Annotated in this window: 126 protein-coding genes and 35 pseudogenes (2 of these 161 running past the window's edge); 129 read left to right on the forward strand and 32 right to left on the reverse strand. The window is 32.4% G+C overall.

From position 1 onward, the window contains the following. The 6 genes and pseudogenes from PWK10_RS01500 to PWK10_RS01550 all read left to right on the forward strand — a co-directional run. A protein-coding gene (locus tag PWK10_RS01500) for an ABC transporter permease (protein WP_274767150.1) crosses the window boundary here: on the forward strand, positions 1–484 show its 3' portion. 284 nt of this gene lie to the left of the window's left edge; only the last 484 of its 768 coding nucleotides appear in the window; its start codon lies beyond the left edge, outside the window; it ends in the stop codon at positions 482–484. Between the two features lie 205 nt (positions 485–689). After that, a pseudogene (locus tag PWK10_RS18265) lies at positions 690–5,030 on the forward strand (acyl-CoA dehydratase activase-related protein). After that, positions 4,966–5,418, forward strand: coding sequence for a cache domain-containing protein (locus PWK10_RS01535; protein ID WP_274767156.1), 453 nt, complete (start codon positions 4,966–4,968; stop codon positions 5,416–5,418). The pseudogene PWK10_RS18265 and the gene PWK10_RS01535 overlap by 65 nt, the downstream one beginning before the upstream one ends. A gap of 35 nt (positions 5,419–5,453) precedes the next feature. Further along, entirely contained in the window at positions 5,454–5,924 is a 471-nt protein-coding gene (locus tag PWK10_RS01540) for a HAMP domain-containing protein (protein ID WP_274767157.1), read from the forward strand. Between the two features lie 5 nt (positions 5,925–5,929). Further along, positions 5,930–6,655, forward strand: coding sequence for a methyl-accepting chemotaxis protein (locus PWK10_RS01545; protein WP_274767158.1), 726 nt, complete (start codon positions 5,930–5,932; stop codon positions 6,653–6,655). Between the two features lie 73 nt (positions 6,656–6,728). Further along, a pseudogene (locus PWK10_RS01550) lies at positions 6,729–7,431 on the forward strand (NAD-dependent protein deacylase). Here PWK10_RS01550 and PWK10_RS01555 read toward each other — a convergent pair. Beyond that, the gene (locus tag PWK10_RS01555) at positions 7,421–8,089 is read right to left on the reverse strand and encodes a hydrolase (RefSeq protein WP_274767159.1); all 669 of its coding nucleotides are present in this window, start codon (positions 8,087–8,089) and stop codon (positions 7,421–7,423) included. The pseudogene PWK10_RS01550 and the gene PWK10_RS01555 overlap by 11 nt on opposite strands. A gap of 155 nt (positions 8,090–8,244) precedes the next feature. Here PWK10_RS01555 and PWK10_RS01560 point away from each other — a divergent pair, with 155 nt between their 5' ends. The 21 genes and pseudogenes from PWK10_RS01560 to PWK10_RS19285 all read left to right on the forward strand — a co-directional run bounded on the left by PWK10_RS01560 (position 8,245) and on the right by PWK10_RS19285 (position 20,020). Further along, entirely contained in the window at positions 8,245–8,451 is a 207-nt protein-coding gene (locus PWK10_RS01560) for an ArsR/SmtB family transcription factor (protein WP_274767160.1), read from the forward strand. A gap of 151 nt (positions 8,452–8,602) precedes the next feature. Next, positions 8,603–9,311, forward strand: a pseudogene (locus PWK10_RS01565) (metallophosphoesterase family protein). A gap of 15 nt (positions 9,312–9,326) precedes the next feature. Further along, complete coding sequence (gene arsB / locus PWK10_RS01570; protein ID WP_274767161.1) at positions 9,327–10,370, forward strand: ACR3 family arsenite efflux transporter; 1,044 nt, start codon at positions 9,327–9,329, stop codon at positions 10,368–10,370. A 524-nt stretch (positions 10,371–10,894) separates the two neighbouring features. Beyond that, positions 10,895–11,377 carry a permease gene (locus PWK10_RS01575; RefSeq protein ID WP_342455599.1) on the forward strand — a complete coding sequence of 161 codons (483 nt, stop codon included), beginning with the start codon at positions 10,895–10,897 and terminating at the stop codon, positions 11,375–11,377. Continuing rightward, entirely contained in the window at positions 11,374–11,907 is a 534-nt protein-coding gene (locus tag PWK10_RS01580; RefSeq protein WP_274767162.1) for a permease, read from the forward strand. The genes PWK10_RS01575 and PWK10_RS01580 overlap by 4 nt, the downstream gene beginning before the upstream one ends. Before the next feature lie 78 nt (positions 11,908–11,985). Further along, positions 11,986–12,261 carry an FAD-dependent oxidoreductase gene (locus PWK10_RS01585; RefSeq protein WP_274767163.1) on the forward strand — a complete coding sequence of 92 codons (276 nt, stop codon included), beginning with the start codon at positions 11,986–11,988 and terminating at the stop codon, positions 12,259–12,261. A gap of 50 nt (positions 12,262–12,311) precedes the next feature. Beyond that, positions 12,312–13,367: a dihydrolipoyl dehydrogenase family protein gene (locus tag PWK10_RS01590; protein ID WP_274767164.1), complete on the forward strand. Its 1,056-nt coding sequence runs from the start codon at positions 12,312–12,314 to the stop codon at positions 13,365–13,367. A 12-nt stretch (positions 13,368–13,379) separates the two neighbouring features. Then, entirely contained in the window at positions 13,380–13,763 is a 384-nt protein-coding gene (locus PWK10_RS01595; RefSeq protein WP_274767165.1) for a hypothetical protein, read from the forward strand. Continuing rightward, a complete protein-coding gene (locus PWK10_RS01600; protein ID WP_274767166.1) occupies positions 13,760–13,912 on the forward strand; it encodes a 4Fe-4S dicluster domain-containing protein in 153 nt (50 codons plus the stop codon). Before PWK10_RS01595 ends, PWK10_RS01600 begins: the two co-directional genes overlap by 4 nt. Before the next feature lie 132 nt (positions 13,913–14,044). After that, a complete protein-coding gene (gcvH, locus tag PWK10_RS01605) occupies positions 14,045–14,896 on the forward strand; it encodes a glycine cleavage system protein GcvH (protein ID WP_274767167.1) in 852 nt (283 codons plus the stop codon). After that, positions 14,889–15,137 (forward strand): putative zinc-binding protein, encoded by a 249-nt coding sequence (locus tag PWK10_RS01610; protein WP_274767168.1) that lies wholly within the window; start codon positions 14,889–14,891, stop codon positions 15,135–15,137. The genes gcvH and PWK10_RS01610 overlap by 8 nt, the downstream gene beginning before the upstream one ends. Before the next feature lie 145 nt (positions 15,138–15,282). Further along, complete coding sequence (locus PWK10_RS18270) at positions 15,283–15,471, forward strand: hypothetical protein (RefSeq protein ID WP_342455600.1); 189 nt, start codon at positions 15,283–15,285, stop codon at positions 15,469–15,471. Between the two features lie 29 nt (positions 15,472–15,500). Further along, entirely contained in the window at positions 15,501–15,761 is a 261-nt protein-coding gene (locus tag PWK10_RS18275; RefSeq protein ID WP_342455601.1) for a hypothetical protein, read from the forward strand. Positions 15,762–15,764: 3 nt separating this feature from the next. Further along, positions 15,765–16,710 (forward strand): annotated as a pseudogene (locus PWK10_RS19280) (lipoate--protein ligase). 275 nt (positions 16,711–16,985) lie between these two features. Further along, entirely contained in the window at positions 16,986–17,354 is a 369-nt protein-coding gene (locus PWK10_RS18290) for an MFS transporter (RefSeq protein ID WP_342455603.1), read from the forward strand. A gap of 14 nt (positions 17,355–17,368) precedes the next feature. Next, on the forward strand, positions 17,369–17,932 hold the full coding sequence (locus PWK10_RS18295; protein ID WP_342455604.1) for an MFS transporter: 564 nt from the start codon (positions 17,369–17,371) through the stop codon (positions 17,930–17,932). Further along, a complete protein-coding gene (locus PWK10_RS01630; protein WP_274767169.1) occupies positions 17,923–18,084 on the forward strand; it encodes a hypothetical protein in 162 nt (53 codons plus the stop codon). Before PWK10_RS18295 ends, PWK10_RS01630 begins: the two co-directional genes overlap by 10 nt. A 75-nt stretch (positions 18,085–18,159) precedes the next feature. Further along, positions 18,160–18,456, forward strand: coding sequence for an ArsR/SmtB family transcription factor (locus PWK10_RS01635; protein ID WP_008907531.1), 297 nt, complete (start codon positions 18,160–18,162; stop codon positions 18,454–18,456). Positions 18,457–18,467: 11 nt separating this feature from the next. Next, positions 18,468–18,699 (forward strand): annotated as a pseudogene (locus PWK10_RS01640) (thioredoxin family protein). A gap of 49 nt (positions 18,700–18,748) precedes the next feature. After that, positions 18,749–19,752, forward strand: a pseudogene (locus PWK10_RS01645) (permease). 124 nt (positions 19,753–19,876) lie between these two features. After that, positions 19,877–20,020 (forward strand): sulfurtransferase TusA family protein, encoded by a 144-nt coding sequence (locus PWK10_RS19285; protein ID WP_446715321.1) that lies wholly within the window; start codon positions 19,877–19,879, stop codon positions 20,018–20,020. Here PWK10_RS19285 and PWK10_RS01650 read toward each other — a convergent pair. Then, positions 20,017–20,346, reverse strand: coding sequence for a LysR substrate-binding domain-containing protein (locus tag PWK10_RS01650; protein ID WP_274768063.1), 330 nt, complete (start codon positions 20,344–20,346; stop codon positions 20,017–20,019). The genes PWK10_RS19285 and PWK10_RS01650 overlap by 4 nt on opposite strands. 172 nt (positions 20,347–20,518) lie before the next feature. Next, positions 20,519–20,869 (reverse strand): LysR family transcriptional regulator, encoded by a 351-nt coding sequence (locus PWK10_RS19290; protein WP_446715322.1) that lies wholly within the window; start codon positions 20,867–20,869, stop codon positions 20,519–20,521. Positions 20,870–21,126: 257 nt separating this feature from the next. Between PWK10_RS19290 and PWK10_RS01655 the strand changes: the two genes are divergently transcribed. The 13 genes and pseudogenes from PWK10_RS01655 (at position 21,127) to PWK10_RS01720 (ending at position 28,257) form a co-directional block, all read left to right on the forward strand. Continuing rightward, entirely contained in the window at positions 21,127–21,282 is a 156-nt protein-coding gene (locus tag PWK10_RS01655; RefSeq protein ID WP_274767170.1) for a hypothetical protein, read from the forward strand. After that, entirely contained in the window at positions 21,270–21,500 is a 231-nt protein-coding gene (locus PWK10_RS01660) for a YeeE/YedE thiosulfate transporter family protein (RefSeq protein WP_274767171.1), read from the forward strand. The genes PWK10_RS01655 and PWK10_RS01660 overlap by 13 nt, the downstream gene beginning before the upstream one ends. Before the next feature lie 8 nt (positions 21,501–21,508). Then, a complete protein-coding gene (locus PWK10_RS18300; RefSeq protein ID WP_342455605.1) occupies positions 21,509–22,042 on the forward strand; it encodes a sulfurtransferase TusA family protein in 534 nt (177 codons plus the stop codon). Positions 22,043–22,076: 34 nt separating this feature from the next. Continuing rightward, the gene (locus PWK10_RS01675) at positions 22,077–22,430 is read left to right on the forward strand and encodes a YeeE/YedE thiosulfate transporter family protein (protein WP_274767172.1); all 354 of its coding nucleotides are present in this window, start codon (positions 22,077–22,079) and stop codon (positions 22,428–22,430) included. A gap of 26 nt (positions 22,431–22,456) precedes the next feature. After that, positions 22,457–22,609, forward strand: a complete 153-nt coding sequence (locus tag PWK10_RS01680; protein WP_274767173.1) for a YeeE/YedE thiosulfate transporter family protein — start codon at positions 22,457–22,459, stop codon at positions 22,607–22,609. 55 nt (positions 22,610–22,664) lie between these two features. Next, positions 22,665–23,126 (forward strand): NAD(P)/FAD-dependent oxidoreductase, encoded by a 462-nt coding sequence (locus tag PWK10_RS01685; protein WP_274767174.1) that lies wholly within the window; start codon positions 22,665–22,667, stop codon positions 23,124–23,126. Positions 23,127–23,214: 88 nt separating this feature from the next. Beyond that, a complete protein-coding gene (locus tag PWK10_RS01690; protein ID WP_274767175.1) occupies positions 23,215–23,688 on the forward strand; it encodes an NAD(P)/FAD-dependent oxidoreductase in 474 nt (157 codons plus the stop codon). Next, positions 23,685–23,849, forward strand: coding sequence for a thioredoxin domain-containing protein (locus PWK10_RS01695; protein ID WP_274767176.1), 165 nt, complete (start codon positions 23,685–23,687; stop codon positions 23,847–23,849). The genes PWK10_RS01690 and PWK10_RS01695 overlap by 4 nt, the downstream gene beginning before the upstream one ends. Before the next feature lie 186 nt (positions 23,850–24,035). Continuing rightward, the gene (locus PWK10_RS01700; RefSeq protein ID WP_274767177.1) at positions 24,036–24,425 is read left to right on the forward strand and encodes a DUF302 domain-containing protein; all 390 of its coding nucleotides are present in this window, start codon (positions 24,036–24,038) and stop codon (positions 24,423–24,425) included. 101 nt (positions 24,426–24,526) lie between these two features. Further along, positions 24,527–25,021, forward strand: a complete 495-nt coding sequence (locus PWK10_RS01705; protein WP_274767178.1) for a threonine/serine ThrE exporter family protein — start codon at positions 24,527–24,529, stop codon at positions 25,019–25,021. Positions 25,022–25,040: 19 nt separating this feature from the next. Beyond that, positions 25,041–25,232: a threonine/serine exporter family protein gene (locus tag PWK10_RS01710; RefSeq protein WP_274767179.1), complete on the forward strand. Its 192-nt coding sequence runs from the start codon at positions 25,041–25,043 to the stop codon at positions 25,230–25,232. Between the two features lie 49 nt (positions 25,233–25,281). Further along, positions 25,282–25,782: a threonine/serine exporter family protein gene (locus PWK10_RS01715; RefSeq protein ID WP_274767180.1), complete on the forward strand. Its 501-nt coding sequence runs from the start codon at positions 25,282–25,284 to the stop codon at positions 25,780–25,782. 116 nt (positions 25,783–25,898) lie between these two features. Then, positions 25,899–28,257: pseudogene (locus PWK10_RS01720) on the forward strand (glycoside hydrolase family 31 protein). A gap of 223 nt (positions 28,258–28,480) precedes the next feature. Here the strand turns inward: PWK10_RS01720 and PWK10_RS01725 are convergent. Further along, on the reverse strand, positions 28,481–28,933 hold the full coding sequence (locus tag PWK10_RS01725) for a class I SAM-dependent methyltransferase (RefSeq protein ID WP_274767181.1): 453 nt from the start codon (positions 28,931–28,933) through the stop codon (positions 28,481–28,483). Between the two features lie 281 nt (positions 28,934–29,214). On the opposite strand from PWK10_RS01725, the gene PWK10_RS01730 reads away from it, so the two are divergent. From PWK10_RS01730 to xylB, 16 genes and pseudogenes are all read left to right on the forward strand, one after another. Next, on the forward strand, positions 29,215–29,397 hold the full coding sequence (locus tag PWK10_RS01730) for a hypothetical protein (protein ID WP_274767182.1): 183 nt from the start codon (positions 29,215–29,217) through the stop codon (positions 29,395–29,397). 23 nt (positions 29,398–29,420) lie between these two features. After that, a complete protein-coding gene (locus PWK10_RS01735; protein WP_274767183.1) occupies positions 29,421–29,891 on the forward strand; it encodes an ABC transporter substrate-binding protein in 471 nt (156 codons plus the stop codon). Further along, positions 29,855–30,388, forward strand: coding sequence for a hypothetical protein (locus PWK10_RS01740; RefSeq protein WP_274767184.1), 534 nt, complete (start codon positions 29,855–29,857; stop codon positions 30,386–30,388). Before PWK10_RS01735 ends, PWK10_RS01740 begins: the two co-directional genes overlap by 37 nt. Before the next feature lie 462 nt (positions 30,389–30,850). Then, entirely contained in the window at positions 30,851–31,207 is a 357-nt protein-coding gene (locus PWK10_RS01745; RefSeq protein ID WP_274767185.1) for a carbohydrate ABC transporter permease, read from the forward strand. 20 nt (positions 31,208–31,227) lie between these two features. Then, positions 31,228–31,668, forward strand: coding sequence for a carbohydrate ABC transporter permease (locus tag PWK10_RS01750; protein ID WP_274767186.1), 441 nt, complete (start codon positions 31,228–31,230; stop codon positions 31,666–31,668). Next, a complete protein-coding gene (locus PWK10_RS01755; RefSeq protein WP_274767187.1) occupies positions 31,652–32,002 on the forward strand; it encodes a hypothetical protein in 351 nt (116 codons plus the stop codon). The genes PWK10_RS01750 and PWK10_RS01755 overlap by 17 nt, the downstream gene beginning before the upstream one ends. Next, positions 32,002–32,490, forward strand: a complete 489-nt coding sequence (locus PWK10_RS01760) for a carbohydrate ABC transporter permease (RefSeq protein ID WP_274767189.1) — start codon at positions 32,002–32,004, stop codon at positions 32,488–32,490. Before PWK10_RS01755 ends, PWK10_RS01760 begins: the two co-directional genes overlap by 1 nt. Positions 32,491–32,510: 20 nt before the next feature. Beyond that, a pseudogene (locus tag PWK10_RS01765) lies at positions 32,511–33,361 on the forward strand (glycoside hydrolase family 43 protein). After that, entirely contained in the window at positions 33,301–34,062 is a 762-nt protein-coding gene (locus PWK10_RS01770; RefSeq protein ID WP_274767190.1) for a beta-xylosidase family glycoside hydrolase, read from the forward strand. Before PWK10_RS01765 ends, PWK10_RS01770 begins: the two are co-directional and overlap by 61 nt. A gap of 22 nt (positions 34,063–34,084) precedes the next feature. Then, positions 34,085–34,192: a LacI family DNA-binding transcriptional regulator gene (locus PWK10_RS01775; RefSeq protein WP_274767191.1), complete on the forward strand. Its 108-nt coding sequence runs from the start codon at positions 34,085–34,087 to the stop codon at positions 34,190–34,192. Continuing rightward, positions 34,192–34,827: a LacI family DNA-binding transcriptional regulator gene (locus tag PWK10_RS01780; RefSeq protein ID WP_274767192.1), complete on the forward strand. Its 636-nt coding sequence runs from the start codon at positions 34,192–34,194 to the stop codon at positions 34,825–34,827. Before PWK10_RS01775 ends, PWK10_RS01780 begins: the two co-directional genes overlap by 1 nt. 26 nt (positions 34,828–34,853) lie before the next feature. Further along, positions 34,854–35,105, forward strand: coding sequence for a substrate-binding domain-containing protein (locus PWK10_RS01785; protein WP_274767193.1), 252 nt, complete (start codon positions 34,854–34,856; stop codon positions 35,103–35,105). Between the two features lie 62 nt (positions 35,106–35,167). After that, a complete protein-coding gene (locus PWK10_RS01790; protein WP_274768065.1) occupies positions 35,168–35,524 on the forward strand; it encodes a family 1 glycosylhydrolase in 357 nt (118 codons plus the stop codon). Further along, positions 35,499–36,419, forward strand: coding sequence for a family 1 glycosylhydrolase (locus PWK10_RS01795; RefSeq protein ID WP_274767194.1), 921 nt, complete (start codon positions 35,499–35,501; stop codon positions 36,417–36,419). Before PWK10_RS01790 ends, PWK10_RS01795 begins: the two co-directional genes overlap by 26 nt. A gap of 33 nt (positions 36,420–36,452) precedes the next feature. Continuing rightward, positions 36,453–37,764, forward strand: a pseudogene (xylA, locus tag PWK10_RS01800) (xylose isomerase). A gap of 65 nt (positions 37,765–37,829) precedes the next feature. Continuing rightward, positions 37,830–39,294 (forward strand): annotated as a pseudogene (gene xylB / locus PWK10_RS01805) (xylulokinase). A 71-nt stretch (positions 39,295–39,365) separates the two neighbouring features. On the opposite strand, the pseudogene PWK10_RS01810 reads toward xylB, so the two are convergent. Further along, positions 39,366–39,947 (reverse strand): annotated as a pseudogene (locus PWK10_RS01810) (DUF1836 domain-containing protein). Positions 39,948–40,624: 677 nt separating this feature from the next. Between PWK10_RS01810 and PWK10_RS01815 the strand changes: the two are divergent. From PWK10_RS01815 to PWK10_RS01915, 21 genes and pseudogenes are all read left to right on the forward strand, one after another. Continuing rightward, positions 40,625–41,277 (forward strand): annotated as a pseudogene (locus PWK10_RS01815) (PspA/IM30 family protein). Positions 41,278–41,751: 474 nt separating this feature from the next. Further along, the gene (locus PWK10_RS01820) at positions 41,752–41,931 is read left to right on the forward strand and encodes a hypothetical protein (protein ID WP_274767195.1); all 180 of its coding nucleotides are present in this window, start codon (positions 41,752–41,754) and stop codon (positions 41,929–41,931) included. 100 nt (positions 41,932–42,031) lie between these two features. Further along, positions 42,032–42,970 (forward strand): annotated as a pseudogene (locus PWK10_RS01825) (TIGR01212 family radical SAM protein). A gap of 12 nt (positions 42,971–42,982) precedes the next feature. Beyond that, positions 42,983–43,687 carry a hypothetical protein gene (locus tag PWK10_RS01830; RefSeq protein WP_274767196.1) on the forward strand — a complete coding sequence of 235 codons (705 nt, stop codon included), beginning with the start codon at positions 42,983–42,985 and terminating at the stop codon, positions 43,685–43,687. An 85-nt stretch (positions 43,688–43,772) separates the two neighbouring features. After that, positions 43,773–43,943 (forward strand): annotated as a pseudogene (locus tag PWK10_RS01835) (hypothetical protein); the annotation flags it as partial. 27 nt (positions 43,944–43,970) lie between these two features. Next, positions 43,971–44,120: a hypothetical protein gene (locus tag PWK10_RS01840; RefSeq protein WP_274767197.1), complete on the forward strand. Its 150-nt coding sequence runs from the start codon at positions 43,971–43,973 to the stop codon at positions 44,118–44,120. Positions 44,121–44,266: 146 nt separating this feature from the next. Then, entirely contained in the window at positions 44,267–45,100 is an 834-nt protein-coding gene (locus tag PWK10_RS01845; RefSeq protein WP_274767198.1) for a hypothetical protein, read from the forward strand. Positions 45,101–45,235: 135 nt separating this feature from the next. Then, positions 45,236–46,233, forward strand: a pseudogene (gene galE / locus PWK10_RS01850) (UDP-glucose 4-epimerase GalE). 123 nt (positions 46,234–46,356) lie between these two features. Continuing rightward, on the forward strand, positions 46,357–46,785 hold the full coding sequence (locus PWK10_RS01855) for a MarR family winged helix-turn-helix transcriptional regulator (protein WP_274767199.1): 429 nt from the start codon (positions 46,357–46,359) through the stop codon (positions 46,783–46,785). 12 nt (positions 46,786–46,797) lie between these two features. After that, on the forward strand, positions 46,798–47,031 hold the full coding sequence (locus PWK10_RS01860; protein WP_274767200.1) for a biotin/lipoyl-binding protein: 234 nt from the start codon (positions 46,798–46,800) through the stop codon (positions 47,029–47,031). Between the two features lie 20 nt (positions 47,032–47,051). After that, positions 47,052–47,495 (forward strand): HlyD family secretion protein, encoded by a 444-nt coding sequence (locus PWK10_RS01865; RefSeq protein ID WP_274767201.1) that lies wholly within the window; start codon positions 47,052–47,054, stop codon positions 47,493–47,495. Positions 47,496–47,511: 16 nt separating this feature from the next. Continuing rightward, positions 47,512–47,694, forward strand: coding sequence for a hypothetical protein (locus PWK10_RS01870; RefSeq protein ID WP_274767202.1), 183 nt, complete (start codon positions 47,512–47,514; stop codon positions 47,692–47,694). Positions 47,695–48,016: 322 nt separating this feature from the next. After that, complete coding sequence (locus PWK10_RS01875; protein ID WP_274767203.1) at positions 48,017–48,658, forward strand: efflux RND transporter periplasmic adaptor subunit; 642 nt, start codon at positions 48,017–48,019, stop codon at positions 48,656–48,658. A 24-nt stretch (positions 48,659–48,682) separates the two neighbouring features. Continuing rightward, positions 48,683–50,408, forward strand: a pseudogene (locus PWK10_RS01880) (ABC transporter ATP-binding protein). Further along, positions 50,405–52,319: pseudogene (locus PWK10_RS01885) on the forward strand (ABC transporter ATP-binding protein). The pseudogenes PWK10_RS01880 and PWK10_RS01885 overlap by 4 nt, the downstream one beginning before the upstream one ends. A gap of 137 nt (positions 52,320–52,456) precedes the next feature. After that, positions 52,457–52,600 (forward strand): helix-turn-helix domain-containing protein, encoded by a 144-nt coding sequence (locus tag PWK10_RS01890; RefSeq protein WP_274766689.1) that lies wholly within the window; start codon positions 52,457–52,459, stop codon positions 52,598–52,600. Positions 52,601–52,978: 378 nt separating this feature from the next. Then, positions 52,979–53,523: pseudogene (locus PWK10_RS01895) on the forward strand (RNA-guided endonuclease TnpB family protein). Positions 53,524–53,752: 229 nt separating this feature from the next. Further along, the gene (locus tag PWK10_RS01900) at positions 53,753–54,208 is read left to right on the forward strand and encodes a DUF134 domain-containing protein (RefSeq protein WP_274767204.1); all 456 of its coding nucleotides are present in this window, start codon (positions 53,753–53,755) and stop codon (positions 54,206–54,208) included. 126 nt (positions 54,209–54,334) lie between these two features. Beyond that, on the forward strand, positions 54,335–54,445 hold the full coding sequence (locus PWK10_RS01905; protein WP_274767205.1) for a DUF5320 domain-containing protein: 111 nt from the start codon (positions 54,335–54,337) through the stop codon (positions 54,443–54,445). A 321-nt stretch (positions 54,446–54,766) separates the two neighbouring features. Further along, positions 54,767–56,134, forward strand: a complete 1,368-nt coding sequence (locus tag PWK10_RS01910; protein ID WP_274767206.1) for an alanine/glycine:cation symporter family protein — start codon at positions 54,767–54,769, stop codon at positions 56,132–56,134. A gap of 173 nt (positions 56,135–56,307) precedes the next feature. Beyond that, on the forward strand, positions 56,308–57,258 hold the full coding sequence (locus PWK10_RS01915) for an L-threonine 3-dehydrogenase (RefSeq protein WP_008907415.1): 951 nt from the start codon (positions 56,308–56,310) through the stop codon (positions 57,256–57,258). Positions 57,259–57,295: 37 nt separating this feature from the next. On the opposite strand, the gene PWK10_RS19295 is transcribed toward PWK10_RS01915, so the two are convergent. From PWK10_RS19295 to PWK10_RS19315, 5 genes and pseudogenes are all read right to left on the reverse strand, one after another. Next, a complete protein-coding gene (locus PWK10_RS19295) occupies positions 57,296–57,727 on the reverse strand; it encodes a transporter associated domain-containing protein (RefSeq protein ID WP_446715323.1) in 432 nt (143 codons plus the stop codon). A gap of 5 nt (positions 57,728–57,732) precedes the next feature. Continuing rightward, positions 57,733–58,011 carry a CBS domain-containing protein gene (locus tag PWK10_RS19300; protein ID WP_446715324.1) on the reverse strand — a complete coding sequence of 93 codons (279 nt, stop codon included), beginning with the start codon at positions 58,009–58,011 and terminating at the stop codon, positions 57,733–57,735. A gap of 12 nt (positions 58,012–58,023) precedes the next feature. Beyond that, positions 58,024–58,451, reverse strand: a pseudogene (locus tag PWK10_RS19305) (CNNM domain-containing protein); the annotation flags it as partial. Positions 58,452–58,508: 57 nt separating this feature from the next. Further along, positions 58,509–58,904 carry a hypothetical protein gene (locus PWK10_RS19310; RefSeq protein WP_446715279.1) on the reverse strand — a complete coding sequence of 132 codons (396 nt, stop codon included), beginning with the start codon at positions 58,902–58,904 and terminating at the stop codon, positions 58,509–58,511. Positions 58,905–58,915: 11 nt separating this feature from the next. Then, a pseudogene (locus tag PWK10_RS19315) lies at positions 58,916–59,490 on the reverse strand (radical SAM protein). Between the two features lie 346 nt (positions 59,491–59,836). On the opposite strand from PWK10_RS19315, the gene PWK10_RS01930 reads away from it, so the two are divergent. The 5 genes from PWK10_RS01930 (at position 59,837) to PWK10_RS01950 (ending at position 63,918) form a co-directional block, all read left to right on the forward strand. Then, entirely contained in the window at positions 59,837–61,390 is a 1,554-nt protein-coding gene (locus PWK10_RS01930; protein ID WP_274767207.1) for a phosphodiester glycosidase family protein, read from the forward strand. A 56-nt stretch (positions 61,391–61,446) separates the two neighbouring features. Next, a complete protein-coding gene (locus tag PWK10_RS01935) occupies positions 61,447–61,866 on the forward strand; it encodes a hypothetical protein (protein WP_274767208.1) in 420 nt (139 codons plus the stop codon). A gap of 116 nt (positions 61,867–61,982) precedes the next feature. Beyond that, on the forward strand, positions 61,983–63,065 hold the full coding sequence (locus PWK10_RS01940) for a metallophosphoesterase family protein (protein WP_274767209.1): 1,083 nt from the start codon (positions 61,983–61,985) through the stop codon (positions 63,063–63,065). Positions 63,066–63,115: 50 nt separating this feature from the next. Further along, positions 63,116–63,244, forward strand: coding sequence for a hypothetical protein (locus tag PWK10_RS01945; protein WP_274767210.1), 129 nt, complete (start codon positions 63,116–63,118; stop codon positions 63,242–63,244). A gap of 206 nt (positions 63,245–63,450) precedes the next feature. Next, entirely contained in the window at positions 63,451–63,918 is a 468-nt protein-coding gene (locus PWK10_RS01950) for a hypothetical protein (RefSeq protein ID WP_274767211.1), read from the forward strand. 19 nt (positions 63,919–63,937) lie between these two features. Here the strand turns inward: PWK10_RS01950 and PWK10_RS01955 are convergent, their stop codons facing one another. Then, positions 63,938–64,765 carry a methyl-accepting chemotaxis protein gene (locus tag PWK10_RS01955; protein WP_008907411.1) on the reverse strand — a complete coding sequence of 276 codons (828 nt, stop codon included), beginning with the start codon at positions 64,763–64,765 and terminating at the stop codon, positions 63,938–63,940. 230 nt (positions 64,766–64,995) lie between these two features. Between PWK10_RS01955 and PWK10_RS01960 the strand changes: the two genes are divergently transcribed. From PWK10_RS01960 to PWK10_RS01975, 4 genes are read left to right on the forward strand one after another with little or no spacing between them, the layout of a single operon-like run. Further along, positions 64,996–65,394 carry a hypothetical protein gene (locus PWK10_RS01960; protein ID WP_274767212.1) on the forward strand — a complete coding sequence of 133 codons (399 nt, stop codon included), beginning with the start codon at positions 64,996–64,998 and terminating at the stop codon, positions 65,392–65,394. Continuing rightward, a complete protein-coding gene (locus PWK10_RS01965; protein ID WP_008907409.1) occupies positions 65,349–65,900 on the forward strand; it encodes a hypothetical protein in 552 nt (183 codons plus the stop codon). The genes PWK10_RS01960 and PWK10_RS01965 overlap by 46 nt, the downstream gene beginning before the upstream one ends. Before the next feature lie 27 nt (positions 65,901–65,927). Next, complete coding sequence (locus tag PWK10_RS01970) at positions 65,928–66,200, forward strand: LysO family transporter (protein ID WP_008907408.1); 273 nt, start codon at positions 65,928–65,930, stop codon at positions 66,198–66,200. A 2-nt stretch (positions 66,201–66,202) separates the two neighbouring features. Continuing rightward, on the forward strand, positions 66,203–66,736 hold the full coding sequence (locus PWK10_RS01975) for a lysine exporter LysO family protein (RefSeq protein ID WP_274767213.1): 534 nt from the start codon (positions 66,203–66,205) through the stop codon (positions 66,734–66,736). A 54-nt stretch (positions 66,737–66,790) separates the two neighbouring features. Here PWK10_RS01975 and PWK10_RS01980 read toward each other — a convergent pair whose 3' ends face one another. Beyond that, positions 66,791–66,970: a DUF1540 domain-containing protein gene (locus PWK10_RS01980; protein WP_274767214.1), complete on the reverse strand. Its 180-nt coding sequence runs from the start codon at positions 66,968–66,970 to the stop codon at positions 66,791–66,793. Between the two features lie 294 nt (positions 66,971–67,264). On the opposite strand from PWK10_RS01980, the gene PWK10_RS01985 reads away from it, so the two are divergent. Further along, positions 67,265–67,879 (forward strand): hypothetical protein, encoded by a 615-nt coding sequence (locus PWK10_RS01985; protein WP_274767215.1) that lies wholly within the window; start codon positions 67,265–67,267, stop codon positions 67,877–67,879. Positions 67,880–68,019: 140 nt separating this feature from the next. Continuing rightward, positions 68,020–68,253, forward strand: coding sequence for a hypothetical protein (locus tag PWK10_RS01990; protein ID WP_274767216.1), 234 nt, complete (start codon positions 68,020–68,022; stop codon positions 68,251–68,253). A 33-nt stretch (positions 68,254–68,286) separates the two neighbouring features. On the opposite strand, the gene PWK10_RS19320 is transcribed toward PWK10_RS01990, so the two are convergent. The 8 genes from PWK10_RS19320 to PWK10_RS02035 all read right to left on the reverse strand — a co-directional run bounded on the left by PWK10_RS19320 (position 68,287) and on the right by PWK10_RS02035 (position 72,099). After that, the gene (locus tag PWK10_RS19320; protein ID WP_274768066.1) at positions 68,287–68,406 is read right to left on the reverse strand and encodes a peptidoglycan-binding domain-containing protein; all 120 of its coding nucleotides are present in this window, start codon (positions 68,404–68,406) and stop codon (positions 68,287–68,289) included. 82 nt (positions 68,407–68,488) lie between these two features. Beyond that, positions 68,489–68,986 carry a L,D-transpeptidase gene (locus PWK10_RS02000; protein WP_274767217.1) on the reverse strand — a complete coding sequence of 166 codons (498 nt, stop codon included), beginning with the start codon at positions 68,984–68,986 and terminating at the stop codon, positions 68,489–68,491. A 91-nt stretch (positions 68,987–69,077) separates the two neighbouring features. Beyond that, positions 69,078–69,494 (reverse strand): hypothetical protein, encoded by a 417-nt coding sequence (locus PWK10_RS02005; protein WP_274767218.1) that lies wholly within the window; start codon positions 69,492–69,494, stop codon positions 69,078–69,080. A gap of 165 nt (positions 69,495–69,659) precedes the next feature. Next, on the reverse strand, positions 69,660–70,244 hold the full coding sequence (locus PWK10_RS02015) for a peptidoglycan-binding domain-containing protein (protein WP_274767219.1): 585 nt from the start codon (positions 70,242–70,244) through the stop codon (positions 69,660–69,662). 522 nt (positions 70,245–70,766) lie between these two features. Further along, positions 70,767–71,003 carry a hypothetical protein gene (locus PWK10_RS02020; protein ID WP_274767220.1) on the reverse strand — a complete coding sequence of 79 codons (237 nt, stop codon included), beginning with the start codon at positions 71,001–71,003 and terminating at the stop codon, positions 70,767–70,769. Between the two features lie 201 nt (positions 71,004–71,204). Further along, a complete protein-coding gene (locus tag PWK10_RS02025) occupies positions 71,205–71,405 on the reverse strand; it encodes a hypothetical protein (RefSeq protein ID WP_274767221.1) in 201 nt (66 codons plus the stop codon). A gap of 47 nt (positions 71,406–71,452) precedes the next feature. After that, positions 71,453–71,737, reverse strand: coding sequence for a BON domain-containing protein (locus PWK10_RS02030; protein WP_008907401.1), 285 nt, complete (start codon positions 71,735–71,737; stop codon positions 71,453–71,455). A gap of 2 nt (positions 71,738–71,739) precedes the next feature. Further along, positions 71,740–72,099: a BON domain-containing protein gene (locus tag PWK10_RS02035; RefSeq protein ID WP_008907400.1), complete on the reverse strand. Its 360-nt coding sequence runs from the start codon at positions 72,097–72,099 to the stop codon at positions 71,740–71,742. A gap of 133 nt (positions 72,100–72,232) precedes the next feature. Here PWK10_RS02035 and cdaA point away from each other — a divergent pair. From cdaA to glmS, 17 genes and pseudogenes are all read left to right on the forward strand, one after another. Then, positions 72,233–73,074, forward strand: a pseudogene (gene cdaA / locus PWK10_RS19325) (diadenylate cyclase CdaA). Continuing rightward, complete coding sequence (locus tag PWK10_RS02045) at positions 73,052–74,254, forward strand: CdaR family protein (protein ID WP_274767222.1); 1,203 nt, start codon at positions 73,052–73,054, stop codon at positions 74,252–74,254. Before cdaA ends, PWK10_RS02045 begins: the two are co-directional and overlap by 23 nt. Before the next feature lie 12 nt (positions 74,255–74,266). Then, a pseudogene (locus PWK10_RS02050) lies at positions 74,267–75,868 on the forward strand (NAD(P)/FAD-dependent oxidoreductase). Between the two features lie 88 nt (positions 75,869–75,956). Further along, positions 75,957–77,036, forward strand: a pseudogene (gene buk / locus PWK10_RS02055) (butyrate kinase). After that, positions 77,033–77,940 (forward strand): annotated as a pseudogene (ptb, locus tag PWK10_RS02060) (phosphate butyryltransferase). The pseudogenes buk (PWK10_RS02055) and ptb overlap by 4 nt, the downstream one beginning before the upstream one ends. A gap of 12 nt (positions 77,941–77,952) precedes the next feature. Then, on the forward strand, positions 77,953–79,020 hold the full coding sequence (gene buk, locus PWK10_RS02065) for a butyrate kinase (RefSeq protein ID WP_274767223.1): 1,068 nt from the start codon (positions 77,953–77,955) through the stop codon (positions 79,018–79,020). 8 nt (positions 79,021–79,028) lie between these two features. Further along, positions 79,029–79,703 (forward strand): nucleotide-binding protein, encoded by a 675-nt coding sequence (locus PWK10_RS02070; protein WP_008907393.1) that lies wholly within the window; start codon positions 79,029–79,031, stop codon positions 79,701–79,703. Between the two features lie 23 nt (positions 79,704–79,726). Further along, the gene (locus PWK10_RS02075) at positions 79,727–79,936 is read left to right on the forward strand and encodes a 4Fe-4S binding protein (RefSeq protein WP_008907392.1); all 210 of its coding nucleotides are present in this window, start codon (positions 79,727–79,729) and stop codon (positions 79,934–79,936) included. Positions 79,937–79,954: 18 nt separating this feature from the next. Beyond that, the gene (locus tag PWK10_RS02080) at positions 79,955–81,028 is read left to right on the forward strand and encodes a 3-methyl-2-oxobutanoate dehydrogenase subunit VorB (protein ID WP_274767224.1); all 1,074 of its coding nucleotides are present in this window, start codon (positions 79,955–79,957) and stop codon (positions 81,026–81,028) included. After that, on the forward strand, positions 81,028–81,780 hold the full coding sequence (locus tag PWK10_RS02085) for a thiamine pyrophosphate-dependent enzyme (RefSeq protein WP_274767225.1): 753 nt from the start codon (positions 81,028–81,030) through the stop codon (positions 81,778–81,780). The genes PWK10_RS02080 and PWK10_RS02085 overlap by 1 nt, the downstream gene beginning before the upstream one ends. Further along, positions 81,780–82,310, forward strand: a complete 531-nt coding sequence (locus PWK10_RS02090) for a 2-oxoacid:acceptor oxidoreductase family protein (protein WP_008907388.1) — start codon at positions 81,780–81,782, stop codon at positions 82,308–82,310. Before PWK10_RS02085 ends, PWK10_RS02090 begins: the two co-directional genes overlap by 1 nt. A gap of 280 nt (positions 82,311–82,590) precedes the next feature. After that, entirely contained in the window at positions 82,591–83,589 is a 999-nt protein-coding gene (locus PWK10_RS02095; protein ID WP_274767227.1) for an ABC transporter ATP-binding protein, read from the forward strand. A gap of 172 nt (positions 83,590–83,761) precedes the next feature. Next, complete coding sequence (locus tag PWK10_RS02100; protein WP_274767228.1) at positions 83,762–84,391, forward strand: ABC transporter permease; 630 nt, start codon at positions 83,762–83,764, stop codon at positions 84,389–84,391. A 39-nt stretch (positions 84,392–84,430) separates the two neighbouring features. Further along, entirely contained in the window at positions 84,431–85,249 is an 819-nt protein-coding gene (locus PWK10_RS02105) for an ABC transporter permease (protein ID WP_274767229.1), read from the forward strand. 115 nt (positions 85,250–85,364) lie between these two features. Next, positions 85,365–85,799, forward strand: a complete 435-nt coding sequence (locus tag PWK10_RS02110; protein ID WP_446715325.1) for a DUF134 domain-containing protein — start codon at positions 85,365–85,367, stop codon at positions 85,797–85,799. 73 nt (positions 85,800–85,872) lie between these two features. Further along, positions 85,873–87,218 (forward strand): annotated as a pseudogene (gene glmM, locus PWK10_RS02115) (phosphoglucosamine mutase). A gap of 337 nt (positions 87,219–87,555) precedes the next feature. Next, positions 87,556–89,384, forward strand: a pseudogene (glmS, locus tag PWK10_RS02120) (glutamine--fructose-6-phosphate transaminase (isomerizing)). Positions 89,385–89,440: 56 nt separating this feature from the next. On the opposite strand, the gene PWK10_RS02125 reads toward glmS, so the two are convergent. Further along, complete coding sequence (locus PWK10_RS02125) at positions 89,441–89,845, reverse strand: spore coat protein (protein WP_446715280.1); 405 nt, start codon at positions 89,843–89,845, stop codon at positions 89,441–89,443. 235 nt (positions 89,846–90,080) lie between these two features. On the opposite strand from PWK10_RS02125, the gene PWK10_RS02130 reads away from it, so the two are divergent. Continuing rightward, positions 90,081–90,521 (forward strand): hypothetical protein, encoded by a 441-nt coding sequence (locus tag PWK10_RS02130; RefSeq protein WP_274767230.1) that lies wholly within the window; start codon positions 90,081–90,083, stop codon positions 90,519–90,521. An 18-nt stretch (positions 90,522–90,539) separates the two neighbouring features. Further along, entirely contained in the window at positions 90,540–92,174 is a 1,635-nt protein-coding gene (locus PWK10_RS02135) for a carbon starvation CstA family protein (RefSeq protein ID WP_008909268.1), read from the forward strand. Between the two features lie 29 nt (positions 92,175–92,203). Here the strand turns inward: PWK10_RS02135 and mgtE are convergent. Then, a pseudogene (mgtE, locus tag PWK10_RS02140) lies at positions 92,204–93,529 on the reverse strand (magnesium transporter). Positions 93,530–93,816: 287 nt separating this feature from the next. On the opposite strand from mgtE, the pseudogene PWK10_RS02145 reads away from it, so the two are divergent. The 9 genes and pseudogenes from PWK10_RS02145 (at position 93,817) to PWK10_RS02185 (ending at position 99,640) form a co-directional block, all read left to right on the forward strand. Next, a pseudogene (locus tag PWK10_RS02145) lies at positions 93,817–94,505 on the forward strand (LytS/YhcK type 5TM receptor domain-containing protein). Between the two features lie 62 nt (positions 94,506–94,567). Further along, positions 94,568–94,906, forward strand: a complete 339-nt coding sequence (locus PWK10_RS02150; protein WP_274767231.1) for a hypothetical protein — start codon at positions 94,568–94,570, stop codon at positions 94,904–94,906. Then, a complete protein-coding gene (locus PWK10_RS02155; protein WP_274767232.1) occupies positions 94,864–95,244 on the forward strand; it encodes a sensor histidine kinase in 381 nt (126 codons plus the stop codon). Before PWK10_RS02150 ends, PWK10_RS02155 begins: the two co-directional genes overlap by 43 nt. 23 nt (positions 95,245–95,267) lie before the next feature. After that, positions 95,268–95,438 (forward strand): sensor histidine kinase, encoded by a 171-nt coding sequence (locus PWK10_RS02160; protein ID WP_274767233.1) that lies wholly within the window; start codon positions 95,268–95,270, stop codon positions 95,436–95,438. Continuing rightward, positions 95,410–95,595 (forward strand): LytR/AlgR family response regulator transcription factor, encoded by a 186-nt coding sequence (locus PWK10_RS02165; RefSeq protein WP_274767234.1) that lies wholly within the window; start codon positions 95,410–95,412, stop codon positions 95,593–95,595. The genes PWK10_RS02160 and PWK10_RS02165 overlap by 29 nt, the downstream gene beginning before the upstream one ends. Positions 95,596–95,606: 11 nt before the next feature. After that, positions 95,607–96,173, forward strand: a complete 567-nt coding sequence (locus tag PWK10_RS02170; protein ID WP_274767235.1) for a LytR/AlgR family response regulator transcription factor — start codon at positions 95,607–95,609, stop codon at positions 96,171–96,173. Between the two features lie 104 nt (positions 96,174–96,277). After that, positions 96,278–97,345, forward strand: a pseudogene (gene tnpB / locus PWK10_RS02175) (IS200/IS605 family element RNA-guided endonuclease TnpB). Positions 97,346–97,570: 225 nt separating this feature from the next. Beyond that, positions 97,571–98,996 (forward strand): annotated as a pseudogene (locus PWK10_RS02180) (carbon starvation CstA family protein). A 134-nt stretch (positions 98,997–99,130) separates the two neighbouring features. Beyond that, complete coding sequence (locus tag PWK10_RS02185) at positions 99,131–99,640, forward strand: ferritin (RefSeq protein WP_008909263.1); 510 nt, start codon at positions 99,131–99,133, stop codon at positions 99,638–99,640. A 144-nt stretch (positions 99,641–99,784) separates the two neighbouring features. Here the strand turns inward: PWK10_RS02185 and PWK10_RS02190 are convergent, their stop codons facing one another. Further along, a complete protein-coding gene (locus tag PWK10_RS02190; RefSeq protein WP_274767236.1) occupies positions 99,785–101,149 on the reverse strand; it encodes an amino acid permease in 1,365 nt (454 codons plus the stop codon). 247 nt (positions 101,150–101,396) lie between these two features. Between PWK10_RS02190 and PWK10_RS02195 the strand changes: the two are divergent. After that, positions 101,397–102,514: pseudogene (locus tag PWK10_RS02195) on the forward strand (DUF362 domain-containing protein). A 19-nt stretch (positions 102,515–102,533) separates the two neighbouring features. Here the strand turns inward: PWK10_RS02195 and PWK10_RS02200 are convergent. The 3 genes from PWK10_RS02200 to PWK10_RS02210 form a co-directional block, all read right to left on the reverse strand. Further along, the gene (locus tag PWK10_RS02200; RefSeq protein ID WP_274767237.1) at positions 102,534–103,490 is read right to left on the reverse strand and encodes a GerMN domain-containing protein; all 957 of its coding nucleotides are present in this window, start codon (positions 103,488–103,490) and stop codon (positions 102,534–102,536) included. A gap of 181 nt (positions 103,491–103,671) precedes the next feature. Continuing rightward, positions 103,672–104,121, reverse strand: a complete 450-nt coding sequence (locus PWK10_RS02205) for an SLAC1 family transporter (RefSeq protein ID WP_274767238.1) — start codon at positions 104,119–104,121, stop codon at positions 103,672–103,674. Beyond that, entirely contained in the window at positions 104,103–104,612 is a 510-nt protein-coding gene (locus PWK10_RS02210; protein ID WP_274767239.1) for an SLAC1 family transporter, read from the reverse strand. The genes PWK10_RS02205 and PWK10_RS02210 overlap by 19 nt, the downstream gene beginning before the upstream one ends. A 161-nt stretch (positions 104,613–104,773) precedes the next feature. Here PWK10_RS02210 and PWK10_RS02215 point away from each other — a divergent pair. Beyond that, positions 104,774–105,129 (forward strand): annotated as a pseudogene (locus PWK10_RS02215) (NifB/NifX family molybdenum-iron cluster-binding protein). A 15-nt stretch (positions 105,130–105,144) separates the two neighbouring features. On the opposite strand, the gene PWK10_RS02220 reads toward PWK10_RS02215, so the two are convergent. The 6 genes and pseudogenes from PWK10_RS02220 to PWK10_RS02240 form a co-directional block, all read right to left on the reverse strand. Next, entirely contained in the window at positions 105,145–105,537 is a 393-nt protein-coding gene (locus PWK10_RS02220; protein WP_274767240.1) for a hypothetical protein, read from the reverse strand. Between the two features lie 69 nt (positions 105,538–105,606). After that, positions 105,607–105,729: pseudogene (locus PWK10_RS19330) on the reverse strand (TetR/AcrR family transcriptional regulator); the annotation flags it as partial. 50 nt (positions 105,730–105,779) lie between these two features. Further along, positions 105,780–106,745, reverse strand: coding sequence for an ABC transporter permease (locus PWK10_RS02225; protein WP_274767241.1), 966 nt, complete (start codon positions 106,743–106,745; stop codon positions 105,780–105,782). A gap of 101 nt (positions 106,746–106,846) precedes the next feature. Then, positions 106,847–107,131, reverse strand: coding sequence for a hypothetical protein (locus tag PWK10_RS02230; RefSeq protein WP_274767242.1), 285 nt, complete (start codon positions 107,129–107,131; stop codon positions 106,847–106,849). A gap of 11 nt (positions 107,132–107,142) precedes the next feature. Then, positions 107,143–108,003, reverse strand: coding sequence for a hypothetical protein (locus PWK10_RS02235; protein WP_274767243.1), 861 nt, complete (start codon positions 108,001–108,003; stop codon positions 107,143–107,145). Then, a pseudogene (locus tag PWK10_RS02240) lies at positions 108,003–108,699 on the reverse strand (ABC transporter ATP-binding protein). Before PWK10_RS02240 ends, PWK10_RS02235 begins: the two are co-directional and overlap by 1 nt. Positions 108,700–108,834: 135 nt before the next feature. Here PWK10_RS02240 and PWK10_RS02245 point away from each other — a divergent pair. From PWK10_RS02245 to PWK10_RS02285, 11 genes and pseudogenes are all read left to right on the forward strand, one after another. Further along, positions 108,835–109,194, forward strand: a complete 360-nt coding sequence (locus PWK10_RS02245; RefSeq protein WP_274767244.1) for a hypothetical protein — start codon at positions 108,835–108,837, stop codon at positions 109,192–109,194. Continuing rightward, entirely contained in the window at positions 109,191–109,454 is a 264-nt protein-coding gene (locus PWK10_RS19335; protein ID WP_446715327.1) for a DNA/RNA nuclease SfsA, read from the forward strand. The genes PWK10_RS02245 and PWK10_RS19335 overlap by 4 nt, the downstream gene beginning before the upstream one ends. A 125-nt stretch (positions 109,455–109,579) precedes the next feature. Next, positions 109,580–110,005, forward strand: coding sequence for a hypothetical protein (locus PWK10_RS02250; protein WP_274767245.1), 426 nt, complete (start codon positions 109,580–109,582; stop codon positions 110,003–110,005). A gap of 14 nt (positions 110,006–110,019) precedes the next feature. Next, complete coding sequence (locus PWK10_RS02255; protein ID WP_274767246.1) at positions 110,020–110,511, forward strand: hypothetical protein; 492 nt, start codon at positions 110,020–110,022, stop codon at positions 110,509–110,511. Further along, positions 110,490–110,984 carry a Na+/H+ antiporter NhaC family protein gene (locus PWK10_RS02260; protein ID WP_274767247.1) on the forward strand — a complete coding sequence of 165 codons (495 nt, stop codon included), beginning with the start codon at positions 110,490–110,492 and terminating at the stop codon, positions 110,982–110,984. The genes PWK10_RS02255 and PWK10_RS02260 overlap by 22 nt, the downstream gene beginning before the upstream one ends. 53 nt (positions 110,985–111,037) lie before the next feature. Further along, positions 111,038–111,307 (forward strand): Na+/H+ antiporter NhaC family protein, encoded by a 270-nt coding sequence (locus tag PWK10_RS02265; RefSeq protein ID WP_274767248.1) that lies wholly within the window; start codon positions 111,038–111,040, stop codon positions 111,305–111,307. 3 nt (positions 111,308–111,310) lie between these two features. Continuing rightward, positions 111,311–114,226, forward strand: a pseudogene (locus PWK10_RS02270) (insulinase family protein). Positions 114,227–114,302: 76 nt separating this feature from the next. Then, positions 114,303–114,455 carry a nucleoside-triphosphatase gene (locus PWK10_RS19340; RefSeq protein ID WP_446715281.1) on the forward strand — a complete coding sequence of 51 codons (153 nt, stop codon included), beginning with the start codon at positions 114,303–114,305 and terminating at the stop codon, positions 114,453–114,455. Beyond that, a complete protein-coding gene (locus tag PWK10_RS02275; protein WP_274767249.1) occupies positions 114,452–114,682 on the forward strand; it encodes a nucleoside-triphosphatase in 231 nt (76 codons plus the stop codon). The genes PWK10_RS19340 and PWK10_RS02275 overlap by 4 nt, the downstream gene beginning before the upstream one ends. Before the next feature lie 180 nt (positions 114,683–114,862). Then, entirely contained in the window at positions 114,863–115,096 is a 234-nt protein-coding gene (locus PWK10_RS02280; protein ID WP_274767250.1) for a hypothetical protein, read from the forward strand. A gap of 194 nt (positions 115,097–115,290) precedes the next feature. After that, positions 115,291–115,343 carry the start of a hypothetical protein gene (locus PWK10_RS02285; RefSeq protein WP_274767251.1) on the forward strand. Its footprint extends 262 nt past the window's final position, so the window shows 53 of its 315 coding nt (coding positions 1–53); the start codon lies at positions 115,291–115,293; its stop codon lies off the right edge, out of view.

Raw genomic sequence — 115,343 nt, forward strand, 5'->3', positions numbered from 1 at the left:
AACATGTATATCAAGGGAAGGAAGAGCCTTTGAATTTATAAAATCCCTTCCGATAAATCCTAAATTATATATAACTGCAAAGATTATCCACGGTTTAATATTTGGAATTTTAGCTGCAGCTATTATTTTGATAATGGACTTAGCCTTCTTTAAAATTGATACAATAAGCTTATTAATAATTTTAATAACCTCTATCATAATTCTTACGATGATTTTTATTTTAGAAGTTTTTGCCGAATTAAAATGGCCTAAGCTAAATTGGGATAATCCACAAAAGGCAATAAAGCAAAACATAAATGGGGTTGTGGGAATTTTTGGAACCATGGGAATTGTAGGATTATTTGGTGCTCTTATTGTAAAATTTAATATTAAAAGCAATGGACTTTTTATAGCTTTGATAGTTATACCGCTTATTATATCAGTGATTTTGTATCAAAAACTTTTAAGCTATGCAGATAAAAGATTTTATGAAATAGAAATATAAATTAAGCTCTAAGGAAAATTTTAGCCTTAGAGCTTAATTTTTATAGATAATAGGTGTAAACGAAAGATATATATTAATATATGGCTTTTTTTAGTCAATATTAAAAAACAGGAATAAAAAACAGAATTATTAAGTTTGTTGCTTTTTTAAGGAGGTATAGAATAGATTTCAGATGACTTTTGAAAAGGTAGAAGGAAGGGATAAGATGTCAAAGAATTATTGGATAGGGGTTGATGTGGGCTCAACAACAGTAAAGGTAGTGGTTTTAAATGACAAAGATAATATTGTTTTTAGCAGATATAAACGACATTTTGCTGACGTTTTAAACACGATAAAGGAAATTTTTTATGAATTAGAAAAGATGTTAGATAAGGCTACAGCAAGAATAGTTATAACAGGCTCAGCAGGAATTGGAATAGCGAATTGGCTCAATATTCCCTTTGAGCAGGAGGTTATAGCATCAACAAAGGCAGTTGAAAAATTTATTCCTAAAACGAGTGTTGCTATTGAACTAGGCGGAGAGGATGCTAAAATTACATATTTCGATGGTAATTTAGAACAAAGGATGAACGGAAGTTGTGCAGGTGGGACAGGTGCATTTATAGATCAGATGGCCGCTCTTTTAAAAACTGATGCTATGGGGCTTAATGAATTGTCAAAAATGCATAAAATAATTTATCCTATAGCATCAAGATGTGGAGTGTTTGCTAAAACAGATATTCAAGCTCTTATAAATGAAGGCGCAAAAAAGGAGGATATTGCAGCATCGATTTTTCAGGCTGTTGTAAATCAAACTATTGCAGGCCTAGCAGCAGGTAGAAAAATAAAAGGAAAAGTTGCTTTTTAGGAGGACCTTTGTTTTTTTAAGTGAACTTAGAAAAAGATTTATAGAAACCCTTAATTTAATAGAAGATGAAGTTATAATTCCGGAGAATTCGCATCTTTTTGTAGCACTTGGTGCTGCTATACTTTCTAAGGAAAAGGCACCGGTTAATTTAGAGAACGTAATATATAAGATTAATAATGGTAGTTTTGGTTCAAAGGAAGTAGGCCTTCTTAGACCTCTTTTTATAACTGAAAAAGAGTATCATGATTTTAAAAGAAGGCATGATAAGCATAGAATAAAACGAAAGGACTTAAATGATTTTTCGGGAGGATGTTTTTTAGGTATAGATGCTGGTTCGACTACTACAAAGGCGGTTTTAATAGATGAAGAAAACAATTTATTATATAACTATTATTCAAGCAATGAAGGAAATCCTTTAAAATCTGTGATAAATGTTTTAAAAGATATTTATAGTAAATTACCAAAGGATGCTTATATAGCAAACTCCTGCATAACTGGTTATGGAGAGGGACTCATTAAAACAGCCCTATCAATAGATGAAGGTGAAGTTGAAACTATTGCCCACTATAAGGCGGCAGAAAATTTCTTAAATGGGGTAGATTTTATCCTGGATATTGGTGGACAAGATATGAAGTGCATAAAAGTTAAGGATGGGGTAATTGAAGGCATCATTTTAAATGAGGCATGTTCTTCAGGATGTGGCTCATTTATTGAATCCTTTGCTAAATCTTTAGGGATGGATGTTGAAACATTTTCAAAGGAAGCCTTCTTTGCTAAAAATCCAGTTGACTTAGGCTCAAGATGCACAGTATTCATGAATTCTAAAGTAAAACAGGCACAAAAAGAGGGAGCGACAATTGGGGATATTTCTGCTGGGTTATCCTATTCGGTTATTAAAAATGCTCTTATGAAGGTAATAAAGATAAGGAACATAGATGATCTTGGTGAAAAAATAATACTTCAAGGTGGAACATTTTATAATGATGCGGTATTAAGGGCCTTTGAAATAATATCAGGAAAAGATGTAGTAAGGCCTGATATAGCAGGGCTTATGGGAGCCTTTGGAGCTGCATTGATTGCAAAGGAAAGATATAAAGAAGGTGAAAGGTCAAAGATATTAAATTTAGAAGAATTAAATAGATTTCAAGTAGAACAATCCTTTACAAGATGTAAATTGTGCAGCAATAACTGTTTTTTAACTATTAGCACTTTTAAAGATGGTAGAAAATTTGTAACAGGGAATAGATGCGAAAGAGGAGCTGGAAACTTTATTGCAAAAAAGTGGTGCCTAATCTTTATGAATATAAGTATAACAGACTATTTGATTATAAAGCCTTAAAAAATGCACCAAGGGGTAAAATCGGAATACCAAGGGTATTAAATATTTATGAAAATTATCCTCTTTGGCATACTTTTTCACTGCTTTAGGCTTTGAAGTAGTGTTATCCGACAAGACTACTAAAAAGCTTTATGAGGATGGGATGGAAACAATACCATCAGATACTATATGTTATCCTGCAAAGGTTGTTCACGGTCATATTATGAACTTAGTTAAAAGGGAGTTGACGTTATATTTTATCCATCTGTTGTTTATGAGAAAAAGAATTTAATGAAGCGGATAATCACTATAACTGCCCTATAGTTACTTCATATTCTGAGGTTATAAAAAATAATATGGATGTATTAAAGGAGAAAAACATTAAGTTTTTAAATCCCTTTATAAGTTTAGATAATTACAAAATGTTAAGGAAGGTTTTGTTTGAGACTTTTGAAGGATTTAATATTTCTTTAGCTGAACTTGACAACGCATTAGCATTAGGTTTAAAAGAACTTGAAAATTTTAAAAATGATATTATAAAAAAGGAGAGGAAACCTTAGAATACATCAAAAAGAGGGGATTAGGGCTATAGTTCTTGCAGGAAGACCTTATCATATAGATCCTGAAATCAATCATGGGATAGCTAACATAATAACTTCATTTAATGCTGCGGTTTTAACAGAGGATTCTGTGTGCCACTTAGGTGAAGTTAAAAATAGGCTTAGGGTTGTTGACCAATGGACATATCATTCAAGGCTATATAGAGCAGCGTATTTTGTTTCAAAACATGATAATATAGATCTTATTAAATTAAATTCCTTCGGATGTGGTCTCGATGCAATTGTAACTGATCAGGTTAAAGAAATATTGGAAAATAGAGGAAAGATATATACTTCAATTAAAATCGATGAAGGAACAAACGTAGGAGCAATTAAAATAAGAATTAGAAGCCTTTTTGCAGCACTAGAGGAAAGAAAAAGGAAAAAGCAAAAAAGGGAAATACAATATAATGAGGAAAGCAAAGTGGTATTTACCAAGGAAATGAAAAAGAAATATACTATTTTAGCTCCACAAATGTCACCTGTTCACTTTGAAATTCTTGAAAAGGCCTTTGAATTTAGTGGTTATAAACTTGAAGTATTGCCATCTGTTGATGCAAACGCAATTGATGAAGGATTAAGATATGTAAATAACGATGCATGCTATCCTGCAATCGTCGTTATAGGGCAGATTATAAATGCCTTAAAGTCAGGAAAATATGATTTAAATTCTACTGCAGTTATAATGAGTCAGACGGGAGGAGGATGCAGAGCTACAAATTATATAAGCTTACTGAAAAAAGCTTTAAAGGATGCAGGTCTTTCTAATATTCCTGTTTTATCTTTAAATGCGAAGGGGTTAGAAAAGCATCCAGGATTCAAAATAACACCTATCTTACTTCATAGGGGACTTATGGCAGTTTGCTATGGAGATTTATTAATGAGACTCATATTAAGAACAAGGCCCTATGAAAAAATTAAGGGTTCTACAGAACTTTTATATGGAAAATGGAAGGAAAAAATAATTGCGAATATAAAATCCTGTAGCTTAAAAGATTTTAAAAAGAATGTTTGGGAAGTTATTGAGGAATTTGATAATATAGAAATTGCTAAGATAAAAAAGCCAAAGGTTGGAGTTGTAGGAGAAATTCTAGTAAAGTATCATCCTACAGCAAATAATCAAATAGTTGAGCTATTAGAAGAAGAAGGAGCAGAGGTAGTTTTACCTGACCTTGCAGATTTTCTTCTTTATTCTGCTTATGATGAAGAATTTAAATATCATAATCTTACTGGGGATCTTAAAGCAAGATTAGGAGGTTTATTATCAATAAAAGTTATTGAACTTTATAGAAGAGAAATAAGGAAGGCACTTAATGAAAGTAAAGATTTACTCCTCCATCCACTATAGAGGAAAAGGCAAATCTTGCAAAAACTCTACTTTCCCTTGGTAATATGACTGGAGAGGGATGGTTTTTAACTGGTGAGATGATGGAGCTGATTGAAAATGATGTGCCCAATATCGTATGCCTTCAGCCCTTTGGATGTTTGCCCAATCATATCGTAGGAAAAGGCATGATAAAAGAATTAAGAAGAAGATATCCACAGTCCAATATTGTAGCAATAGACTATGACCCAGGTGCAAGTGAAGTAAATCAAATCAACAGAATTAAATTAATGTTGTCAAATGCATATAAAAATTTAGAAAAGAAAGACGATAATATAAACATAAATAATTTTGAAAATTATAGAATGATTAAAATGGATACGGGGGCAGACTATGAAAAAAACAACTACAAAAGCAAAGATATGGTTTTTAGTAATTTCAATAATAGTGCTGTTTAGTATTGTCATTAATGGAATTGTTTATGTAGAGTTTACTAGAGCATTAACTCGAGGAATGCTAAGGCAAACGGCTAATCTTGCTCTTGAGATTTTTGATTTTCAATACCCAGGTTCCTGGAGGGTTTCCTATGGGGAGCTTTACAAGGGAAGCCATAAGATAAATTATGATTTTTCTTCAGTTGATAACTTAAAGAAAAAGGCAGATATTGAATGTTCGATCTTTTTATATGACACAAGAGTTACGACAACAATTGAAGAAAATGGTATGAGGATTGTTGGAAGTAAGGTCGATAACAAAGTTATAGAAGAAGTGGTTAAAAAGGGTAAAGATTACGTTGGGGATATAAAGTTAAAGCAAAAACATACCAAGGTATATATATTCCTATAAAGGATACAAGTCAAACTCCCATTGGTATGTTCTTTGTGGGGCTTGACAAGGAAAAAATAGATAAATTAGTTATGCCTGTTGTTAAAGCTCTTGTGTTGTTTACTTTGGCTTTGGTTATTGTTTTATCGATTCTTATTATGATATTTATGGACAGAATAATAATTAATCCATTGCAGTCTACAAAGCAAATATTGGATGTAATTGCAAAGGGTGACCTAACTGTAAACATAGAAGAAAGGTATTTAAAAAGACGTGATGAAATAGGAGAAATAACAAAGGCTATAGCCTCTTTAAAACAATCTTTAGTGGGTATTATAAGCAAGATAAATGAAAATGCAAATTCAGTAAAGACTTCCTCAAGGGAACTTGTTTCAGTAGCTGAAGAAATGGCTGTGTCTTCAGAACAGGTTTCTTCCTCAATTTCTCAGGTTGCAACCGCTACGGAAAATGAAAACTTAGAAGTTGCACAGGTTGTAAGGCTTTTGAATCCTTTGCAGAAAAGATAGACAAAATGTATTCTAAGCTAAAGGAAGTAAAAGAAGGAGCAGAGGATACATCCTATAAGGCAAATGAAGGTAAGGATGAATTGGATGGACTATTAAGGGCAATAAATGGAATTAAGCAATCCTTTGAAGTTGTTACAACTAAGTTACAGACCCTATCAAGTTCCTTTAATCAGATTGAAAATATAGTTGATATAATAAATAATATTTCTGAACAAACAAATCTTTTAGCGCTAAATGCAGCAATTGAAGCCGCAAGGGCTGGTGAAGCTGGAAGGGGCTTTGCAGTTGTAGCCGAAGAAGTAAGAAAACTTGCTGAAGAATCTAAAAAGTTTTCAGATGAAATAAGAAATATTATAAGAGGACTAGGTGAAGAAGCAAAGGATGTTTACTCTGCAGCTGAAGAAGTTGATAAATTTATTAATGAACAAATCACAACTGTTGATAGAACGGCTGAGAAGTTCGAAGGAATAATACATTCAATACAAAATACAGTTCCTTTAATTGAAGATGCATATGTCTTTTTAAATGAAACAGTAAGCGATAAAGATGGCGTTCTTTCAAGCGTTGAGAATCTAAGTGCTATAATTCAAGAAACTTCAGCTTCAGTTGAGGAAATATCAGCAACGTCTGAGGAGATGTCATCATTATCTTCAAAGGTTGCAGATTCTGCACAAAACTTAAGTAGTATGATGGATGCTTTAGTTGAAGATGTAAAACAGTTTAAACTATAAAGGTGCCAAAGGGCACCTTTTGTAATTTTAGTTTTGTTTTTGGTTATAAATATAACTGTAAGGGGTGATTATAGTGAAAGAAATTGATAAAGCAAGGGAAGCTATCAAAAATGCCCAATATATTGTTTTCTTTGGTGGCGCTGGAACATCTACAGAATCAGGAATACCAGACTTTAGAGGTGACAAGGGCTTATACAAAAACTTTTATGGGATACAATCCGGAAGAAATATTGCATATAGATTTTGTCCTTAAGCATCCTAAAATATTTTATTCCTTTTTACAGGAGAAACTATCCTTTGATGTTGAACCTAATGATGGACATAGGGCATTAGTTGAGCTTGAAAAATTAGGTAAATTAAAAGCTATAATTACTCAAAACATAGATGGACTACACCAGAAGGCTGGATCTAAGGAAGTTGTAGAACTTCATGGCAGTTTAAGAGAATATTACTGTATGGGATGCGGCAGGGAGGATGATAAATTTTTTATATGTGACTGTGGAGGGATAGTAAGGCCTAATATAATCCTATATGGTGAAGTCCTAGATCCAGACAAAATATCAAGGGCTGTCCATCATATTAAGAGGGCGGATGTTTTAATAGTTGCAGGAACAAGTTTAACTGTTTATCCAGCAAATTCTCTTTTAGATTATTTTAACGGAGATGAGGCTATTTTTATAAACACAAGTCCAACACCTTTTGATTCTATGGCAACTATAATAATTAGAAAACCTTTTTCAATAGCGATGAAGGAAATCGTGCCTTTTAAAATGTAGTTCTGTATTTATCCATTATTTTTCCAAATATTTCACCAGTAGTTGGAGGAGTATAGGTTATTGCGTTTGCACCAGCCTTTATTGTTTCCCTTATTGTTTCGTCATTCGGGCCTCCTGTTGCTATAATGGGCACATGGGGGAACTCCTCCCTTATCCTTCTTACGATGTTAGGTGTATTAGCAGCTCCTGAAACATTGAAAATGCTTGCACCAGCCTCTATCCTTCCTCTAAAGTCTTCCTTTTCAGAAACCACCGTGACTACTATAGGTATATCTATTTCTTCCCTCATAGCTTTTATAAGCTCGTTTGGTGTTGGTGCGTTTACTACAACGCCAATTGCACCTTGGAATTCAACATGTCTTGCAATTCTTATTGCCCTTTTTCCAGTAGTTATGCCTCCGCCTACACCACAAAATACTGGAACTTCTGAAACGTTAAGTATAGCCTCTGCAATAACCGGCTGTGGAGTAAAGGGATAAACGGCAATTACTGCATCTGCGTTTGTATTTCTAATGATTGCGACATCAGTTGAAAATATTAAAGACTTAATTCTTCTACCAAATACTATAATTCCACTTGCTTCCCTTATAACCTGGGGAACTTCAATAATGTTATTGCGCAATATACCCTTTATTTCTGGAATATATTTATCCGGCATATTCATTCCTCCCATTTTTAGCCTTTTTGATATTTTATACCAACTTTAAAATTAAATAAAGAAAAAAATTATAACAAACTTCTACATGGAATATTTACTTTACTATTACAATATGATAATATGATTATATAATCATATAACAAAGAGGTGCTTTTATGGAACTTGTAGAGATATTAAAAGAAGTTGCAGATGAAACGCGACTTAGAATATTAAACCTTTTAAAAGGTGAAGAGCTTTGCGTCTGTGAAATTGAAAAATTACTTAATCTAACTCAATCGAATGCATCAAGACATCTTACAAGATTGAGTAGAAGCAAGATGATAACTGGAACCAAAAACAGCAATATGTTTACTATAGGTTAAATGAAGAAATATTAAATAAATATCCATTTTTAAAGGAATTACTATTCCATGAAACAGAAAAGGTTAAAAAGCTGAAGCAAGAATATGAAAACCTTTTAAAATTTAAAGCCCAAGGTAAAGGCTGCGATAATTTAGATTAAGGAGGATTTTTATGAGAATTGCAGTTATTTCTGACATTCACAGCAATTTATTAGCCCTAAAGGCTGTATTAGAAGATATAAAGGAAAGGGGGTTGACATTACAGCTTGCACAGGGGATTTAGTTGGATACTGCACTTATCCTAATGAGGTAATTGAACTTTTAAGGAAAAAAATATTCTAACGATTATGGGAAATTACGATGATGCAGTTGGCTATGAAAAGTTTATTTGTGGTTGTGACTATCCAGATCCAAAGGATATGGAGAATGCCTCTATTTCGTTAAATTATACAATTGAAACGGTAACTGAAGAAAATAAAAGATTTTTAAGGGAACTTCCATTAGAAATGGTTTTAAAATTTGAGGGTAAGAATATTATGTTTGTTCATGGAAGCCCAAGAAGAATTAACGAATATTTAAAGGAGAATTCTAAGGAAGCAGAAGAGGTTATGGGCGAGTTTAAATATGATGCTTTAGTTTGTGGACATACACACATTCCTTATGCTAAAAAATATGGTGATAAATATCTAATAAACGCAGGTAGCGTTGGAAAGCCAAAGAATGGTAGCCCAAATGCTAACTATATTATAATAAACGTAGGGGAAGAGTTAGATGTTGAAATCCATTCTGTTCCTTATGATTATGAAACTGTTGCAGAAGAAATTTTAAAAAATGGACTTCCAGAAAAGTTCGCTGAAAATATAAGAACAGGAAAAGCATAATTAAGGGGAGTTTTTATGGCTAAAAAGGGTTTAAGTTTATTCGAAAGATATTTAAGTATATGGGTTGCACTTTGTATCGTCGCTGGAGTCTTAATTGGGCAGTATATTCCATCCATTCCTAAATTCTTAAGTAGAATGGAATATGCCCATGTATCAATTCCAGTTGCAGTATTAATTTGGCTTATGATTTATCCTATGATGCTTAAAATTGACTTTTCAAGCGTTAAAAAGATAGGGCAAAAACCAAAGGGACTTATTGTAACTTGGGTTACAAACTGGCTTATAAAACCCTTTACAATGTATTTAATTGCATATTTCTTTTTAAAAATAGTATTTAAAGCGTATATTCCTGAAAACCTATCGACAGAATACCTTGCAGGTGCAGTATTGCTTGGTGCGGCACCATGCACAGCAATGGTGTTCGTATGGAGCTATTTAACAAATGGAGATCCTGCCTATACGCTTGTTCAAGTTGCAACAAACGACCTTATAATTTTATTTGCATTTACACCAATTGTTGCATTTTTACTTGGAGTTTCTAATGTTAGGGTTCCCTATGATACATTAATACTTTCAACAATATTATTTGTTGTTATTCCATTGACCTTTGGATACTTTACAAGAAAAAGAGTAATAGCAAACAAGGGAATAGATTATTTTGAAAACGTATTTTTAAAGAAGTTTGATAATATAACTATAATCGGACTTTTATTGACACTAGTGATTATATTCTCATTCCAAGGTGAAATAATTGTAAATAATCCATTCCACATACTTTTAATAGCTGTTCCGCTTACAATTCAAACCTTTTTAATATTCTTCATAGCTTATGGCTGGTCAAAGGTTTGGAAGCTTCCACACGATATTGCAGCACCAGCAGCTTTGATTGGAGCAAGCAACTTCTTTGAGCTTGCAGTTGCAGTTGCAATATCCTTATTCGGACTTACATCTGGAGCAGCCCTTGCAACGGTTGTAGGTGTTTTAACAGAAGTTCCAATCATGTTAACATTAGTTAGAATTGCTAATGCTACAAGAGGGTATTTTGAAGCACATAAATAAATAATTATAAAAAGTCCCATGCTATGTAAAAAGACTAGCATGGGACTTTTTAGCAGCAGCAACCAGTTTGAAGTATTGCTGGTTTTCCATCAGATATTGTAATTTCAATGTTTCTTATAAATGGCTTTATACTATTTTCAGCAACAAATTTTATTCCTTCTATTTCAACAACTTCATCTAAATTGCGTTGTTCATCCAGAACAACATCAAAAACAGGACCAGCTCAACCAAAATCAACAACTTCAAATCTTATTGCAGATTTACCTTCCTTTGCAAGAATATCTTTTATTTGTTCCGCTATTTCCTTAGAAATTTTTATATCCACATTAGTCCCTCCCTTTTATTAGTATTGAAATTATGTATTATATTATTCATTATAATAGATTTTGTTAATAATTTAAAGATAATAAATAATAATTTAATTAAATATTAATTTATTAAAAAGTTAAATTGACAAGCATTTATAAAATAATTTAAACTATAATTAATTAATTAAAAAATTAAATAAGAGGTGATTAAGATATGTGGAATTTATCCCTTTATATTTTAACATTTCTTTTATTGATTTTATCTTATTTAAAGGACAAACAAAAACTAAAAAGGCAATTTTTAAAGCATGGAAATCATTTGAAAACATTCTTCCAGAATTTCTTGGTGTTCTAATGTTAGTTGGTATTTTACTAGCTGTATTAAATCCACAAATCATTTCAAAAATTATTGGAAAGGAATCAGGGATTTTAGGTGTTATTTTAGCAGCAATTGTTGGTTCAATTACATTGATACCTGGTTTTGTTGCATTTCCCACTGCAGCTATGTTATTAAAAAGTGGAGCGGGATATACTCAAATTGCAGCATTTGTTTCAACACTTATGATGGTTGGAGTTGTTACTATACCTGTTGAAATAAAATATTTTGGGAAGAAGATCACAATTCTAAGGAATCTATTAGCTTTTATATTTTCATTTATAGTTGCATTTATAATAGGAAAGGTAGTGAGTGGAATATGAAAAATATAATAAAAAGATATAAATTTTTTATAGTAACTGTAATAATAATGAGCATTATATTTTTAATAGATTTTAATGTTAGCAAAAAGGCCTTAAGTATAGTTGGATATAGTTTTAAGGAGATGCTTCTTGTTATACCACCGATATTTGTTCTATTAGGTCTTTTAGACATATGGGTTCCAAGGGAAACCATGATTAAATATATGGGAGAAGGTTCAGGAATTAAGGGAGTAGCACTTGCAATAATATTAGGTTCAGCTGCAGCAGGACCTCTATATGGAGCTTTCCCAATAGCGGCTGTTTTTATGAAGAAGGGAGTTAAGTTCAGCAATATATTGATTTTCATAGGTGCATGGTCAACCACAAAAATACCAATGTTTTTATTTGAACTTTCATCTTTAGGAACTAAATTTGCAATAACAAGGCTTTTGATAGATATACCAGGCATAATAATAATTGCATATATATTGTTAAGATTTGTTACGAAGGAAGAAATAAAAGAATTGTATAAAAATGCTGAAAATTTATAAATTGAATTTTAGAATTCATTGTTTTATAATATAATTAGTTAAGAAAATAATTAAATTATAAAGTGTAAGGGGGATAGTTTGAAAAAATTAGATTGTGATTATGTTGTTTTAGGTGGTGGACCTGCTGGTTATTATGCAGCAATAACTGGAGCAAAGTTAGGTGCAAAAGTGACATTGATAGAAAAGAGCAATTTAGGTGGAGTCTGCTTAAATAAGGGCTGCATTCCTACAAAGGCACTTTTAAGAACAAGTGGATTAGTAAGAAATTTTAAAAAGAGTCTAGAGTTTGGAATAGAAAGTCAAATTAAAAACACAAACTGGACAACTTCTGTAGAAAGAAAAACAGAGTTGTAAAAACTCTTAGAATTGGCCTTGAAAACCTAATATCCTCTAACAGAATTAATTTGGTAAATGGTATAGGAACAATTAAAAGTCCAAATCAACTACATGTCAAAGCAGAGGATGAAGAAAAAATAATCAATTTTAATAAGCTTGTCATAGCAACAGGAGCAGTTCCTATAATTCCTAAGATTGAAGGAATAGATTTAGAAGGGGTATTAACAAGTGATGATATATTAGACCTTAATGAGATCCCTGAAAGTTTAGTTATAATAGGTTCAGGCGTAATTGGACTTGAATTTGCGGAGATGTTTTCTCTACTTTGTAATGTAACAGTGCTTGAAATAAAAGATACATTAGATGTTGGAGATTTAGAAATTTCAAATGAACTTTTAAAGATTTTAAAAAGAAAAGGGATAAATTTTAAATTTGGAGTAAATGTTAAAAAAATAACTAAAGAAGGTAGCTTAAGAGTATATTTTGAGGAAAACTCTAAAGAAAGTTCTTTAACTGCAGATAAAGTATTGCTTGCAGTTGGAAGAAAACCCAATATTACAAGTGATTTTGTTGATGTAGGGTTAAATATTTTAAATAATGCTTTACAAGTTGATGAATTTTACAGAACAAATATAGAAAATATATACGCTGCTGGGGATGTTATAGGAGGAAGACAGCTTGCTCATCTTAGTTTTGCAGAAGGAAGAGCTGCGATTTTAAATGCTATGGGAAAAGAAAGCAAGATAAATTATGAAGCAGTTCCTATATGTATTTATACAAGCCCGGAGGTTGCTATGGTTGGATTAACTGAAAAAGAAGCTATTGAAAAAGGCTATGATGTAAAGATAGGTAAGTTTTATTTTAGAAACAATGGACGTGCACTTACATTGGGTGAAAGGGACGGACTTGTAAAGGTAGTTACGGATAAAAGGAACAATAAAATATTGGGATGCCAAATTTTAGGTGAGGGAGCTTCAGAGTTAATATCAGAGATTACTCTTGCAATAATATTAAAGGCGGATTTGAATACTTTAGCTTCAATTATTCATCCTCATCCTACATTATCAGAGGCTGTCTTTGAAGCTATAAATGATGCATTAGGTTTATCAGTTCATAAAATATAAGGGGGAATTATCATGGGTGAAAGAAATTTACCAGGCTTTATAATGTGTGTTTGCACAGGAAAGTGTCCAGGATTTTCAAAGATGGACATATGGGATTTTATAAATCAAGTCAGAGTTGAACTTCCAGTTGAATATGCCTTTATTCATCCTCAGCTTTGTGAAGAGGATGGAGACAGATTCCTTGCTGACTTTTTAAAAGTTCACAGAAAATTAATAATAGGTGCTTGTGCTCCAAATATGCAAAGAAAAATGTTCAAAGATGCCTTTAAGGAAGCTGGGCTTGATATTGAAAAGGATGCAGTTATGCTTGATATAAGGGATATGACAAATGAAAAAGCCTTGGAGATAGTAAAAAATGCATTAAAGGAGCTAGGATTAGAGGAGGAATTAATATGAGTGAAAACACCTTCATGGGAGTTCCAAGGGAAAAGATAGATTGGTTTCCTATAATTGATTATGATAAGTGTAATTATTGTCTTGAATGCGTTAAGTTCTGTCCACACGATGTGTATGAAGTTAGAGAAAATGAAGAAAAAAAGTTATAGTAAAAAATCCATATAATTGTGTTGTGTTTTGCAGGGCTTGTGGTAAAACTTGTGGAGTTGATGCGCTTTCATTCCCAGATAAGTCAGAAGTGACTAAAAAAATTAAACAACTAAGAATGGAGATGGAGCAAAATGGATAAGAATTATGTTGTTTTACCTTGTAATGGCCTTGATAAATGTGCAGGCTGCATAACCAGGGAAATTGCCTTAATTTTAAAAGAAAAAATTTTCTGTGAAATTATATGCCCTGTTTTTTATAGAGTTGCAGATGCTAGATATAACAAATTGGCAAATGAAAATCAATTGATAGTAATTGATGGATGTAATACAAGGTGTGCAACAAGGCTTGCTTCTGAAAAGAATCTTAAGGTTTATAAAAAGGTAAACGTAAGTGAAGTAGCACAGAAAAATAATATTACGCTTTCCAAGGAGCTTAAAGTAGGAGAAGATGAAAAGAGGGTTATTGAAATTATAATTAATGAATTGCTGCAGGAAAATCAGAATACATCGAAAGACTTAGAAATAAAATTTCCTGAAACTTTGGATTATGAGATATATAAAAAGGATAAATTTATTTTCAGATTGCCTAAAAATAGATTTTATTTTAATGAAAATGACTGCTGGGTATATGTTGATGGAAATTTAGCAAGAATTGGAGTTACAGATTATGTTCAGCAAAGTCTTTCAGATATAATGTTTTTTAATCCACCAACTGTAGGAAATGAAATTAGTCAATTTGATGAAGTGGGAACTATCGAATCTGGAAAAGCAGTTTTTGAGATTATATCACCAGTTAGTGGAAAAATAGTTAGGATAAACGAGAAACTTTTAGAAAGCCCCGAATATATAAATGAAAATCCTTATGAAAAGGGATGGATCGCTGATATAGAGATTAGTGATTTTGAATCAGATAAAATGCTTTTATTAACCTTTGATGAATACTTTGAAAAAATGAAAAGAAAGGTGGATGAGTTTCATGTCTAAGGTTGTTGTTATTCCATGTAGTGGGATGGGAAAAGTTTATGGCTTAATAGCACGAGAAGCTGCATTAAAGGTTGTAAGGGAACTTAAAAAGGATGAGGCTGAGACAAAATGTTTAGCTTATCTTGTTACAGGAGATGAAGAAATAAAAAATTATATGCAGGGTAAAAAGTGCATAACAATTGATGGCTGTCCTAAAATGTGTGCGGCAAAAATGCTAAGGAAGCTGGGGCAGAAGTTATAGAGGAATTGAAATCAATAGAGTTTGCTAAAGAAAAAGAGCTATGAAACCTGGAACGGCGACAAATTTAAACGAAGAAGGATGGGGAGTTGTGGACTTTATAGCTGATAAGATCGTTGAAATAATAGATAAAATGGAGGTGAAATAAATGAAGGAAACAAAGGTGGGTATAGTATCATGTAGTGGTGAAGAATGTCTTGGAGGAACAATATCAAGGCTTGCTACAAGAAAGGTTTTAGAAAAGCTTAGGATGGGTGAAACTGTTACAATATGTCTTCCTTTATTTATTGCAGGTGGTGAAGAAGAAAGACTTTTGCAAAAGTTTTCCCTACAATAGCTGTTGATGGTTGTTCTAAACTTTGTGCAATGAGGGCAACTGAAAAGTATAGTGGAAAAGTTAATGTAGTTATCAATGTTGCAGAAATACTTGGAGAAGATATAGCACTTTCAGAATTAGTTTCATTAAAGGAACTACCAGAAAATTATGAGGAAATGGTTGATAAAGTAGCTAATGAAATTTGTAGGAAAATAGATAAAATAATTAGTGATATTTTAACGAAGGAAGCTTTGGAACAACTAGAGTCAGAAGGAAAAAGTAGTGGAGGATGTTGCTGCGGAAGCTGCTAATGGATGGTGATAAATTTGTTTTATATTTATAACAAAAGTTTGAATCCTTATTTTAATTTAGCTCTTGAAGAATATTTCTTAACAAAATCAAAGGATGAATTTTTTATAATATGGAGGAACGATAATTGTATTGTTGTTGGTAAGAATCAAAATACATTATCTGAAATCAATATTGATTTTGTTAAGAAGAATGATATATCTGTAGTAAGAAGATTAACAGGTGGAGGAGCAGTTTTTCACGATAAAGGCAATATTAACTTTACCTTTATTAAAAATATTAATGATGTTAATATAAGTTTTCAGGAATTTTTAGAACCTATAGTTGAATTTTTAAAAAGTTTAGGGGTTGAGGCTAAAATTTCAGGTCGAAATGACATTGTTGTAGATGAGAAGAAAATTTCAGGTAATGCCCAAACCATTAAAAATGGAAGAATTCTTCACCATGGAACACTCCTTTTTCGGCAAATTTAAAAAATGTATCGCAAGCTTTAAAAGTCTCGAAAGAAAAATATGAATCAAAGGGAGTTAAATCAGTTGAAAGTAGGGTTACTAATATAAAAAGTTATTTAAAAAATGATATGACTGTTGATGAGTTTATGAATGAACTTTATAGATATATTAAGAATAATACAGATATAAAAGAGTATATATTAACACAAGAAGATATTAAAAATATCGATGAATTAGTTAGGAATAAATATTCAACTTATGAATGGAATTTCGGTAACTCTCCTAAATTTAATTATAAAAACTCTAAAAAGTTTAATTCGGGCATTGTTGAAGTTTATTTAAAAATAGAAAAAGGGAAAATTGATGAAGTTAAAATTTATGGAGATTTTTTAATGTTGATGATATTTTAGATATTGAAAATGCCCTAAGGGGATGCAGATATGACCTTGGTGACATAAAAAAGCGCTTAAAGAATTTGATTTTAATAAATATTTCATAGGAATTAGCCTTGATGAGTTTTGTCAAATTTTTGAGACAATAGATTAATTTTATATTAAACCTAATTGCCCTAAAGTATTAAAAATGAAACTTTAGGGCCTTTTATATTATAAAGTTATTATATTATAAAGTAATTGACAGTTATACCACGATAGGGTATAATCATTAGTGTATTATTATATAAGTAAATTATTAAATAGTAAAAGAGGTGGGAAGTATGGAAAAGGATTTTAAAAAAGTTTAATTTTAATTTTAGGTTTTGCAGGTTTTATTGTAATGGCTGATAATTGGGTTGTTTCACCGATATTACCTGCAATAGCAAAGGACATTAATGTTGATATTGCAAGAGCAGGACTTTTAATTTCATCTTATATGATTCCATTTGGATTATTTCAAATTTTATTTGGACCATTAGCTGATCGATATGGTAAAAAGAATATAATAACATTTTCAATTGTAATGTTTACAATAGCTACAGGACTTTGTGCTTTAGGGTCATCCTTAACAAATCTTGCTATATTTAGAGCTTTAACTGGAGTTTTTGCAGCCTCTGTTATGCCTATATCCTTAGCATTAATAGGAGATGTGTTTCCAATAGAAGAAAGACAAAGTGCCATAGGTTCATTTATGGGAATATCTTTTTAGGTCAAGGTATGAGTATGGCAATTGGTGGTGCCATTGCATACTTTATTAGTTGGAGACAGGTATTTGTTGTTTATGCTATTTTATCAGTAATTCCAGCTTTGTTAATTCTTAAAAATTATAAAAATATGCCATCTATAAAAAATCCAGACAGTCAATTTTTAAAACCTTATTTTATGTTATTATCAAATTTTAAAAGCTTAATAACTTATTTTGTTGTTCTCCTTGAAGGCATGTTTATAGTTGGTGGATTTTCATATATTGGTTCTTTTATTGCAAAAGAATATAATTATAATAACCTACTAATAGGATTGATTATGACTGCCTTTGGAGTAATGTCTTTAATTGGAGGAAGAATAAGTGGTAATGTAGCTAAAAAAATTGGGATTAGAAAGATATTAGTAATTGGTTTGCTATCAGCAGCATTAGGAGAACTTTTAATTTATAACTTGGGTTATAATTTAATTATATTAATAGTTTCAATTGGACTTATGGGACTAGGTTTTATATTTACACATTCAACTCTTTTAACAAGAGCAACTGAGTTTGCTAAAAAGAAAGAGGAGCTGCAATGTCCTTAGTTGCTTTCTGCTTTATGGGCGGAGGTGGCGTTGGAACAGCAATTGGTAGTAGGATTGTTCAAAGCATGGGACTAAATAGTATATTCTTGTTCTATGGGGTTATGCTTATAATAACAACTATAATCGCTTACTTTACTATTAAGGAGATATAGGTTTTGCTTGAAAAATATAATTAAGAATTTTATAATTAAATTAATTGATTAATTTGTATATAAAGGAGGCTTAGAATGACAAAGGATGAACTTGTTGTAAAGATTTTTAAAGCTTTAGGCCATCCAATTAGATACAAGATAATAAATTATCTCCTTGATGGTCCTAAATGTGTTTGCGTATTAAACCAAGATATAGAATTTAGCCAATCAAATCTTTCGCAGCATCTTAGGATATTAAAGGATGCAGGAATTGTAAAGAGTGAAAAGGTTGGATTAAATATACATTATAGTCTTGCGGACGAAGAAATAAAGGACTTAATATCTATTGCTCGTCAAATCATTGATAATAAATTTCAAAAACTTAAGGATTAGGAGGGCTAACTATGATAATCAAAATCTTAGGTTCAGGTTGTGCAAGCTGTAAAAAACTTGAGGAAAACACAAAAAGCAGTTGAAGAGCTTGGAATTCAAGCAGAAATCCAAAAGGTTGAAGATTTTAAGGAAATCATGAAGTATGGTGTTATGAGAACACCTGCACTTGTTGTTGATGAAAAGGTAAAATCCTTTGGTAAGGTTTTAAGTGCAGAAGAAGTTAAAAATATATTAAAAGGATAAGCATGCGATAATGCATGCTTAACTTGTGTCAAATTAAGGAGGAAAGTATATGGGAATATTTAATTTTATAAACGATCAGTTGTTAAAAATGGTATGGCTTTCAAATTTGGTAAGATATTTTGTTGAAAAAGTTCTAGGATTATCTGTGAAGGAAAGAATTGGAGGAAGCATCCACTTCTTTATTTATGACACTATAAAGATTTTTATACTGCTTTCAATCTTAATTTTTATAGTTTCATATATTCAAAGCTATTTTCCTCCCGAGCGAACAAAGAAAATTTTAGGACACATAAAGGGGATAAAGGGAAATATTTTTGGGGCTTTGCTTGGAACGATAACACCTTTTTGCAGCTGTTCTAGCATACCTTTATTTATAGGGTTTACTTCAGCAGGACTACCAATAGGCGTAACTTTTTCCTTTTTAATATCATCACCATTAGTTGATTTAGCTTCCTTTCTTCTTTTAATGTCCTTTTTGGTCCTAAAATAGCAATTGCTTATGTTATAGTTGGTTTAGTTCTTGCAGTAATAGGTGGAACTTTGATAGATAAAATGAATCTTGAGAAATATGTTGAAGGTTATGTTAGGGAAATCGAAAATGTTGACATTGAAGTTCCAGAGATGACAAGGAAAGAAAGAATAGATTATGCAAAGAATCAGGTAAAAGAAATAATAGGTAGAGTTTGGCTTTATATTTTAATTGGTGTTGGAATTGGTGCTACAATTCATAATTGGATTCCACAAAACGTAATTGAAAAGATAATAGGTTCAGATAATCCCTTTGCTGTAATTTTAGCAACTATAGTTGGCGTTCCAATGTATGCTGATATTTTTGGAACACTACCAATTGCAGAAGCATTATTCATGAAGGGGGTAGGAGTTGGAACAATCCTTTCCTTCATGATGGCGGTAACAGCGCTCTCCTTACCTTCTATGATTATGTTAAGCAAGGTAGTAAAACCAAAACTACTTGGGATTTTTATAACAATAGTAACATTAGGGATAATTATAATTGGATATTTATTTAACGCAATTTCATATTTGTTTGTATAAAAGGTGGGCATTTTGCCTGCCTGAAATTTTATAATATAAAGGAGGAACGATATGCAAAAATTATTGATTGCTTAGGCCTTATGTGTCCAGTTCCAGTTGTAAAGGCAAAAATTGAATATAAAAAATAAGTAAAAATGATACATTGACAATAATATCAGATCATAGCTGCACATTAAGAAATTTGATTGATGCATTTAGAAAGGAAAAATGCAATATTGAATGTGAAGAAGAAAATGGCATATGGAAAATATATATTAAAAAACTTTAACAAAAGGTTTCTTTGCCTGTTCTTTTAATGAAATCTATAAATTCTCTAACATGTTCCTTTGAAAGTGACTCTTTAGTATATATCATGCTGATACAACAGTTTGAACTCGTGTTTAAAGGAATATAATCAAACAATTTTAGGTATACTTCCTTTTTAACCGAAGTCAGAGGAACTATCGATATACCATGGCCAGCGGACACAGACTGCTTTATAGCTTCAATCGTATCTAATTCAATTTCAATATTCAATTCATTAAATCTAATATCCGATTTTTCAATTAGTCTTTCAATAAAATTTCTAATTCCATGTTCGCTATTTATTAAAATTAAAGGATATTTTTTATTATATCTATGGTAAAACTATCATGAGGTATTTTGAATTTTTTATTATTGAATATAATGACGAAATCATTTGAACAAATATTAAATTGTTCTAATTCTTCATCATTGATGATATCATCAATAAATCCTATGTCACAAATTTTATTCTTTACATGTTCTATAACCTGCTTTGTTTTCTCTGTCTTAATAGAAAATCTAACATTCTTATGGGATTTTTATATACATGTATAGTGCATGGGAGAAGGTATTCGCTAACGGAACTACATGATGATATTTTTATTTCCTTCAGCGAATCATTTTTTATTTTATCGATATCTGAAAGCATGTTGTTGTAAAGTTCAATAATAGTTTCTGCATATGAAAAAATAATTTCTCCTTCTTGAGTTAGTTCAACTCCTTTATTGCTTCTTTTTAGGAGTTCGCAATTTAATTCTTTTTCAATATTTTGTAATTGCTGGCTTAAAGCAGATTGAGTTATATGTAGTTTTTGATGCTTTTGAAATACTATTTTGTTTTACTGTTTCAACAAATGATATTAAATATAATATGTTCATATGATCCCCCCAGAATCCCTTATCAGATATATTATATACCATTGTAGGCTTTACATGAAATATTCTTTTTATTTTTACTGCATTATATAAATTGTTCATTATATTAGAAATATTAATGCTATATTAGTAAGTTAGATAACCAACAAATAAAGAATTATAGTATAATTATATTAGATAGTTAAACAATTAACAAACATGAGGAGGTGAAAAAATGACTGAATTAAAAACTTCTGTAAGCACGAGAACAAAGGCAAAGAAAAAGAAAGTTAATCAAATCCCACTTGGAGTTGCACTTTTTATTGCAATCGTAGGAGCAGGATTTTTATTTCAAATCAATCTCCTAAATCTGCAGTCATGTGGATTTTAGGTGTAGCTGCAGGATTTACACTTCAAAGATCAAGATTTTGTTTTACTGCTTCAATGAGAGATCCAGTTTTAACTGGTGGAACTTCTCTTACCAAAGCCGTTATCATTGCAATTGCAACAGCTACAGTTGGATTTGCTGCAATTCAATATGGTGCAGTATTAAAAGGAGCTGAAAAGATACCAGGAAATATCTCTCAGTTGGTCTTCATACAGCTATAGGAGCAATATTGTTTGGCATAGGAATGGTTATTGCAGGTGGATGTGCTTCAGGGACACTCATGAGAGTTGGAGAAGGCTTTGTAATGCAAATGCTTTCACTGATTTTCTTCATAATTGGATCACTTTGGGGAGCTCATGATTTTGGATGGTGGAATAATGTATTGATTTCAAAAACAAAGCCTGTATTTTTACCACAAGTTTTTGGATGGCCTTTAGCACTTTTAATTCAATTTGGTTTGCTTCTTGTAATTTATATATTAGCTGACTGGTATGGTGAAAAAAGAGCAACGAATAAAATAGCAAGGGGGACATTTATGGCAGAATATAGGCTTGATTGTCTTGGCGAAGCTTGTCCAATTCCACTTATAAAGACCCAAAAGAAGATGGCTACGTTAAATGTTGGAGATGTTCTCATAGTTGAGGTTGACCACAGCTGTGCTATGAAGAATGTTCCTGAATGGGCAAGAAAAGAAGGCTATAACGTTGAAATTGAAGAAATTGACGGCGGTCAATGGGATATTATAATCGAAAAAACAAAGTAATTTTATCTTAAACCTTTTTAAGGGGGTGAGTAGTTTGAAGCTTCAAGAAAATAAGTATTATAAAACATTTTTAAAGGAACCTTGGCCATATGCAGTTGGTGCTGTAATTCTTGCTATATTAAATATTGCAATGTTTGCATCAACGGGTAAGCCTTGGGGAGTTACAACTCCATTTTCATATTGGGGCGCATGGATATACAAATCTTTAGGTGGAAACATAGATAATTGGTTCTACTTCCAACAAGCAACTCATGCTGAAGCAATTAAGGCAGGTTTCTGGAAGGATTTACATTCAATATCAAACTTAGGAATTATATTTGGTGCACTTTTATCGACGCTTTTAGCATCACAATTTAGAATAAAAAGATTAAATCCTTTAGGCAAGTAATAGCAGCTGTTCTAGGCGGACTTTTAATGGGATATGGTGCAAGGATATCTTTTGGATGCAATATAGGAGCTCTATTTAGTGGAATTGCATCAATGTCACTTCACGGTTGGGTATTTATGCTGTTCTTGTTCTTCGGCGCATGGATAGGAAGTAAATTGTTAGTTAAATATTTTATGTAAAATATAGGGCATGCAGCACTTCTGCATGCCTAAATTTTAACAAGGAGGAATTTTTATGGAAAAGAAACATGAATATTTTGATGTTGCGATAATCGGTGGTGGTGCAGCAGGACTTACGGCTGCTATTTATTGTGGAAGGGCAAGACTAAAAACGATTTTATTTGAAAAATCTCTATTAGGTGGGCTTGCAACTTATACAAGTGAAATAGAAAATTATCCTGGATTCCCAGAAGGAATTACTGGACCAGATTTAATGAAACTATTTGAAAAACAAGCAAAAAAGTTCGGAATAACAGTAAAGCTTACAGATGTTAGATCTGTAGATTTAAGAGGAGAAGATAAAATTATAGAAACCTTTAGAACTATTTATCATGCAAAGGCAGTAATAATTGCAAGTGGTGGTAAACCAAGATTAACAAGAGCAAAAATGAAGAAAACTTCCTGTATGATAAAGGTATTTCCTTCTGTGCAACCTGTGATGCAGCATATTATACTGATAAAGCTGTTATGGTTATAGGAAGTGGTGATGCAGCAATAGAAGAAGGTATATTTCTAACTAAATTTGCCAAAAAGTTATTGTTTCAGTAATACATGATGTTGGAATAATGGATGCAAATAAGATAGCTCAAGAACAGGCTTTAAAGAATTCAAAAATGGAATTTATATGGAATACAGTAGTCGAGTCCTTTGAGGGAGATGAAAGATTAGAAAAAGTTGTATTGAAGAATTTAAAAACAGGGGAATTGATTGAAGTTCCTGTTGATGGATGTTTCTTATTTATAGGTTATGAACCTAATACAGAAATATTTAAAGGACAAGTTGAGATGAATAAATATGGCTATATCATAACAAATGAAAAAATGGAAACAAATTTAGAAGGTGTATTTGCTGCAGGTGATGTAAGAGATAAAATAATAAAACAAGTTGCAACTGCTGTTGGTGATGGATGTATTGCAGGTATTATGGCAGAAAAATATATAGCAGAATGTGAAGTTTTCGAAAAGGAAATAATGCAAAAGGAAAAAATAGGACTTATTTATATTTGGTCACCTATTGAAGAAAAAGTAGAGAGTTTATGAAACAGATTGAAGAGATCGAAAGGGAGAAAAATGACTTGGTAAAGCTAATTAAAATAGATCTTTATAAGAATTCAGGATTAGCATCAAGATTAGGTGTAAATGAAGCACCTTATTTGGTAATTACTAAAAATGGAGAGATTGTAAAAAAGGTTGCATGTTAGATAAAGAATATATATTAAATTTCATAAATGAATTAATTTAGAAAGGAAATTTAATAAAAAGGCTGTCCAGTTTTGGACAGCCTTAAAATTTTATTATACACTTAAGCTGTTAATTATTGTATAATTATACTATAGATAAACAAAATATTAGATAGCATCCTAAAATTAATGTTAAGGAGTGATGCTATGGATAAATTTATTTATGAAATTGAAGTTAATAAAAGGTATGAAGATGTTTTAGACGAAATTGCTGAAAAGCTCGAAAAAGCAAAGTTTGGTGTAATTTTGAGATTAAATTTTCAAGATAAGTTAAAGGAAAAGGGAGTTGCATACGATGGTAATTTTACTATTTTAGAGGTATGCAATCCCTACAAGGCTAAGGAAGCCCTTGAAAAGGACGTAAAGGTTGGATATTTTTTACCTTGTAAAATAGCAGTATACGAGGAAGGTGATAAGGTAAAAGTGGGATTTATGGATCCTGAATACATTTTAAAAGATTTTGAAAATGAAGGATTAAATGAAATAGCAAAGTATGTTAAGGAAACTATAATTTCAATTATTAATAACTTAAAATAGCCGCTTCTGCGGCTTTTGTTTTGATAAAATTTTGTTAATTTAGTGTTTACTTTGTTATAATAATAAAAAAATTATGATACAATTAAAAGGTGGTGATAAAGATGGAATTAAAACAGGTTATGGAAATAACAACAAAGATAGGTGAAATGTTATTAAGTTCCGGTGCGGAAATTTATAGAGTAGAAGACACGATGAAAAGAATAGCAAAATGTTATGAGGTTGAACTTGACAGTTTTGTTATGCCAACTGGATTTTCGGCAACAGGTAAAACACATGATGGAAGGATTATTACATGTGTTAAAAGAATTAAGGATAGAACCGTTGACCTTCACAGAATAGATCTTTTAAATGATCTTTCAAGACGAATTGAAAACGAAAATCTAAATTATGATGAGATAATAGGTGAGGTTGAAAAGATAAGAAAATTACCTTATTTTAAGTATCCTTTAAGGGTTTTTAGTGCAGGAATTGTGGCCTTTTCATTTACGCAGCTTTTTAATGGTAAATTATTGGATGCACTTATAGCCTTTATAATAACCTGTATAGTTTATGTAGTAAAAGAAAAGATCTCAAGATTGGGATTTTTCAGTTTTTGAATATTTTTTATCGGGTTTCTTGGCAGCTATATTAACATTGATATTTAAAAATTTAATAAATGCTGTAAATTTAGATAAAGTAATTATTGGTTCTATAATGATTTTAGTTCCAGGGATTGCTATGACAAATGCAATAAAGGATGCTTTATATGGAGACCTTATATCGAGCTTTGCAAGGTTTGGAGAAGCCCTTTTATTGCTGCATCAGTAGGAGCTGGAGTAGGATTTGCACTAACATTAGGATTAGGATGGGTGATGCTATGAAGGAATTTTTACTAGCCTTTATCGGAAGTTTTACAGGTGCTATATTATTTAACATAGAAAGATATAATCTATTTTGGGCTGGTCTTTGTGGTGGGTTTGCATGGATAATATATAAAGCTATATTTGAATATTCCTCAAGGGGAATATATGCTACATTTTTGGCTGCCATCTTTGTAGGACTTTATAGTGAAATAATGGCAAGAAGGCTTAAAACCCCAGCCTATGTTTTTTCAATTCCAGGGATGTATCCTTTAGTTCCAGGAATCATGGCCTTTGATACTATAACTTTGCTTGTATTTGGAAAACTGGAGAAAGGGATAAACAAAGGGATAGAAACAGCAGCAACGGCAGGAGCCATTGCCTTTGGAATACTTCTTGCGTCAAATATTTATCAAATATTGGATAAATTAATCTGTGAAAATTTTAAAAGTGAAACAAAAAGTAAAAACCTCGCCGTTTGGCGAGGTAATATTAGGGGTTTTATGAATCTATATTAAAGAGGGGGTATCTTATGTATGATGCTTGTTTCATCCTACATTTCCATAATAACAGGATAATATTAAAAAGTATTTAGAGATTGTGAATAAAATGTTAATTTAGGAGGGTTGGGACAATGTTTGGTAAAATTATGTTTTATTTTGTAAAGGATAATAAATTGGAAATACAATTTGAAAATGGTAAAGGTTTTATTGAAGTAATAAAGGATGATATTATAAATGTCTTTTCTCCCCTTAAATATGAAGATCATTTTTCAAGGGCTATAGAGGGCCTAAAGATAGTAAAGACTGATTTTCATGTAAATTATAATAATGATTGCCTAATGCTAAAAACAGACAAGCTAATTGTTAAAATCCATGATGATTTTAAGGTAGATTTCTTTGATAAGGATGGGAAAATTCTTTGCGAAGACTATAGGGAAGACAGAAAGCCATTCATAAGAAGGGGAAATGGCAAAATTGCTGAGGGTGAGGGTATTAAAATAGAAGAAAACTTTAGAAAATATAAAATAGAAATTGTAAAGAAAATGCAAGGCGATGAATACTTTTATGGCTTGGGTGAAAAAACAGGACACTTAAATAAAAGGGGTTATTATTATGAGATGTGGAATACTGATGATCCAAGGCCACATGTTGAAAGCTATGTAAGTTTATATAAATCCATCCCATTTTTTATAACCTTAAGGGAGAATGCATCCTTTGGAATATTTTTGATAATACCTTTAAAACTTATTTTGACATGGGCAAGGAAAACGGAAACTATTATTATTTTGCAGCAGATGATGGGAATTTAGACTATTACTTTATTTATGGACCTAAGGTAACTGATGTAGTAGAAGGATATACATATCTTACAGGAAAAACTCCCCTTCCACAGCTTTGGACATTAGGATATCAACAGTCAAGATGGAGTTATTCTCCTAAGGAAAGGGTATTAGAAATTGCCAAAACCTTTAGGGAAAAGGACATCCCATGCGATGTTATTCATCTTGATATTGATTACATGGATGGTTATAGGGTATTTACTTGGGATAAAGTAGCATTTAATAATCATAAAGAAATGATTAAAGAATTAAAGGATATGGGATTTAAAGTAGTTACAATTATAGATCCAGGGGTAAAAAAGGACAAGGGTTATTTTGTGTATGAAGAGGGACTAAAAAATGGTTATTTTGCAACGGATAAGGATGGTATTCCCTATGTAAATGAGGTTTGGCCAGGAGAAGCCCTGTATCCTGATTTTTCAGATGAAGCTGTAAGAAGATGGTGGGCGGAAAAACAAAAGATAATGCTTCAGGATGGAGTTGCTGGTATTTGGAATGATATGAATGAGCCTGCTTCATTTAAGGGACCATTACCTGATGATGTTCAATTTAAAAACGATGGAAGGCCAACAAATCACCTTGAAATCCATAATGTTTATGGTCACCTTATGTCAAAGGCTACATATGAAGGTATAAAGGACTATACAAATAAAAGACCTTTTGTTATAACAAGGGCATGCTACGCAGGAACACAAAAGTATTCAACGGTTTGGACTGGAGATAATCATAGTTTTTGGGAACATCTTAGGATGGCAGTTCCTATGCTTTTAAATTTAGGTTTATCAGGGATTGCCTTTTGTGGAACTGATGTTGGAGGTTTCCAATATGATGCAACAGGTGAACTTTTATCAAGATGGGTGCAGCTTGGATGTTTTACCCCTCTTTTTAGAAATCATTCCTGCATTCATACAAGGGATCAAGAGCCATGGGCCTTTGATGAGAAGACAGAGGAGATTAATAGAAAGTATATTAAGTTAAGGTATAAGCTTTTACCATATGTTTATGATTTAATGTATCAATGTGAATTAACTGGTCTACCGCTAATGAGGCCTTTGTTCTTACACTATCAAGATGACAAAAACACATATGAATTAAATGATGAATTCTTGTTTGGCGAGAATATTTTAGTTGCTCCGATCCTTGAACAGGGTAAAAATATAAGGGCGGTTTATCTGCCAGAAGGCACTTGGATAGATTACTGGACTAAGGAAGAATATGAGGGTGGAAAATACATATTAAAGGAAGCACCATTAGATATTTGTCCAATTTTTATTAAAAGGGAAGCATAATTCCTAATTTTGAAGAACAAAATTATGTTGGGCAAAAGAAAATGAATAAATTGATTTTAGATATTTATCCAGGAGATGGGGCATATTACCACTATAAAGATGACGGTGAGAGCTTTGAATATAAGGAAGGAAAATATAATTTATATAAAATCTCAATGAGATTAAAGGATACTTTGGAAATAAATATCGAAAAAGAACATGAAGGATATGATGATTATGAAGAGCTTGAGCTTATAGTTAACAATTATAACGGAAATGTAGTTGTTAATTCTAAGCAATATAAATTAAACCAAGGGGTAATAAAACTTCAAAAAGAAATACTTACAAAAAGTAATTTAGCCGGCAAATGCCGGCTTTTTTAAAAGTAAATCTATGTTAAAGGGGGAATCAAGACAATTTAATAGTAACAAAACTATATTAAAAAGCTATTGAAAAATTGTTAAGAAAATGTTAATTTGCATAATTCGACAATTTATTTAATAAATTTTAGACCATAATGATGCTTAGAAACTTCAACATATTCTAGTAGTTTAAAACCATTTGACTGAAATAATTCTATAACTTCTTCTTGAGATATCCTATGATCTATAGGTGGTCCATAATTGGTTTCGACTTTTTCCACTCTATGATAAAAATCTGTCCATCATTGTTTAATGTTCTTTTTATTTCCTTAATATATTTGTTTTTATCTTCTATTTCGTGTAATACGTTTGATAGCATTGCATAATCTATTGATTCGGATTCTATAGGAAATTTATATTCCTCGCAAAGTTTAAATTCTATATTATTTAAACCTTCAGCCCTTTCTTTAGCATGTTCTAGCATTTCAGGCAAAATATCGATTCCAATTGCTCTTCCGTTTGATAATATTTTTGCCGCAGGAATTGTAAAATACCCTATTCCACATCCTATATCTAAAAATGTTCCTGTTCCCTTTGACTTAAGGCCAAATTTTTCAAGGGTTTTATATGGTGGCATATATTTTCTTCTTGTGGGATTATCAAGTTTTTTTAAGTTTTTAGGGTCAAATTTATGCATGGTATCGCCTCCTTTTAAACAATTATAACGGAAAAAGTTAAAAAAGTATACCTTTATTAGGTATAAAATTACAATATTCCCTATAAAACGACAAAAATTAGAAACCGATTTCCTAAATAAATCGAAATCAATGCAACTATCTTATTAGCTTGGAAACAATGTTTCCTAATAATAAAGTTAAAAAAGTTATTGAAATATTTAGAAAAGTATGATAAGATTATTTTGGAAAAGAAACCGGTTTCTTTTTCTGTGTTTATAAAAAATAAGGGGAGAGGGTGTTAATGAAAAAACTAATTTCAATGCTTCTTGTTCTTTTGCTTACAGTTAGTGTGTTTAGTGGTTGTGGTAAGACAGAAGAACAAGCAAATTCTAATCAAACTGGTGAAAAAGTTTTAAAGATATGGTCCTTTACTGATGAAATCAAGACAATGGCAGTAGCTTATAGGGGAAACATCCAGATGTAAAAATCGAATACACCATGATACCAATGACTAATGGGGAATATCAAACTAAGTTAAAATCAGCACTTCAATCGGGTGAAGCACCTGACATTATAGCCCTTGAGGCGTCCTTTGTTAGAGAGTTTATTGAAAGCGACTATTTGGAAGATCTTTCAGATTTACTTCCATTAGCCCAAGAGCTAAGAACATATCAATTTACAATCGACATGGCAACTTATGATGGACAAGTTAAAGCCTATTCATACCAAGCAACTCCAGGTGCAATGTTCTACAGAAGAAGCCTCGCAAAGAAATATTTTGGAACTGATGATCCAGAAAAGATTCAAGAGTTAGTATCTGATATGAAAAAATTTGAAGAGGCAGCTAAAATAGTTAAGGAAAAGTCCAAAGGAAATACTTATATGGTTGCGTCAGTTGGGGATTTTACAAATTTATTTTTGCTAATAGAGAAAAGCCCTGGGTGGTTGATGGGAAATTATATATTGATCCAAAGGTAGACGAATTGTTTGAGATAGCAAAATCCTTTAGACAAAGCGGTTATGAAGCCCAAGCAAATCAATGGCAAGAGGGTTGGTTTGCTGGAATGAACGATTCATTAGTAGATGCAAAGGGTAATCCTAAACAGGTATTTTCATATTTCCTTCCAACTTGGGGACTTCCTTATGTTTTGATGCCAAACTCCTCACCAAAGGAAGTCAAAGTTGAAGGATCTGATAAGACTAAGAAGGTAGGAAAGGACACTTCAGGTGACTGGGCGTGCATTAGAGGGCCAATGCCATATCAATGGGGTGGAACTTGGATTGCGGTTGTAAAAGGAACAAAGAATTTAGAACTTGCTAAGGATTTTGTAAAGTTTGCTACATTAGATGAGGAAAACTTAAAGAATTGGGCTCTTGGCGTATATACAAATGAATATCTTAAAAAGATTGATCCAACTATAGGAGATAAACTATCTCAAGGCCCTGGAGACTTTGTATCAAGTCAAAGGTCGTAGAAGAGATAGTTGATAAGTTTGACGATGCTTCAACATCAAAATTCCTCGCAGGACAAAACTCCTATAGAAGTTTTGCAGAAGCAGCTCCATACATTAGTTTAAAACTTTTACAAGGAACAGATGATGCAATTCAACGTGCATTAAATGACCCTCTTAACAATTATGTGTCTGGTAAAGCGACAAAGGAACAGGCGATAAAACAATTTAAAGAGGCTGTTAAAAATACATTGCCTGATTTAATAGTTGAATAAGAATTTTTGATGAGAACTGCCTTGCGCAGTTCTCATCAAACTAAAAAAGGGGGTAGGACTTGGAACAGGTTTTAAAAAGAGGAAACATTCAAAAATTAATAAAAACTATTATGGATATATATTTACAGCGCCTTTTATTATAGGATTTTTACTTTTTAGTCTTTATCCATTGGTATATACTTTTTATTTAAGCTTAACTGATATGACTCTTATGAGTAAAAGTTATAAATTTATTGGATTAGGAAACTTTAAGAAGTTATTTGAAGATAGGTTTTTCATTCAATCATTTTTAAATACATGGAAAATTTGGCTTATAAATTTTATTCCGCAAATTGGAATTGCTATGCTTCTTGCAGTTTGGTTTACAAGCACAAGGCTTAAGATAAGATTTGTAGGATTTTGGAGAACAATTTTTTATCTTCCCAATATATTAATGCCAGCCACTATTGCGGTTTTGTTTTTTAATTTGTTTTCATATTATGGCCCAGTTAATCAAATTGGAGTAAGAATAGGGCTTTTTAAAGATGCAATAGATTTTTTAGAAGCAGCACCTGGACAGTTGGCATAGTTGCCTTTATTCAGTGGTGGATGTGGTTTGGAACTACATTGATTATTATAATGGCGGGAATGACTTCTATTTCACCTTCATTTTATGAATCTGCGATGGTGGATGGTGCAAATTCATGGCAAATGTTTACCAAAATAACACTCCCTCTGTTAAGACCAGTCTTGGTTTATATACTTGTAACTTCGTTGGTTGGTGGAATGCAGATGTTTGATATTCCTTATATGTTAACAGATGGTAGAGGTTCTCCAAATGGTTCTATAATGACGATGAATATATTAATGTATATGAAATTTTCAAGCAATAAAGGGCACATTGGTGCTGCTGCAAGTGTTGGGGTTATGATATTTTTGGTAACATGTATTTCAGCACTAATTATTATTAAGCTCTTAAAAGAAAAAGAGAGTAAAAGGGAAATAAAAAGTATAAATAGAGGTGTAAAAGGTTATGAATTACACGGTTAAAACAAAAATAATGAGGGCTTTTATATATTTTATTTTACTTGTGTTGTTTTTGATGTGCGTGGTTCCTTTATGGATATTACTCGTTAATGCAACTAGATCAACTCCTGAAATACAGCAGGGGGTTAGTTTGTTACCGAGTAAAAACCTGCTTGTTAATTGGAGAAACTTAACCAATAGAGGATTTAACATATGGAGGGGATTTTTCAACAGTGCCTTGATTTCAGTTTCAGTTACTGTTCTAACAGTTTATTTTTCAATGATGTTTGCATATGCAATTCATGTTTATGATTTTGCTTCAAAAAATTTTTATATTCTTTTATTATTCTTTTGGTAATGGTTCCAACTCAAGTTGCTATAATTGGTTTTTATAAATATATGTCTATCTTAAACCTATTAAACAGTTACATTCCTTTGATTGTTCCAGCGATTGCTGCACCGAGTTCGATATTTTTTGCAATTCAATATTTAGAATCAACAATAGTTAAAGAACTTATTGAAGCTGCAAGAATAGATGGATGTAGCGAGCTTACTATATTTCATAAGATAATGCTTCCAATTGCAAAACCTGGGGCAGTTACTATGGGAATTTTTGCCTTTGTAGGTTCATGGAATAATTTCTTTACACCCTTTGTATTAATATCAAAGATGGAAAAGTATACGCTCCCAATGCTTGTGCAAACATTAAGAGGAGACGTTTACAGAACAGAGTATGGAAGCATATATTTAGGACTTGCAGTATCGATTATCCCAATACTAATTGTATACATTTTATTCTCAAGATATATTGTTAATGGAATTGCAATGGGATCGGTTAAAGAATGACGTAAAGGTAGGTGTTTTGAATGATAAAAAATCCTGTTTTAACTGGATTTCATCCTGATCCAAGTATAATCTGTGTTGATGGAACCTTTTATATTGCAAATTCTACTTTTGAATATTTTCCTGGAGTTGTAATATCAAAATCAAAGGATCTTGCCAACTGGGAAAGGGTTAAATCTCCCCTTGATGATTTAAATAAATTAAATATGATAGGAAACCCTAAATCAGGAGGTATTTGGGCTCCATGCCTATCTTATGATGGAAAGTATTTTTATTTAGTATTTACGGATGTTAAAAATTGGGCCTTTGGACCTTTTAAGGATGTTCCAAATTATATTATAAAGGCTCCGACAATCGAAGGGCCATGGAGTGATCCGATTTTTATAAACTGCTCTGGCTTTGACCCATCTTTATTTCATGATGATGATGGAAGAAAATATTTAGTCAATATGGAATGGGATTATAGAAAAGAAGGTAAAGAACAATTTTCAGGTATATTATTAACCGAACTTGACCCTGAAACGCTAAAGCCAATATCGGAACCTGTTAAAATTTTTAAAGGAACGGAACTTGGTCTTGTTGAGGGGCCACATATTTACAAAAGAAATGGCTATTATTATTTAATTACAGCAGAAGGTGGAACTGTATATGACCATGCTGTAACGGTCGCACGTTCAAAAATATCTATGGACCATATGAATTGCATCCTAATGACCATTTAGTAACTTCAAGATTTAATAAGGATTTATACATTCAAAAGGCAGGACATGGAAGTTTATGTGAAGGGCCGGATGGCAGATGGTGGATTGCTTTTTGTGCGGTAGGCCAATTAGCGATAAGAGAAGGTGCCCTCTTGGCAGGGAAACATCAATAGCAGAGGTAGTGTGGATCGATGATTGGCCATATTTAAAGGATAAAGGTTTAGAACCTCCATTAGAATTTGAAGGCTATGGTGATAAGCTTGAAAACAAATTATATGAATATAGATTTGATGATGAAAAATTTAAATATGATTTCATGTCTTTAAGAAGGCCTGCTGAATATGAAATTTTGGAAAATGGAGCTTTAAGGCTTTATGGTAGACAATCCTTGATGTCGAATCATCATCAAAATATTTTAGTTAGAAGACAAACGGATTTTAAATTTGAAGCAGAAACCTGTTTGGAATTTAATTTTAATCATTTTCAAAAGATGGCAGGACTTTTATATAGATATGACGAATTAAATCAATATTTTCTAAGAATATCCTATGATGAAAATAAAGGGGAAAAATGCCTTGGAATCTTGGTTATAAACAATGGTGAATTTACAATGCCAATAGAAGAGATACCAGTCGGTGATGGGAAGATTTATCTTAAGCTAAAGGTTGAATTTGAAAAGGGTAAGTTCTTTTACTCAAAGGACGGATTAAATTGGAATGAAATTCCTTATGACATTGATGTGACTATATTGTCAGACGAATATGCAAATCCGCTTGGATTTACTGGTGCATTTGTTGGTATGTGTTGCATTGATATGCAGGATTACAGTGCCTACGCAGATTATTATTATTTTAAATATGAATCATTAGAATAATTTAGAAATAGAGGGAGTGCCTATGGTAACAATTTATGATGTTGCAAAGGAAGCAGGATGTTCACCAGCGGCGGTTTCAAAAGCTTTTAATAACTATAAATCAGTAAGCGAAAAGACATACAAAAAATAATGGAGGTTGCAGATAGATTAGGATATACGCCAAACAATAGCGCAAGGGCTCTTGCAACTAAAAAGACATGGCTCATTGGTGTTGTCTTATCTCAGGAACTTCACGCAGGAATTACGCACCCACATTTTAGTGAAATACTTCAAAGCTTTAACTTAAGAGTTAGCGAATATGGCTATGACATTGTATTTATAAGTAAAAGATTTGGGGATAAAGCCTCCTCATACCTTGAACATTGCCTTTATAGGGGTGTAGATGGAGTCTTGATTGCAGTTGGTGCAAAATTTAGAGAGGAAATTCAATGTCTGTTAGATAGTGATTTAAAATGCGTTTCAGTGGAAGGCTTATACCCTAATGTATATACAGTTATTTCGGATAACAGGATGGGAAGCCTTCAGGCCTTAGAGTATCTTTACTTTTTAGGGCATAGAAAAATCGGTCATATTGCCTGCCCCCTCGATAGTGTTGCAGGAAGGGAAAGATTTGAAGCCTATAAAGAATTTTTACAGATTAAGGGCTTGGAGTATAATCCTAAATATGTAGTTGAAGCTCAGGATTATACTCATGAGGCTGGGAAGGTAGCTGCCCTCGAATTTCTACAAAAACAATTGATGATCTTCCAACTGCTGTTTTTGTAGCATATGACGATATTGCCTATGTTACTATGACAACTTTTCAGGAAAAGGGAGTAAGAATTCCAGAGGATATTTCGATAATAGGATTTGATAATATTAAACTTTCATCCTTTATGACTCCGCCCCTTACTACAATAGAACAAAATAGAATGCTTATTGGTCAAAAAGCTGCAGATGTTTTAGTGAGCCTAATTGAAGATAAACCTATCGATGAGTCCTATGAAATTAGAATACCTACAAGACTAATAATGAGAAATAGCTGCATGCGGATCAGCGATTAATGGAGGGATAATATGGCTTTTTCTAAGGATTTTTATTTGGAGTTGCAACTTCATCCTATCAAATAGAAGGAGCCTTTGATGAGGATGGTAGGACTTCTTCTATTTGGGATACATTTTCTAAGACAAAGGGAAAGGTTTTAAATATGGATAATGGTGATGTAGCCTGCGATCATTACCATAGATATAAAGAGGATGTTGAGCTCATAAAAGAGCTTGGCGTTGATGCCTATAGATTTTCAATAGCTTGGCCAAGAATTTTTCCTAAAGAAGGAGAATACAATCCACAGGGAATGGAATTTTATAAAAATCTACTTAAGGAGCTTAAAGGAAAGGGAATTAAGGCTGTTGCGACATTATACCACTGGGATTTGCCTCAATGGATTCAGGATAAAGGTGGATGGGAAAAAGAGAAAATATAGAGTATTTCGTAGAATATGCAAAAAGTGTTTTGAAGAATTAGATGAATATATAGATATGTGGATAACCCATAATGAGCCTTGGTGCGTTTCATTTTTATCCAACGCATTAGGAGAACATGCACCAGGAAAAAGAGATCTTCAAGTCGCCTTAAAGGTTGCCCACCATATTTTATTGTCCCACGGAATGGTAGTAAATTTATATAGAAGGCTTGGTTTGAGAAAGCCAATTGGAATTACTTTAAATTTAAGTCCAAGTTATCCAGCAAGCAGAGAGTTTAAGGATAAAATTGCAGCAAACAATTGTGATGGATTCTTTAACAGGTGGTTCTTAGAACCTCTTTTTAAAGGAAGCTATCCAATAGATATGGTTAATTTATATTCTAATAGAGTATCTGATTTTAGCTTTATTAAGGAAGAAGATTTTAATATCATAGGGGAAAGGTGTGACTTTTTAGGTATAAATTATTACAACAGATCCCTTGTTGAATTTGATCCTATGTCAATCCTTTTATATAGGGGAGCATATTCTGAATATAAAAAGACAAGCATGGGGTGGGATGTGTCACCAGATGAATTTATAGATTTAATCAAAATGGTCAGAGAAAAATATACTGATTTACCAATATATATAACTGAAAATGGTTCAGCATGGGACGATAATTTAGTGGATGGGCAAATAAATGATGCTGACAGAATAGAATATTTAATTGAACATTTAAAGGCTGTTGAAAAGATGAATGAAATGGGACTGAATATAAAAGGATATTTTTACTGGTCATTGCTTGATAATTTTGAATGGGGTTATGGTTACTCAAAAAGATTTGGACTTGTTTATGTAGATTTTAAAAATCAAATGAGGATCAAAAAGAAAGCTTTTATAAATACAAAGAAATAATCAATAGAAGAACAATATGATAGGGGGATTAATATGGAGTTTTTTAAGGGAATTAATAAGATAAAATATGAAGGGCCAAAATCTGATAATCCGCTTGCATTTAAATTTTACAATCCTGACGAGGTTATTGGCGGGAAGACTATGAAGGAACATTTAAGGTTTTCTATGAGCTATTGGCATACAATGTGTGGAGAAGGCTCTGATATGTTTGGTAGAGGGACTTTAGACAAAAGTTTTGGAGGCAATGACAAAATAGAAATATATAAAAACAAGGCATTGGCAGCCTTTGAATTTATGGAAAAATTAAATCTTGATTATTTCTGCTTTCATGATAGAGATATAGCGCCAGAATATGATTCTTTAAGGGAAACCAACAGAGCATTAGACGAGATAGTTGAATTTATTAAGGAGCTTATGAAACAGTATAATAAAAAGCTTTTATGGGGAACAGCCAACCTATTTAGCCATCCAAGATACGCCCACGGAGCTGCAACATCGCCTTATGCCGATGTATTTGCCTTTGCAGGTGCCCAGGTTAAAAAAGCCCTTGATATAACAAAGGAGCTTGATGGACAAGGGTATGTTTTTGGGGAGGCAGAGAAGGCTATGAAACCCTATTAAACACAAATCTTGAACTTGAAATGGACAACCTTGCAAGATTTTTAAATTTGGCAGTAGATTATGCGAAAAAATAGGATTTGAAGGGGATTTTTACATAGAACCAAAACCCAAAGAACCAACAAAGCATCAATATGATTTTGATGTTGCAACTGTTTTGAGCTTTTTAAGAAAATATGGACTTGATAAACAATTTAAGATGAATATCGAAGCAAATCATGCAACTTTAGCAGGACATACCTTCCAGCATGAACTTAGAATAGCAAGGGTAAGCGGTGTATTTGGTTCAATTGATGCTAACCAGGGGGATCTTTTACTTGGATGGGATACGGATCAGTTCCCAACTAATGTATATGAAACAGCACTTTGTATGTATGAGGTTTTAAAGGCAGGAGGATTTTCAAAGGGTGGATTAAACTTTGATGCAAAAACAAGAAGAGGATCAAATACATTTGAGGATATGTTTATTGGTTATATTGCAGGAATGGATGCCTTTGCATTAGGGCTTAGAATAGCATATAAGATTATTGAAGGCGGTAGAATAGATAAATTTATCCAAGAAAGATACTCAAGCTACAAAGAGGGTATAGGAAAGGACATACTTGACGGAAAAGTTACATTAGAAGACTTAGAACAATATGCCCTTTCAATTGGAGAAGTTAAAAACATTGGTAGCGGAAGACAAGAGTATTTGGAAAATATATTGAATTCGATAATATTTGGGTAGGGAATTTTCAATTCCCCCTTCTTTATTGATTAATAAATTAGAGGTGGTTTTATGTATTTTTAGGAATAGACCTTGGAACTTCTTCGGTAAAAATAATACTTGTCGATGAAAACGGTGATATTGTTGCAAGTATGTCTAAAGAATATGATATTTATTTTCCTTTCCCTAATTGGGCAGAGCAAAATCAAAAGAATGGTGGGATGCGACTAAGGAAGGAATACGAGAACTTATTGAAAAATATAACATAGATTCTAATGATATAAAATCTATAGGTTTAAGTGGACAGATGCACGGGTTAGTAATGCTTGATAAAAATTTTAATGTTTTATATCCAGCTATTCTTTGGTGCGATCAAAGAACGCAAAAGGAATGTGATTATATTAATACATTTATTAATAAAAAGATTTATCTTTAAACACTGGAAATAAAGCGTTAACAGGTTTTACGGCACCTAAAATACTATGGATAAGAAATAACAGAAAAGATATTTATGATAGAATAGCCTATATTCTTTTACCTAAGGATTACATACGATTTAAATTAACCGGAGAATTAGCGATAGATGTTGCCGATGCATCAGGAACATTGTTATTTGATGTTAAAAATAGAAGATGGTCAAATTTTATTTTAGAAAAACTAAATATTCCAATTGAATTATTGCCAAAAGTATATGAGTCCTATGAATGCACTGGATATGTATCAAAAGAAGCAGCTTTAGAAACAGGATTAAAGGAAGGAACTATGGTTGTTGGAGGAGCTGGTGATCAGGCAGCAGCAGCTGTTGGAACTGGTGTTGTTAAAAATGGGGATGTAACTGTATCACTTGGAACTTCAGGTGTAGTTTTTGCATCTTTAAATGATTTTTATTTAGAAGAGGAAAACAGATTGCACTCCTTTTGTCATGCTAATGGAAAATGGCATGTAATGGGAGTTATGCTTTCAGCCGCATCATGTTTAAAATGGTGGGTTGAAAATGTTAATAATAACAATTATGATGAGCTACTAGAAGGAGCAGAAAGAGTAGAAGTTGGAAGCAACAACTTGTTATTCTTGCCTTATTTAATGGGAGAAAGAACTCCATATAGTGATCCAAATGCTAAAGGAGCATTTATAGGTCTTAACATGATTCATAATAAGTATCATATGACCAGATCTATATTAGAAGGGGTAGCTTTTGGATTGAAAGATTCCTTAAGACTTATTGAGGATATGGGAATAAATATAAATACAGTAAGGTTAAATGGTGGTGGTGCAAAAAGCAGGGTATGGAGGCAAATAATTGCCGATGTGTTTAATAAAAAAATAGAAATAATTAATTCTACAGAAGGGCCTGCTTTAGGGGCTGCTATCCTTGCAGCTGTAGGATATGGCTATTACAAAGATGTAAATGAAGCCTGCGAAAGTCTTATAAAGGTTGTAGATGAGATTTATCCTAATGAAGAAAATGCCAAAAAGTATGAAAGATTATATGGAATATATTCAAATTTATATAATATATTAAAAACTACATTTGATGTTTTAAGCATATGAGGTTATGGATGTTTAAATCTTAGTTGTTGATGATAAAAGGGCATAGTTATTCATAAAACTATGCCCTGAATTTATTTTTCTTCAAATTCTTCCAATAGGCTATGGGCAAGCTTTTTATATGCAGTAGCTTGGGCGATGAGGGATATAACTGTTAAGAACATCAAAAGTTTTTGACTATCGCTTTCATTAAGATGCTTATTATCAATTATCTTTTTCAATTTCTTTTCTGTTTCTTGACTTGTTGAAATGAAGTTTTTTAATGTTTCTTTTTGAAGATCGACAAATATTTCATATGCAAATTCCCAGGTTATAAGGTCGTCGGTTTTTTCGTTTATCTTATTGAAGGCAAGATTGAACACTTCTTTGATTTCTTCTGTAGTAAGTATTGGACGCATATAATTTAAAAGGATTAATTGGATTAGATGGTCCTTTGTGTAGCCTCTTTTTTACCATCTTCAGGTTTTGAAATAACTTCAGCCTTTATATAGTTTTGGATAATATTGCTGGTGTATTCTTCATTTAATTTATTGTTTAAAAAATCCGTAACCTGGGATAAAAAAGGTCATAGGGTGGGAGATCATCAAGGCCAATTATGGACTTTTTGAAATATCTTCAGCGAGCTTAACTAATTTATCAGAAAGGTTTATACTCATAATTTTTCCCTCCTATAAAGATCTAATTATATTATATAGTATAATATACCATAAAACAAGATTAGATAATCGATATAATATAATAATATTAAAAGACAAGTTTTTTAAAAATCAAAGAAATCGAAAGCAAATTAGAGAAATTTTGAGATTTGGAAATAAACAAACTATAAATGGTGACAAAATAAATAAAATAAAGTGAAAATACCTTTGATATATAGTATAAAATACCATATAATAAAGTTGTGATGATTGATTAAGGAGGATTTGAAGATGAGGAAAAAGCTATTGGGTTTTTGGCTTGCGGTTACATTGCTTTTGACATCCTTCCTAACACCTTTTTAGAATTGGTTAATGCTGCGCCTAAGGCAGGTGGGGGTGGTTTTAAATCAGGGAGCTTTAAATCCAGTCCCTTTAACAGTGGAGGTTTTAAATCAGGAACATTTAAATCTACACCAAAATATACTTTGCCCCTTCCAAAGAGCTATCAAAGAAAAAGCTATACACCAAAATTACATCCCAATTCCTGTCCCTTGGGGAGGATTTTGGGAAGCCCATTTAGGTCTGTATATACTGGTTTTGTTTTAGTGTCGTTAATTAACTTTATCTTTAAAATTATAGTCTTTCTATTAGTCTTATATATCATATTTAAAATATTTAGAAGATAAGGAGTGGTTAATGTGGGTATCCTACAAAGAATGTCAAACATTTTTAAAGCAAAGGTGAACAAGGCTATGGACGAAATTGAAAATCCTATTGAAATTTTAGATCAAAAGATAAGGGATATGGAAGAAGCACTAAATGAGGCAAGAATTTCTGCTGCAGAAATTTTAGGAAATGTTCATGAAATCGAGAAAAAGATCGACAATTCAAAACTAAACATCAAAGAATTTGATGAAAAGGTAAAACTTGCCCTTTCAAAGGGGAATGAAGAACTTGCTAAAAAGGCCCTTGAGAGAAAACTTTATGAAGAAAAAGTTTTTAAGGATTTACAAAAAGCTACGAAGAAGCTTTTAAAAAGGCTGAGATCATAAAAAGTAAACTAAAGGAACTTGAAGAAGAGTTAGAAAAAACAAGAAGATATAGGGATGAAGCAGCAGCGAGATACAACAATGCAAAGGCGGCAGAAAAGGTTAATGAGATACTTCTTGATATAAAATCCAAAACAAACAGCATAAGCCTTGACGAAATAGAAAGAAAGATCCAAAGAAAAGAAGCGATAGCAGAAGGTTTGGAAGATTTAAGAAACGATAGTTTAGATAAAGAGTTTGAAGAACTTGAAAAGATAGATTTAGATGAAGAACTTAGAAAATACAAAGAAAATTTAGGGTGATTATATGAGGGATAGAGAGTTTTTAGACAAAGAAAAAGAAAAATACGGCAAAATGTATTCTGATTTATCCTTTGCTATTGATAATGTTTCCCCTTTATAGATACAAGGGAGCTTAAGACAAGGAGGTATTATACTAAGCTCCCTGTTTTAAAAAGATATATAGAAAAATTAGAAGAAGCTGAAACAAAATTAAATAAAGCTGGGATATTTTCAATCTTTTCAAATGGAAAGGTAATAGATGAATTAGAAAAATATAAGTTTGAATTTAACAAGGAATTTAAGCAGCTTCAAAAATGTTCAAGTTGTAAATGCCTGAATTGTTCTGTTGGGTGTAAATTTGATGGATGCTTAGGCTGCAGGGAAGGTTCTAATGTTGTCTCATGTGACCATGACAGGATTAACGTAAGATTCCATGATGATTTTTATCTTGACCTTACAAATGAGAAAACAGGTAAAAGGGAAAAGTTTAAGGTTTTGGCAACATTAATGGATGCAATATTAAACAGGCACTATATAATCATTGAGGGATTATTATCAAAAGAAAAATATGTTTTGTATTATTATCCAGATATTGACGAAGATAGATTTGGAGAGATAAAGGATGAAGAGGAATTTGACTTTATAGTTGAAACTTATCAATCTGTTGAGTTTTGATCCCCCCTTTTTTATATAAATTAAGCTACCTCTATTTTGGGGTAGCTTAATTTTATTGCAAAATTTATAATTTAGAAATAAAATTAAACATGAATGACTTATGTGTAAAGAAGGTGATGGATTGAAACTTTGGGGAGGTAAAAGATACTACTCATTGAACTATTTTTTAAGGCAAAAGTTTGGTGAGAAGGTCTTTAAAATATCCTTAGATGCAGGATTTACATGCCCTAATAGAGATGGAACAGCAGGGCATGGAGGATGTATTTTCTGCAGTGCAAGGGGCTCTGGAGATTTTGCAGGAACAAAGGAAAATTTAGTAGAACAATTTTTTGAAGTTAAGGAAATGATGCATAAAAAGTGGAAGGAAGGAAAATATATAGCCTATTTTCAGGCCTATACAAATACTTATGCTCCTGTTGAAGTGCTGAGGGAAAAGTATGAGACGGTTTTAAATATAGATGGTGTTGTTGGCCTTGCAATTGCAACAAGGCCAGATTGCCTTCCTGAGGATGTATTAGATCTTTTAGATGAGATAAACAAAAACTTATCTTTGGGTGGAACTTGGTCTTCAGACCATTCATGAGGACACAGCAAAACTTATAAATAGAGGTTATCCCTTAGAAACATATATAAAAGCAATAGAGGAACTTAAAAAAGGAATATAGATGTAGTAACCCATGTTATTTTAGGACTTCCTGGTGAGGATAAAAAAGAATCCTTGAAACCCGTTGACTTTGTTGCCCACACTAATACTCAAGGGATAAAACTACATCTTCTCCATCTTATGAAGGGAACAAGGCTTGTTGAACTTTATAAACGAGGGGAGTTAAAGTTTTTATCCATGGATGAATACGTCGATTTAATAGTAGACTGCATTGAAAGGCTCCCGGAGGATATGGTTGTTCATAGGTTAACCGGAGATAGCCCAAGAAGCCTTATTATAGAGCCTCTTTGGAGCCTTAAAAAGTGGGAGGTTTTAAATGCGATAGATAAAAGATTTGAAGAAAGGGATACATGGCAGGGGAAATATTTTAAGTAATGGGGGATTAATATGAAGGCAGCTTTTGTGACGTTTTATAAAATTGAAATATACTGTGAAGATGCTGAAAAGATAGAATGGGAAAATATTAAAGTTTATCAAGAAAGTGAACCCATAGAAATTAGTATTATAAACAAGAAAAAAGATCATTGTGAGATTATTTTGTCCGAACCCGTTGACATTAAAAGAAAAACTTATATTAGTATAAAAGACAAATGCTTTGAAGTCCCTTATAGCAATCTTTTTAAAACAGAAGAATTCAATGAAAAATATTATTACAATGGATTTTTAGGCTGCAGGATCTTAGACGATAAGATTGAATTTAGAGTTTGGTCCCCTATAGCAACAAGCATAGACCTTCTTTTATATAAAAATGGAGATCCAACGTTTCAAGAGGACCCCATCATATTTAATATGAAGGAGAAAAATGGGGTTTTCTCAGGGGAAGTAGATTTAAAATATAAAGGATATTTTTATACATATAAAGTTCAAATTTATGACAAAATTGAAGAAGTTGTGGATCCTTATGCAAAGGCGGTGGGAATAAATGGCCTAAGGGCTGCTATAATAGATTTAGAGGAAACAAATCCTTATAATTGGCAAGAGGACAAATATGTTAAACTTGAAAACTATGTAGATGCAGTAATATATGAGATTAGCATAAGAGATATATCCTCAAATGAAAACAGTAACATCAAAAAAGGGGTAAGTTTCTAGGGCTTGTTGAAGAAGGAACTTTTTCTAAAAGGGAGTTACAACCGGCCTTGAGCATATAAAGGAGCTTGGTGTAAGTCATGTTCAAATACTTCCCTTTTATGATTTTCACTTTGAGAGCGTTGACGAAAGGGATCCGCTTAAAAGATATAATTGGGGATACGATCCTCAGAATTATAACGCCCCAGAGGGAAGTTTTTCTTTAAATCCCTATGAACCTAAAGAAAGGATTAGAGAATTAAAGACAATGATTCAAAAACTTCACCAAAACAACATTGGGGTTATTATGGATGTTGTATATAATCATGTTTATGATTATAAAAAAGCAACTTTGAAAAGATATTTCCAGGCTACTACTTTAGATGCGATAAATTTGGAAATATTTCAAATGGCAGTGGCTGTGGAAACGATGTTGCATCAGAAAATAAAATGGTAAGAAGGTTTATTAAGGATTCGGTTATATTTTGGGCTAAGGAGTATCATATTGATGGATTTAGATTCGACCTTTAGGGCTATTAGATGTAGATACAATTAATGATATATATGATGAACTAAAGCAAATAAATCCAAACATAATCATCTATGGCGAAGGTTGGGACGCTTAATACTTATTTAGAACATGATAAAAAGGCTATTCAGATGAATGCATATAAAACTCCAAATATTGGATACTTTAATGATATAATAAGGGATGCCATAAGGGGACATACCTTTGAAGCGGAGAAAAAGGGATTTGCAGGAGGAGAAAGTAAAGAACACGATATAAAAAGGGGCGTTGTAGCAGCAATAAACTATGACGAGAGTTTAAAGGGACCTTTTATTTCTCCTGATCAATCCATAAATTATGCCTCCTGTCATGACAATCATACCCTTTGGGATAAAATTAGCATAACAAATAAAGAGGATTCTGTTGAAGAGAGGGTTAGAATTCAAAAATTATCTCAGGCGATAGTTTTAACAAGCCAAGGTGTTCCCTTTATCCACTTAGGATGTGATTTTTGTAGAACAAAACAGGGGCATGAAAACAGCTATAACCTTCCCGATATAATAAATTCTGTTGATTGGGATAGAAAATATGAGTTTAGGGATGTATTTGAATACGTAAAGGGGCTTATAAGACTTAGAAAGGAACATCCTGCCTTTAGATTAAATTCCTGTGAAGACATAAAAAAATATTTAAAATTTTTAGACTGCCCATCAAGGACAGTTGCCTTTAAAATAGACTATCCTAGGGATGCATGGAAGGAAATAATTGTAATATATAATTCCAATAAAAGTGCGGTAGATATAAAAATTCCAAATGGTGTATGGAATGTTGCTGTTGATGGAAGGCTTGCAGGAGTTGATGCTTTATATAAAATATATGGAGACAAGGTAAAGGCTGCACCCATTTCTGCAATGGTGCTATTTAGATGATTTGCTTTTTAAGAAAGGTCTTTAAATATTTAATTTGTTATTATTATAATTATTGTAGTGAGATTTTATCTTTTATTTGTTTATTTTTTTAGTATAATACAAATAGAAAAGGTTTTCTATGATAGGGGAGTTTAAATGAACATTTTAGTTACTGGTGGAGCAGGATATATAGGTTCCCACACCGTAAAGATGCTCCATAGGATGGGGATTAATGTTGTTGCCTATGATAATCTTGTAAAAGGGCATGAAGAAGCTGTAAAATGTGATATTTTTGTAAAGGGAGACATCTTTGATAGCGAACTTTTAAGGGATACTATAAAAAGATACAATATAGACTCTGTCATTCATTTTGCAGCTTATAGCCTTGTAGGTGAATCAATGGAAAAGCCCATGATGTATTACAAAAACAATGTTGAAGGGACATTAAATCTTCTTGAAGTTATGCTGGATTGTAATGTTAAAAGGCTTGTATTTTCTTCAACTGCAGCAGTTTATGGTGAGCCTGAAAGGGTTCCGATAACTGAGGACCTTCCTAAAAATCCAACCAACGTTTATGGAAGGACAAAACTTATTATGGAAGGGGCAATGGAGGATTATTCAAGAAGTTATGGCCTTAAATATATCGCCTTAAGATATTTTAACGCATGTGGCGCAGATGAAGAAGGAGATATTGGAGAAGACCATAATCCAGAGAGCCATCTAATCCCATTGGTATTGCAGGCTGCATTAGGAAAGAGGGATAGCATAAAGGTATTTGGCGATGATTATCCGACAAAGGATGGAACTTGCATCAGAGACTATATCCATGTTAATGATCTTGCCTATGCCCATTACTTAGCCCTAAAGGCATTATATGAAGGTCATGAATCAGATGTTTTTAACCTAGGAAATGGCGTAGGTTTTTCGGTTAAAGAGATAATCGATGCAGCAGAAGAAGTGGTAGGGCATCCGATTAAAAGAGAAATAGTAGGTCGCCGTCCTGGGGATCCTGCTGTTCTTATTGCAAGCTCAGAAAAGATTAAAAAGAACTTGGCTGGAAACCAAAATATACTGATATAAAGGAAATAATAAAAACGGCATATAATTGGCATAAAAACCATCCTGATGGATTTTCAAAAAGGCCTAAACTTTAGGCCTTTTTTGATTCGTTTTTCCGAATATTTTTTCTTGCTTTTTTACTTGTTATGTTACACTTTATAATAGTTATAAAATATAACTATTTAAAGATGAATTAATCCTACAAAGGAGGTGGCATGGTGAGTAGGGAAAGGCTTGCTGAGTATTTGCAAACATTTTTGCCGATGTTTTATAAAAAGCTTATGAAGGGCATTACCTTGCCAGGAGTAACAAAGCAACAACTATGGCTATTATATTTAATAGAAAATCATGATGAAAAGCCGATGAGCTTTTATAGTGAAAAAATGATGATTCCAAAGTCTAATTTAACTTCTATTGCTGATAAATTGATTGAAGATGGACTTATTGAAAGGGCATATGATCCAAAGGATAGAAGAATAATTTTACTTAAAATTACCGATAAGGGTAAGCTTTTTATAAATGATTGTAGAGAAAAAACTAAAAAAGCTATTTTTCAAAAATTAGAAAACCTTGATGATAAAGACGTTGATAGATTAAATGAGATATTCGAAGAGATGAAAAACATATTTAAAAAATTAGAACAATAAAGGGGAATTTTAATGAAAAAGATGAAGGTATTTTTAACAGTTTTACTCTTATTGATTGTCCTTGGTGTGGGAGGTGGACTTTATATTTATTTTTACAATTCCAGCCACTATATAATAACTGAAAATGCTCAAGTTTCTGCAAATATGATAGCTATTACACCAGAACTCACAGGAAAGGTTGAAACATGGAATGTAAAGGAAGGAGATTATGTTAAAAAGGAGAAATTCTTGGACATCAGGATATAAGTGCCATTGTCCAAAGCAGCATGATTAATGCACAATCCTTAAATACTTCTGCTGATGTTATAGCATCAAAATCTTACATTAAATCACCAATAGATGGTAAAGTCGTATTATCAAACGTAGTTGAGGGCCAAGTTATATCACCGGGTATGGAGATAGCACAGATTATGGATACGACAAATATTTATATAAAGGCAAACATAGAAGAAACAAATATAATGAAGATTAAGGAAGGACAAAGAGTTGATATAACGATAGATGCATATCCAGGTAAGAAGTTTGTAGGCTATGTAAAAAGCATAGGTCAAGCAACAGAATCAGCCTTCTCAGCCTTTCCTACATTAAATACAAGCGGAAATTTTTCAAAACAAACCCAATATATCCCTGTTAAAATAAGCATACAAAATGATGAAAATTTAAGCTTAATGCCTGGAATGAATGCGACAATAAAAATTTACATTAAGTAGGAAGGGAGTGCTTAGCATGAAAAAGAGAATTTTAGGTATTTTAATAGGTGCATTTATATTATTCATATCGATAACAGGATGTGCTGTCAAAAGTTCAAATACTTCAAATGCTATTGATGTTCAAGTTGCAACTGCCCAAAAACAGAACATAGATGCTGAACTTAATATAAGTGGAACTTTAGTTCCACAAAAACTGTAAATGTTTACAGTAAATTATCTGGTCAAGTAGAAAAGGTAAATGTTGAAGTTGGAAGTGAAGTAAAAGAAAAGGATTTACTTGCAGTTATAGAAACAAATGCTTTAAACCTTCAGCTTGAACAACTTCAAGCATCACTAAACTCAGCAAAGGCATCTGAAGAACTAGCCAAAGGGCAAGTTGCTCAGGCTAAGATTAATCTTGATAGTATGCAAAGGGTCTACGAAGAAACGAAGAACCTTTATGACAAAGGAATAGCTTCTAAGGCTCAGCTAAATGAAATTGAAACAAAATATGAAATTGCAAAAAGCAATATGAAACAGCTTTGAATGGAACATTAAATCAAGCAAAGGCAGCTGTGAGTGCTGCACAGGCAAATATTAAAAATATAAAGTTTCAAATATCAAATGCTAAGATTACAAGTCCAATAAATGGGGTAGTTACAAATAGGAATATTAATCCTGGTGAGCTAGCAGCTCCGACTGCACCGCTTTTTACAATTGCTGATGTTTCTACTTTAAAGTTAAAAGGAACAATTTCACAGAGGTATTTGCCATATATAAAAATTAATCAGACAATAGATGTGGTTGTTGATATATATCCTAACAAGGTATATAAAGGAGTAATAACAAGCATAGGGCCAATGGCTATTGGAACAGGAATGTATTTCCCAATTGAAATTAGCATAAAGAATATAGATAACTTAAAACCTGGCCTATCTGCCTATGGAAGAATAAAGATTACATCAAAGGATGCGGTAGTAATCCCTGCTTCAGCTGTTGTTAAAAATGATGGAAAATCCTATGTATATGTTATTGAAAACAACACAGCCAAGAAGAGATATGTTGAAACTGGATTATTAAATGACAAGGAAGTTGAAATCATAGAAGGATTAAATGAAAATGAAAAGGTGGCAATATCAAATGTAAATAACCTGTTCGACAATGCAGTTGTTAACGTAAAATAATTTACTCAATTGGAGTTGATGCACATGATTAAACTTTTTAGGTTTCTTAAAAAATTTAGGTGGCTTGTTATTGCTGTTATTGGCTTTATGTTTGTTCAGGCAATAGCTGAACTTTATCTTCCAACGTTAATGTCTGACATTGTTAATAATGGAATGATGAAGGGTGATACCGCCTATATATGGAGGCGTGGAGGCTACATGCTTTTAGTTGCAGGATTAAGTTCATTAAGTTCAATAGTTGGGGCCTTTCTTTCTGCAAGGGTTGCAGTTGGATTTGGAAAGATTCTCCGTAACAATATTTTTACCAGAGCAGAAAGGTTTTCACTTCACGAATTTGACAAAATAGGAACAGCCTCCATGATAACAAGGACAACCAATGATATAAATCAAGTTCAAATGGTTCTTGTAATGATGATGAGATTTATTATTTATGCACCTATAATGTGTATAGGTGGAATAATAATGGCTTATTCAAAGGATAGGTATTTGACATTAGTATTAGGAGGCATTTTGCCGCTATTTGTTGCAACAATCGTCTTGATTGCAGTTAAAGTTATTCCTCTTTTTAAATCCCTTCAAAAGAAACTCGATAAAGTAAATCAGATATTAAGGGAAAATTTAATTGGTATTAGAGTAATAAGGGCATTTAATAGGATTGATACAGAAAGAAAAAGATTTTATGACGCAAATAGGGACCTTACTGATACTGCAATAAAGGTAAATAAAATAATGGCGGTAATGCAGCCTATTATGATCCTTCTTATGAACTTTACAAGTATATCCATAATTTGGTTTGCCAGCAAAAGGATAGGCGAAAATAGACTTCAAATAGGCGATATGATGGCCTTTTTACAATATGCAATGCAGATTTTATTTTCAATAATAATGGTATCCATTATGTTTGTTATGATTCCAAGGGCTCAAGCCTCTGCAGAAAGAATTAATGAAATTTTTGAGATCGAACCTGAAATAATTGATCCTAAGGATCCTAAAAAAGTCGATGAATTTAAAGGGCATATAGAATTTAAAAATGTTACCTTCAGTTATCCAGGAGCTGAGACCCCGGCTATCGAAGATATCTCCTTTGAAGCAAAGCCAGGGAGGTTACTGCAATAATAGGGGGAACAGGTTCAGGTAAATCCACAATATTGAATCTTATTATGCGTTTTTATGATGTAGATAGAGGTAACATTTTAATTGACGGAGTGGATATAAGGGAATTAGAGCAAAAGGAATTAAGATCATTTATAGGCTATGTCCCACAAAATGCAGTTTTATTTTCTGGAACTATAGCTGATAATATAAGATACGGTAAGGAAGATGCTACAGATGAAGAAATAAGACATGCAGCAGAAATTGCCCAAGCTATAGAATTTATTAGTGACATGAAGGATGGCTTTAATTCTTTAGTTTCACAAGGTGGAACGAATTTATCAGGAGGTCAAAAGCAGCGTCTTTCAATAGCAAGGGCCATAGTTAAAAAGCCTAAGATATATATTTTTGATGATAGTTTTTCTGCTTTAGACTTTAAAACTGATGCTAAATTAAGATTAGCCCTTAAAAGGAAACTACAAATTCAACTGTTCTTATTGTAGCACAAAGAGTCGCAACGATTATGGACGCAGATAAGATTATAGTTTTAGATGAAGGAAGAATAGTTGGGATAGGAAAACATAGGGAACTTTTAAAAACCTGTGAAGTATATCGTGAAATTGTGTCTTCCCAGCTAAGTGAGGAGGAGATAGCATGAGCGAGAGAAGAAGTATCAATAGACCTGCTGGCCCCAGGGGACCTATGGGACCGGCCATGGGAAGACCGGTTGAAAAGGCAAAGGACTTCAAAGGAACAGTAAAAAGGCTTGTTGAATATATGAAGCCCCAAAAGTTTAAGTTTATTGCTGTATTTATCCTTGCTATCCTAAGCACAGTTTTTAACATAGTTGGACCTAAGATAATGGGGAAGGCAACGACAAAGCTTGGTGAGGGAATACTTGCAAAATATATGCGAATAATTCAAATACAGATGGCTATCCAAAAAAGATGCCGCCACAGGTTATAGCAAAGCTCAAAAATTCACCAATTCCAAGTATAGATTATGATTATATTGGAAGAATTCTGCTTCTTTTGATAGGACTTTATATAATAAGTGCAAGTTTTAACTTTTTAATGGCCTATATAATGTCAAGCGTATCGCAGGAAATGGTTTTTAAGATGCGCTCTGAGGTTAAGGATAAACTTGATCGGTTGCCTTTAAAATATTTTGACTCACGAACCCATGGTGAGATTTTAAGCCGCGTTACAAATGATATGGATAATATAGCGACAACTCTTCAACAGAGTTTAACCCAGCTTATAACTTCAGTTGTAACTATAATTGGAATATTAGTAATGATGATTTCTATAAGTCCTATAATGACTTTAATTGCCCTCTTTACTTTGCCAGCATCTGGGATATTGACTGCTGTAATCGCAAAGAAATCACAAAAGTATTTTGCACAGCAGCAAAAGATAATAGGTGAACTTAATGGGCATGTTGAGGAGATGTTTACAGGGCATAAGATTGTTAAGGCCTTTGGACGAGAAGAAGATTCCATAGAAACATTTAAGGAAATAAACGAAAGGCTTTATGAGGTTGGTTGGAAGGCGCAGTTTATGTCAGGTTTTATAATGCCTGCCCTTAACTTTGTAAATAATGTTGGTTATGTTTTAATCTGTGTTGTAGGTGGAGTTTTTGTTGCAAAAGAAAGATTCAAATTGGAGATATTCAGGCTTTTATCCAATATATGAGACAGTTTACTCAACCGATAGTTCAAACTGCAAACATAGCTAATATTATTCAATCAACTGTAGCATCTGCAGAACGCGTTTTTGAAGTATTAGATGAGCCTGAAGAAGTGCCAGACAAGGAAAATCCAATGGTTATTGAAAATCCAAAGGGAGAGGTTAAATTTGAACATGTAAAGTTCAGCTACAAGGATGACCAGCCTTTAATGGAAGATATTAATATTCATGTAAAACCAGGACAAATGATTGCGATAGTAGGACCAACTGGTGCAGGGAAAACTACTCTTGTAAACCTTCTAATGAGATTTTATGATGTAAAGGGCGGAAGGATAACTGTTGATGGAGTAGATATAAGAGACATGAAACGTGAAGATTTAAGGAAAATGTTTGGCATGGTTTTACAGGATACATGGCTGTTTAGTGGGACAATAAAGGATAATATAGCCTACGGTAAGGAAGGAGCTACGGATGAAGAAATAATTAGAGCAGCAAAGGCAGCCCATGCGGACCACTTTATAAGGACGTTGCCTGATGGTTACAATACAGTTATTAATGAAGAAGCGTCAAATATCTCTCAAGGACAAAAACAACTTTTAACTATTGCAAGGGCGTTTTTAGCTGATCCTGAAATTTTAATACTTGATGAGGCTACTAGCAACGTAGATACAAGAACGGAGGTTTTAATTCAAAGGGCAATGGCAAATCTTATGAAGGGTAGAACAAGCTTTGTAATAGCCCATAGATTATCAACAATAAGGGATGCAGATCTTATACTTGTTATGAATCATGGAACCATAATAGAGCAGGGAACTCACCAAGAACTCCTAGCAAAGGGTGGATTCTATGCTGAATTATATAACAGCCAGTTTGCAAGGTGAAAACTTAGGGGCTTTACCCTAAGTTTTTATTTAACTAAAGAGTAACAGAAGTCGCCCACTTCTATAAGTGGGTGATGAATGTTGATTGATAAATTCTTTTTATGATATAATCAGTATTACAGGAAGGAGGTGTAATTTTGCTAAAGGCTTATAAATACAGGATATATCCAACAAAAGAACAAGAAGAATATTTTGCTAAAGTATTTGGTTGTGTAAGATTTATATACAACAAAATGCTACATGACAAAATAGAATACTATAAAAAACAGGAGAAATGCTAAACAATACACCTGCACAATATAAAAAGAATATCCGTTTCTAAAGGAAGTAGATAGCCTTGCCCTTGCTAATGCACAGCTTAATTTAGAGAAGGCATATAAAAACTTTTTAGAGATAAAAAAACAGGATTTCCAAAGTTCAAGAAAAAGAAAGGTTACCAGTCTTATACTACAAATAATCAAAATGGGACAGTAACACTTGAAGGTAGTTATCTAAAAGTTCCAAAGTTAAAGACAAAAATAAAAATAAAACAACACAGACAATTTGAAGGAAGAATTAAATCCGTAACTATATCAAAAACGCCAACAGGTAAATATTATGCTTCTATACTTGTAGAAGAAGAAATTAAAGAATTACCTAAAATAGATAAAAAAGTAGGTATAGATTTAGGAATTAAAGAATTTGCTATTTTATCTGATGGAACAAAGGTAGAAAATCCAAAATGGTTAAGAAAAACAGAAAAAGAATTAAAATTATACAAAAATCATTATCAAGAAAGCAAAAGCAAAGTAAAAACTATGAAAGGACAAGACAAAAACTTGCAAAACTACACGAAAAAATATCAAATCAAAGAAAAGATTTTCTTCACAAATTATCTTCTAAAATTATACACGAAAACCAAGTGATAGTTTTAGAAGATTTACAGGTAAAGAATATGCAACAAAATCATAAATTAGCCAAAGCAATAACAGAAGTATCATGGGCAGAATTTAGAAGGATGTTAGAATATAAAGCAAGATGGTATGGCAGAGAAATAATAATAGCACCACAAAATTATGCATCAAGTCAAACATGTAGTGAATGTGGATATAAAAATCCTGATGTAAAGAATTTAGCATTGAGAGAATGGAAATGTCCAAAGTGTGGTGCAGTTCATGATAGAGATATAAATGCAAGCAAGAATTTGCTAAAATTAGCCATGTGATTGGTATATATGGGGAAGGAACAGCCCTTTGAGCGTGGGTAATCTGGTAACAGAAGTTACCTTGACCACGAAGCCACCACTTCTATAAGTGGGGGTAGTTCACTAGTAGTAAAATAGATATTGAATATGTTAAACTTAATAATAGAATAGAAGAAGAAAATAATATAGAAATATATGACATGGATATTATGTTCTATGGACTATGTAATGTATGCAGGGAGGAATTGAAATGCCAAGACCAATTAAATTCAGAAGAGTAGAATTTTTCCCAGAGGACACTTATTTTGTCCCTTGGGGAAAACCTAAATGCGATTTAGAAGAAGTGGTTCTAAAAGTAGAAGAACTGGAAGCTATGAGGCTAAAGGATATAGAAGAATTAAATCAAGAAGAATGTGCAGTGAGGATGCAAATATCAAGACAAACCTTTCAAAATATTATCGATTCTGCAAGGAAAAAAGTTGCAATAGCACTAACAGAAGGCAAAGCAATAAAAATCAGTGGTGGCCATTATACTACGCATTTTTGTAAAAATGTATGCTTAGATTGCGGCAATGTTTATGAAATTAATTATGAGCAAGATAAATCTACGTGCCCTAAGTGTGGTTCTAATAATGTTGTGTGTAGCAAAAAGGAAAAGTTCTGCAGGAAATGGTGTAGAAGACATCTTGAAAAGGATAGCGAATAGAAAGAGGCATGTTGAATACTTTCAACATGCCTAAATTTTAATAATTATTATTGACATATGCTCAAAATTATGTATAATAATAATTGTAAATAGCATATGCCAAATATTATTATGGAGGTGAAAAGGATGCCAAGAAGAGATGGAACTGGTCCAATAGGAAGGGGAGCAAGATCAGGAAGAGGAATGGGATATTGCAATGGTAATAGACAAAAAATAATTTCAGAGGCTGTGGATTAGGACTTGGTTTAGGAAGACATTTCGGGAAAAGATTTTTGGCTGGGGCTTATAATGACAATGAATTCCTTAAGATGCAAAAGGCAATCTTGGAAGAAAGACTAAATTGGATAAATAAAATGCTTAGCATGACAAATGAATAAAAATATTATTGCACCACAATATATCAATCAATAAAGATATATTGTGGTGCTTTTTATTTTAAAATAGAGTTTTAAATTTATATAAAATATATATCGATATATAAATAATAATTAATTTTAACAATAAGATTCAATTATAAAACATATATTTTAATAGAAATATAAAAGAGTGGGGGATTTTATGCAGGCTTTTGCTAATCTTGTTGCAAAAATTGATAGTTTTATCTGGGGGTGGCCGCTACTTATTCTGTTGCTCGGAACACATATCTTCTTAACCATTAGGTTGCGCTTTATACAAAAATATATTGGAAAAGGAATTAAGCTTTCTATAACTAAAGACCAATTTGCTGAAGGGGACGTAAGTCAGTTTAGTGCTTTGGCAACAGCCCTTGCAGCAACAATTGGAACAGGTAATATAGTTGGTGTTGCAACTGCTGTTGCATTAGGAGGACCAGGGGCTGTTTTATGGACATGGCTTACGGGTGTATTTGGTATAGCAACAAAATATGCAGAGTCTTTGTTATCAGTAAAATATAGGGTAAAAACAAAGGATGGAACTATGGCAGGTGGGCCTATGTATGTTCTTGAATATGGAATGAAACAAAGATGGTTAGGTCTTTTGTTTGCGATATTTACAAGTATAGCTGCCTTTGGCATTGGTAATACTGTTCAAGCAAATTCGATTGCAAGCATGGTTTATGAAACTTTTAAGGTCCCAGTTTGGATAACAGGTATAATAATGGCAATATTAACAGCTATAGTTATATTAGGTGGCATAAAGAGCATTGCAAAGGTATGTGATATATTAGTTCCATTTATGGCATTTTTCTATGTATTAGGGTGCCTCATTATTTTAATAATGAATTACAAAACTGTTCCACATACAATAGAACTTATCTTCAAAACTGCCTTTACAGGCCAAGCTGCAGTTGGAGGTTTTGCAGGTTCAACTATAATGCTTGCCATGAGATATGGAGTTGCAAGGGGACTTTTCTCAAATGAATCAGGTCTTGGTAGTGCACCTATTGTAGCAGCTGCAGCACAAACAAGAAACCCTGTAAGACAAGCTCTTGTTTCAGCAACAGGGACCTTCTGGGATACAGTAGTTGTATGTGCTATGACGGGACTTGTTCTTGTTAACTCAGGATTGTGGCAGCAGGGCTTAAAGGGTGCTGCACTTACAAAGGCTGCCTTCTCACAGATTCCAACTATAGGTCCAATTGTATTAACTGTAGGTTTGCTAACCTTTGTATTTTCAACTATTCTTGGATGGTCATATTATGGTGAAAAGGCTATTGAATATTTATTTGGCAAAAAGGCAATATTGCCATATAGAATACTTTGGGTAATATTTGTATATATTGGTTCGGTTTGGTCATTATCTTTTGTATGGGATTTAGCTGATCTTATGAATGGACTTATGGCAGTTCCAAACCTTATTGCACTTCTTGCACTGAGTGGAGTAATTGTAAGTGAAACTAAGAAATATCTATGGGATGATAAGTTAGATGAAGTATGTGAAGAGGAAGCAATAAAAATAGAAAAGTAAATTTAAACTTAAAGGGTTTGAGAAAAATTCTCAAACCCTATTTTGATATTAATTTTTGTTTTTTTATCAAAATGAATAAAAAGTTGCAATTTATTAAAAATTATTATGGCAATAATAATATAATAATGCTATAATTTTAAGTGTAAAATAAATTACTATTGGAGGTATTTTTTATGAAGAAAATACTTGTAACAGGAGCTTTAGGCCAGATTGGTTCAGAACTTACTATGTATCTTAGAAAACTATACGGGGATAGTAACGTTATTGCGACAGATAAGAATCCAAATGGTCCAGAAAAAGTATTACAATCAGGTCCATTTGAAGTAGTAGATGTTACTGATGCAACAAAACTTGCAGAAGTAGTTAAAAAATACTCTCCTGACACTATAATCCATCTTGCAGCTATTCTTTCAGCAGTAGGAGAAGCAAAGCCAGACCTTGCTTGGAATGTAAATATGAACGGATTATATAATGTTCTTGAAATCGCAAGGGAAATGAAGCTTGCAGTATTTACTCCAAGCTCAATTGCAGCCTTTGGTCCAAACACTCCTAAGGAAAAAACACCACAGGATACAATTCAAAGACCAACTACTATGTATGGTGTAACTAAGGTTGCTGGAGAGCTCCTTTGTGACTATTATTTCTTAAAATATGGCGTTGATACAAGAGGGGTAAGATATCCAGGACTTATATCCTACGAAACCCTACCAGGTGGAGGAACTACAGATTACGCAGTTCATATATATTATGAAGCGATTAAGAATAAGAAATATACATGCTACATAAAAGAAGGAACATATATGGACATGATGTATATGCCAGATGCCCTTGAGGCTATAGTTCAGCTTATGGAAGCTGACCCATCAAAACTAAAGCACAGAAATGCCTTCAACATAACAGCAATGAGCTTTGCTCCGGAACATATTGCAGCTGAAATTAAAAAGCATATTCCTGAATTTGAAATGGATTACAATGTGGATCCAGTTAGACAATCAATTGCAGAATCATGGCCAGACTCATTAGATGATAGTGCTGCAAGGGAAGAATGGGGATGGAATCCCAAATATGACCTTGCTTCAATGACAGTTGATATGCTCGAAAAACTTAGAGAAAAGTTGAAATAATTAAGGTGCCATTCGGCACCTTAATTTATGTGAATTTTTATTTGTTCAATTCTTTTTCATCAATCTTTTCAACAGTGAAGGTTATGTTTTCAAATTGGACGCTCTCACCAGTTTCAGGGATATTCCCAATAAGGTTAAGAACAAAACCGCCAATTGTATCGTGATGTTCAGTTGGCAGTTTAAGATTTAATTTTTCATTTACTTCATCTATGCTAACGAGTCCATCGACTATATAAACATTGCTGTCAAGTTTTTGAAAATCCTTAACATCTTCATCGTATTCATCTGCAATATTTCCCACAATTTCTTCAATCAAATCTTCAATAGTAATTATACCTGAAACTCCTCCATATTCATCTATAAGTATTGCCATATGGTTTTTGCTGGCTTGAAGCTCTCTAAAGAGCCTATCTATCTTTTTAGTGTCTGGAACAAAATATGCAGGGCGGAGAAGATCTTTAATTGAAATTTCATCTAATTTTTTGAGGCCATTTCAACAAATAAATCCTTCATATAAAGAATTCCGACTATGTTATCTATATCACCATCATAAACAGGAATTCTTGAATACTGCTCTTCAATAATTTGATGGATTATTTCTTCCAATGGGGAGTTAATATCTATTGCAAAAACTGCTGTTCTTGGAGTCATAACTTCCTTTGCTAAGGTATCATCAAATTCAAATATACCGCCTATCATTTCTTTTTCAGTCTCGTTTAAAACTCCATTTTCCTCTCCAACGTCAATCATCATTCTAATTTCATCCTCTGTAACCTTTTCCTCTTCATAGGTTGCACCAACACCAAAAAGCTTTGCAAAAAGTTTGTTGATAATGTTAATATCTTTACAAATGGAGCTGTTATCTTCGATATAAATACTATTGTTCCTATTATGCTAAAGGCAATTCTTTCAGGATTTTGAAGAGCAAGTCTTTTTGGCAAAAGTTCTCCTAAAACAAGGGTTATATATGAAATAAATAGTGTAACAAGTAATAGCGAAATTTGGTCGCTAAAGGGGATATTTAATCTTTTTAAGTATTGAGAAAAGTAGGTTGATATACTGACTGCTGCTGATGCACTGGCGAGAAATCCTGTTAATGTTATACCAACCTGAATTGTTGCAAGGAATTTACTTGGTTCTTTAAAAAGTCTTTGTATCAATAGGGCTTTTTTATCCCCTTCTTGTGCCTGCATGGAAATCTTATTTCTATTAACTGAAATAATTGCTATTTCAGAAGCAGCAAAAAACCGTTAATTAAAATTAAAACAAATATCAATAAAAAATCTATAAAAACCTGATATGCCCGGGTCATATAAAGGCCCCCTCAAAATTACTTTATATTTATTATATGAAATTTTAAGCCTTTTCAAAAATCTTTTTCTATATCCATAATCTTTGGATATCGGCCTTCCAATGCTATTGATTTTTCCTGAGATACATCCAAAGCAGTGGGCTGGTGTATCGTTAACACAGATTTTACCGGGGTAAAGGGCATAAAGTTTTCTATATTCTCCTTCCGTAACGTTTGGCATTACAACATTAGCACCGCTTTGAAGAGCTATTAATCTTCCGTTTTTATTTAAAGTTTCCATGGCTGTAGTTGCAGGAATATTTATATCGGGTAAAAGTAGCCTAGTTAAAGCCATAACCTTTAAGCTTAATTCAAAGGTTCCCCTTTTTCATCCTTAAGGGGTGTATCGGGGTTTGGAATAAATGGCCCTACACCTATCATATCTGCATCTATTTCTTTAAAAAACAAAATATCATCAGCAAGGGATTCTAATGTTTGCCCAGGAAGTCCCACAAGGCATCCTGTTCCAACTTCATAGCCTAATTTTTTTAAATCCATAAGGCATCTTTTTCTATTTTCATGGCTCATATTAGGGTCAAGCTTTTCGTAAAGTCCCTTATCAGTAGTTTCAATTCTAAGAAGATACCTATCTGCCCCTGCTTCTTTATATGCCTTATATTCTTCATAACTTTTTCGCCTATACTTAGGGTAATTGCAAGATCAAGTTCTTTTATTGCCCTTAATATTCTTGTCATTCTATCGACGTTGAAATAATCATCTTCACCGGATTGCAAAACTACTGTCCTATATCCTAAATTTCTTGCATTTTTAGCAAAATTTATGATTTGTTCTTCCGATAGCCTATATCTTTCTACGTTTTTATTATCTCTCCTTAATCCACAGTATAGACAATTTTGTTTACAAATATTGGAAAATTCTATAAGACCTCTTAAATGGACTTCATCTCCAACATATTTTTTCTTACTCTGTCTGCAGCCTCAAAAATTTCTTTATCGAATTTATCCTCTTTTAAAAGTAAAACTAATTCATCTTTATTTAAACTATGGGTTTCTTCTGCTTTTTAATTACATCTAACAAAGCGATCACCTCTTAGTGTTTATATATAAAAATTATAATATATTTTTCATTAATAATAAATATTAATTAGCTATTTATGTCGAAAATTATCAAAAATTTAACGATTTAAAAATTTAGTGGTATAATATAGAAAAATGAACAATAAACTAATAATTGCGTCTAATTTTTAAAAGGTGTTGGGGTGATTATATGAAGAAGGCTTCAAGGATTTTAAGCATTGCTTTGTCAACATTAATTCTTTTATCTAATGTTGCCTACTCGAAAACAAAAAATTCAGAAACAGAAATTTACAAAACAGAGATAGCAAAGGGAATAACATATACAAGAAAATATATCCAAAATTCTGATAGAAAAAATTTATATATTTTAAATGCTGACTTAAACAATAAAAATATAGAACTTGTTTTTTCAAAAGCTGAAGATAAAGTAAAAAAATCAGACACATTAACTAATCAAATAGAAAGAGAGCAGATAAAGGGGAAAAAAGTAGTTGCAGGTATTAATGCCGATATGTTCGAGATGACCTCGGGGTTTAGCACTGGCCCTCAGGTAAGGGATGGATTCATTTTAACTGGATTTTCTTCAAGAAGCGAAGAAAACATCTATCCTGTATTTGGGCTAACAAAAGAAGGAATACCATTTATAGATTATATTCACATGCAGGCAAGCTTAACAATATTAGAATCAAATGCAAGCATTAGTATAGATAACGTTAATAGGGAAAAGTTTAAAGAGTCCATTATTTTATTAAACAATCTTTTAAACGATGAAAGAAAAGTAGATTTTAAGGATTACTATAAAAACGGAGCTTTAACTGTTATAAAGGGGATTTCACAAATTGAGCTTGGAAAAGAATATGAAGGAGTTGTAGTAGACTTAGGAGTAAATAAGAAGGATATTATTATTCCAAAGGACAGCATAGTCCTTGCAAGCAACGGCAAAAAGTTTAATTGGGTTAAGGATAATTTAAAGGTTGGGGATAAAGTTAAAATAAAAGTGGAATTTGATAAACCAATTAAAGATGTGATAGGAACGTATGCTTTTATAGTAAAGGATGGTAAGGCATTAACTTCTCAAGAGATAATAAACAATGGAGCAAATCCTACCCATGTTAATTCAAAAAGAGCAAGAACAGCTATAGGAATTACTAATGACAATAAGATAATTGCAGTAATTGTTGATTATGGTAATAAAGATGGGTATATAAGCGATGGAGCTACTTATCAGGAACTTGGAGTATATATGAAAAACTTAGGCGCTGTAAATGCTGTTGTTTTAGATGGCGGTGGCTCTACACAAATGAACATTAAATTTCCATGGGAGGATAGTTCAAAGGTAGTTAGTAGGTTATCGGATGGTAGAGAAAGAAACATAACAAATGGAATTTTATTTGTTGATAATTCTGGGCCGAGTTATGTGTTAAATAATATATATTTCCCTGAAAATGATGTTTATATTTATAAAAATTCTCAATATCCCTTAAAGCTTTTAGGATATGATACTAATTATAACAGGGTTGATTTAAAGGAAGCTGATATAAAATGGACAATTGATAAGGATTTAGGGAAAATAGTTAATGGAATATTTATTGCAGGGAATAAAGCAATTACAGGGAAAATAATTGCTGAATACCAAGGGAAAAGGGCAATTTTAAATATTAATGTGGTTGATAAGATAAGTGAACTAAAAATATCTCAAAACAATCTATGGATGAGTATAAATCAAAAAATAAATTTGGCGTAGAAGCTAAATTAAATGGCAAAAATGTTATTGTTTCAGAATCATTAATATCCTGGAGTGTGAATAATAACATAGGTAAAATCGATAAGTTAGGGAATTTTACTGCCCTTCAAAAAGGGAAGGGAGAAGTTGTGGCAAAAATAGGGGATAAAGCTTCAAAGGCACTCATATATGTGGACGTTGATGAAATGATAATAGATGATTTTGAACATAATGAAAGTTCAAGATATTTTGTTGAAGGTCTTTTAAGTTCAAAGGCAGAAACTACAGATCAAAAAGTTAAAAATGGAAGGTATGCCCTTAAGATTTCTTATGACTTAAATGAATGGGATAGAAGGGAGAGTTTAACAAGCAACCTTTATCCTACATTTTACGATGAAAAAAATAATGATTTAATTAACCTTTATGTTTCCCATGTAAAACCTAAAAAATATCAGTTTGGGCATATAGCGAGGGAACAAATGCAAAAGTTTATGTAAATTTAGTTGATAATAATGATAATGTTTATAAAATTCCATTTAATACAAAGCTTCAAAATGGAAAATGGACATTTTTAACAGCTGATATTCCAGATGTATCTATTCCATTAACCTTTATGAATTTATCATTTGTAGAAGATGATAAATCATTGAAAGGATTATCTACAATTTATTTAGATGATTTAAAGTTTATTTATAATGAAGGTAATGATTATACTCCACCAAAGGTTCTAGAGTTTAAGCCCAAAACTATGTATACAACTAATGGAAGACTAACATTAAGGGTTAACGATGATATTTCAGGAATTGATCCTAATTCAATAAATATTAAAATAGATGGAAAAGCCTATAAAGGAGTTTATGATGAAATTCATAAGGAAATATATGTTGATTTTATTGGGCTAGCTGAAGGTAATCATATTTTAAATGTTCAGTTAAAAGATAAGGCGGGAAACGAGACTAGTTTTGAAGGAAATTTTAATATTGTTTTAGAAGAAGATAAAGAAGGCCCTAAAATTACAAATTTATATCCTTTAAATTCTTCAAAGGTTAGAACTAACATGCCGAGGATAGGATTTAATATTTTAGACGATAAAACGGGAGTAAATCAAAATGATATATTCCTTTTTATTGATTCAATCCAGCAAAATGTATTTTACGATAAGACTTCAGGCTATGGATTCGCCTTACCTAAAAATCCATTGTCAAATGGAGAACATACCCTTACAATCTATGCAAGGGATCAAAAGGGCAATGTTTCGGATGTTGTAGTTTCAAAGTTTTGGGTTGAAGATATGAATGTTATTAGCAAAAAGGATATAGTTATTGATGTCTTTGCTGACACACATACTAAGTATTATTTAGACGAGCTTATAGAAACTTCAAGTAAGGATAATCCGGACCTTATTTTACATGCAGGAGATATTGTCGATGGTGATACAAAGGAAGAATGGGATGGAATAAAGGAAGTTTTATCTAAGGTAACAAAGCCATTTATAATAACAGCCGGGAACCACGATTCGTTAAATAACTCTAACGAGCTTTTAATAAATTTTGGAGACTCTACTCAGTTTTATTCCTACGGGAATACCAATATAATTACATTAAATTCTTCAAAGATGTCTTCAATATATAACACTGATCCAACCCAATATGAATTTTTAAAGAGAGCCTTAAGTATATCAAATAAAAAAATATAATAATTCTTACTCATGTTCCGACTAGGGATTTTATTAACAAAGGTTATAATATGCCTGAAAGGGATAACAAACTTTTAAAGGATATAATCTTTGATTATAAAAGTAAAAATAAGGATAAAAATATTCTTGTAATTTTCGGTCATCAACATATATTCAAAAATGGAATGAAAATGGGGTAGACTTTTTAATAGCTGGAAACGGATCGGGTAAAAGATATGCTAAGTTAGAAGATGGCGGATATTTAGGCTTTGCAAGGTTATATATAAACGATAGTATAACTATAAAAAGCGTTCCAGTAATTGAATATCTCGGAATAAAAGATAAGAAGGGCCAGCCGATAAATAAAATAGTTTTACCTAAGGGAAACAAACAAAATATAGAAATTTTGGGTTATATTACGTTTGGAAGCTATAATAATATATTTAATTTAACGAACTTAAAAGATGTAGAAATTTCAATTGCTAACCAAGATCCTAATGTCGTATCCTTTAAAAACTGGAGCTTTGAAGCAAGAAACGTTGGGTTAACGACATTAACCATAAAAGTAGGTTCAACTGTTTTAAATATTCCGGTTGAGGTTGTAGATAAAGAAGTTCCTTTAACAAAAATTAAATTTGACAAAGACAATTTAACTATATCTAATGGAAAAAGTTATAGATTAAACATCGTTGGATATGATATATATGGTAATAGCCATATAATTGACAACAATAAAATAAAATATTTGATTAATGGTAAAATAGGAATAATAAAAAACGGAGTATTGACAGTTAAGGGGAAAAGGGGCATTAAAGGAGAAGTCGTAGCTGTTTATAAAGACAAGAAAGCGGTTATGAAGGTTCAAATTAAATGAGGCTGCTTTGCAGCCTCATTTATCTTTTGCTGGTCATTTCAAACAGAACTTGAGCAGTTGCAGAGATTTCCTCTACAGTTGCTAAAATTTCTTCAAGAGCAGTTGCTTGATCTTGGAAAACTATATTAGTTTTGTTTATATCGGAACTTATATCGTTAACATATTTTTGTATATTTTTAAGGATTTCATTTATTTTTTTAATTGATTCATTGCTGGAGGTAGAAAGTTTTCTTATCTCTTGAGCTACTACTCCAAATCCTTTTCCGCTCTCTCCAGCTCTTGCAGCTTCAATAGCAGCATTTAATCCCAAAAGATTTGTTTGATCTGCAATGTTTTTTACAAATTTTAAAATTTCATCGGTATTTTTTACCTGTTCATTGGCCTCTTGAATAGTATGCTGAATTTTTCTATTGGCTTCAGAAACGTTTTGGACTCCAACGGCTATATTGCTTATCGCTTCAGTAATTTGAGACAAAGCATCATTTAAATTATTAGATAGTTCCTGGATTTCAACATGCTTTTTCGTGCTTTTAATTATAGACAAAACACCAATTACATTTTTGCTATCGTTTTTAATAGGGACAGATATGCATTTAATTGGCTCGCCGAATATTTCTTTAGGAATTTCTTTAGTTATTACATTACCTGTTTTTATGGCTTCATAATCTGCACCATCCTTTGATATAAGGTCTCCTTCTTTAACATATATGTTTAGTTTATCAAGATAATAAACTTTAAGATATTTTTCTCTGTCAGAGATATTAAAGGCAACCTTTTCATCAAAGAACTTAATTAGGTAAGGCAAAACATTTTCAAAGGATTGGATGAAATTTTCAAGATTATTCATAAAATTCCCCTCTCTTTATGATTTTATCATAAAATATAGTTTAAAGTAATATTTTTAAATTAGTAATTTTGTTAGGTGAAGATATGAGGAAAAAAGGATGATTTATAGAAAATTGTTTGTTAGATTAGTTATCGCAATACTTTTATTAATTTTTATATTTTTTTATTAAAAATTGATAAGGAAAAGATTCAGGTAAAAAAGTCACAAGGCAAGAGGCGTATAAAAGGGCGATGGAGATAATTAATTTTGTTTGGGAATATCAACCTAAAGTGTTTAATCGTGATGATATCAAATTGCCTAATTTTTTAGGGAATGAGAGGAAAATTGTTGTTGGCATTCCCTACTGTTGGGGAGGATATATTTCAGTTGATATTAGCGATAGGATTGATGTTAAAAATTTTAAAGATGCTATAGAAAAGGATTATGTCCCAGGCAATGTTTTAACAGAAGGAGGCTATAAGGCAAAAACTGCCGGACTTGACTGTTCAGGATTTGTAGGAGCTGTGTATAATTTACCTGAAAAGGTTTCTACAAAGACTTTAAAAAGATATTTTAAATATATAAGCATAAAAAAATTAAACCTATGGATATTTTTAATGCTGAAGGTGAGCACACGTTTATTTATTTAAAAGAAAGTTATGATAAAGAGGGAATTATAACTCTTGAGGCAAGGCATAGTAATAGTTTAAAAAGTAAGGATAAAACTGTAGTAAGTTATAGAACATATGAAGAAATCAAAAAGGGGCAAAACGGTAAAAAATTTTATCCTATGAGATATAAAGGAATAGTGGAAGATGATATTAAAGTAAACATGGATTCGTATGAATACAATAACACTCTTGATAAGGCTTATAAAATAAAAAAGAATATGCTTTTTTCAGGAAGCATTGATTATATTGAGGATATTGATATATTTAAAATAGATGTAGAATATAAACAAAAAATAATGCTTAAGGTTTTTCAACTTCCAAAGGATATAAAATTGACAATTAAAAATGCTGATGAAAGGGAATTAAAAGTTATTGAAAGACAGGGCTTTTATTTATTAGAACTTGATAAGGGAACTTATTATTTACAATTTAAGAATAATAGCTTGAAAACTTTGGAAGAAAATTATATATTTGAAATAAGTTAAATTTTAAATAATAAAGGGGAGATGGGTGTGTATTTAATTTTTTTAAGTTTATTTTTAGGAATTATGGTAGGTGCATTTTTAAAACTGCCTGATACAATAGTTAAATTTAATTCAAAATTTCAATTAGCTGGATTATTTTTGCTTATTTTCACTATGGGAATTAAGATCGGAAACGATGAAAATATTGTTAAAAATATTAAACTTATTGGAATTAAATCTTTTTCCTTTGCCCTTTTTACAGCTTTGTTTAGTGCGATTGCTGTATATATTATTTATATAAAATTTTTAAGGGAGGAATAAAGATGGTCTATATTATTTTAATTTCTTTAACATTAGGAATAGCCTTTGGAAATTTCATTTCGCCGGAAATGTTCAAAGATATTGATAAAATATCAACTATAGCACTTAATCTTTTGATTTTTTCGGTAGGGGTAGATATTGGATTGAATAAAGAGGTCCTTACAAAGATAAAGAAAAAGGGGGTTAAAATACTATTAGTTCCTCTTGCTGTAGTTATTGGTAGCTTGTTTGGAGGTTTGATCGTAGGATTAATTTTTAAATTACAGACAAATTTAGCTTTGGCTATTTCGGCAGGCTTTGGGTGGTATAGCCTATCAGCAGTAATTTTGACAAATTTAGCAGGTGCAGAAGCTGGAACAGTTGCATTTTTAAGTAACGTTTTTAGAGAACTTTTAGCCGTTTTATCCATAGGCTTTATAGCAAGCAAAATAAACTACATAACTGCAATAGCACCATCAGGGGCAACAGCAATGGATACAACTTTGCCTGTTATTTCAAAATTTACAGATGAAGAGACCGTCGTCATTGCTTTTTGACCGGCACAATTCTAACCTTTTTAGTTCCTTTCCTTGTCCCATTTTTTATAATATTTAGGATCTGGCTAAGCCAGATCCTTTATTTTTCTCAAAGCTGCCACAGTCTGTGCTTTCCTTTGTAGTTGCAGGAGTAGTATGGTTTACAACTTGGATTGCATTAAGGGTGCAATAATTTTCGTTTTGTGCATGATATTTGCAGTCACGAACATTACAAGCAATGCTTCTATTTACCATATTAACACCTCCATTAAATTTTTACAAAATTATTGTGTGCAATAAGTAAAATATTATGCTATGATTTGTTAAATAATTTTGCGAAATATAGGAAAAAATAGGAATAAAACTTATATTAAAGGCAAAAATTAAGAATAAAATGGATTAGTGTTGTAATATACATGAATTTGAAGGACGAATATACACTAATTTTTGAAGGATTTATTTATTTAAAAAGAAGTATTTTAAATAGTAAATTATGGAAGAGGGGATGATAGTGATTAAAAAGATATTAATTTTTATTCTTGCTTTTTTATGTTCTTTATTTATAAAACAAATGACCTTAATGCAAAGAAAAGTTTTAATTTATTATATCCAGAATTTTATTATCTTGATGGTGGAGAGTATTTTATAGATACAAATGATTTTAATATTTATAAAGATAAATCTTTATTAATTAAAGATTCAAATGAAATGGGATTTATTAAATATGGTGACAGCATTTTCTTTATAAATAGCAAAGATAATTATTTATATAGGTTTGACCTTCAAAATAAAAGAGTAGACAAGGTAAGTCAAAACAAGGTATTTAAAAAATATCTAAATTTTTTCATCTTAAATGACAAAATATTTTATTATGACTATAAAAATGAATTAAGGAAAATATGGAATGGAAGGGATTTGATAGCTCTTCCCTTTGAAGCTAATATCGCTAATGCATTATTTGAAAATAGAATTATTATAAACAACATGATTTTGACTTGGGGGCAGAAGGGGATATATAAAATTGATTTAGAAAACTATTCAATATCTAGATTATATGATGAAGAAGTTTATGCCCTTCAGGCCAATGATGAAAATATTTATTTTATTGATAGCAATTTGAATTTGGTAGTTATGAATTTTTATGGCAAAGTCGCAAAAAAATAAAAACAAATGCAGTTGACTTTGGAGCTGACTTTAATTTAGGGAAGTTAATATTAGATAATGGATTTTTATATTATATAAATTATCACTTAAAAGGGAACAAATTAATAAGAATAGAATTAAAAAACTATAAAGAAGAGGTTTTGCTTGAAAATGTAATTGATTTTTATGTTAAAGACAATATGTTATTTGTATTATCAAAAGCGGATGGAGATAATATAAAACTTATTGATTTAAAAAATAAAAAAATTACCTTACTACCTAAAGAAAATTACATATCTTTACTTTCATATAATAACAATATTTTATGTGTGTTAGTAAAATCTAAAAATCATGAAAATTTTTTAGGTGAATTAAAATTTATAGATATAAAATAAGTTCCCCAATTGAAGGATTAAGTCAATTGGGGACTAATCAAACAGATAAATTCCAAGCTTGCTATAAAAGGATATGCCGATATAATCTGAAACAGAAAGCCCATGTTTTCGTTGAAAACTATGAATGGCATGTTTTGTGCTTTCATTATAAATACCATTTACATAGCCATTGTAAAACCCTAATTCCTTTAATTTTTTTGGATTACATAAACATCGGAACCTCTATCACCTGGTTTTAAAACCCTAAATCCGCTTCCAAAGGGGCCAAAGGGCCGCCGTAAATTGTAACTTTTGTTCCAATTGGAGTAATTCTATAAAGTTCTGCGACATCCCTATTAAACATACGTATGCATCCATGGGAGAGGGGACGACCTATGGACCAAGGTTCATCAGTTCCATGGATTCCATACATACCCCAAGGGACATTGAAACCCATCCAATAACCTCCAAATCCTTCGCCCCATCTTGCCTTACTTGTTATTGTCCAGGTTCCGATAGGGGATGGAGTTTTATACTTTCCTGAGGAAACAGGATAAGTTTTTACAACCTTTCCCTCTGATATAAGATACATTTTATTTTCAGTTATATCGACGAAGATATACAGATTAGTAAATTTTTTATTTAAAAATGTTTCTTTAAAAACGCTATTTCCATCAATAAAAGTAATTTTACCGCTTATTATGACAATTAGTGATATAAATATAATGAATATGATTAGAACAGCTTTTTTCACATGACCACCTTTAAAATAAGTTTCTATAAAATAATATTTCATATTGAAGGGAAATATTACAAAAAACCAGGCCAAAAGCCTGGTTTAATACTTATCTATTTGCAGAAATTTTTATCATAGCTTGATGCCTTTCATCTACCTGCCAATCCTTATGTCTTAATGAGTTAACAAAGTGGATATCAAAATGTCCGTCCATATTATTACCCTTTATATAATCATAATTTGGACCATAACCATAATTACCGGATCTATTATATACATTTACCCCTGAAGGATATGCATCAAGACCAGCATGTGGCATACCCGCCATTGAAGCTGCAATTCTTCTTCCGTTTACAACTAAAATAATAGGTCTAACATCCCATGTCCAATTTCCACCGAATATTTCCTTCATTATTGCTGTATCCTGTGCCGTTAACGTTTCAACATCGGCATGACCAGATCCTATAGTTCTTTTTATTCTAAAGCTTTTTCCTGTAAAGTAATCTATAACATGTGGCTTCAGCACCTACTGGGAATATATATTGAGCTTGCGTAAACCAATCAAGATACTCGCCATATTTTGGATAATATGGCTTTACAGGAACTACAATTTTGGGAATTCTCATAGCTTGTCCAATGGATAAAACTGTTGAAGTAGTTATATTATTTGCACTACAAATATCATTTACCGTTACTCCAAACTTTTGTGATATACTCCAGAGCGTGTCCCTTTTTGCACATAATAAATTTGATAATCAGTATATGATCTGTATTTATTATCGATAACCTCAAAAAGCTTGTTAAATAAAGTTTTATCAGCCCTTCCTGTTACATTAAGACCATAATCCCTTTGAAAATTCATAACTGCACTTTGTGTAAGGCTACCGAAGTATCCTGTTGGTTGAACTGAAAGATATCCTAACGCGTAAAGATAAGTTTGAAGTTCGGAAACACTTTCATGCCTCATTCCAAAGGATAATATTTTCGGTTCATTAGCTAATGCTTTGTTAAGTTGGTTAAGAGTAACAAGGTCTAAAGTCCCAGTTGGATTTAGTGAGTTATCGGCTTGAAACTTCTGAACCGCTAAGTATGTGGTATAGCCATATATTCCATCGATGTTTGATGTGTAGTAGCCTAATGTTTTAAGGTTAGTTTGAAGTTCTGCAACCTGTTCACCCCTATTACCATAATATAACGGGAGGGTTATAGCAGCGTTGACTACTGAAGGGATTATAAGTAGGAAGGCTATTAATAGTGATGCTATTCTCTTTACCATGCTAACCACCCCTTAAATCTTTTTTTAAATTATATCAAAATTTTATTTAAATTTTAATGAACAAATTATGGCAGGGGTGGCAATATGATCATGATTTAAGGGAGCCCATAAAGGCTCCCCTAGAGATTGTTTAAATCGGAAAAGGCTTGTTTTTGATTGTTGTATTCTTCTAAGGTTTCTATCCATAGGTTGGTTATTTGGATATACGATTTTTGAGCTTCTTCGAATTTTTGATTGATTTTTGTAAGTGTTTCCTGGTCAGAACCCGTTTGAGAAAGAAGACTTATGGTTTCTTTGAAGTTTTTGCAGTAGTCTACATAAGAGTTTATAATATCGTCAATTTTGGAATGGATGTTAACTAATTTTTCAGGAATTGATAAATTTGAAAATGCCGCTTGTAATGCCTCAAGTTTAATTAATTTTTTTCTATCGCTATGTTTGTTGAGTAGATAGAATCTTGACTATTCATTATATTATCTAAATAAGTATTTAAATCTGTTTTTATATAAATAAATTCATTAATCAATTTATCCATTTCGATAAAATAATTTTGATATTGTTCAAATAATCTATTTTTTGTTCGTAGGTTGAATAGTATTTATATGCAAATGTATGTAAATTGTTTGGCAAAATAGCAAATTCAGAAGGTAATTTGATTTTAGCTATTTTTAAATTGTTATATTTTTCCTGAGTTTCAAGCATGTATTTGTTGAAATTATCTATAGCATTAAATATTTTGTTGGATTTTAGGTTATTCATAATAAGCCTAAGTTGCGTAAGGAGTTTTTGTTTGTATTAATACATTCAATAACTTTTTATGCTCATATGTGTATTTTTCCGGCGGAGTAATATTTTGTAGTTCAATAATTAAGTCACCCATTCTAACTTCTTTGTTTTCAATTTCAGATATTAAATTTTTAATGGATGTATTATCATCAATAGAAATCGACTGTAAAAGAGCTAATTTTTTGAAATGTCCTTATTTAATTGTTCTGCATTGTTTAATATCTTTTTAACTTGCTTTAAATAGGATTGGTTTATAGAGTTATATAAGTAATAAAAAGAAAAATAGATGATTGAAGAAGTAAGGGTTAAGGTTAATAAAACTATTAGTATTTTAATTTTATTTATTTTTATTTCTCCTTGGATTTTATTTCTCATTGAACCCCTCCAATAAATATTTACTAATAAAATTCTACTAAATCCAATTATTTCCTTCTAATTTTCAAAAAGTTTTTTACATTTCTTACTCCCTCGATGCCTTCTGCAATTTCCTCAGCTGTTTCCATATCATGAAGACTATCCACATAACCGGTTAATCTTACACTTCCATTGTCAACGAAAACCCTTATATCATTTCTGTCCAGATTATTGTTTACAAGTTCAGTTTGTATTCTGTTGTTGATTGTAACATCGTCAATTTTATATAAAGAATCAATTTCAACATGGGATACAACGTCTTTAATCCCAAGGGCTTCTGATGCTAATTTCATGGCTAATTTTTTTCCTTTAATGTTTTTACCCTGCCTTTCAAAATTGCTGTTCCTCTTTGAACCTGAACACCAACTGAGGTAAGTTCAGGATGTCCTTTAAATTTATTCATTACGTTTTCTTCAATTTCTTTGTCTTCTATTGTTCCATCAGTTGAGACGGTTATTGAATTTTCAATAGAATCTACCCCATCAATTCTTGATGCTAATTCTTCTACAGCTAATTTCTCAGATAGTGTGTCAACTATTCCATATAAAGTTACATGACCATTTACACATTTTACGTTTATATCCATAGAAAGTTCTTTAAGTTCTCTTTCTAGTAGATCTCTAATTTCATTTTCTATTCTTTCATTTTCTAACATAGGATCACTCCTTTACATTATATTCCTTAAATAATTTTTCCATAATCTAAAAATTTAATTCATTAAATTATACTAATAAAAAATTTTTTGATATATAATTATAGTTGAGATTTATTGTGGGAGTGAAAGTTATATGAATGGCTTTACTGGAATTATGGATCTTATTAAAAATATGAGTATAAGAAATGTTATTGATATTTTAATAGTAGCTTACATTTTTTATGAATTTTATATTTTTATAAAACAGACAAGGGCTGAACAGCTTTTAAAGGGACTTGTTTTTATCGCTGTTGTTATGAAACTTAGCGATTGGTTTGGACTTGTAACTTTATATTGGCTAATTAAAAATACATTAACAGTTGGAGTTATTGCGTTACTTATTATTTTTCAACCAGAATTGAGAAAGGCTCTGGAACATTTAGGAAGAAGTAGATTCTTAACTAAAAAGTTTTTGAATCGGATGAAGAAATTCAAAAGGTTGTAGATGAAATAGCTGTGGCTGTCAATAATATGGCAAAGACTAAAACAGGTGCTCTAATCGTTATTGAACAGGAGACTGGACTTAATGATTTCGTGGCAAGCGGAACAAAAATCGATGGTATTGTTTCATCCGAGCTTTTGGAAAATATTTTCTTTGAAAACTCTCCACTTCATGATGGGGCGGTAATAATAAGAAGAGATAGGATTGTTGCTGCAGGATGTGTTCTGCCGTTAACAGAGCAAAATGTCAATAAGGATCTTGGAACAAGACATCGGGCAGCAATAGGTGTAACAGAATCGTCAGATGCCATTTCCATTGTTGTTTCTGAAGAAACCGGCACTATTTCTTTGGCGATAAATGGAAGACTTACAAGGGGATACAACATAGAAAGGCTAAAAAATGTCCTAACAAAGCTTCTTATCCATAATATGTTTACTGATTCAACAATGTTTAAGAAGGTGAAAATATGGCTTGGAAAAACAAACAAGAAATAATAACTATGATTTTTGTGTATTTATTGCTTTTGTTTTATGGATTTATGTTATGGGGGAACAAAATCCAACACAAACTAGGGTTATAGAAGATATTCCAGTTTATTTTACTAATCTTGATAATTTAGAACAAAACAATTTGACGATAGTTCCTAACCAAACCTTTGCGGTAAATTTAACAATTACAGGAAGAGCAATGGATGTTTTTAAGGCAAAACCTGAAGACTTTAGATTAGAGGCGGATTTAGGAGGATATATTAAAAAGGGAATTAACAATGTTCCGGTTGAGGTTAAATCGGCACCTAAAGGGGTTTCTGTTCTTTATGAAAGGGGAATTCCCTATGTCAAGGTAAAGATCGATAGCTTACTTGAAAAGACTGTTCCCGTAAGCTTAAATATAACTGGCCAGCCTAAGGAAGGCTTTGGATATGTTAATCCAAATATAAAGCCCTCAGAGATTTTAATAAGAGGACCAGAAACATATGTAGCTAAAGCTATAGGTGCTGTTATAAATGTCGATTTATCTAAGCGGGATACTGATTTTTCAGCCTCTTTACCAATAAAGGTTATAGACAGTTATGGAGATTCTGTCCAATACCTTAATATTGAGCCTAAATATATTGATGTTTACTTTCCGATTAAGCCGTCTAAAGAAGTTCCTGTTATAGTAAAAACAAAGGGCGAAGTTCCGGACAATAAAATATTACATTCAATAAGCCCAATGCCTGCATCTGTTAAAATAATTGGTGAAAAAGACATAATTAATGCTGTTGATTATATTGAGACAGAACCGATGGATTTGTCAAAGATTAATTTATCAACCTATAAAGATATTAATTTGATAATCCCAGAAGGCATTTCACTAGCAAATAATATAAAAAGTATAACCGTTGACATAAAGGTAGAAAATAAAATAGAAAAGACATTATCGGTAGATTTACAAATTCATAATGTTAACAACGATTATGATTATTTAGTTTATCCAACAAAGATTAACGTTACAGTTATGGGATCAGAAAGCATAATTAATTCTCTTAGTTCAGATTCTATTATTGCTTATGTAGATGTATCAGATAAGCAGGAGGGCGAATATCAAATTCCAATAAAACTTGATTTGCCTAACAATGTGGCTCTAAAAAGAAAGCATATAAATGAAGCTACAGTAAATATAAATAAAAAATGATGGAGGTTGCATATGCCAATTAAAATAAACAACATAAGACTATCTATTGATGAGGACATCAGCCTATTAAAACCTAAAGCAGCAAAGCTTGCGAATATTTCAGTTGACGATATGCAAAATTTCAGGATTTTAAAGGAATCGGTAGATGCAAGAAGAAAGGGAAAAATTGATTTTGTTTATCAAGTTATGTTTGAGTGTAGGGATGAAATAAAGATAGTAGAAAGGGCATCGAATAAAGATATAACGATTGAACCAAAGGAAGAAGAATTGAAAATTGAATATGGTAATGAAAAGTTAAATTATAGACCAATAATTATCGGGTTAGGGCCAGCAGGATTATTTGCTGGACTTTTACTTTCTATGCATGGCTATAGGCCGATAATATTTGAAAGAGGAAAGGAAGTCGATGAAAGGGACAAAGATGTTGAAATATTTTGGAGGGAAGGTAAGCTAAATAAAGAATCCAATGTTCAGTTTGGGGAAGGCGGAGCAGGAACATATTCAGACGGTAAACTTACAACGAGAATAAAGGATAAAAGATGTGATTTTGTTTTAGATGAATTTGTAAAGGCTGGTGCACCAAAGGAGATTAAGTATGTTGCAAAACCACATATTGGAACGGATATATTAAAGACGGTTGTGAAGAATATTAGAAAAAAGATTATATCTTTAGGAGGTGAAATTTACTTTAATTCTAAGGTTACTGGATTTAATATAAAGGATGGCAAACTGGTATCCATAATTGTAAATGATAACATTGAAATTCCCAGTGATGTAGTTATACTAGCAATAGGGCATAGTGCAAGGGATACTTATGAAGTTTTATTCAATAAGGGACTTTTAATATCACCAAAGCCCTTTGCAATAGGATTAAGAATTGAACATCTTCAAAAAATGATAGATGAAAATCAATATGGGAAATTTGCAGGACATCCAAGGCTTAAGGCAGCTGACTACAGATTAACCTATACAACAAGGTCAGGAAGGCCTGTTTATTCCTTTTGCATGTGTCCAGGGGGACTGTAGTTGCAGCTTCATCTGAGGAAAATATGGTTGTAACTAACGGAATGAGTGAGTTTGCTAGGGATAAAGAAAATGCAAATAGTGCAATTGTGGTTGGAGTTAACCCTTCTGATTTTGGTTCGGATCACCCCTTGCAGGTGTAGAATTTCAAAGACATTATGAAGGCCTTGCCTTTAAAAAAGGTGGTGGAAATTATTTAGCTCCTGTTCAGCTGGTTGGAGACTTTTTAAAGGATAAAATTTCCACAAAATTGGGCAAGGTTAAACCAAGTTATACAAGGGGATATAATTTTGCTAATTTAAGTGAATGTCTACCTAATTATGTAATAAATTCCATAAAAGAAGGATTGAAGGATTTTGACAAAAAATAAGAGGTTTTGCAAGATATGATGCAATTATGACGGGGGTTGAAACAAGAACGTCATCTCCTATTAGAATGGAAAGAAATGAAAATTTAGAAAGTGCCAATATATCAGGGCTTTATCCGGCAGGTGAAGGAGCGGGATATGCTGGAGGTATTATTTCAGCTGCTGTTGATGGAATGAAGGTTGCGGAAAAAATCATGCAAAAGTTTAAACCTTATGAAGGATAAGTTTTAATTAAATTTAAATTATAGTTGCAAAGTTAAAGTGTAATAAATTAAAATATAAGTGGATACTTTTTTAAAAGGTGGGGGTATCATGAGGGAACTTATACTAGCAATTAATCCAGGTTCAACTTCAACAAAGGTAGCTATTTTTAAGGGAACTGAAAATTTAAGGCAGCAAAATATTTCTCACTCAGCAGAAGAACTTGCAAAATTTGAAAAAATTGCTGATCAGTATGAATTTAGAAAGAATGCTATTTTAGAATGGATCAAAGAAGAAGGATTTGAACTTTCACAATTTATTGCAATTGTAGGACGTGGAGGTCTTTTAAGACCAATGCCAAGCGGGACATATTTAGTGACTGATAAGATGATTGAGGATTTAAAGATAGGTTATCAGGGTGAACATGCGTCAAATCTTGGGGGATAATAGCCAAATCTATAGCCGATTCACAGGGGATAAATGCATATATAGTAGATCCGGTTGCCGTAGATGAGTTTGAAGATATTGCAAGGATCTCAGGTCTTCCAGAGATTCCAAGAAGGTCGTTAGTCCATGCTTTAAATATTAAGGCAGTATCAAGAAGGGTAGCTAAAAGCTAAACAAAAAGTTAGATGAAGTTAATTTTATTGTTGCCCATCTAGGCGGAGGAATTTCTGTTGCCCCTCTCAAGAATGGAAGGATAGTAGACGTTAATAATGCTAATGAGGGTGGACCCTTCTCGCCTGAAAGATGTGGAGGTTTGCCAGTTGGTGATCTTGTAAAAATAGCATTTTCAGGCAAATATACATATAAGGAACTTAAGAAAAAATGGTTGGTCAAGGTGGCCTTGTTGGATATTTAGGAACAAACGATGCAAGGGAAGTTGTAAAGAGGATAAATGAAGGCGACGAATATGCAAAGCTTATATTTGAAGCTATGGCTTATCAAATCGCAAAGGAAATAGGAGCTTGTGCAGCGGTTTTATGTGGAAAAGTTGACAGGATAATTTTAACAGGAGGCCTTGCTCATTCTAATTTATTAAATGAATTAATTATAGATAGAGTAAAATTCATTGCAGATGTAGAAGTAGTTTCAGGGGAAGATGAAATGCTTGCCCTTGCAGAGGGTGCCTTTAGAGTAGTTAAAGGTGAAGAAGAAGCAAAAATATATGAAAAAGAGGTGGTAATATGATTAAAACATTTGATCAAATTTTAGAAAAAGTTAAAAGCTATCCAACTAAAAAATCGCTGTTGCTGTTGCACAGGATGAGCCTGTATTAGAGGCTGTATTTGAAGCTAAGAAAATGGGAATTGCAGATGCTATATTAGTTGGAGATAGGGAAAAGATTTTAGAATGTGAAAAAATCCTTGGAATTCCTGAGGATATGTTTGAGATAATCGATGAAAAGGACAATGCAAAAGCTTCCCTATTAGCTGTTGAACTTGTTTCAAGCAAGAAAGCGCATATGCTAATGAAGGGACTTGTTGATACAGCTACATTCTTAAGAGCTGTTTTAGACAAGGAAAGGGGACTTAGAACTGGTAAAGTTTTATCCCATGTTGCTGTGTTTGAAGTTCCAGCATTAAATAGAATGCTTCTTTTAACTGATGCTGCTATGAATATAGCACCAGATTTGAAAACTAAAAAGGAAATTATTGAAAATGCAGTGGTAGTTGCGAAGTCTATAGGAATGGAAATGCCAAAAGTTGCAGTTGTTGCAGCAGTTGAAGTTGTAAATCCTGATATGCAACCAACAATCGATGCAGCAGTTTTATCAAAGATGAACGATAGAGGACAGATAAAGGGATGCATAATCGATGGACCATTAGCAATAGACAATGCCCTTTCAGAAGAAGCAGCTAAGCATAAGGGAATAAAGAGCCCTGTTGCAGGCCATGCGGATATAATTTTAGTTCCAAATATTGAAACAGGAAATGCAATGTATAAAACTCTTACATATACATCTAACGCAAAGAATGGAGGAATTCTTTCAGGAGCAGCTGCTCCAGTAATATTAACTTCGAGAGCTGATAGCAACGAAAGCAAGTTGTATTCAATTGCCCTTGCTAGTTTAGTGGCTGAAGTTACAAAATAAGGAGGAATTTCTATGTTTAGAATGCTTGTTATTAATCCTGGTTCAACTTCAACTAAAATAGCTGTTTTTGATGACTTAAACCCCGTATTCGTTGAAACTTTAAGACACTCATCAGAGGAGCTTGCACCATACAATACTATATTTGAACAATACGAGTTTAGAAAAAATGTTATACTAAGTGCTTTAAAGGAAAAGAATGTTCCAATCGAATCATTAAATGCTGTAGTTGGTAGAGGTGGACTTTTAAAACCAATCGAAGGTGGAACATATAACGTTAATGAAAAAATGATAGAAGATCTAAAGATTGGCGTTCAAGGGCAACACGCATCTAACTTAGGTGGAGTAATAGCCTATGAAATAGCAAAGTCAGTTAACATTCCTGCATTTATCGTTGACCCAGTTGTAGTAGATGAAATGGATGAAATTGCAAGAATATCAGGTATGCCTGAAATACAAAGAAAAAGCATATTCCATGCTTTAAATCAAAAGGCAGTTGCAAAAAGATATGCAAAGGAACATGAGAAAAAATATGAAGAGCTAAATTTAATAGTGGCTCATCTAGGTGGAGGAATTTCTGTTGGAGCGCATAGAAAAGGAAGAGTCGTAGATGTAAATAACGCCTTAGATGGAGAAGGGCCATTTTCACCAGAAAGAACAGGAAGCCTACCTGTTGGAGATCTTGTAAAACTTTGTTTCTCTGGTAAATATACTTTAGATGAAATAAAGAAAAAAATAACAGGAAAAGGCGGTCTTATGGCTTATTTTGGAACAAACGATGCAAGAGACGTTGAAAAGATGATGAATGAAGGAAATAAAGAAGCAGAACTTGTTTATAAGGCAATGGCATACCAGGTTGCAAAGGAAATAGGAATGTGTGCAACTGTTTTAAAGGGAGAAGTAGATGCCATCATTCTAACAGGCGGTCTTGCATATGGTAAGACATTTGTAGAATGGATCAAGGAAAGAATAAGCTTTATTGCACCTGTTGTAGTTTATCCGGGTGAGGATGAGATGCTTGCCCTTGCAGAAGGTGGACTTAGAGTTTTAAGGGGAGAAGAGATTGCTAAAGAATATAAGTAGGTGATTTAATGTCAAGAATTAGAGTTTTTACAGGTCACTTTGGAAGTGGTAAAACTGAAATAGCTATAAATTATGCTCTAAAACTTAATGAAGAGGGTAAAAAGGTTGCGATTGCCGATCTTGATATAGTAAATCCATATTTTTGCACAAGAGATCAAACAGATTATTTAGAAGAAAAGGGTATAAAGGTTATCGCTACACCAAAGGAGTTTTCAAATGCAGAGCTTGGGACAGTGCCTTTAAATACTTTAACTGTGTTTAATGATAAAACATATGAAGTTGTTTTAGATGTTGGTGGCGATGATCAGGGAGCTGTTGCTTTAGGACAATACAATAAATACTTTAGAGAAGAAGACTATGATATGTATTTTGTTATTAATACAATAAGGCCTTTAACCAATGATGTAGATAGCATAATTCAGTATATAGATGAAATCCAAAGGGCATCGAGGCTAAAGGTAAAATATCTTATTAATAATACTAATCTTTCATATGAAACAACAGTAGATATGATTAAAGAAGGATTTGAGATTGTCAAGGAAGTTTCAGAAAAAATTAATATTCCTATTGCCTTTACGGCAGTAAGGGAAGATTTGGTTTCACAAGTTAAAGAAGAAATTGGGGGAAATATTTTCCCAATAAAAATATTTATGCTTCCTCCTTGGAGGCGTGACTTAGAGTAATTAATTTAAAAGGAGGCCTATGTATGGGTAAGGTAACATTTAGAGAAGATAGGTGCAAGGGATGTGGCTTGTGTATCGAAGTATGTCCTGTGAAAATCATCTCCTTTTCAGAAAAATTGAATATCAAAGGATATCACCCAGCGACAGTGACAGAAGAGAAGATGGTAAAATGCATTGCTTGTGCTTCATGTGCAAGAATTTGTCCAGATGTTGTTATAACTGTTGAAAAATAATTTAGGGAGGTAAATAAGATGGCTAAAAAGGTATTAATGAAGGGTAACGAAGCCATAGGTGAAGCTGCTATCCATGCAGGCTGCCAATGCTTTTTCGGTTATCCTATAACACCACAAACTGAAGTTGCAGCCTATATGTCAAGGAGAATGCCACAGGTTGGAAGAGTATTTTTACAGGCGGAAAGCGAAGTTGCTGCTATAAACATGGTTTATGGTGCAGCAGGCGCTGGTGTTAGAGTGATGACATCATCCTCAAGTCCAGGAATTAGCTTAAAATCAGAGGGTATTTCATATATAGCTGGTGCTGAACTTCCATGTGTAATCATAAACATCGTTAGAGGAGGCCCAGGTCTTGGTGGAATTCAGCCTGCACAGTCCGACTATTTCCAAGCAACAAAGGGTGGCGGACACGGAGACTATAGAATGGTAGTTTATGCACCATCATCAGTTCAAGAGCTTGTTGACCTTGTTCAAGAAGCCTTCGATGTTGCAGATCAGTATAGAAACCCTGTTATGGTTATGGGAGATGGAATGCTTGGGCAGATGATGGAACCTGTTGAATTTAAAGAAAGACAAACTACAAGAAATCTTCCAGAAAAAACTTGGGCTGCAAATGGCTTAAGAGGAAGACAAAATCATAATGTTATAAATTCACTTTTCTTAAAGCCAGAGGAGTTAGAAGCACACAACAGAAAATTACAAGCAAAATATGCTGAAATAGAAAAGAATGAAGTTAAATATGAACTTTACAATTTTGATGGAGAAGTTGATTTAGCAATAGTATCCTATGGAACATTATCAAGAATATGCAAAAATGCAATTAAGATGCTTGAAAAGGAAGGAATAAAGGTTGGGCTAATAAGACCGATAACCCTTTGGCCATATCCCAAGAAGGCATTTGATGAAGTTATGGACAAGGTTAAAGCTGGATTTATATCAATTGAAATGAGCGAAGGTCAAATGGTGGAAGATGTAAAACTTTCAGTTAACGGAAGAAAGCCTGTATTCTTCTATGGAAGAAGCGGTGGAATGGTTCCAACCCCAGCTGAAATTGCAAATAAAATTAAGGAAATCGTAGGAGGTGCTAAGTAATGGCTATAGTATTTGAAAGACCAAAGGCACTTTTAGACGTGCCAACCCATTACTGCCCTGGTTATACCCATGGAGTTATCCACAGACTTGTGGCAGAAGTTATAGATGAGCTTGGAATCTTAGATAAAACAATAGGTGTTGCACCTGTTGGATGTTCAGTTCTTGCTTATGATTATTTTACATGCGATATGTATGAAGCTGCCCATGGTAGAGCACCAGCGGTTGCTACAGGTATTAAAAGGGCAGTGCCAGATAGTATAGTATTTACTTATCAGGGAGACGGTGACCTTGCGGCTATAGGAACAGCTGAGATAGTTCATGCTGCAGCAAGAGGAGAAAAGATAACTACTATATTCGTAAATAATGCTATCTATGGTATGACTGGGGGACAAATGGCACCTACTACGCTTCCAGGCCAGGTTACAGAAACATCACCCTATGGTAGGGATGTAAATACTGCAGGGCATCCAATAAGGGTTTCAGAAATGATTGCGACTCTTGATGGTGCAGTTTATGTTGAAAGAGTTTCAGTTGATAGCGTTCCAAATATAATAAAGGCTAAGAAGGCTATAAAGAAGGCCTTTGAATTACAAATGCAGGGTAAAGGTTTTACAATGGTAGAAGTTCTTTCAATCTGCCCAACAAACTGGGGATTGTCACCAAACGAAGCAATTAAATGGTTAAGGGATAACATGATACCATACTATCCTCTTGGAGTTAAGAAGGATATAACAGCTGGGGAGGTGAAATAATGCCACATCAGGAGATAATATTTGCAGGATTTGGCGGTCAAGGAATTCTTTCAATGGGAAAATTTTTAGCCCATGCAGGTCTTGAAGAAAACTTAAATGTTTCATGGTTCCCAAGCTATGGACCAGAAATGCGTGGAGGAACTTCAAATTGTTCAGTTATAGTAAGCGATGAACCAATCGGTGCTCCGCTTGTAACGGATGCAACAGCTGTTGTAGTAATGAATAGACCATCCCTTGATAAGTTTGAAAGATATGTTGTAAAAGGTGGACTTTTGATAATGGATAGCGACCTTGTAAATAGAGAGCCAGAAAGAACGGACATAGAAGTTATTAAAATACCTGCACAAAGGATTGCAGAAGAGGTTGGATCAAAGAAGATTGCCAACATGGTTCTTTTAGGAGCTCTTGTTGAAAAGACTAAGATAGTTTCAATGGAGTCACTTCTTAAGGCATTGAAGGAGCATGGAAAAGAGCAGTTCTACGAATTAAATAAAAAGGCCCTTGAAAGAGGAGCAGAGTTTGCAAAATAAAGAGAGGCTTAGCCTCTCTTTTATTTTTATATAGCATATTTTAGCATTATCTAATAATTTTCTATATTTTTTCAATTTTATCATTCTTAATTTATCGAATAGCCGATTGATTGGTTGTGAAGTTATAAAATTAATTATAATATTATAAAAATAAAAAATATAAATCACAAATAAAAATAAAATTAAGAACAATATTAAAAATATTAAAATGAATATTGAAAAAATTAAGTTTTATGTTAAAATAAACTTATAAGAAATTTTTGGAAAGGGTGTTGTAGGGGTGGAGAAGGCAATAGAGGTTAGAGATGTAAAAAAATATTTTTATTCAAAGAAAAGAGCACTATTTAAAAAATCAGAAGTAAAAGAATTCAAAGCAGTCGATGGTGTTAGTTTTGATATTTATAAAGGAGAAATATTTGGCCTTTTAGGACCTAATGGTGCAGGAAAGACAACTTTAATAAAAATGATAACAGGGCTTTTACTCCCAACTGAAGGAACTATATTAGTTTTGGGAATAGATGTTGTAAAGGAAACTATAAAAGCCCAAAGAAATATTGGAACAGTTTTAGCTGGGGATAGAAGTATTTATTGGAAATTGACAGCAAGGGAAAACCTCGAGTATTTTGGTGCCCTTTATGGACTTAAAAGAAAAGAAGCAAAGGAAAGGGCAGAAATGATTTTAGAAAGGCTAGGACTTAGCGAAAAGGCAGATCAAATAGTTGAAAAATTTTCCACAGGAATGAAACAAAAAGTGGCCCTTGGTAAAGCCTTAATGCCTAATGCACCAATATTATTATTAGATGAACCTACCTTAGGATTAGATCCCCAGTCGGCTATAAATTTAAGGGAGATAATTCTTGAATTCAAAAGGGAAGGCAAGACGATACTATTGACTACCCATTATATGGAGGAGGCGGATTTTTTAAGCGATAGGGTGGCTATTATAGATTCAGGAAAAATAATCGCCCTCGACAAGCCAGATAATCTTAAAAAAAGTATAAATGAAGTGAAAACTATGAAATTAGAACTTATAGGGACGTCTTATGAGACTATTGAGGGTTTAAAAAATTTAGAAAAGGTTCAAAATGTATTAAGCCACTATAATCAACAAAATAGAACCTTTGAGGTTACAATCCATCATCATGATGGAGAAAGCGTCATTCATGAGATTTTAGATTATGTTTTAAAGAAAAAAGCAAAGGTTCTAAATATAAATGTTGAAGAACCGTCCCTTGAGGATGTGTTTATCCATCTAACAGGAAAGAGTTTAAGGGAGTAGGTGAAAAAATGCAGAATTTAAGGGTTATTCTAGCTGTGGCTAAAAAGGATTTAGCAACTTTATTTAGATATCCTACATGGTTTATTTCAGTTATTATTTGGCCTCTTATTTTTCCACTTTTATACATCTTAACTTCCTTTGCATATGCTGGACCTGATAAAAAGGACTTATTGTGTTTCAAAAGGTTGCAGGAACTGAAAATATAATGGGCTATATAGTAATTGGCACCATGGTTTGGATGGCAGTTAATATTACTATGTGGAATTATGGAGGATATTTAAGGGAGGAACAGTTAAGGGGAACTTTAGAGTCCAATTGGCTGTGTCCCGTAAACAAATTTTCAATTTTGCTTGGTGCCGGCATAATTTCTATGGTTCTATCCATTATGTTTAGCGTGATTGGAATCATAGAATACAGGCTAATTTATGGAATTAAATTTACTGGAAATTTAATAGATTGGATAGTTGTATTTCTTATACTTTTTCCTGGAGTTTATGGCCTTGGAATGATATTCGCAAGTTTAATACTTTGGGCAAAGGAAGTTAATGCTGCTGTAAATGTTGCAAGGGGAATCATGATGATACTTTGTGGAATAACTTATCCAATATATATAATGCCAAATTGGATGCAAGCTTTAGCCAAGTTTTTACCCTTTACCTTTGGAATACAAGCTGCAAGGGACATTTTGATTATGGATAAAACCTTATTGGAAACTGCATATAATTTAATATTATGTTCTGGTGAAGGTATAATATTTTTAATATTGGGAATGTTGGTTTTTAAATTAGTAGAAAAAGAGTAAAAATATCTGGTTCTTTAGAAAGATTTTAGGGGTGGGAAGATGAGCTTTTTAAATGTGCTTAAGGCAAGGTTTTTAATTAGCATGAAGATGTATTTTAGATATCCGGTAAACGTGTTGATGACTTTATTTGAGCCGTTGATGTGGTTATCTCCCTTTTATTTCATGGGTAAGGCCTTTAGCGTCAACGGAAGAATCGAAGGCTTTGAAAAATATACTGGAAATTCAGATTATATAGGTTTTATGGTGCTTGGGTTTATGGTATCTGCATATGTTTCTATGATATTTTGGTCAGTAGGATTTTCGTTGAAGGATGAGATGAGACAGGGAGTTTTGGAATCAAATTGGAGCTCTCCTTCAAATAGAATCGCCCTACTTTTAGGAAGGACACTATTTCAATTTTTAGCCACTACCTTTGAAGTGATTTTAATAGGAATAGTATGTCACTTTGCCTTTGGATTTACAGTTAATAAAAATATATTAAAGGCTATTTCCTTTCTTTTGCCGGGTATAATAGGTTTGTTTGGCCTTGGACTTTTCGTTGCTTCGTTAGTTTTAATTGCAAAGGAAGCTGGACCTATAGTTGATATTACAAATTCTACATTAAATGCCTTGTCAGGTATGGCCTTCCCTATAAAGGTAATGCCAAGGGGATTTGTATTTATATCGATGATTTTGCCAATGACTTATGTAAATGATAGTATTAGAGCATTATTATTAGGTCAGACTCCCTTAATGCCGTTAGATAAAGAGTTTCTAATAATTGTTATTTCTATATTTATCTTTTGGTTAGTTGGAAGTTATGCCTTTGCAAAGGTAGAAAGGAAATGCAAAGAACTTGGAATATTAGGGACTCATTAAACCCACTTTAAAGTGGGGACTATTTTTGTTGAATTAATCTGGAATAATGATAAAATATTATTGGAAATTACATTTATGGAGGAATTGGAATGGCAAGGCCTAAAAAAGAAGAAAAATATATTATGTCCCTAATATAAAGTTATTTGGTCCCATTGATAATGACACCCCTGATGAAGATTGTATAATTTTATCCTTTGAGGAACTTGAAAGCTTAAGACTTATGGACCTTGAGGGGTTAGATCAGGTTGAATGTGCAGAAAGGATGATGGTGGCAAGGTCTACGTTTCAAAGAATTTATACAGAAGCCAAGAAAAAAGTTGCAGACAGTTTAGTAAATGGCAAGGTGTTAAGAATAGAAGGTGGAAACTATATAATAAACGAATGCACTGCAAAGTGTGAAAAATGTGGAGAAGTATGGAAGGCGGCAACAGGCAATTTAATATCAAAGGAAAGATGTCCGCGATGTGGCTCAAGGGAGTTTTCCTGCATAAAAGATGAAGAGAAAGGACAGTGCAGGGGTTGTGGAAGAAAACATGGTAGATGCTTGTAAAAAGTAATTATTGATATGAAAGTATCTATATGCTAATATATCAAATGTAAGTTTACAAGAAGGAGAGTAGGATATGGGAAGAATGTTTGGAACCGATGGAGTTAGAGGTATTGCTAATAGAGAGCTTACAGCGGAGCTTGCCTTTAAGCTTGGAAGGGCAGGTGCCTATGTTTTAACGGAAGGTGCCCACAAGCCTACAATCATTGTAGGAAAGGATACAAGAATTTCAGGGGATATGCTTGAATCAGCTCTTGTTGCTGGAATAATGTCTGTAGGTGCCCATGCAATATGCGTTGGAGTTGTTCCAACTCCTGCAGTAGCATACCTTACAAGATTATATAATGCTGATGCAGGCGTTGTGATATCAGCTTCCCACAACCCAGTTGAATATAATGGGATAAAGTTTTTTAATAAGGATGGATATAAGCTTCCAGATGAAGTAGAAGATAGAATTGAGGAGGTTATTAATAATAATCTTACAGAAGTGCCTTCCCCAATTGGAGAAGATCTTGGAGTTAGGGAATTTAAAGAGGATGCTATTTTAGATTATATTGAATTTTTAAAATCAACTATAGACGTTGATTTTAAAGGGTTAAAAATTGCCCTTGATTGTGCTGAAGGTGCTTCATATTTTGCAGCTCCAAGGCTTTTTAAAGAGTTAGGTGCAGAAGTTTATGTTATCCACAATAATCCTAATGGAAAAAATATAAACAAAAATTGTGGATCAACCCATATGGAGGAATTAAGAAAATTCACACAAGAAAAAGGATGCGATATTGGACTTGCCTTTGGCGGTGACGCCGACAGATGCCTTGCTGTAGACGAAAATGGAAACATCGTCAACGGAGATTTTATAATGACAATATGTGCAAAGGATATGAAGGAAAAGGGAAAACTTGATAAAGATACCCTTGTTGTTACTGTTATGAGCAATTTAGGACTTGACATAGCCTGCAAAAGGGAAGGTATAAACACAGTAAAAACAAAGGTTGGAGATAGATATGTTTTAGAGGAAATGTTAAAGGGTGGCTATAAAATAGGAGGAGAACAGTCAGGGCATATTATTTTCCTTGACTATAATACCACCGGTGACGGTCTTTTAACTGCCCTTCAGCTTGTTTCTGTTCTAAAAAGAGCAGAAAGAAGATGTCTGAACTTGCTTCAATAATGAAGGAGCTTCCTCAGGTTCTAATAAATGCAAAGGTTGCTAATGACAAAAAGGATGCATACTTAAAGGATGGGGAGATTGTAAAGGAAATAGAAAAGACTGAAGCAGAACTAAATGGAAGTGGAAGAGTTCTCATAAGGCCGTCAGGAACAGAGCCTTTAGTTAGAGTTATGATAGAAGGTGAAGATTTAGATAAGATTACTAATATGGCAAGGAAAATTGCCGAACTTATTGAGAAAAAATGCAGATAAAATTAAATAATTTATTAATTTTTAACAATTATATTTAAAATTGCATATAATTATTATATAATAGAGTCAAAACTGCCCTTTGGCGGTTTTGACTTTATTTATAAAGGAAGGGAGGAGGATAAGTAGAGTAAAGTAGGATGATTTGATGTTAAAACTTATAAGCGCCGGGACTTATTGGGTTGCCAATAAGTTGACGAGGTCAGGGTTTATCGAGTAATCGGCGGATGCCCTGCGGCTGACCACCGTTAGCTACCCTACAAAACCGAAAAGCGATTTTCGGGACAAAGGGGAGCGGGTCAAAAATGCTAGCTAGAAAGTATATGAAAGGAGAAAATATATGTGCGGAATAGTTGGATATATAGGGCCTAAAAAGGCTGTTCCAATTTTGATTGAAGGTTTATCAAAGCTTGAATATAGAGGATATGACTCAGCAGGTGTTGCTATTGTAAATAACGGAAAAATTGAGATAGAAAAATGTAAAGGAAGACTTTCTGCCTTAGAGGAAAGATTGAAGGCTAATCCAATAGATGGTTCTTTAGGAATTGGACACACAAGATGGGCAACCCATGGGGAGCCTTCAGATGTTAACTCCCACCCTCATTCTAACAAGGATTTTACAATAAGCGTTGTTCACAACGGTATAATAGAAAACTACTTAAAGCTTAAGGAATGGCTTATTTCATTAGGCTATGAATTTAAAACTGAAACAGATACAGAAGTAGTTCCACATCTTATAGATTATTTCTATGATGGGGATATTGTAAAGGCAACAATGCAGGCTGTATCAAAAATTGAAGGCTCATATGCCCTTGGAATTGTTTGCAGCAAAGAACCAGATAAACTCATCGCAGTTAGAAAGGACAGTCCACTTATTGTAGGAAAAGGCAATGGTGAAAACTTTATAGCTTCAGATATTCCAGCGGTTTTACCATACACAAGGGATGTATATCTTCTTGACAATAGGGAAATGGCTGTTTTAACAAAGGATAATGTTGAAATTTATACAATTGAAGGATTAAAGGTTAATAAGGAAGTTTTCCATGTAACATGGGATGCTGCATCTGCTGAAAAAGGCGGATATGAGCATTTTATGATTAAGGAAATTCATGAACAGCCAAAGGCGATTAAGGATACAATGACTTCAAGGCTAATGCCGGGAGTAGATGAAATAAAACTTGATGATATTAAACTAACTAAAGAGGATCTTGAGAATATAAATAAAATATATATAGTAGCCTGTGGAACTGCATATCATGCAGGGATGGTTGGAAAATATGTTATAGAAAGACTTGCTAAAGTCCCTGTTGAGGTTGATGTGGCATCTGAGTTTAGATATAGAAATCCTCTTATAAACAAAAATACTTTGATGATAGTTATAAGCCAATCGGGAGAAACTGCAGATACTCTTGCTGCCTTAAGACTTGGCAAAGAAAATGGAGCAAGGGTGATTGCTGTAACAAATGTTGTTGGAAGCTCAGTTGCAAGGGAAGCTACTGATGTTTTATACACATGGGCAGGTCCTGAAATTGCCGTTGCATCAACTAAGGCTTATGTAACACAACTTATTGCGATGTATATAATAGCCCTTTATCTTGGAAGGCTTAACGGCAATGTTTCAGATGAAGAGTTTAGACTTATAAGGGACGAAATGTTAAAGCTTCCAGAAAAGGCGGAACATCTTTTAGAACAAAAGGAAACAATTCAAAAATTTGCAGCAATGCACTATGTTCATAAGGATATGTTCTATATTGGAAGAGGCCTTGACTTTGCTGTTGCATTAGAAGGTGCATTAAAGATAAAGGAAATTTCCTATATCCATGCTGAGGCTTATGCAGCAGGAGAACTAAAGCACGGCCCAATAGCTTTAATAGACAAGGGAGTTCCTGTAATTGCCCTTGCAACACAGGATGAACTGTTTGAAAAATGTTAAGCAACATCAAGGAGGTTGTTGCAAGAGGTGCCCATGTAATATCCTTTGCCTTTGAAGGCAATGACGATATTTCAAAGGTTTCAGATGCAGTTGTATATCTTCCAAAGACTTTATCAATCTTAGCACCGGTTTTAAGCGTAATTCCGCTACAACTTCTTGCTTACTACACAGCAGTTGAAAGAGGCTGCGATGTAGACAAACCAAGAAACCTTGCAAAGTCAGTAACAGTTGAGTAATTAATGGATAAGAATGGCTCCAATAGAATATTAACCTATTGGAGCCATGTCTTTGTTTACTGCACTTGATACATTCCTTTGCTTTCCATGTATTTAAAGATGGCTTCTCCGTGTTCCTGTTCTTCCTTTTGAATATGATTAAGAACCTGCCTTATGTTGTGGTCTCTAAATTCAAATATAGTCGTATCATAAGTTCCGGATACATACTTTTCGGTTGCGAGAATGTCTTTGCACATATCAGCCTCACTTTGACTTGGAATTCCAGCCTGTGTCGCAGGAGGAGTAAAGCTTGGTGAAGGAGGAGTTTGACCTTGCTGCTGATTCATATTAGGAACCTGACCGTTTAATATTTGATTTATTGTATTAAGATGCTGCTGCTCAATTTGAGCGTGATTCATAAATATTTGTTTAAGTTGAGGATCCTTAGCCTGCTGAGCATAGGTTGTGTATTTTTTATGCATAACTCTTCATGGGACTTTTGATCTTGTAGTAACATTCTTTCTTTTTGAGTTAAATTCATATATATCACCTCAAATATAATATTTGTATTAATTAAAAAAATATAACATTTAATAAGAAGGAAATATTTATCATATATAGAAATAAATATTAGTAAATATTAAAAGAGGAGAATAAATATGCAGGAAGAAAAATTTATAAGCTTTTTATATGAGAAGTTAAAAAGGAACTTTGATATTGACAAGTGGGTTTAGGTATAATGGAGAAATATTTGATTTATTTGCCAAAAGCCATGTTAAAAATATAAGAACCTTTTTAACAAAAAAGGATATTATAGATTGTTATGAAAATAATGAATTTATATTTGTAAAAATAGTGCATAATGCTGATATAAATAAGGTCAAACGATTTGTTAATAACCTTGTCGAATTGCAAAAGGAATTTGTAAAACCCAATCCTAATCACATGTCAACCGTCATAACAGGTATATTGCTCATCAAAGCTTCAACAGAGGATATTAAAAAATATATAAAGAAATTTAAGTATAAAAAAGTATATAAATTTTATCTACATGGTTGGAGTGAGGTAAGAGTAGTTTTGGTTGACTTGTCCAGCGATGAATTAATTTTTAGCAAAGCTGCCAAGTCGTTAAAAAAGGTGCTTGAAGAAGCACCTTAAAAATAAGGAGGTGTTTTTATGAATTCTGTATGGCTAGTTATTATAGGCGCAATTTTATTCTTAACAGCCTACACATTATACGGTGGATATCTTGCTAGACAATGGGGAATTGACTCAAAAAGGCCAACACCATCCCATACAAAATACGATGGAGTAGATTATGTTCCAGCTAACTCTAAGGTTCTTTTAGGTCACCATTTTGCTTCCATTGCTGGTGCAGGACCTATCGCAGGACCTATTCAGGCAGCGATTTTTGGATGGATTCCTGTTTATCTTTGGATCGTTATTGGAAGTATATTTGTAGGTGGCGTGCATGACTTTGGTTCATTAGTAGCTTCTATAAGACATGATGGTAAATCGATAGGTGAGATAATTGAAGCTAATGTTGGTAAAAAAGGAAAGATACTTTTTAACCTTTTTGCTTGGCTTACGTTAGTTTTAATTGTTGCAGCATTTACTGATATCGTAGCATCATCCTTTGCTTACAATCCAGAGGTGCAAGGTTTCCAGGCAGGGCCAGCAGCTGCAACCTCATCTATGCTTTTCATGGTCCTTGCAGTTTTATTTGGTTTTATGGTATATAGAAAAGGCTATGGCGTTGCAGTTTCAACAGTAGTTGGAGTAATACTACTTTTCCTTGCAATATGGATAGGATATAAGTTCCCCTTCTTAGCTCTTTCTAAGTCAACGTGGTATGTAATACTTCTTATTTATATCTTCTTAGCCTCTGTATTACCAGTTTGGCTATTATTACAACCAAGAGACTATTTGAACTCATTTATGCTTTATGCAATGCTTCTTGGAGGATTATTAGGAATATTTATTTTACATCCTAATCTTGAACTTGCTGCTTTTAAAGGATTTACAGTTACAACAAAGACTGGTGCACAATATCTATTCCCTATACTATTTGTAACAGTTGCCTGTGGTGCAATTTCAGGTTTCCACTCCCTTGTAAGTTCAGGGACATCGGCAAAGCAGATTGATAAAGAAGAAGATGCAAAACTTGTAGGTTACGGTGCAATGCTTATTGAAGGTATGTTAGCAATTGTTGCTTTGATTTCAATTGCTTATGTTTCAAAGGCAGAAGGAACACCCGCATTGATATTTGCAAATGGCGTTGCAACCTTTATGAATAGCTTTGGAATTCCATTAGAATTTGGAAAGGTATTTGTAATTTTAGCATTTACAGCCTTTGCGTTAACAAGTCTTGATACTGCAACAAGACTTGGAAGGTATGTATTCCAGGAATTCTTTGAAACTGTAGGAGGAAAGAATTCAGCTTTAACTAATAAATATGTTGCAACAATAATTACAATTGTTTGTGCATCTTTAATTTTAGCATATGGATATCAAAAGATATGGCCGATTTTCGGATCAGCAAATCAGCTTCTTGCAGCACTTGCATTATTAGCTGTTACCGCATGGTTAACAAGAATAGGTAAGAATAGGATAGTTACTCTTATTCCAATGATTTTTATGTTCTGCGTTACGCTTTCTGCGTTGATTATACTGACCAGAAATTACTTTATAGCTAAAAATTATATATTGGTTGTAATTGCAATAGTTCTGTTTATACTTGCGATTGTTCTATTATTAGAAGCTATTAATGTTATAAAAAATAAGAAAATATCACAGGATATAAAGGCGTAAAATATAAGGCTACCTTGTTATGGGTAGCCTTATATTTTTAATAAAACTTTTGCAGTTGTAAAATATATGATAAGGGCAAGGGCATCCACTATTGTTGTTATTAATGGACTTGCCATTATTGCAGGGTCAACCTTAGCTTTTTGCAGCTATTGGAAGAATACCTCCTACAACCTTTGCAAGAACAACAGTGAAGAACAAGCTTATACAAACAGTAATGGAAATTAAAAGGCTAGTCTTTTCTAAAAAGTGTAATCTAATAAAATTTACAAATGCTAATACAATTCCTGTTAATAAACTTACACCCAATTCCTTTTTATAACCTTTAGCACATCTTTAGACTTTATCTCACCAAGAGCCAGTCCTCTGATTATTAAAGTTGATGATTGGGAACCAGCATTTCCACCTGTATCCATAAGCATAGGAATAAAGGCGGCAAGAATTACTACTGATTGTAAAACATCCTCAAACTTTCTTATGATGTTGCCTGTAAAAGTTGCAGAAATCATAAGTATTAAAAGCCAAGTAATTCTATTTTTGGCAAGCTGTAGGGTGCTTGTTTTTAAATATTCTTCCTCACTTGGAGCCATGGCAGCCATTTTTGAAGGTCCTCTGTGTTCTCTTGGTCTATGATATCTATAATATCATCAATTGTAATAATCCCTACAAGCCTTTTTTCATTATCAGTAACTGGTATAGAAATAAGGTCATACTTTTTAAAGAGCTTTGCTACAGTTTCTTGATCATCTAAAGTGTTTACATAAATGAAGTCTTTTTCATAATATCTTTAATTATACTATTTTTATCGCATAATATAAGCTTTCTAATTGATATTATTCCTTCTAGGATTCTATTTTCATCTATAACATAACAGGTATTTATAGTTTCTTTGTCTACACCGGTTTTTCTAATATGTTCAAGGGCCTCTTCAACTGTCATTTCTTTTTTAGATCTACATATTCTATAGTCATGATGCTTCCAGCTGAATGTTCGGGATAATTTAGAAATTGATTAATAATTGCACGGGTAGCTTCATCAGTATTCTTTAATATTTTTTGACCATGTTTGCTGGAAGTTCCTCAAGAAAGTCTACAGTATCATCTATATAAAGATCATTTATTATATTTGCTACCTCAGCATCGGTTATTGAATTTATAATAAAAAGTTTTTGTTCATGTTCCATGTAGGAAAAAACATCTGCGGCAATATCCTTAGGAAGAATTCTAAATATCTTAACGACCAATTCTTTGTCTTTTATTTCGCTAAGTAACGCAGCAATATCTACAACATTCTTTTTGCCAATTCCTCTCTAGCTTCCAGGAATTTTTTTGATTTATTAATTCTATTATGTTTTTCATTTTCATCACTCCTAATGTAATATGATAGGGTTAATTTTAAGAATGGAAAATTAGTTTGGGATATTTTCTTGTTTGTTTTTAAGATAATTTTACTACTGCCTCCTTCTTCCATTCTCTTCACCCCCATCCTACTACATTATTTGTGAACAAATTTATTATAAAGTATTTACATAATATAGACAAGGAAATATTTTTCTTTATAAGCTCAAAAGAATTTATGTTATAATTAAAGTTGAAATTAAAAATCTGGAGGTAAAAGGATGCTTTTTATAACTCTCTTTGAAAGAATGGCCATTGTTGCTCTGGCAGCATATATTTTTACCCATTTGCCATTGTTCGAAAAATTCTTTAAAAAGAATTTAACTGTAGGGGATAAGGTAGCCTTAATAATTTCCTTTAGCCTATTTTCAATATTAGGCACTTATCTTGGAGTTAGGGTGACAGGCGGTGCTATAGCTAATATAAGGCCTATTGGGGCAATAGTAGCAGGATATATTGGAGGTCCACTAGTAGGTGCAATTGTTGGTGCTATTGCGGGGGACATAGGCTTTTGCTGGGCGGATTTACCGGTTTTGCCTGTGCGATTGCTACAATAATAGAAGGCCTTGTAGGAGCATATTTTAGAGGGAAAAGCCATGAACTATCTCCATTCCTTGGCCTTTTGGCAGGTGTGGTTGCAGAAACTATTCAAATATTCCTTGTATTGTTGTTGGCAAAGCCCTTTTATCTTGCGTTAGAACTTGAAAAGGAAATTGGCATTCCAATGATTATAATTAATGCCTTAGGTGTTGCAATATTTATTGATATAATTAAAACAGTCAGGAGGCATTACAATGAAATAGCTGCCATAAATGCTTTAAAATCTTTAAATATAGCAAAACAAGCTTCGGTTTATTTAAGGAAGGGTCTAAATAAACATACATCCTTAAAGATTGCTGAAATTATTAAAATCCATGGTAATTTTAGGGAGTTTTAATTGGAGATAAGGAAAAGGTTTTAAGCTATATTGGAGATGAATTAGATGTTGATACTATAAATATGCAGGTTAAGGATTATTTTAAAAAACCTGTGGAAAAGATAATTATGATTTATAATAAAAACAATGTAGAAATTTATTTTTACTTTATTCCTCTTATAATTAATGATGAAATAGAGGGGGTTTTAGGGATAGAAGTAGACTCCTTAGATGACCATGATAAGAGATTTAAGGAATTTTTAAGGGAACTTGCAGAGCTTTTAGCAATTCAAATTGAAATATATAAGCTAAACAAAAAGGTTGAGACTGCTGCACTTTCGGAATTGAAGGCTCTAAGGGCTCAAGTCCATCCTCATTTTTGTTTAACGCTCTTAATACAATTGCTTCCTTCTGTAGATTAGATCCTATAAAGGCAAGGGATCTTATTTTAGATTTATCAAATTATTTTAGGGGGACATTAAAATCCGAAGAGTTTGTTACATTAAACAAGGAGCTTGAACTTATTGAATCTTATCTTAATATAGAGAAGGCAAGATTTGGGGAGAGAATACAAATTCAATATGAAATAGATGAGAAGTTAAGGGATATATTAATACCACAGTTTATTTTGCAGCCTTTAGTAGAAAATGCTATAAAGCATGGCTTAACTAAAAAGCATGATGGTGGATTAGTCAAGATTAAAGTTCAGGATATAAAAGATAAAGTCTTTTTGAAGTTAGTGACACAGGAATTGGAATAGAGAAGGATAGATTAAAGAAGGTTTTGAAGGATAGTTCAGGTATAGGTCTTAAAAATATAAACGATAGACTAAAGATTTATTATGGTGAAGGAGCAACGTTAAATATTTTTTCAGAGAATGGAGCTGGAACTAAAGTAAGCTTTGAAGTCCCAAAGGAGGGAGTATATGCAGAGGATAAATTGCATAATAGTTGAAGATGAAATGCCTGCAATTGAGGAACTTAAATTTATTTTAAATAAATATGATTTTATAGAAATCAAAGGAATTTTTAATGACGGTAAGGCAGCTTTAAACTGGTTGAAGGAGAATAAAATAGATGTTGTTTTTTGGACATCAATATGCCGGAAATGAGTGGGTTGGATTTGGCAAAGGAAATAACTCTTTTAAATAAAGAAATTTACTTTATTTTTATAACAGCCTATGAGGAATATGCATTAAAGGCCTTTGAAGTTGGAGCTGTTGATTATATATTAAAGCCCTTTAATGACAAAAGAATTGAAAAAACATTAATTAGACTTAGGGATTATGTTGAAAAATATGCCGGCAAAAATTTACTTGAAAAAAGCATAAAAAATTTAGTTGAAAAATTTGAAGGGCAAAATAGGATTAAAAAACTAGCATGCGAAAAAAACGAAAAGATTATTTTGCTAGATTTGGATGCTATTTATTTTTGTTATATAGAAAATGATAAGACTCTCGTTAAAACAAAGGACAAGACATATCTTACAAATTATACCTTAAATGAGATTGAGGAAAAGACAGGATTTTTTAGAATTCATAAAAGTTATTTAGTAAATCTAAATAAAATAAAGGAGATATATCCTTGGTTTAATGGAACTTATAAAATTATTATGAACGATGATGAAAAAACAGAGCTTCAAGTAAGCCGCCTAAGGGTTAAAGATTTAAAGGAGGCATTAGGAATTTAACTAAAGAGTAACAGAAGTCGCCCACTTCTATAAGTGGGTGATGAATGTTGATTGATAAATTCTTTTTTATGATATAATCAGTATTACAGGAAGGAGGTGTAATTTTGCTAAAGGCTTATAAATACAGGATATATCCAACAAAAGAACAAGAAGAATATTTTGCTAAAGTATTTGGTTGTGTAAGATTTATATACAACAAAATGCTACATGACAAAATAGAATACTATAAAAAAACAGGAGAAATGCTAAACAATACACCTGCACAATATAAAAAGAATATTCTTTTCTAAAAGAAGTAGATAGTCTTGCACTTTCCAACGCACAACTTAATTTAGAAAAAGCATATAAAAATTTCTTTAGAGATAAAAAACAGGACTCCCAAAATTCAAGAAAAAGAAAGGTTACCAGTCTTATACTACAAATAATCAAAATGGGACAGTAACACTTGAAGATAGTTATCTAAAAGTTCCAAAGTTAAAGACAAAAATAAAAATAAAACAACACAGACAATTTGAAGGAAGAATTAAATCTGTAACTATATCAAAAACGCCAACAGGCAAATATTATGCTTCTATACTTGTAGAAGAAGAAATTAAAGAATTACCTAAAATAGATAAAAAGTAGGTATAGATTTAGGCATTAAAGAATTTGCTATTTTATCTGATGGAACAAAGGTAGAAAATCCAAAATGGTTAAGAAAAACAGAAAAAAGAATTAAAATTATACAAAAATCATTATCAAGAAAGCAAAAGCAAAGTAAAAACTATGAAAGAACAAGACAAAAACTTGCAAAACTACACGAAAAAATATCAAATCAAAGAAAAGATTTTCTTCACAAATTATCTTCTAAAATTATACACGAAAACCAAGTGATAGTTTTAGAAGATTTACAGGTAAAGAATATGCAACAAAATCATAAATTAGCCAAAGCAATAACAGAAGTATCATGGGCAGAATTTAGAAGGATGTTAGAATATAAAGCAAGATGGTATGGCAGAGAAATAATAATAGCACCACAAAATTATGCATCAAGTCAAACATGTAGTGAATGTGGATATAAAAATCCTGATGTAAAGAATTTAGCATTGAGAGAATGGAAATGTCCAAAGTGTGGTGCAGTTCATGATAGAGATATAAATGCAAGTAAGAATTTGCTAAAATTAGCCATGTGATTGGTATATATGGGGAAGGAACAGCCCTTTGAGCGTGGGATAACTTACTCCGCTTTGAGTATTGACCACGAAGCCACCACTTCTATAAGTGGGGGTAGTTCACTGCATTTTAGGACGAAAATTTTGCATTTTGGGTTTAATTTTTTACAATTTACCCCTCGATAATTGTCGGAAAAATTTGATATGTGATAGCATAAAGGTGATAAAAAATATAGGAGGGGTATTATGTTATCCTTTATTGCAGGTATTGTAGTTTTAGTTTTAGGTTATTTTATTTATGGTAAATTTATTGAAAATCTATTTGGAGCTAATGAAAACAGGAAAACTCCAGCATTTACAATGCAGGATGGAGTAGACTATGTTCCAATGCCTACATGGAAGGTTTTTTAATTCAGCTCTTAAATATTGCCGGCTTAGGACCTATATTTGGTGCAATTCAGGGGCACTCTTTGGACCGGTTGCGTTTTTATGGATAGCATTAGGAAGTATATTTGCAGGAGCTGTTCATGATTATTTATCCGGTATGATTTCAGTAAGACATAACGGCGCAAGCTTATCAGAAATTCAAGGGGTTTATTTAGGTAAGAAAATTCAGAATATAATGAGGGTATTTACAATAGTTTTACTTGTTCTTGTTGGTGTTGTATTCGTTACAGGACCTGCCAAGCTACTTGCAGCAATAACTCCTGATTATATGACATTAACCTTTTGGGTGGTTGTTGTATTTGCTTACTATTTCCTTGCAACTATTTTACCTATTGATGTTATTATAGGTAGGCTTTATCCACTATTTGGTATTGCCCTTGTTATAATGGCAGTTGGAGTAGGTGGAGGAATTCTATTAAAGGGTTATCATATTCCTGAAATACAATTTGTTAATATGCATCCTAAGAACTTACCAATTTTCCCAATGATGTTCATAACAATTGCTTGTGGTGCTATTTCAGGTTTCCATGCAACACAATCACCACTTATGGCAAGATGTATGGTTAATGAAAAGGAAGGAAGAAGAGTATTCTACGGTGCTATGATAGCTGAAGGAATAATAGCTATGGTTTGGGCAGCTGCGGGTATGGCCTTCTATGGAGGTGTTCAGGGACTTGCTGGAACTTTAGGAAAAGTTGGCCCAAGCGGTGCGGTTCTTGAAATTACAAAGACTCTTTTAGGACCATTAGGCGGTGTTCTTGCAATGCTCGGTGTTATTGCTTGCCCTATAACATCAGGTGATACTGCTTTTAGAGGCGCAAGACTTATGATTGCTGATATGATAAATTATAAGCAAGATAAAATATCAAAAAGATTACTTTTAGCAGCACCTTTATTTGCAGTAGGTATAGCGTTAACATTTATTAACTTTGATATAATCTGGAGATATTTTGCTTGGGCAAACCAAACTCTTGCAATGGTTACCCTCTGGGCAGCTGCAGTTTACCTTGTGAAGAAGAATAAGAACCACTGGGTTGCAACTATTCCAGCAACATTTATGTCCTATGTAAGCTCAAGCTATATATTACAGGCAAAGGAAGGGTTTAAACTTCCAGCAACAATGTCAAACATAGCAGGGATTTTAATAGCAATAGCTTTACTTGCAATATTTATGACAGCAGGAAAAAGATTTGCACAAACTATAGAACTTGAAGAAACAGCATAGTTAAAGGGACGGTTCATAAATATTTAAGTAAAAGAATCAAATACAAGATTCTTAGAATATTATAAAGTTTATGAACCGTCCCTTTCTTTTTGGGAAGAAGTGATAAAATAAAGTAAAAACAAAGGAGTGGTCCTATGGTATCAGAAAGATTGTTTAACGCTCTAAACGATCAATATAACTTCGAGTTATATTCTGCTCATATTTATGTGGCTATGGCAGCATATTTTGAAGACCAAGATTTAGAAGGTTTTGCTAACTTTTTTAAGGTTCAAGAGCAGGAAGAAAGATTCCATGCATCAAAGTTTTATACATACATAGCTGAGAAAAATGGAAGGATTAGGGTGGATGGCATTCCAACACCAGAAAATGATTTTGAATCAATTATAGATGTATTTAAAAAAGCTATTGAACATGAAAGAAAGGTTACAGAAAGAATATACAATCTTATGAATATAGCAATGGAAGAAAAGGAACATGCAACAGTTAGCTTTTTGAAGTGGTTTGTAGATGAGCAGACAGAAGAGGAAGCTATGTTTAATAAGATTATTAAAAAGCTTGAGAGGATAAAGGATGACCCAAATGGAATTTATATGCTTGATGCAGAACTTGCACAAAGAGTTTTTACACCACCAGCTAATGCGTGAAAATTAGATTTTTGTCTATATTTAGGGTGGGCAATTTACCTAAATGCCCACCCTCCTCATTAAGGAACGGTTCATAAAAATTATAAATTTATTTCCTTAATGAATTAATAACTTAAAGTAAACGTTATTAGTATTTTGATAAAATTATGAACCGTTTCCTGAAATTTTATTCGTTACTAATATCTCCATTTTGTATTTTTGATATACATAGAATGGTATTCCAAGAAGCATCAATATGAAGCCATACATAACAACTTCTGCACCCGTTCCATAGATTGCATAAATAGAGTATGCAAAAGCTAAAAGCGCTATAAATGAACTTTTAATAAAGTTCCAGAGATTAAAGTTTTCGGACTTATTTCTCAAAAGAAGTATTTCAGCTGCAGCAGTAAATGAATATGCAGGTAAAAATGCTAAAGTCGCAAGTAAAAGCATAAAGTTAAATGCAGCTGTAAGGCTTGATACATAGTTCATTATAAGAAGAATATTTGCTGCAATACCGCTTATAATTAGTGATGCAGAGGGAGTATTATATTTAGGATGAACCTTTGCAAAAATCTTTGGGAACATTTTATCCTCTGCAGCAGCAAAGGAGCTTCTTGCAGTTACAAGAATCCATCCTGAAGTTGCACCAAGGGTTGATATAAGGGCACCTAAAGCTATAAAGGTTCCTCCCCAAGTTCCACCTGTTGCAAAGTTTATTATATCCGCTAAAGGAGCGTTAGACTTTGCAAGTTCAACCTGAGGCATCGCGCCTATTGCAAAGATGCTTATTAGGATGTATATTAAAGCTGTAATTAATGTTCCGTAAATTGTGCTAAGCCTTATATTTCTTTCAGGGTTTTTAATTTCTCCAGCTGGAATTGTTGCACATTCAAGTCCGACAAAGGACCAAAGTGTAATTGCAATCGCTGCAGGGATTGTTGACATTCCAGCAACCTCAGGTGCTGAAACTGTTGAGAAATATGAAGGATTAAAATGCATAGCAGCAATTATTGCAAAAACAATTAATGGAACGATTTTTAGAACTGTTGTTATGATACTTACTATTCCAGCTTCTTTGACACCTTTATAATTGATGTAGGTTAATATCCATAGAATTGCTGAGGAAGCTATAAATGCAGCAGCTCTGTTATTACTGAAAATCGGGAAAAAGTATGAAAGATAATTCATAAGTGCAGTGATAATAGCTGCATTTCCTACCCAAGAACCAACCCAATATGTCCATGCAATTAAAAAGGCAGCAAATTTTCCAAAGGCCGCTCTTGTGTAAACTATAGGACCTCCAGTTTGAGGCATTTTAGCTCCTAGCTTTGCAAAGCTTAGAGCAATAAGCATTGAACCTAAAGCTGTAATTAACCAAGCTATTATAGTTGCCTTTGGATTTGAGGCAGCCGCAAGACCTTGTGGAGCCATAAATATTCCAGAACCGATCATATTTCCAACCACTATCGCTGTCGCAGCTACAAGACCTAATTCTCTTTTAAGATTAGTGTTATTGTTTTCCATTTTCTTCACCTCGATATATTTTTTTCTGCCCGGGCGTTTTTTAAAATTATATTAATAAATATACAACAATTTTCGACAAAGTCAATATATAAATTTATAAATATGCAAAGTTTTTATATTCAAAATTGGATGAATTGTGCAAAAATATTTGAAATAATGAATAAATATTATAAAATATTCTATTTGAAGTTTGAATATAATCATTTATAATTATTTTTATAAGACTTTTTCCTTTGGAGGTGTTGACATGTCAAAATCAAAAGTGTATTTTACGGATCTTAGAACTAAACCTGGTTATAATATGCTCGACAAACTTGAAAGACTTGTAAAATCTGCTGGAATAGAAAAAATAGATTTTAAAAATAAATATGTAGCCATAAAAATTCATTTTGGTGAACCGGGCAATTTAGCATATATAAGACCTAACTATGCCGCAAGAATAGTAAAATTAATAAAGCAGCTGGGGGTAAGCCCTTTTTAACGGATGCTAATACCTTGTATACAGGAAGAAGACATAACGCATTGGACCATCTTGATGCTGCTTATGAGAATGGATTTAACCCATTAACTGTGGGTTGCCAAATAATTATAGCTGACGGTTTAAAAGGAACAGAGTATAGAGAAATTGAGGTTAATTTAAAGCATACCAAGTCAGCCAAAATAGGCTCGGCAATTGCAGATGCCGATATTATAATTTCCATGAATCATTTTAAAGGACATGAAATGACGGGATTTGGAGGAGCTTTAAAAAACATTGGAATGGGTTCTGGTTCAAGAGGCGGAAAGTTATTTATGCATTCCTCATCTAAGCCTGTAATAAAGCTTAAAAACTGCGTTGGTTGTGGAATGTGTGTAAGAAGCTGTGCCCATGATGCAATTACTTTAAATGAAAATAAAAAAGCTGTAATTGATTACGAAAAATGTGTAGGATGTGGGCAATGCGTTGCTGTATGTCAATTTAATGCTGCGCAGGTTAAATGGGATGAAGCAGCAGTTGTTGCAAGTGAAAAGATAGCTGAATATACATATGCAGTATTAAAGGATAAACCCCATTTCCATATTAATTTTATTATGGACGTTTCACCAAATTGCGATTGTTGGTCAAACAATGATATGCCGATTATTCCTAATTTAGGAATAGCTGCATCCTTTGACCCAGTTGCACTTGATAAGGCGTGTGCTGATATGGTAAATAATGCACCAATGCTTCATGGATGTGCCCTCGAATCAGTTGAGCATGTTCATGTAGATGGGGAATTTGATAAATTTACAAGCCTTTACCACAAAACAGATTGGAGAGCTACGTTAAAGCACGGAGAAGAAATTGGACTTGGAAGTCTTGAATATGAGCTTATTAAAGTATGAAAAGCTGCCAAATGGCAGCTTATTTTAATTCAATTGCATTGTTATAATCCACCTTAAAATATTCATCCTTGCTGATTGCAATATGACCTGATTCATAAGGTCTTCCGTCTAAAGAAATATATACTTTATCAACGTTATAATAATCACCAAGGGTATTCACAAGACTTTGAATTATCATAGCCTCAAGGGAGGAACCTGCATTCATATCGCTTACAAATTCCTTTGATAAATCGATATAAACTTTATTTTCATTTGGTATTAAATATAAGCTATTTATTTTTGAATTAGGACCGAGTATCTTAGTTAACCCTTCCTTTGGAGGAGTTTTAAGAAAAGATTCAAACTTTTGAATTACAGTATCATTTGTTTTGAATTCTAATTTTTGTTTTACAAAAGCTATTCTATCATTTTCAAAATCAGGGTAGTAAAATTTTACGGTTTGAACAACGGGAATATCTTGTTCTATTTTTTCAATGGTAGTTTCTATTTTATTTCCGTTAAAGTCAAAAACACTTTTTACATGGCCGACATTTATAACATAATAGTCATAGGTTTTATAATCCTTACCTTCTGTCGTAACCTCCAAAGCCTTAAAGGAACCATAAGGGGTTACTATTTCCTTTTCTAAATCAGAAATATACCTTTTATTTCCTTCCCTTGTTGTCCAGGTTGTTCCAACTTCAATTGGTTCTTTTAAAAGAATTTCATAATTTGAGTTTTGAGAATCTATTATATTGTCCCTATAATAGAATTCCTCTTGAGATCTTATAAACCTAAGTTCTCCATCTTTGATTTCATAAACTTGAGCTAGAGTTGTTCCAGGGTTTATAACTCTAAGCTGAATACGATTGTCCTTTATAAAATCCACATAAACATCTTTTTCGGCATATTCATTGCCTATACCTTGGTATTTCATTCTTCTATCAGCAACAAAGGGGAAATAATCTTTAACAAGTGTATTTTTTAGATGGTTCATTATTTTGATTTGTATTTGGCAACTTTTGAGCACAGGATATAAAAAACATTGATATTAAGAATATGACAAATATTTTTTTCATACGAACTACTCCCTTCTAAAATGGAACCTTAATTATATTATTACACTAATTAGCTTAAAAGTCTACAAAAAAGGAATGAGCTGAAAGCTCATTCCTCCTCTATACATATTTGCTTTTTGATATAGCGTAAATTGTTTTATAGGATATTATTACTACTAAGAGAATTATCAGAAGGAAAATAGCTGTAAACAATGTTTTGAAAAATATAAGCTTTGTATTATTTAGCATTACAAAGGTTGCAACCGAAAAGGCTGAAAGTGGAAAAATGTATGCCCACCATGATAGATAGAATTTTATTTTTGTAAACATTTTATATTGCGAGAAAACTAATAACAAAGTAAATAATGCAAAATAATACAAGATCCTAGCAAAGTTATCTATACCTTCAGTTAGTTTAAAATATGCTATCAATCCAACCGAAGGTGGAGCAATAAGGATAAATAGCGTTGGCATTAGTTTTTCCGGTAGATTGTTATGAAAAATTATTCTATACAAAAGCATCGTTAAAAAGGGAAGATAAAAAGCAATCCCTATACTAAAAAGAACCATAAAATTTCCTTTGAAATAAATTTTGTTCCTGCTATTGGAACTAATAAATTACCTAATATTGGGATAAACCAAGCAGGATTAAAATGTTGAATTTGAAAATTTGTGTGCTGGACCCATTTAGTTATTGTGTTTAAAGAGAAAAATAGATGCAGTGGAGCACCAATAAAAAATAAAGTTTTTGAAATAGATGCATCGATTTCTAAAAAGGCAATAGAAAGCAAAAGCATACTTATAGATATAGTTGGAACAAACGCCATTCTTATTGGATGGTTGAAGTCTCCTTTAACTTCATCATTATATTTAATAAATTTTAATACATATGTTAATAATATTATAAGAAATAAAGTTAAATCAATATAACCTAATGGGTGGCTCAGTTTAAAAGTTTTATAAATTATTTCAAACTTTTGCATTGCTATTATAGATCCTGAAAGACCCATAATAATTGAAAAAAATGATATTGGAAAATGTTTTAAACGTGAAGTTGTCATATATTTACCCTCCTTAAAAATGTTATTATAGGCATATGTTCAAAATAAATTATATTAAAATTATGGGTATATGTCAAATTATTGTTTAAGATTATTGAAATAACAAAAGCAATAAAATATAATTAAATTAAACATATACCCAAAATAAAAGAGGTGATCGTATGAAAATTGCTATTGCTGTAATTGGCAACGAAGTTTCACAACATTTTGGCCAAAGTGAGAGCTTTTATATTTATGAAGTTGAAGGAAGGGAAATAAAAGCGAGGGAGATAAAAAATCACCAGGACATGGACACGCTTTAATTGGAGGATTTTTAAAGGAAAATGAAGTAGAGCTTGTAATTTCAGGCTGCATGGGTGAGGGTGCCTTTAATGGTTTGAAGGCCCAAGGAATAAAAGTATTGACAGGTGCAGAGGGAACTCCTGATGAGATAATTAAAGATTACATTGAAGGCAAACTAAACTTAAAAGAAGATGGATGTATCCATGCCGGTGGACACCATCACGGACATCATTAATTAAAGGGGCTAAAATTAGCCCCTTATACATCCATATTTTAATATTTCTAAATATTCATCTATATCCTTTAATATTCTTTCTGTATCTATTACTATATTCCCCTCATTATCCATATTCTCCTTCATATATTTATTGCCGTAATTTTCTAAGGTCCAAACTATTGTTTCTACTGCTTTGTTTTTATCTATACCATCTCTAAATTTTGAATAATCGATATTAGCAAATAAAAGTTTAAATCCTTCTTGAGCATAATTTTGATATCTTTTTAAGACTTCTTCTTTTACTTCCTCAGGAATATCTGAAAAGGCTCTTATTAAAAATTTGCTCTCTAAGGATAGCTTTTCAAATATATTAAGCTTAGCAACCTGCCAATTTTTTAATCTCTCAAAGAAATCCCCTATATTCATATCTGCAGTTTTAAAAAATTCATCGAAAATTACTGGAATTACATAATCGATGAGATATAAATATAATCTCTTTTTATTTTTAAAATAGTGAAACAGAAGGCCCTTTGAAATTTCAGCCTTTTCAACTATTCTATTAGTAGATGCCTTTTCATATCCATTGTTTGCAAACTCCTCAAGGGCTGCTTTAATTATTTTGTTTCTTTTTCTTCTGAAAGTTTTTCAAATGCCTTTAACAAGTTGATCTACTCCCTTTGTGTTTTAAGTGCTTCCGACATAGGAATTTTGAATATATTTTTCTTTGAGAAATATTTTGAGACTTCAAAGGTAATATAAAGAATTAAAAATCCTAAAATTATGGAAACAGTGTTTAGCTTTAACGGAAAAGCAAAGTCAATGTTTTGAGCAAAGCTGTTTAACAATGTATCCATTGACTTTATTAACAATGGGATGGAAAGAATGAAACCTATTATAATAGGAATAGTGAAGGTATTTAAAATTAAATCGTTTATTTCTTTGTGAGTATAACCTAATATTTTAAACATCGATATATTGGTTTTATTTTCTTCAATCGAAAGTCCTGTTACTACATATATTACAATAAGAGCTATAAAAAATGCAACAAAGGATACAAGTCCTAATGAAACTCTAAGAGGATTTATTATAGCTTTAAAAGCCTCTTTAATATCATTTTTGGTTTCAAATTTTAATATTTTTTCCTCAGGAATGTTTAATTTTTCCTTTGAAAAAATTCCAATAAAGCTGTTGGAATCAAATCCTAATAGATTGTTTAGTTGAGAAAGCGGCATATAAATATTGTTTCCTGTATAGATTTCAGCAATTTTATCTATTTTTATAGTATAATCATCGTTATTATATTTATTTGTGATTACTATAGTATCTCCCTCTTTTACCTTTAATGTTTTGGCAAGAGGTTTAGTTATTATTACATTATTCTTTGAAATAGGATTACTATTTTTATCGACGAGATTTATATATTGTGAATTTGGGTTTATTCCAAATACAACAAAACTTTCTACCTTTCCATTAACCTTAAAAACAGAAAAGTTATATTCTTCGCCTCCATAGATGTTACTAGTCTCATAGGACTTTAAAACATAATTATACTCGTATTTAAAAACATCATTTAAACTTTGATTTAAAAGATAGTCTATAGAATTTCTATATAAGAAACCTAAAAGAAGGAACATCGAGGCAAGTGTAATTCCAAAGATTAGGACAAAGAGCCTTGGAATGCTTTTTGCGATTTCCCTGATTTTAAATTTTGCAGGAAATCTCAGCTTTTTTAAGTTTAGACTTTTTCAATAAAACCAACTTTAGAATTCTCAGTTTTTCCTCTCATCAATTTTACAGGCGAATATCTTAATGCTTTAAATAAGACTATCAGGATAGTTGGAATTATAAAAATATAGGGGATTAATAAACTGCCTAGGATATACTTATAATCAAAGGAATTATCTATAAGAGGAATGTTAAAATAAAAAGTAAAATACTCTGATAAAGGCTTAACCAAGAATAGTCCAAATATTGTTCCAATTATTCCTCCAGTTAAAGCGATTATATTAACAAAGGACAAATAGTGCAGTCCTATTTCCTTTTAGAATATCCTAAAGCATATAAAGTTCCAATCTGAGTAAATTCGGTTTTTATCATTCGCCAAAGGACAACGGCAACCAGCAGGGAGGTTAATAGGAGAATCATAGCAGGAAGAGCGATTGCCATCTTTGCTGAGCCCATAAGCTTTGCATTTACAAAGGAGAATCTTGGGTTGTCGTTAATTTCCTGCCAGAATATTATGAAATGATTCTCTCCAAGGTATTCTTTGATTTCTTCTAAACTATTAGAGTGAGATTTTAAAAGATAGTAGACAGTTCCTTTAATAGGCATTTCATTCATCGCTTTATCTGATATTATAGCAGTTCCAAATATCTTATAATTGACCATAATATCTCCTTCGGATTTTAAAGGATATATATAATCTGGCATTGCAAAGAATCCAACTATTGTAAACTCTTTATCCAAAATATTAATCTTATCACCTAAATTATATCCGTTGGTTTTTGCAAAGTTAGGCTCAAGGAGTATTTCGTTCATGTTTTTAATATCATTGCCTTCTACTATATATGGAATATTTACTTTGCTTGTTTTTTCAAATACTCTAATGGTAGTATTTTCACTTATATTAGTATCAAACTGACGTCTTGCCTCTATGGAAATATTAAATTTGTCCTCAAGCTTCTTTATATCATCGATAGGCCTTTGCAGTATTGCCTTTGCATCTTCAACCTTAGTTTTTTCTAAAAATAAATCCTTGTTTTTCTCAACGTTTTTCATTGCAATATTTAAATTAGAATAAAGCAAAGAACTTAACATAACAAGCACTATAGAGCCTATATAAATAGCCTTTTGCTTTAACAGAACCCTAAAAATTCTTTTATTTAAAATCATTACCACTCAACTCCTTCAGCAGAAATTTTTGCTGAATTAACCTTGTCTTCCACAATTTCACCACTTCTTAATCTAATAATTCTATCTGCCATTCCACTTATTGCAGTATTGTGGGTTACGATGAATATTGTAGTATTGTATTCCTTGTTTATTTTTTCAAGTAGCATTAATATTTCTTTTGCAGTTTTAAAGTCAAGGGCACCGGTGGGCTCATCGCATAGAAGTATTTCGGGATTTTTAGCAAGGGCTCTTGCAATTGAAACCCTTTGTTGCTCTCCACCGCTTAATTCCTGAGGAAATTTATCTTTTTATCTAGCATACCGACCGAATCTAATACTTTTTCAAGGCTAAGGGGTTTTTGCTTATATTTGCAGCTACCTCTACGTTTTCGTAAACATTAAGGTTGGGAATGAGATTATAAAATTGAAAAACAAAACCTATCTTGTTTCTTCTATAAAGAGTTAGGTCCTTATCACTTAGCTTAGAAATATTCATATCCCCAATTAAAATATCTCCGCTATCAACCCTATCAATTCCTCCGATTAGATTTAAGAGTGTTGATTTTCCTGAACCTGATGGACCAAGAATTGTAATTATTTGTCCTTTGTTTACATTAAAAGAAATGTTTCTGAGGGAAAAGACTACATTTTTGCCACTTGTAAATTCTTTGTTTACATTGTGAAGTTGAATAAACATTAAATCACCCCTTTAATATAATTGACCATATGGTCAATTATATTATATACCTTTTTTGTAAATAATCAATACCTAAACTTGACATTTTAAAAGGTGGCTGATATTCTTTAGAAAAATAGTTTAGGAGGCATAAGGATGGGATATAAAATACCAGGAGAAAAGATAGAAGGAAGATTTATAAAAAGGCTAAATAGGTTTGAAGCCATAGTTGAAATAGAAGAAAAAGAAATACTTTGCCATGTGCCAAACACAGGCAGATTAAGGGAGCTTTTACTTCCAAATGCCAAAGTGTTTTTGGTAAGAAGCAACAATAAAAACAGGAAAACCGAGTGGACATTGATGTTTGTTGAAAAGAATAAAGGGTTAGTTTGTATAAATTCTGCTATGGCAAACAGGGTGCTAGAAAGTGCCATTAAGGAGAATGTAGTTAAATTAGAAAAGGGAGTTTTAAAAAGGGAGGTTAGTTTTTATAATAGTAAATTTGATTTTTTATAGATGGAAATGAAAAGACATTTATTGAAGTTAAATGTGCTACCTTTGAGGAAAATGGCATTGCAAAATTTCCAGATGCTCCAACCGATAGAGGAAGAAGGCATATTGAGGAGCTTATAAAGGCGGTTGAATTAGGCTATAAGGCTAAAATTATTTTTGTTGCCTTTATGGATTTTGTAAATCTTTTTACGCCATATAAGGAGATGGATGAAAAATTTGCATTAACTTTAAAAAAGCAAAGGAAAAGGGTGTTGAAGTTATAGCATATAGATGTAGTATAGAATTAGATGAAATAAATGTAATAGATAAGATAACGGTTGAGCTCTAAAACAATGTTGAGATATGGAATTTATTGGTTTATAATAATTTTAAATGGAAGGGGGATTTTATGTTTAAAGTGGGAGATAAAGTTAAGATCCTTTCTGTCGGGGAGGGGATAGATAAAATATTCATAAATAGAATAGGATACATCGATAAGATAGATCCTAAAAGTTATTATCCATATCATGTTAGATTCGAGGACATAATTTTAAACGAAGAAGCAAGGTATTTATGGTGGAATGAAGAAAATTTAGCTTTGACGGATGAAAAGGATCCAGCAAAAGTTGACTATGAAAATTTAAAATGTTTAAGATGTGGTGGGAAGATGAAATTTTTAAAGGAATACAGATTTGATACACAAAAGGAATATAGAGATTTTATATCAACGATTATTGATTATGAAGAGGCTATAGTTTTTAACGTTTATGTTTGCGAAGACTGCAGGCATACAGAATTTTTCTTTGTAGGAATAAGAACAGGAATAGATGTTTAACTAAGGGGGATAAAATGGTTTACTTTATATTTTTGCTGCTTTTTATATTTATCTTTATTTCGATGCTTCTAAATATATCAATAATTTATCCTTTAATCATAGGTCTTTTACTTTTTTCTTTTTATTCTTATAAGCTCGGATTTTCTTTTAATGAAATCTTAAAAATGATATTTAAAGGTGGAAAAAAATCAACGGTAGTTATAAAAATTTTTATTTTAATAGGAGCAGTAATGGGGGTATGGCTATCCTCCGGTGTTGTTCCTTATATCGTTTATCTTGGGATTAAATTCATGAATCCTAAATTTTTCTTGGTTTATACATTTATAATTTGTAGCATCACATCATATTTAATAGGAAGTGCCTTTGGAACGGTAGGAACAATTGGGATAGCACTTATAATCCTTGCAAAGGGGGCAGGGATAAACATCAATTTAGCAGCAGGAGCAATTCTTTCGGGCTCTTTTTTGGTGATAGATGTTCGCCTATGTCTTCAAGTGCAAACTTAGTTGCAAATTTAACTGAAACAGAGCTTTATGTTAATGTGAAAAATATGATTAAAAACTCATTAATCCCTACAGTTATTACAATTTTAATATATTTACTTTTATCAATAAATTTAAACATATCTATGGTGAATAAAAATATTGTTAAGGACATTAGTAAGGAGTTTATATTAACGCCATATTTATTACTTCCTGCCATAATTATTATAATTTTATCCTTATTTAAGGTGGATGTGAAAAAATCGATATCTGTAAGCATTATTGCAGCTATATTTTTAGATGTTTTTGTTCAAAATAGGAATATAGTTGAAACATTAAAATATATGATATTTGGATTTAAAATAGACAATAATAATTTAGTAGCACAGATAATTAAAGGCGGAGGGATTTTATCAATGCTTAAGGTGTCCATGATTGTATTTTTATCCTCTGCCTATAGTGGAATATTTGAGGAAACAAAAATGCTACAAAAATAGAGGGAGGAATTGCAAGATTAAGCGAAAGAATTGGTAATACTCCTTCTACAATAATGGTAAGTATTATTACTTCTATGATAGGTTTTACTCAAGCCCTTGCGGTTATACTTGCTGTTCAATTTGCTAAAGGTCTTTATAAGGATAAATATAAATTGGCCCTTGATATAGAAAATTCCGCCATAGTCATTGCACCTTTAATTCCTTGGAACATAGCTGGAGCAGTTCCGGCAAGTATAATGGGTGTTAATAGTGGACTTATAATATATGCCGTATATTTATATGTCCTGCCAATATACAATATAATTTTAAGCAAGAGGAGGTAAAATATGGAAATTGATAAAGTTTATCATGGATTTAGACTTTTAGAAATAAGGGATATCAAAGAAATTAATTCAAAGGCCTACATATTTGAACATGAAAAGACTGGTGCAAGACTTTTAAAAATTCATAACGATGATGATAATAAAGTGTTTTCGATTTCTTTTAGAACTCCACCTAGCGATAGCACAGGAGTTCCTCATATTATTGAACATTCTGTTTTGTGCGGTTCAAGAAAATTTCCGGTAAAGGAACCCTTTGTTGAGCTTATTAAAGGTTCCCTGCAGACCTTTTAAACGCTATGACATATCCTGATAAAACAATGTATCCTGTTGCAAGCAAAAATGAGAAGGATTTCTTTAATCTTATGGATGTTTATCTTGATGCTGTTTTCTATCCTAACATATATAAAACTCCTGAGATACTTATGCAGGAAGGATGGCACTATGAACTTTTTGACAAAAACGATGAGCTAACCTTAAGGGGAGTAGTTTATAACGAAATGAAGGGAGCTTTTTCTTCCCCAGAATCAATTCTCTTTAGAAAGATAAGTGAAACTCTTTTTCCAGATACTACATATGGCTACGAATCTGGAGGAGACCCAGACCATATACCAGAGTTAACATATGAAGAATTTATTGAATTTCATAAAAAATTTTATCATCCTTCAAACAGTTATATCTATTTGTATGGAAACGGCAATATTGAAAAGGAACTTCAATTTATAGACGAGTATTTAAAGGATTTTGAAAAGACAGAAATATATTCAGAAATAGATTTTCAACCGCCCTTTGAAGATATTAAAGAAATCGAAATGGAGTATCCTATCGCTGATGATGAAGACACAAAAGAGAAAACATTTTTAAGTTTAAACTTTGTGACCGGCGATGCAAGAAACGTTGAGGAGACATTGGCTTTAGAGATACTAGAGCACATTCTTCTTGGCACCTTTGCATCACCACTAAAGAAGGCACTCGTAGATGCAGGGTTAGGTAAGGATGTATTTGGTAGCTTTGAAGGAAGCATTCTACAGCCTATGTTTAGCATTATTGTTAAGGGTTCAGAGATAGATAAAAAGGAAAAATTTAAAGAGGTAGTTTTTGAAACCCTTAACAAGCTTGTTAAAGATGGACTTGACAAAAACTCATAGAAGCTTCCATAAATAAAATAGAATTTCAAATGAGGGAAGCGGAACACGAATACGCACCTAAAGGACTTTTATATGGAATTAAACTTATGAATAGTTGGCTATATGATGCCCATCCGACAGCATATTTAGAATATGATGCTCCTCTTCAAAACATTAAAGATGGAGCAAAGGGAAGGTATTTTGAGGAGTTAATAGAAAAGTATTTATTAAATAATAAGCATGCTTCGGTTTTAATATTAAAACCAAAGAAGGGCATGCTAAGGGAAAAGGAAAATGCCCTTAAAGAAAGGCTACAAAAAATAAAGGAGTCAATGACAGATGAGGAGCTTGAAAGGATAATAGAAAACACCAAAAACCTTCTTAAAAGGCAGGAAACTCCGGATCCAAGGGAAGCCCTTGAGACAATTCCATTACTTTCTATTAGCGATATAAAACGTGAGGCTGATGTATTGCCCCTTGTTGAAAAAGAAATTCAAGGCTGTAAATTGCTTTTCCATCCGGTATTTACAAATAAAATTGCCTATACTAATTTTTACTTTGATATGGATAAAGTTGAGATTGAGCTTATGCCTTATGCTTCCCTTCTTTCAACACTACTTGGCAAACTTTCAACAGAAAACTATTCATATGAAGAACTTGCAAAGGAAATAGATATTAATATTGGTGGAATTAAGTATTATCCGCAAATAATAGAAAAAATAAATAATATTGATGAATTTAAGCCAATATTCGTAATTGAGTCAAAGGCACTGATGGATAAATTACCAAGAATGTTGGAGCTTATTGGAGAAATAATTAATAGAACTAAATTTGATGACAAGAAGAAGATTAAAGAAATAATTCAACAAACAAAATCAAGACTTGAAATGGTTATTATAGAGAAGGGCCATACCGTTGCATCTAAAAGGCTTACTTCCTATTTTTCAAAGGCAGCAAAAATCAATGAAACTATGAATGGATTAGAGTTTTATAAGTTTATCGCAAATTTAGAAAAGAATTTTGATGATTTTTATGATGATTTGATTAATAAGCTCTATAAGGTTAAGGACAGGATATTTAACATAAATAATTTATTACTCAGCTTAACCTGTGAAGAGAGGGATGCTAAGCTTTACGAAGACAACATAGTATATATTTTAAAGGATCTTAAGAAGGATAAATTAGAAAAGACAAACCTTGATGTAGAATTAAGCAAAGATAATGAAGGCTTATTGACACAGGCAAATGTCCAATACGTGGCAAAGGGATATAATTATAGAAAGCTTGGATATCAATATAATGGAACAATGCAGGTATTAAGGACAATTATAAGCCTTGACTATTTGTGGAATAAAGTAAGAGTTCAAGGTGGAGCCTATGGATGTTTTATGAATATCGAAAGAAACGGAACATTGACCTTTGCTTCCTATAGGGATCCTAATTTAAAAGAAACGATTAAAGCTTATGATGATACCGTAAAATTTATAGAAGGCTTAGAAATAGACGATAGGGAAATGACGAAATATATCATAGGAACAATGAGCAAGCTAGATTTTCCATTAAATCCTTTCCTTAAAGGCAGAATATCTGATGAAAATTATATGAGGGGAATAACCCAAGAGGACATTCAAAAGAAAGAGAAGAAGTATTAGATGCTAAATTAGAAGGCATAAAATCCTTAAAAAATGTTATCGAAGATGTAATAAAGCAAGAATATATATGCGTTTTAGGAAATGAAAATAGGATTAAAGATAATCAAGATATATTTAACAAGCTTGTTAAGGTATTTGAATAAGGTCTGCAAAAGCAGACCTTATTATTTTTGAAGGAATTTGATAATTTTTGTAGAAATATATAAGTATAAAAGTTAAATGGGGGATGGGGATGAAGAATATTTTTTGACAGGGGAGAAGGGAATAGGTAAAAGCACGCTGCTGTTTAAAATTTTAAACCTCCTTGATTGTTCTATAGGAGGATATTATGAAAAAAGATTACATGTGAAGATGGAATCAAGTTTGATATGATTTCACTTTATGACGGAAGTTTTAATAATATAATAGGGATAGTTGATTTAAAGAGTTTAAGGCCTCAAATTTTTGAGGAGGTTTTCGAATCAGTTGGTGTGGACATAATAGATAAGAGCCTTAAGAATAGAGATTGCATAGTTATGGATGAGATTGGCTTTTTGAATCTAAATCGGAGGGGTTTAAAAGGCAGATTTTTAGAGCCCTTGATAGTAATAAGCCTGTAATTGGAGTTTTAAAAAATGTAGCTCAGAATTTATAAGTGAAATAAAACAGAGGGATGATGTTGTTGTTTTTGAAGTGACTTTGGAAAATAGGGATTTTTTATTAAATAGAATAATAGGCTATGTTAAATCATTAGGGATACCTATTAAAGGCAAAAGAACCTTCAATATAGATAAAAAAGTGTGGAAGAATATTTAAGGGATATAAATCTTGATATAAACGATTATCCTAAGAAAATACTTGAGTATATAAAGGATATAGTTGGAAATTTTCATAATTTAACGGTATTAGATATAGGAAGTGGACCTGGAACCTTTTCAATTCCTGTTGCGAAGCTTGGTGCAGAGGTTGTTGCTGTAGATTCATCGATATACATGTTTGATGCCCTTATAGATAGAATAAAAAAGAAAATCTAAATAATATTAAATGCCATTTATCGCCATGGGAGACCTTTGAACCACCCCTTTGTGATGTTGCTATCTGTGCATTTGCGGCTAACTCCCTTAAAGAAGAAAGGCAGTTTAAAAAACTTTATGAAAAGACTAATAAATACATATTTGTAATTACTCAAACTTTAAGCAAGGAATATGAATTTGGATTAAATAAGGTTTTGGAAGCTTTAAATATTAATATTCAAGAAAACAAACCATATTTAAATCTAGT

The sequence above is a fragment of the Caloramator sp. Dgby_cultured_2 genome (assembly GCF_028872215.1).
Taxonomy (GTDB): Bacteria; Bacillota; Clostridia; order Clostridiales; family Caloramatoraceae; genus Caloramator; species Caloramator australicus.

What these genes read in the sequence shown, in the direction of transcription:
- PWK10_RS01965 (WP_008907409.1), top strand. Translation starts at nt 65,349, where the DNA reads ATGGATATTTTTAATGCTGAAGGTGAGCACACGTTTATTTATTTAAAA.
- PWK10_RS02035 (WP_008907400.1), bottom strand. Translation starts at nt 72,099, where the DNA reads ATGTTAGAAAATGAAAGAATAGAAAATGAAATTAGAGATCTACTAGAA.
- PWK10_RS01945 (WP_274767210.1), top strand. Translation starts at nt 63,116, where the DNA reads ATGCCTGAAAGGGATAACAAACTTTTAAAGGATATAATCTTTGATTAT.
- PWK10_RS02235 (WP_274767243.1), bottom strand. Translation starts at nt 108,003, where the DNA reads ATGATTTTAAATAAAAGAATTTTTAGGGTTCTGTTAAAGCAAAAGGCT.
- PWK10_RS18295 (WP_342455604.1), top strand. Translation starts at nt 17,369, where the DNA reads ATGGCAATTGGTGGTGCCATTGCATACTTTATTAGTTGGAGACAGGTA.
- PWK10_RS01745 (WP_274767185.1), top strand. Translation starts at nt 30,851, where the DNA reads ATGAGTAAAAGTTATAAATTTATTGGATTAGGAAACTTTAAGAAGTTA.
- PWK10_RS01655 (WP_274767170.1), top strand. Translation starts at nt 21,127, where the DNA reads ATGACTGAATTAAAAACTTCTGTAAGCACGAGAACAAAGGCAAAGAAA.
- PWK10_RS01545 (WP_274767158.1), top strand. Translation starts at nt 5,930, where the DNA reads ATGTATTCTAAGCTAAAGGAAGTAAAAGAAGGAGCAGAGGATACATCC.
- PWK10_RS02080 (WP_274767224.1), top strand. Translation starts at nt 79,955, where the DNA reads ATGGCTAAAAAGGTATTAATGAAGGGTAACGAAGCCATAGGTGAAGCT.
- PWK10_RS19340 (WP_446715281.1), top strand. Translation starts at nt 114,303, where the DNA reads ATGGGGGATGGGGATGAAGAATATTTTTTGACAGGGGAGAAGGGAATA.
- PWK10_RS02200 (WP_274767237.1), bottom strand. Translation starts at nt 103,490, where the DNA reads ATGAACCATCTAAAAAATACACTTGTTAAAGATTATTTCCCCTTTGTT.
- PWK10_RS02090 (WP_008907388.1), top strand. Translation starts at nt 81,780, where the DNA reads ATGCCACATCAGGAGATAATATTTGCAGGATTTGGCGGTCAAGGAATT.
- PWK10_RS19300 (WP_446715324.1), bottom strand. Translation starts at nt 58,011, where the DNA reads ATGATGATTGACGTTGGAGAGGAAAATGGAGTTTTAAACGAGACTGAA.
- PWK10_RS01975 (WP_274767213.1), top strand. Translation starts at nt 66,203, where the DNA reads ATGGTCTATATTATTTTAATTTCTTTAACATTAGGAATAGCCTTTGGA.
- PWK10_RS01660 (WP_274767171.1), top strand. Translation starts at nt 21,270, where the DNA reads ATGTGGATTTTAGGTGTAGCTGCAGGATTTACACTTCAAAGATCAAGA.
- PWK10_RS02245 (WP_274767244.1), top strand. Translation starts at nt 108,835, where the DNA reads ATGGGATATAAAATACCAGGAGAAAAGATAGAAGGAAGATTTATAAAA.
- PWK10_RS01735 (WP_274767183.1), top strand. Translation starts at nt 29,421, where the DNA reads ATGACTAATGGGGAATATCAAACTAAGTTAAAATCAGCACTTCAATCG.
- PWK10_RS01755 (WP_274767187.1), top strand. Translation starts at nt 31,652, where the DNA reads ATGAATTACACGGTTAAAACAAAAATAATGAGGGCTTTTATATATTTT.
- PWK10_RS02255 (WP_274767246.1), top strand. Translation starts at nt 110,020, where the DNA reads ATGGTTTACTTTATATTTTTGCTGCTTTTTATATTTATCTTTATTTCG.
- PWK10_RS02025 (WP_274767221.1), bottom strand. Translation starts at nt 71,405, where the DNA reads ATGAGAAATAAAATCCAAGGAGAAATAAAAATAAATAAAATTAAAATA.
- PWK10_RS02275 (WP_274767249.1), top strand. Translation starts at nt 114,452, where the DNA reads ATGATTTCACTTTATGACGGAAGTTTTAATAATATAATAGGGATAGTT.
- PWK10_RS02190 (WP_274767236.1), bottom strand. Translation starts at nt 101,149, where the DNA reads ATGGAAAACAATAACACTAATCTTAAAAGAGAATTAGGTCTTGTAGCT.
- PWK10_RS01840 (WP_274767197.1), top strand. Translation starts at nt 43,971, where the DNA reads ATGGATGTTGTATATAATCATGTTTATGATTATAAAAAAGCAACTTTG.
- PWK10_RS02150 (WP_274767231.1), top strand. Translation starts at nt 94,568, where the DNA reads ATGCAGGTTAAGGATTATTTTAAAAAACCTGTGGAAAAGATAATTATG.
- PWK10_RS01730 (WP_274767182.1), top strand. Translation starts at nt 29,215, where the DNA reads ATGAAAAAACTAATTTCAATGCTTCTTGTTCTTTTGCTTACAGTTAGT.
- PWK10_RS02260 (WP_274767247.1), top strand. Translation starts at nt 110,490, where the DNA reads ATGTCTTCAAGTGCAAACTTAGTTGCAAATTTAACTGAAACAGAGCTT.
- PWK10_RS02135 (WP_008909268.1), top strand. Translation starts at nt 90,540, where the DNA reads ATGAATTCTGTATGGCTAGTTATTATAGGCGCAATTTTATTCTTAACA.
- PWK10_RS01775 (WP_274767191.1), top strand. Translation starts at nt 34,085, where the DNA reads ATGGTAACAATTTATGATGTTGCAAAGGAAGCAGGATGTTCACCAGCG.
- PWK10_RS02165 (WP_274767234.1), top strand. Translation starts at nt 95,410, where the DNA reads ATGCAGAGGATAAATTGCATAATAGTTGAAGATGAAATGCCTGCAATT.
- PWK10_RS01960 (WP_274767212.1), top strand. Translation starts at nt 64,996, where the DNA reads ATGGAGATAATTAATTTTGTTTGGGAATATCAACCTAAAGTGTTTAAT.
- PWK10_RS01915 (WP_008907415.1), top strand. Translation starts at nt 56,308, where the DNA reads ATGAAGAAAATACTTGTAACAGGAGCTTTAGGCCAGATTGGTTCAGAA.
- PWK10_RS01630 (WP_274767169.1), top strand. Translation starts at nt 17,923, where the DNA reads ATGTCCTTAGTTGCTTTCTGCTTTATGGGCGGAGGTGGCGTTGGAACA.
- PWK10_RS01610 (WP_274767168.1), top strand. Translation starts at nt 14,889, where the DNA reads ATGTCTAAGGTTGTTGTTATTCCATGTAGTGGGATGGGAAAAGTTTAT.
- PWK10_RS02205 (WP_274767238.1), bottom strand. Translation starts at nt 104,121, where the DNA reads ATGGTTCTTTTTAGTATAGGGATTGCTTTTTATCTTCCCTTTTTAACG.
- PWK10_RS01845 (WP_274767198.1), top strand. Translation starts at nt 44,267, where the DNA reads ATGGCGAAGGTTGGGACGCTTAATACTTATTTAGAACATGATAAAAAG.
- PWK10_RS01685 (WP_274767174.1), top strand. Translation starts at nt 22,665, where the DNA reads ATGGAAAAGAAACATGAATATTTTGATGTTGCGATAATCGGTGGTGGT.
- PWK10_RS02220 (WP_274767240.1), bottom strand. Translation starts at nt 105,537, where the DNA reads ATGAATATAGGGGATTTCTTTGAGAGATTAAAAAATTGGCAGGTTGCT.
- PWK10_RS02070 (WP_008907393.1), top strand. Translation starts at nt 79,029, where the DNA reads ATGTCAAGAATTAGAGTTTTTACAGGTCACTTTGGAAGTGGTAAAACT.
- PWK10_RS01705 (WP_274767178.1), top strand. Translation starts at nt 24,527, where the DNA reads ATGGAATTAAAACAGGTTATGGAAATAACAACAAAGATAGGTGAAATG.
- PWK10_RS18270 (WP_342455600.1), top strand. Translation starts at nt 15,283, where the DNA reads ATGAAGGAAACAAAGGTGGGTATAGTATCATGTAGTGGTGAAGAATGT.
- PWK10_RS02265 (WP_274767248.1), top strand. Translation starts at nt 111,038, where the DNA reads ATGGTAAGTATTATTACTTCTATGATAGGTTTTACTCAAGCCCTTGCG.
- PWK10_RS02185 (WP_008909263.1), top strand. Translation starts at nt 99,131, where the DNA reads ATGGTATCAGAAAGATTGTTTAACGCTCTAAACGATCAATATAACTTC.
- PWK10_RS01715 (WP_274767180.1), top strand. Translation starts at nt 25,282, where the DNA reads ATGAAGGAATTTTTACTAGCCTTTATCGGAAGTTTTACAGGTGCTATA.
- PWK10_RS01700 (WP_274767177.1), top strand. Translation starts at nt 24,036, where the DNA reads ATGGATAAATTTATTTATGAAATTGAAGTTAATAAAAGGTATGAAGAT.
- PWK10_RS01725 (WP_274767181.1), bottom strand. Translation starts at nt 28,933, where the DNA reads ATGCATAAATTTGACCCTAAAAACTTAAAAAAACTTGATAATCCCACA.
- PWK10_RS19310 (WP_446715279.1), bottom strand. Translation starts at nt 58,904, where the DNA reads ATGGCTTTAACTAGGCTACTTTTACCCGATATAAATATTCCTGCAACT.
- PWK10_RS01780 (WP_274767192.1), top strand. Translation starts at nt 34,192, where the DNA reads ATGGAGGTTGCAGATAGATTAGGATATACGCCAAACAATAGCGCAAGG.
- PWK10_RS01985 (WP_274767215.1), top strand. Translation starts at nt 67,265, where the DNA reads ATGTTCTTTATTTATAAAACAAATGACCTTAATGCAAAGAAAAGTTTT.
- PWK10_RS02125 (WP_446715280.1), bottom strand. Translation starts at nt 89,845, where the DNA reads ATGCATAAAAAATACACAACCTATGCTCAGCAGGCTAAGGATCCTCAA.
- PWK10_RS01860 (WP_274767200.1), top strand. Translation starts at nt 46,798, where the DNA reads ATGAAAAAGATGAAGGTATTTTTAACAGTTTTACTCTTATTGATTGTC.
- PWK10_RS01870 (WP_274767202.1), top strand. Translation starts at nt 47,512, where the DNA reads ATGAAAAAGAGAATTTTAGGTATTTTAATAGGTGCATTTATATTATTC.
- PWK10_RS01690 (WP_274767175.1), top strand. Translation starts at nt 23,215, where the DNA reads ATGGATGCAAATAAGATAGCTCAAGAACAGGCTTTAAAGAATTCAAAA.
- PWK10_RS02210 (WP_274767239.1), bottom strand. Translation starts at nt 104,612, where the DNA reads ATGACAACTTCACGTTTAAAACATTTTCCAATATCATTTTTTTCAATT.
- gcvH (WP_274767167.1), top strand. Translation starts at nt 14,045, where the DNA reads ATGGATAAGAATTATGTTGTTTTACCTTGTAATGGCCTTGATAAATGT.
- PWK10_RS18290 (WP_342455603.1), top strand. Translation starts at nt 16,986, where the DNA reads ATGGCTGATAATTGGGTTGTTTCACCGATATTACCTGCAATAGCAAAG.
- PWK10_RS01955 (WP_008907411.1), bottom strand. Translation starts at nt 64,765, where the DNA reads ATGAATAATCTTGAAAATTTCATCCAATCCTTTGAAAATGTTTTGCCT.
- PWK10_RS02030 (WP_008907401.1), bottom strand. Translation starts at nt 71,737, where the DNA reads ATGAAATTAGCATCAGAAGCCCTTGGGATTAAAGACGTTGTATCCCAT.
- PWK10_RS01865 (WP_274767201.1), top strand. Translation starts at nt 47,052, where the DNA reads ATGATTAATGCACAATCCTTAAATACTTCTGCTGATGTTATAGCATCA.
- PWK10_RS02075 (WP_008907392.1), top strand. Translation starts at nt 79,727, where the DNA reads ATGGGTAAGGTAACATTTAGAGAAGATAGGTGCAAGGGATGTGGCTTG.
- PWK10_RS01905 (WP_274767205.1), top strand. Translation starts at nt 54,335, where the DNA reads ATGCCAAGAAGAGATGGAACTGGTCCAATAGGAAGGGGAGCAAGATCA.
- PWK10_RS02105 (WP_274767229.1), top strand. Translation starts at nt 84,431, where the DNA reads ATGAGCTTTTTAAATGTGCTTAAGGCAAGGTTTTTAATTAGCATGAAG.
- PWK10_RS18275 (WP_342455601.1), top strand. Translation starts at nt 15,501, where the DNA reads ATGAGGGCAACTGAAAAGTATAGTGGAAAAGTTAATGTAGTTATCAAT.
- PWK10_RS01680 (WP_274767173.1), top strand. Translation starts at nt 22,457, where the DNA reads ATGGGATATGGTGCAAGGATATCTTTTGGATGCAATATAGGAGCTCTA.
- PWK10_RS01750 (WP_274767186.1), top strand. Translation starts at nt 31,228, where the DNA reads ATGTGGTTTGGAACTACATTGATTATTATAATGGCGGGAATGACTTCT.
- PWK10_RS01555 (WP_274767159.1), bottom strand. Translation starts at nt 8,089, where the DNA reads ATGCCGGATAAATATATTCCAGAAATAAAGGGTATATTGCGCAATAAC.
- PWK10_RS02085 (WP_274767225.1), top strand. Translation starts at nt 81,028, where the DNA reads ATGGCTATAGTATTTGAAAGACCAAAGGCACTTTTAGACGTGCCAACC.
- PWK10_RS01900 (WP_274767204.1), top strand. Translation starts at nt 53,753, where the DNA reads ATGCCAAGACCAATTAAATTCAGAAGAGTAGAATTTTTCCCAGAGGAC.
- PWK10_RS01695 (WP_274767176.1), top strand. Translation starts at nt 23,685, where the DNA reads ATGAAACAGATTGAAGAGATCGAAAGGGAGAAAAATGACTTGGTAAAG.
- PWK10_RS02225 (WP_274767241.1), bottom strand. Translation starts at nt 106,745, where the DNA reads ATGTTCCTTCTTTTAGGTTTCTTATATAGAAATTCTATAGACTATCTT.
- PWK10_RS01560 (WP_274767160.1), top strand. Translation starts at nt 8,245, where the DNA reads ATGGAACTTGTAGAGATATTAAAAGAAGTTGCAGATGAAACGCGACTT.
- PWK10_RS02250 (WP_274767245.1), top strand. Translation starts at nt 109,580, where the DNA reads ATGTTTAAAGTGGGAGATAAAGTTAAGATCCTTTCTGTCGGGGAGGGG.
- PWK10_RS01635 (WP_008907531.1), top strand. Translation starts at nt 18,160, where the DNA reads ATGACAAAGGATGAACTTGTTGTAAAGATTTTTAAAGCTTTAGGCCAT.
- PWK10_RS01595 (WP_274767165.1), top strand. Translation starts at nt 13,380, where the DNA reads ATGGGTGAAAGAAATTTACCAGGCTTTATAATGTGTGTTTGCACAGGA.
- PWK10_RS01930 (WP_274767207.1), top strand. Translation starts at nt 59,837, where the DNA reads ATGAAGAAGGCTTCAAGGATTTTAAGCATTGCTTTGTCAACATTAATT.
- PWK10_RS01910 (WP_274767206.1), top strand. Translation starts at nt 54,767, where the DNA reads ATGCAGGCTTTTGCTAATCTTGTTGCAAAAATTGATAGTTTTATCTGG.
- PWK10_RS01535 (WP_274767156.1), top strand. Translation starts at nt 4,966, where the DNA reads ATGAAAAAAACAACTACAAAAGCAAAGATATGGTTTTTAGTAATTTCA.
- PWK10_RS01830 (WP_274767196.1), top strand. Translation starts at nt 42,983, where the DNA reads ATGAAGGCAGCTTTTGTGACGTTTTATAAAATTGAAATATACTGTGAA.
- PWK10_RS01785 (WP_274767193.1), top strand. Translation starts at nt 34,854, where the DNA reads ATGACAACTTTTCAGGAAAAGGGAGTAAGAATTCCAGAGGATATTTCG.
- PWK10_RS01580 (WP_274767162.1), top strand. Translation starts at nt 11,374, where the DNA reads ATGAAAAATATAATAAAAAGATATAAATTTTTTATAGTAACTGTAATA.
- PWK10_RS01980 (WP_274767214.1), bottom strand. Translation starts at nt 66,970, where the DNA reads ATGGTAAATAGAAGCATTGCTTGTAATGTTCGTGACTGCAAATATCAT.
- PWK10_RS02015 (WP_274767219.1), bottom strand. Translation starts at nt 70,244, where the DNA reads ATGGTAAAGAGAATAGCATCACTATTAATAGCCTTCCTACTTATAATC.
- PWK10_RS01760 (WP_274767189.1), top strand. Translation starts at nt 32,002, where the DNA reads ATGGTTCCAACTCAAGTTGCTATAATTGGTTTTTATAAATATATGTCT.
- PWK10_RS02020 (WP_274767220.1), bottom strand. Translation starts at nt 71,003, where the DNA reads ATGAATAACCTAAAATCCAACAAAATATTTAATGCTATAGATAATTTC.
- buk (WP_274767223.1), top strand. Translation starts at nt 77,953, where the DNA reads ATGTTTAGAATGCTTGTTATTAATCCTGGTTCAACTTCAACTAAAATA.
- PWK10_RS01600 (WP_274767166.1), top strand. Translation starts at nt 13,760, where the DNA reads ATGAGTGAAAACACCTTCATGGGAGTTCCAAGGGAAAAGATAGATTGG.
- arsB (WP_274767161.1), top strand. Translation starts at nt 9,327, where the DNA reads ATGGCTAAAAAGGGTTTAAGTTTATTCGAAAGATATTTAAGTATATGG.
- PWK10_RS01940 (WP_274767209.1), top strand. Translation starts at nt 61,983, where the DNA reads ATGAATTTATCATTTGTAGAAGATGATAAATCATTGAAAGGATTATCT.